Source organism: Streptomyces sp. NPDC028314, assembly GCF_055565795.1.
In genome coordinates this window covers 343,004-446,208 of the sequence record NZ_JBVHTP010000005.1, presented here as the reverse complement: position 1 = coordinate 446,208, position 103,205 = coordinate 343,004, and the positions used below count along the sequence as shown (strand labels likewise).

Here is a 103,205-nt window from a genome sequence, read left to right as displayed (position 1 = left end):
GCCCCGGACGACACCCCACCCCGGACCCGGCACCGACCCACCACCCCAGCCCCGCCGGCGCTTGAGGCGACACGCAGCAGCCGAGCTGCAAACCGGCCCGGCAGGGGGCAGCCCAAGCCCCGACCAACGCCCGGCCAGGGCAACGGCCGAGCTGCAAACCAACCCGGCCCGGCAGGGGGCACCCCGAACCCGTCAAACGCCCGGCCAGGGCTAAGGGTGTAGGAGGCGGGCCTTGGCCGCCGTGAACTCCTCCGGGGTCAGTGCGCCCTCGCGGGCCAGGGTGGCCAGTTGGGTCAGCTCCGACGCGAGGCCGCCCGCCGCCGGCTCTGCCGTGGGGGCCGGTTCCGTCGGCTCGGCCTCCGGCGGCGGCGCGAACTTCAGGGGGCCCGGCGCCGGCTCCGACGGCTCCGGCCCGGCCTCGGGCTCCCCCGACTCCCATTCCCGCTCCGGCCCCGCCGCCACCGGCTCCGCCCCCACCGCCCGCGAGAGCAACCCCCGCAGGAGCGGCCGTCCCGCCGGCCGGTTCGCCCGGGCCACCGTCGTACCCACCGGTCTGATGAACATCAGAGCGCCCCCACCCGCTCCGCCGGGATCCGGACCGAGCCCACGATCCGCCCGCCCGCGGCCCGTACGGCGATCGCCGCGTCCTCGGCCCACACGTGCTCGACCACCAGCAGCAGCGCGCAGCTCCCGCGGTCCAGGAGTTCCGTCGCCTCGCGGACGTCCTCCGGCCCGATCAGCCGGGCCGCCTCCCGGTGCGCCAGCAGGCCCTGGAGCTCCACGAACTCGTCGAACTCGGCCGCCATGACCTCCCCGGACGCCGTCCGCGTCGTCACGAGGCCGTCGATCAGCCGTACCACCCCCGACTTCCGCAGTCCCATCACGGCCTCGACCGCCGGGACGCGCAGTTGTTCCTCCGGGAAGGCCAGGACGATGAACTCCACAGGTCCCATGGGGCGAGACTCCTGATTCCGATGGATCTGACCGTTTATGACGACTCTTCGGCACTCTATGACATAAGCGGACATACAGCCCGCCCCCTTGCTACGTTTCCCCGTATGACCGCTCTGACGGCGAGGGTGGCGGAGCCCGCCCCGCCCCCACCCCCCGACGCGCGCGCCGCAAAGCGCCGCGGCGTCGAGCTCACGCTGCTCGCCGGCGCGGTCCTGGTCTCCGTACTCGGGCACCTCTACGTCGGCCTCGCGACCACCGGCCGCCTCCCCGGCGGCACCGGCCGCTACGCCGCCGGACTCTGCGGAGCCGCCCTGTTCGCGCATCTGGCGGTCCGGCTCCGGGCCCCGTACGCCGACCCGCTCGTGCTGCCGATCGCGTTCCTGCTCAACGGCCTCGGGCTGGTGCTGATCAGGCGGCTCGACCTGACCACCCCCGGCCATCTGACCGCGGGCGAGCAGCTGCGCTGGTCGGCCCTGGGCGTGGTGCTGTTCGTACTCGCCGTCGTGCTGCTGCGCGACCACCGGGCGCTCCAGCGCTACGCGTACCTGTCCGTCGCCGCGGCCCTCGTGCTGATGCTGGTGCCCGTCTTCTTCCCGGCCGTCAACGGGGCCCACATCTGGATCCGGTTCGCCGGACTCTCCTTCCAGCCGGGGGAGTTCGCCAAGATCCTGCTCGCCGTCTTCTTCGCCTCCTACCTCGCCGCGAACCGCACCGCCCTCGCCCTGGGCGGCCGCCGGCTGTTCTGGAAGCTCAAGCTCCTGCCCGGCCGGGTCCTCGGCCCGATCCTCACGATCTGGCTGCTCAGCGTCGGGGTGCTGGTGCTGGAACGGGACCTGGGGACCTCGCTGCTCTTCTTCGGCCTCTTCGTGATCATGCTGTTCACGGCCACCGGCCGGATGGGCTGGATCGCGATCGGGCTGCTGCTGGCCGCCGTCGGCGCGTACGCGGTCGGGACGTTCGAGCCGCACGTGAACAGCCGCGTGGACGACTGGCTGAATCCTTTCGCCTCCATCGACCGGGGCGAGGGCCCCGGCCAGCTCGCCCAGTCCCTCTTCGCCTTCGGCGCCGGCGGCCTCCTCGGCGCGGGCCTCGGCCACGGCCAGTCCTTCCTCATCGGCTTCGCCGCCAAGTCGGACTTCATCCTCGCCACCGCCGGCGAGGAGCTCGGGCTGGTCGGCCTCACCGCGATCCTGCTGCTCTACGGGCTCCTCGTGGACCGCGGCTTCCGCGCCGGGCTCGCCCTGCGCGACCCCTTCGGCCGGCTGCTCGCCACCGGACTCGCCTCGATCCTCGCGCTCCAGGTGTTCGTCATCGCGGGCGGAGTCACCGGGCTGATCCCGCTCACCGGCATGGCCATGCCCTTCCTGGCGCAGGGCGGCTCCTCCGTCGTCACCAACTGGATCATCGTCGCCCTGCTGATCCGGCTCAGCGACAGCGCCCGCAGACCCCGCCCGGCCGAAGGGGACGCGCCGTGATCCGCTACATCCGCTGGTGCGCGTACTTCTGTGCGGCCCTGCTCGTCGCCCTGCTGCTGAACGTGGCCCGGGTGCAGGTCTGGGAAGCCGCGGCCTACGGGGCGAACCCCGCCAACAAGCGCCCCGCCATCGAGCGCTACGCCGAACCGCGCGGGGACATCCTCGTCGACGGCCGGCCCGTCACCGGCTCCCGCGACAGCGGTCAGCTGCTGCGCTACGAGCGGACGTACCGCAACGGCCCGCTCTACGCGCCGGTCACCGGTTTCTCCTCCCAGACGTACGGGACCAGCTTCGTGGAGCGGGCCGAGGACGCCGTCCTCGCGGGCACCGACCCGGGGCTCTCGGCCTTCCCGCTCTGGTACGACCTGGCCCGCGGCCGCCCCGGCGGCGGGAACGCCGAGACCACCATCCGGGCCGCCCTCCAGACGGCCGCGTACACCGGGCTGGCCGGCAAGCGCGGCGCGGTCGCCGCCGTGGAGCCGGCCACCGGCAAGATCCTCGCCCTGGTCAGCAGCCCCTCCTACGACCCGGCGGTGCTCTCCGGCACCGGCGCGCGGGTCAAGGAGGCCTGGGCGCGCCTGAACGCGGACCCCGCCAAGCCGATGCTCAACCGGGCGCTGCGCGAGACGTACCCGCCCGGCTCCACCTTCAAGATCGTGACGGCGGCGGCCGCCCTCGAAGCCGGAGTGGTCACCGATGTGGACGCGCCCACGGAGACCCCCGACCCGTACCCGCTGCCGGGGACGAGCACCCTGCTGCCGAACGCGGGCACCGGCTGCGCCGACGCCTCGATGGCGGAGGCCGTCCAGTGGTCGTGCAACACGGTGATGGCGAAGATCGGCGTACAGGTCGGGCTGCAGGCGATGGTGCGCACGGCCCAGCGCTTCGGCTTCAACGACGACGCGCTGCGGGTGCCGTCCTGGGTCTCGCGCTCGGACTTCGACACCGACATGAGCCCGGACCAGCTGGCCCTGTCCTCGATCGGGCAGTTCAACACCAAGGCGACCCCGCTCCAGATGGCGATGGTGGCGGCGGCGGTCGCCAACGGCGGGGAGCTCAAGTCCCCGTACCTGGTGGACCGTACGACCCAGGACGACGGGGACCTGGTCCGGCGCGGCGAGCAGCACACCCTGGGAAGGGCGATGAGCCCGGCCACGGCGCTGCGGATGCAGGAGCTGATGGTCAAGGTGGTGGAGAACGGCACGGGCCGCAACGCGGCGATCCCGGGCGCGACGGTCGGCGGCAAGACGGGCACCGCACAGCACGGCGTGGGCAACGCGGGAACCCCGTACGCCTGGTTCATCTCCTGGGCCAGGGCCGAGGACGCTCCGTTGCCGGCGGTGGCGGTCGCGGTGGTGGTCGAGGACGCGGCGGCGCGCCGCGGGGACATCAGCGGCAACAGCGCGGCGGCCCCGATCGCGCGGGCGGTGATGCGGGCGGCGCTCGACGGCGGGAAGTAGCCGGCCGGGTACCCGCGGGTGAGCGCCCCAAGGTGGCCGAAGCCGAGGAGCGCTTGCCTCACCTGCGTGGGTGGCGGACCGAGCGGACCGCCCGGCCCGGCCCTAGACGCCGGCCAGTACGCTGCGGCCCGTCTCGTGCGCGTACAGGGTCGTGCGGTCGCGCAGGGACGCGCCCACCGCCATCCGGGCGTCGCGCCGCCGCTGGGCCGGTCCGTCGGGCAGGTGCAGGAAGTCCGCGTTGCCGCGCGAGGCCCGCTGGATCTCGGCGGTACGCGGGATGCGCAGGGCCTCGTACCGGGCCAGCCGCTCGGCGACCGTGGCGTGCGACTCCTGCGTCAGGCAGGCCGCGAGGTCCATCGCGTCCTCGATCGCCTGGTTCGCGCCCTGGGCCATGAACGGCAGCATCGGGTGCGCCGCGTCCCCCAGCAGGGTGATGTGGGAGGTCGACCACTGGCGCAGCGGACCCCGGTCGTGCAGGGCCCACTGGTGGAGCTCCTCCACGTTGCGGGCGATGTCCGAGACCAGCCCGGTCCAGCCGCCGAAGGCCCGTACGAGATCGGCCGGATCGGCCGGGGCCGACCAGGACTCGTGCGGGGCGTCCGGCATCGGGACGGTCGCGGCGAAGCTGATCTGCCGGCCGCCGTCGACGGGATAGCAGACGAAGTGCCCGCCCGGGCCGAGCCACAGCCGCACCAGGGCATCACGGGCCTCCGACGGCAGCTTCTCCACCGGTACGAGACCCCGGTAGATGCCCAGACCGGAGAAGACCGGGTCGTCCTTGCGCAGTACCTCCCGCACCGTCGAGTGGATCCCGTCCGCGCCCACCAGTACGCCCGCGGTGCGGACCGTACCGTCGGCGAAGGACAGCCGGGCACCGTCCCGGGTCTGCTCCACCGAGTCCAGCCGGGACCTCAGCCGGACCCGGTCCCGGTCGCCCAGCGAGAGCAGCGCCTCGTGCAGGTGCGCCCGGTGGATGGTCCGGTACGGGGCCCCGAAGAGCCGCTCGCACTCCTCGCCCAGCGGCGTCCGGGCGATCGGGCGCCCGGTCCAGCCGCGCACCTCCATCGCCTCGATCCGCACGCCCCACTCGCTCAGCGCGGGCCCCAGACCCAGCCGGGCCAGCGGCCGCAAGGCGTTGGGGGAGAGCTGTACTCCCGCACCCACCTCGGCGAACCGGTCGGCCTGCTCGTAGACCGTGTACGGCGTGCCGGTCGCGGCCAGTGCGCCCGCGAGCGCCAGACCACCGATCCCGGCACCCACCACGGTGATCTGCTGCCGTTCCTCTTCGGCGTCCTCGCCGACCTCCATGAACCGCACGTCTCCGACCGCCCTTCCTCTGCCACGATCTGCCGGCCTGTTCCGGGTTCGAGCTTGGGTGTCCCCCACCCCGGCTGCAATGTCAGGTCACCCGTCACCTGACAACTGTCGTGACTTCCGTGACCTCCGTCATCCGGGCGGCCTGCGGAGCCGGTCGTACCGCTTGTCCGCCCCTAACGTCGGTGGAGCGCCCGGGAGTTCGGTTCTGCGGGCGGTCCAACGACCCGGGAGGATCACAGTGAGGCAACCGGAGGAGCCGCGATGACCGCGGTGGCCGTAGAGGGCCTGCGCAAGAAATACGGTGACCACGAAGCCGTCCGCGGCGTGGACTTCACCGTGCAGGAGGGCGAGATCTTCGCCCTGCTCGGCCCGAACGGGGCGGGCAAGACCACCACGCTGGAGATCCTGGAAGGCTTCCGGCAGCGTGACGAGGGCCGGGTCGAGGTGCTCGGCCGCGACCCCGGCACCAAGGACGGCGGCCGCTACCTGCGCGGCCAGATCGGCCTGGTGCTGCAGGACATCGCCGTCGAGCCGTACCTGTCGGTGCGCGAGACGGTCGCCCGCAACGCCGGCTACTACCCGGCCCCGCGCGACGTCGACGAGGTCCTCGACCTCGTCGGCCTCGACGAGAAGCGCGGCGCCAAGGTCAAGGACCTGTCCGGCGGCCAGAAGCGCCGCCTCGACCTGGCACTCGGCGTCATCGGCAACCCGCAGCTGCTGTTCCTGGACGAGCCGACCACCGGCTTCGACCCGAACGCCCGCCGCGGCGCCTGGGACGTCGTGCGCAACCTGCGCGACGCCGGCACCACCATCGTGCTGACCACGCACTACATGGACGAGGCCCAGGCGCTCGCCGACTCGGTCGTCGTCGTCGCGGCCGGCCAGGTCGTGGCCTCGGGCACCCCCGAGACCCTCGGCGGACGCGACAGCGCCCTCGCCCGGATCCGCTTCGCGCTGCCGCGCGGCGCCGTCGTCTCCGACGTGCCCGTACCGGTGACCGACGCGGGCGAGGGCCTGGTCACGGCGGAGGTCGAAGAGCCCACCGCCGCCCTGTACAAGCTCACCGACTGGGCCCTGCGGCGCGGCACTCCCCTGGAGCGGCTGACCGTCGACCAGCCCACCCTGGAGGACGTCTACCTGGGCCTGACCCGTGAGTACGCGTCCACGGAAGCCTCCTCGCCGTCCTCCGCCCGGACACGGCGCCGGCCGAATCGGAGCCGATCATGACCACCCTGACCCCGACCACGACATCCCGTACCGGGGGCCGCCCGGCCGCGGCGGGCGGAGAGCGGGGCACCCTCGCCCTGCTCTGGCACCAGATCCGCTTCGAGCAGCTGTCCTTCTGGCGCAACCCGCAGTCGATGGTGTTCACCTTCGTCCTGCCCATCGTCATCATCGGCATCTTCGGCGCGGTCTTCAGCGGCGGCGAGGGCGAGACCTTCTTCTTCGGCCTGTCGGGCATGCAGTACTACACCCCGACCATCGCCGCGGTCTCGGTACTGGGCGCCTGCTACGGCCAGCTCGCGATCGTGCTGGCCATGCGCCGCCAGACCGGCATCCTCAAGCGGCTGCACGCCACACCGCTGCCGGCCTGGGTGTACTTCGCCGGACTCCTCGTGCACTGCGTCGTCGTCTCCGTGATCGACGTGGCGCTGGTCATCGGCATCGGCTCGCTGTACGGCGTGACGCTGCCGACGGCCTGGGCGGTCGTCATCCTCACCCTGGTGCTGGGCGCGGCGAGCTTCTGCGCGCTGGGCGTGGGCGTCGCCTCGCTCATCAAGAACTCCGAAGCCGCCCCGGCGGTGGTGCAGTTCATCCAGTTCCCGCTCGTCTTCATCTCGGGCAGCTACTTCCCGATCCACTCCGAGGTGCTGAACAAGATCGCGGGCCTGCTGCCCGTCAAGCCGTTCAACGACGCCATGCTCGCGCCGTTCACCGGTGACGGCAGCTTCCACTGGAAGGAACTGGCCGTCCTGGCGGCCTGGGGCGTCATCGGCGCCCTGATCGCGGTCCGCAGCTTCCGCTGGGACCCCCGCCCGGAGTAGCGCCGGCCGGGCACCGGACCGTACGGCGTGCACGTCCTCGGGGGGCCTCGACGATGAGGCCCCCTCGACGTGCCGCGACCCCGTGAGACCTCTCCCGGAAGGAACCCCTCATGTCCTCCTCCCTCTCCTCGTCCCCCGTCACCGCCCCACCGTCCCCGGGCGAACTGGCCGGCCTCTGGGACATCGACACCGAAGCCAGCACCGTCGAGTTCCGCGCCCGGCACTTCTTCCTGCTGCCGGTCTCCGGCCGGATCCCGGTCAGCGCCGGCGCCGTACAGCTCGACGAGAGCGGCACGCTGCGGGGCCTCGACATCTCCCTGGCCGCCGCCGACTTCAACACCGGCAACCCCGGCCGGGACCGCCAGGTCACCGGCGCCGGCTTCCTCGACGCCGAGCGCCACCCCGTGCTCCGGTTCACCGGCGACCGCCTGAACGGCGGCGGCACGGCGGGCTGGACCGTGGAGGGCCGGCTCACCGTCAAGGGCAGCAGCGTTCCGCTGACCCTGGACGTGGACCCCGCGGGCATCGAGCCCAAGGCCGGCGGGGCGCGGGTCGTCGTACGCGCCACCGCGGAGGTCGACCGGCACGCGCTCGGCGTGAGCGCGATGCGCGGCATGGTCGGACCCCGACTGCGCGTGCGCGTCACCGCCGTCTTCGTCCGCGGCCTCTAGAGCCCGCAATCCCGCCGCCGCCGCACCGCCGGTACACCGAAGGCGCCGCTCCACCGCCGGTACACCGAAGGCCCGGCCGGAGAGTCTCCGGCCGGGCCTCGGCGTTGCCCCCACCCGTGCGCGCGGTGGTCTCAGCCCGCGGGCGCCGACTGCGCGACCGTACCCGCCGGGGCGGGGAAGGCGTGCGCGAGCCAGGCGTACGTACGCAGCTCCTCCAGCATGCTCAGCCCCAGCCGGTTGTGCAGCATGTGCGTGTGCGAGGACAGGATCACCCCCGGCGGCACCGGAGAGGCCGCCCGGACCGCGTCCACCAGCACCCCGGCCGCCTCGTGCCAGCCCTCGAACGGGCCGTGCGCCAGCGGGTCCACGGAGCCACCGCCCCCGGCGATCGTGGTGACCGAGTCCAGCAGCCGGTCCGCGTACCCGGCCTGCGCCGCCCAGCCCCGCCAGGCCGCCAGGCCGTGCGCGTAGTACGACGCCCGCTCGGCGGGGCCGCCGAGCGCGGCGGCCGCCGCCATCGTGCCCCGCAGCGCCAGCTGTGCGCGGTGCGCCTCACCGCGCACCCGGGGCACCAGGGCCAGCACGAGCCGGCTCGACGCGTGGAACAGCCGCTCGTTCGCGGGCATCAGCGCGGGACCCCCGTACCGGTCGTACTCGGGCTCGTACCAGGCGGGGTGAACGCCCGGTGCCAGCAGCGCCTGGAGGGAGCGGTTCTCCCCGCTCTCCCCGGCCGTCAGCACACCCGCGCCCGCCCGGAACGCCTCGGCGTCCAGCGGCTCCTCGTCCGGGAACAGCCGGCCCGCCTCGGCGAGCCGCGTGCTCAGCGCCTCCTCGAACTCCGGGAGCTCGTCCGGGGCCAGATCGCCCACCCGCAGCCGCAGGTGCGGGCCGCGCTGCCAGTAGCGGATGAAGAACCAGGGCCGGCCGCCCAGTTCCGCGACCGCCGGTCCCACCGCCTCGGCCAGCACCCGGTCGTGGGCCGACCGGGCGGTGGTGCCCAGGTGCAGGTGCCAGGCCGTCCAGGCCGTGGGCCGCTGCCCGCTCCCGTCCGCCTCCCGGGCCGCCCGCTCCCGGGCCCCGCGCCCGTCGGCCTGCCCGTCGGTCTGCCTGTCGCTCTGCCTGTCGGTCCGTCCGTCGGTCCGTCCGTCGGTCTGGCTGTCGGTCCGCCTGTCCGTCATGTGTCCGGTTCCCTTCACCGTCGCAGGTCGAGCAGCGCGCCACCGGTCTCCTGCGGGACCCCCACGACCGCGGACAGGACGATCGTCTCGTCCTCCTCCAGGCCGAGGACACGCTGCGTGGGTATCTCCTTGAAAGCCCGCACCGGGCGGGCGAACAGCCCCGAGGCCGCCGCCGACAGGCACAGCCCGTGCACCGCCCAGCCGGCCGCGTGCTGCGCCGCGCCCCAGCCCGCAGGACCGAGCCGCGCGAACAGCTCCCGGGGCCGCACCGACAGGAACACCGACATCGGGGCGTTGCGGATGCCGCAGCCGTTGACCGGCGAGACCCCGTAGCCGTACTGCTCCTCCAGCCGCTCGGCGGCCGAGGCGTCCTCCCGTACCGGCCGGGCCACCCCGCCGTCGGCCCGGTGCACCCCGTCGGCCGTGCCCGTGACGCCGTGCGTCACCACCGTGACCCGGACCGACTCGAAGGCCGCGGCGAGATCCGGGCCGGGCGGCGGTACGGAGAGCCAGCGCAGCGCGCTCTCCAGCGCCTCGGCCGGCACCCGCCCGCGCCGCCCCGTCATCCCGTGCAGGGCGCGCGGCATCCGGCCCGAGTGGCGCCGCCAGAGCAGCTCCGCCCAGTCGGGCACCACGGCCGAGCGGGGGAGTCCCGCCGGGATCGCGGAGGTCAGGGGGTGCGGCCGGCCGTCGTACATCTGGCCGCGGTTGACCCATACGAGGTCCTCCAGCGCGGGATCGCTCGCGGCGAGCGCGGCCGGCACCGGGACGGCGTCCGCACACCCGCCCGGGGCCGGCGCCGTGGCGCCCAGCTCCACGGTGAGCGGCAGCGACCACTCCCAGGGCCGCTCGAAGCCGAGTCCGGCCAGCAGCCGGTGCGCGTCCGGGCCGGGCAGCCGCAGCCGGGCCGGCAGCCCGAAGAGCTCCAGGCCGATGCCGAGCGCGCGCAGCACCATGCCGAGCTCGATGGCGACGAGCGAGCTGCGGAACCACTTGTAGGCGGCCGGGATCGCCGTGTAGCGGCCGGTGAGCGCGATCCGCCGGCCCGGACCGGGGGCGGCCGCGCCGGTGAGCGCGTGCAGGTCCGGCTGGAGCAGCCGCCAGGGGCGCGGGCCGCCGCCGTCCACGAAGGCGTGGACGGGGAACAGGCAGCGCGCCGAGGCGTACGGGCGGTGGTCGTTGTACGGGTTCTCCGGCTCGCGGCGCTGCGGCCCGAAGGCCGTCGTCAGCGCGTGCGCCAGCCGCTCGGAGTCCACCACGCCCGCACCCGCCCCGGCCGGCACCTGCGGGTAGGGGAGGGCGGAGAGCAGCCCGGTGGTGCCCAGCGGCAGGACCGTGCGCACCCCGGCCCCGGTCGGCGGCGCGGGCGCCACGTGGGTGTCCGGCGGGTCCTCCGGGGTCCAGGTCCAGCGCGGTGGTTCGGGCCGGTCGGCGCCGGCCCCGTACGCGTACCAGAGCGGCTCGCGCGCGATGGAGTTGTCCCCCTCGGGGCCCGGCAGGTCGACCGGGCAGGGCCGCCGGGTGCGGAGCGGAGTCGTGGGCGTCATCTGCGGGCCTCCAAGAGAACGGGGCCGGGGCCCGGGGGGATCGGGCCCCGGCCCGGCCAGGGGTGGACACGGGATCCGGGCCATCGCAGGACGGCCCGGACCCCGGGGACTCTCGCCGGCCGGCGCGGGCCGGCCGAGGCGGTTACGGGAAGGGGTGCGGGTCGTACGGGACCGGGCGGTCCTCCTGGCCCGTGCCGTGCAGCGCCGCCGTCAGCCGGGGCAGCCCCGTCAGCCGCTGCTGCGCGTGCCCGAAGCACATCGGGAGGATGCCGGGCACCACCGAACGCGCCACGTGGATGCCCGCGTCCGCGTGCTCCCGGCTCGTCTGGTCGACCAGCACGATCTGCTCCAGCCCGGCCCGCGCGAACAGACCCCGGACGAAGTCCAGCGCCCCGCGCACGTCGCCGCCCGACTCCACGGCCAGCTTCTCCGGCCAGCCCGGGAACGCCTCCTCCAGGCTCACCCGGGGTCCGCCGAGCCCGGCGGTCGCCCGCTCCCGCATCTGCGGCAGCGAGTAGAGGCGCACGTGGTCCTCCAGCTCCTGGACCTGCCACGGGTCGTCGATCATCGGCTCGACCTGCTCGCGGGTCCAGTCGACCGGGTTGGTCACCAGCTGCGCGACCTCGCGCAGCGCGCCGCGGATCGCCGACTGCGGATCGGCGCCCGAACCCGCCGACGAGAAGGTCGCCGGGAAGGGGTTCAGCCGGTTGACCGCCAGCACCCACACCACCGGCAGCTCGATGTCCTGGGTGACGACCAGCAGGTGGACGTCGAACCCGCGCGCCTGGATCAGCTCGATCATGGCGCGGCTGGTCGGGTCGGTGATCGAGGACTCCGGGATGTACGGCAGCGGGGCCGCCCGGTACCACGACAGCAGGAACGCGTCCCGCTCCGCGAGCTCGAACAGCGAGTGCAGGGCGGCCTCTTCGAGGTTCGCGCCGACCGCGCAGCCGCTGGAGGACTCGTAGAAGTAGTGCTCGCGCTCGTGCGGACCGACCGCGCGCGCCGCCCGCCGGTCCCGCCGGAACGCGTACTCGTACTGGTAGAAGGCGTGGTCGGCCGGCACCAGCAGGGGCCGCCCGTCCGACAGGTCGTGGCCCCACACCCAGTCCATCGGGGTGTCCTCGGTGAACGGCGTCACCCGCGAGGTGGGGTGGGCCAGCTGCTCCGCCGTGTAGCGGCCCAGCCCGCCCGGGTCCACGGCCCGCTCGCCCAGCTCCCGGAACGAGCGCCCCGTCAGGACCGGGATGTCGTACGGGAACCCGCCGAGCCGCTCGTACGCCTCCAGCACCGCGACCGGCTCGGTCTCGGCGAAGGTCTGCGCCCGGCCGTGCCCCATCGCGGGGGCGTCCGGTACCACGGCCATGCTCATCGCGAACGGCGCGTGGGACTCCCGCAGGATCGCCCGCACCGGCCCGAAGCGGTCGTCGACCAGCCGCTCGCGCAGCACCCCGCGCTCGACCAGCCGGCTCCGCGCCGACCGGGTCGGGTCACCCGCCGAGGCCGGGCGGGAGCGCAGCGCCAGCGGCAGCGGCTGCGCCGCGCCGTCGAGCCCGGCCGCGGTCGGACCGCACACGGGGCAGTGGAAGCTGCGGGAGATCCTCCGGCGCCGGTTGCCCGCCGCCGATACGACGTACAGCTCGCCGGGGGCGAGCGGCCGCTCTGCCAGGTGCTCCAGGGTCGCCCGGAGCAGTTCGGGCAGCAGCGGCGCGGCGGCGCGGGGGGCCTCGGTCGCCCGGCCGAGGTCGCCGACCAGCGGATGGTCCACGACCGTGCGGTCCCGGACCTCGGCGCAGGCCGCGCAGCCGCCGCCCTGGTCCCCGGGCCGCCACAGCGGCCCGACGAGGACCTCGTCGGCGAGGACCCGGACCGACAGCAGGTCCGTGCCGCGCCCGGCGGCGTCCGCCACGCGGTCGCGTTCCCAGGCGAGGTCCCAGCCGCGGTTGACGGCCACCGAGGCGCCGGTGACCCCGGCCAGATTCGCCACCACCGTGCGCCAGTCCCCGTCCGGGGCGTCGTACGCCGAGTCCGTGCCCGGCCCGAAGGCCGTACGCGTCTGCGGGGTGAGGTCAGCCGGCATCACGGGCCTCCTGCGGGGGTGCGGCGGTCACGGCCTCGACCGCGCCGTGCCAGAGGGGGAGCGGGCCGAGCACCGGGTCGGTGCGTTCGGCCAGGCCGCGGTAGCCGGTGCCGGCCCGCGCGGCGCGGGCGCTGAGCTGCTCGCGCAGCCGCCCGGTGACGGCGGCGTCCGCGAACAGCAGGGCGTCGGTGGAGAGTTCGGCGACCGTGCCGCAGCCGCCCGCCTGGACCCGGGCGAGCGCCGTGCACAGGGCCGTGCGGACGGCCTCCTCGGCGGTGGCGCCCCAGCCCCGGCCCAGCGGCACACCGCCCAGGGTCACCCGGGCGAGCCGCCAGTCCAGCTCCGGCAGCCGCAGTACCGCAACCTCCGGATCGCGCCCGGCGGCCCGCAGACCCGCCAGGATCCGCGCGCCCTCCGGGTCGAGGGGCGCCTCGGGCTCCTGCTCCAGCGCCGGATCGCCGGCGAGGATGCGCAGGGCCCCGTCGAGCAGCCAGTGCTCCTCGGTCAGACCGGCCGCGGGAGTCCCGGGCCGGGCCGCCCGGGCCCGCAGGGCCGCCAGCGCCGCGGCCACGGTCGCGGTCTCCTGGTGCGCGGCCCAGCCCACCACCGCGCCGCGGTGCCCGGCCCGGTGCTCCGCCGCCCGCAGCGCGAGCGGCATCTGCGGCAGGTCCTCGCCGGCCGCAGAGGCGAACAGCCCGGTCCAGCGGCGCGCGACGGCCCCGGCGGCCTCCAGGGCCTCCTCGGCGTCGGGCGCGGGCTCGGCGGGGACGTCGTCGAGGGTGCTCGGCCGGCCGGTCGCGGCCGCCAGGTGAAGAGCCCCGTCGACGGCCACCGGGTCGGTGGCCAGATCGGCGCCGTGCACGACGTGGCCCGTACCGGGCTCCGCCGTGCCGGTCAGGGAGTCGAACAGCAACTGCCCCGCCAGCGCCCCCGCGAGGGCGTCCGCCACCGGCCGCGGGGCCGGGTCGGTGGCCTCCGCCTCGGCCCAGGCCAGCGCCCGGTCCCGGAAGGCGGCCCAGGCGCGGTGCCGGCCGGGGCCGGTCAGCACCGGCCCCACCAGGGCGACCCGGCCGCCCAGCAGCACCGTGAGGAGGGGGACGCCGTCCGGCACCGCTGCCGGGTGCTGCGTCACCCCCGTGGTCATCTCCACGACCGCGTCGAGGCCTTCGTACGCTCCCGCGTGCGCGGCCTCGTACGCCGCCAGGGACTCGGCCTCGGTCACCTCGCCCGCCCCGGCCCGGCGCAGCCCGCGGGCCGCCGGGCCGGTGGCCCCGGCCGGACCCGCCAGCAGCACCCGGGCGGCCCGCAGCCGGGCGAACGCCGCGTACGGGTCGTCCAGCGCCGACTCCAGCCGGGCCAGGGCCTCGGGGAACCGCGCCCGTACCCCCGGTGCGGGAGCCGCGACGGTGAAGGAGGCGGGGTCGAGCAGCATGCCGCCTTCCCGCATCTTCCCGATCAGGTGCCGTACGGCGGGACGGGACTTCTCGGTGCCGATCGCGGCGACGAGCTCGTCCTCGCTCGTACCGGACTCCAGCAGCGGCATGCAGCCCTCGGCCACCGCGTGCAGCAGCTCCGAACCGCTCAGGACGAACTGCCCGCGCGGGCCGCTGACGTACACCCCGTTCGGGACGGGCGCGAAGTGCAGGTCGGGCCGGGCGACGAGTGCGGTCACGGGTGTCATCACTGCTCCCCTTCAGGGCCCTGGTAGGTGAACCGGCCGCCGGGCTCGCGGCCGACCTCGACCACCCACTCGGTGGCGTGGGTGCCGTCCTGCACCCCGGGCAGCGCCTCTTCGAGGTAGCAGCCGTCCGCACCGCGCCGCTCCAGCATCCGCGGCAGCACCCGGGTGCCGAGCGCGCTCGCGAGGTCGACGTACTGAGGCTTCTGCTGGAGCCGCTTGGACTGCACGTCGGGGGCGCCCACCGACAGCGGGCCCTCGTCTTCCGGCGCGTTCTTGATGACGACCTCCTCCGGTACTCCGTACCGGGCCCGCCACGCGGTGAGGGCCAGCAGCCGCTCGTGCTCGTCGGGACCGGCCGCGACCGCGGCCTCCAGCTCCTCGCCGCCGTACCAGCGGCGGCGGCCGATCAGTACGTCGCCCACCGCCATCCGGGGCGCGACGCGGGTCGCGGACCGGTCCCAGGGGGTGGCCGCGTGCCAGCTGTTGGGCAGCGAGTTGAACAGCCGGCCGCTGATGACCAGCCCGGACGCCACCGACAGCGGCGGCGGGAACAGACCCGGGTGGCCGGTGCCGAGCGGCAGGACGCGCGTCGGGCGGCCCTCGGGGTCCTCCACGCGCAGGGTGTCGGTGTCCGCGTCGTGGACCAGCCGCAGCGAGAACCAGTCCTCGGGGTGCAGCCCGCCCGGCAGGATCGGCGCGTGCGCGTTGACGTTGAGCCGGTGCAGGCCCAGGTCCTCGGTGACCCGGGCGCCGTCGGCGCCGTACGTCCGCCGCAGCCGGTCGGCGAGCAGCGGCAGGGCCCGGCCGCCGAGGCGGCGGTCCGCGTCGAGGAAGCGGGCGTACAGCATGCCGTGGCCAGGCAGGCCGTCGTTGAGGATCAGGTGTCCGTCGGCCTGCTGGAGCAGCACCCCGTACACGAGCCGGTCCTGGCGGAACCGCTCGGGCAGGGCCGCGGTCAGCTCGCGCACCTCGGCGGGGGAGAAGGCCAGGGTGTCCGCGCCCTCGTCCACCGTCTTCGACAGCCGGGCGTGCACCGCCTCGGTGAGCTCCCGGCGCAGCAGGTACATCCGCTCCAGGGAGCCGTCGGCGGGGCCGATGCCCTTGAGGCCGGACGGGTCGCCCGTGCCGTGCGGCCCGTACACCGCGTCCATCGCGGCGGCCCGGCGGGAGACCTCGCCGACCACGAAGGCGGCGTTCGCGGCGAGCGGCACATCGGCACCGGCCCCGAACCGCTCGACGAAGGCGGCGGTCATCAGGACGCGGACGTCGTGCAGCCAGTCGAAGACGGTGAGCAGCTCCACGGCCGGCCCGAGGTCCGCCAGCGGTTCGTGCCAGCGCTGCGTCGCCACCTTCAGCGGCGGCATGACGAAGTCCTCCTCGACGGTGATCTGCGAGGGCCGGCCGGCGAGGTGGCTGAGCCGGGCCAGCGAGCCGCGCAACTCGCCGAGGACGGCGCCGCGCTGCTCCGCGGGGGCGGCCGCCAGCTTCGGCAGGCCCGCGCGCACCTCGGCGGCGGTCTCGGCCGCCCGCGGGTCGGCGGGGGTGAGCAGCTGCTCGTAGTCCCCGTTGCCGTCCTCGGCCTCGTTGAAGGTGCACAGCAGGCCCTGGCCCACGGCCTGCCGGACCCGGCCTTCGGCCTCGGCCGCCGGCCAGCCGGAGCGTTCGGCGACGTGGGCGACGACCGAGGGGAAGAGCCGCGGGCCCATCGACACCGCGTCCAGGAGGTGCCCGGCGGGTCCGTCCAGCGGGACGGCCATGCGCCGCATGCCCTCGTCGGTCAGCTTGAGGAAGAACAGCTTGCCGGTCTCCGGGTCGGGCGCCGAAGTGGGCGGCAGCCCGATCCACTTGTCGTCCAGGTCGGCCAGTTCGGCCTGCGGGAGGCCGCCGAGCACGTAGCCGAGCATGACGCGGTCCAGGCCCGGGAAGGCCACCGCGCCGGTGAACGGCACGTCGTCCGGCGCGACACCGGCCGGGTCGGGCTCCGCGATGCCCACCGCGGTGAAGCGGGAGAGCGGGCTGGTGCGGACCATCGCCCGCGTCACGTACTGGATGAGACCGCGTTCCGACTTGCGGGTCTTGGAGGTGACCGGCCCGGGAGCAGCCACCGCCGTGCGGTAGCGCTCCGCCTCCTGGTGCACCTCGGGCGCCACCAGCGCCAGCGAGCGCAGCAGGTCGGGGTCGGCGAGCAGCCCGGCGAGACCGGCCCGTTCGCGCTCGGCGGCCTCGGGGTAGCCGGCCACGAGCTCGGCGCGCAGCCGCTCGTGCCGCTCCCGGGCGGCCAGCCAGCGCGTCATGGCGGGGGTCGGGGCGGGCGCGGCCTTGGGGGCGCGTCCGGCCAGGACCGTACGGCGCAGGGAGACCAGTTCGCGCCGCTCGGGGCCCTCCACGGCGCCGATGCGCTCGTACAGCTCGTCGGAGCAGGCGGTGGTCGCGGCGGCCAGTTCGGTGTGCGCCGCCGCGTACTCGGCGAGCAGGGCGCGCTGGGCCGGGTCGCCGATGCGGGCGCGGCGCAGGGGGTTGACGCGGAGGAACCAGAGCGGCTCCTTCAGGGGCTCGGTCATCTGGAGGCTCCGGTTTCCGTGAGGGCGCTGTCGCCGCGGCCGCTGCGGTCCTGCCGCTCCCGGAGCCGCTCCTGCCAGGAGACGCCGAGGACCGCGTCCACGGTCTCGGCGATGGCGAAGCACATGTAGTAGCGCTGCATGGGGGAGACGGTCAGCAGCGGCAGCTGCTCGTAGAAGAGGTTGGTCAGCAGGCGGAAGGCGGCGAACCACTTCGACGGGTCGGCCACCACCCCCGACTCGCCGACGGCCCGGTGGAAGTCGCTGTCGGGCTGCGCGCCCTGCGGGACGGTGGTGACGGCTCCGGGCGGGCCCATCTCGCTCTTGTCCACGCCCGCGGTGACGGAGTCGAGCAGGTCGAGCGTCAGGGTGCCGGCCGCGACCGCGTTCTCCAGCGCGCCCGCGCAGTAGGCGAAGGCCGTGCGCCACTCGGCGGCGGCGGGCGAGACCTCGCCCGACACCCGCTGCTCCACGACGGTGCGCAGCCGCTGCTCCTCCCGCGCGTAGCGCTCCTGGAACACGGGGCGTACGTCCTTGGTGGGAGCGGCCCAGGCCAGGAAGGCCTCGACGTGCGAGCGCGGGGAGAAGACCCCGTACGCGAGGCCGAGGGCATGGGTGTCGGCGAGGGCGGCGAAGGCCTCCGCGAGGCGCACGGTGGCGCTGCGCGGGTCGGCGGCGATGGCCTCGACCATGCTCATCAGGGGTTTGGCGAGGGCGCCGGCGACGACGGTGCGGAAGGGGTCCAGACGCGGCTCGGCCGAGCTCCGGGCGGTGCGCTCGACGCGTTCGACGGCGCCGTGCTCGCGCAGCGGGAGGTACGGCGGAGGGACTGCTTCCAGACGGCCGAATTCACGTGCCTGGACGAGGTACTGCTCCTCGGTCAGCGCCCGCGGCGGGTCCAGCGGCCCCGCGTCGAGCCGCGCAGCGACCTCCGCCCAGTCGGGTCCGGGCACGCCCGGCACCGAGAGCGCGAGGATGTCGACGTACGGCCCGTGCAGCCAGCCGCGCCGCAGCTGAACGGCGGGAGCGCCCTGTGCGACCAGCGCACGGGCGACGGGAACGACGTGGCGGGCCAGCCAGGCCGGCGACACGGGCATCCGGGTATGGAGCCGCACCCCCGTCAGGCCGGTGGAATCCGGCGCCACGGCCGTGCGCTCCGGAGCATCAACCCCCATGGTTTTTCGCACCTTTCGAGTGATCGAAATCGAACGCGAGGCGTGGCTGAAAGAAGCCATAAGGCAGACAAGCCGGTTGTACTCTCGCGCAATGACTTTGGACGCCGTGGACACGGCCGAGTGCGAGGCGCTCACCCAGAACCTGCGCCGCCGCGGGGCGATCGTGCTCGCCTTCTTCGCCCTGGTGTGGGCCTTCGCGGCCGGCTCGGGGATAGCGGCCATGCCCGTGTCCGTGGCGGTCGGGGTGGTGGCGGCCGTACTGACCGCCGTGGCCGTGGTGCTGGCCTTCCGGGGCGCCGCCGGCCCCGCAGTGCGTCAGGTGCGGCTCCCGGAGAAGTGGAACCGCGGTGTCGGACTGGTCAACCTCGCCGAGGTGGTGGCGATCTTCGCCGTCGTCGCCGCGTCGAACGCGGCCGGCCGTCCCGAGCTGATCCCGCCGGGCATCTGCCTGGTGGTCGGCCTGCACTTCTTCCCGCTGGCCCGGCTGTTCGACCAGTGGCAGTACAAGTGGACCGCCTCGCTGCTGACCGCGGTCTCGGTGGCCGGCTTCGCCGTCGCCGCGGCCGGGACCTCGGGGGAGACGGTGCGGATCGTGGTGGGTCTGGGGGCCGCGGTGGTGCTGCTGGGCTCCTCGCTACACGTCGCCGTGCGCGGTTGAGCCCCATCGGCAGCACCGCCTGAGCGGCCTCTGCGACGGGCCCCGTCGGCCCGTCGGGTGTTCCGACCTGTCGAACAAGGATGTACCCATCCGGCCCGTTGGCCGGATGGGCGCGTCCTTTGTTGCTCTCAACCGGTCAGCGGGGACCGGTCAGCAGGCGGAGCAGGTCGAGCTCGAGGACGACGAGGTGCCGATCGAGCCGCTGGATGCGCCCAGTTCCGGGAGGGCCACGCCGTCGGCGACCTCGAGGGTCTCGAGCTGGTCCACGTCGAAGGCGTCGAACGCCGCGTCGTCACCGTTGATGTCGTTGATGCTCATGATGGTGTTCCTTTCGGTCCGGAGAGTGCTTGCGTCAGCAGGCGGAGCAGGTGGAGGACGAGGAGGACGAGGTGCCGATCGAACCGCTGGAGGCACCCAGCTCCGGGAGGGCCACGCCGTCGGCGACCTCAAGGGTCTCCAGCTGGTCCACGTCGAAGCCCTCGAAGGTCTTGTCGGCGTTGTCCGCGTTCTTGATGTCGTCGATGCTCATTTGAATTCCTTTCCGAATTCTCTGAGAACGGGATGCGTTTTGTTTCCCGCTTTTCGCTTTTCTTTGTGCACCCTCTCGGCTGCACAACTAGAGAATGCCCGCCGAATCGGCCGCCGCCAAGGGTTTTCGGCCGTCGCCTGACAGTTGTCACGCCGGCCGTAATCGGCGTCATGGCGCCGCCCCGGCAAGCGGAATGCGAAAGCGCCGCTTTCCCCGCCAGGAGCGGGGGAAAAGCGGCGCTTTCGGGCGGCGCGGGCGCGCGGAAGCCGGCTCAGCGGTCGCCGGCCACGGTCCAGTCGGGGCTGTTGAGCATCTGCCAGCCCTCCCCGGGCTCGCCGGCCACGGAGTCGTCCGGGGCGCGGCTGCCCAGCAGGAAGTCCCCGACGGAGGACTCCCGCAGGTAGTCCAGGCCCAGCACGCGCGCGGACATGTCCGCGTCCCCGTTGCCCAGCCCGCAGGGCGCCAGCCCCATGGCCGTCGCGACCAGGTACATCGTCTGGTAGAGCACGCCCGTGTGCCGCAGGGTCGTGGCGTAGGCGATGCCCCGGTACTTCCACGACATGCGCTGGAAGCGCGCCGTCACCGTGATCAGCACATCCGGCCTGGCCTCCATCCCGGTGGCCCGCGAGGCCACCAGGAACAGCGATTCCCGGTCCGCCTCGGCCGAGTTGACCAGGACCAGCGTGTGCGCCACCGGGTCGTAGTAGTAGCTGCCGGGCGCCAGCCCCGCGCAGCGCCGCACGGTGACGTACAGCTCCAGCTCGTAGCCCTGGCCGCCGCTGGGGTAGGGGCGGGAGATCACCTCGTCGCGCTCGCTCCCCGGCTCGGGGGTGTAGTGGGCGCGCACCCGCTGGACCCGGTACAGGAACTCGCCGAGCTGCTCGGCCGTCATCTCGGCGGCCCCGTACCCGCGGATGGAGCGGCGGGTCTCGACGGCCTCCGTCAGCGAGGGGTCCCGCCGGGCGATCTCCGCCCGGTCCGGCCGGTGCAGGGCCGTCACGGGCCCCTGCGGGACGGGCTTGACGGCCGGCTGGGGGTCGATCTCCCCGCGGTAGGGGTAGACCGCGCCGAAGATGTCGTCGTAGCGCCCCGAGCGGACGCGGGAGTGGAAGAGCAGGTCGTGGAAGTCCCACTGGCGCAGGGTGGGATCGGTGTCCGAGGGGAAGGCGCCCGAGGCGTCCGCGGCCTCCGTCAGGCCCGCCCCCGCCAGGTGCGCGAGCAGGTCGTCGACCTCCTGCGGAGCCAGCGCCGAGCCGTGCCGCAGCGCCTCGGCCGAGCCGGGTGAGCCCAGCGCGGCCACCAGCTCCCGCGCCCCGGGGTCCGTCAGCACCGCCCGGAACTTCACCAGCGGCGACTCCAGTACGAGGACCCCCTCGCGGCTCCGGCAGAAGGCGAAGCGGGACAGCCGCAGCACCGCCCCCGGCGCGGGCGCGGCCGGCTCCAGGCGCGCGTCGCGGGCCACCGGCTCCAGCCGGAGCAGCTCGCGGCGCCCGGCGGCGGGCCCGCGGGTCAGGACGCTGTGCAGCAGGAGGTGGCGCGTACGCCCCAGGAGCTGGTGCACGCCCGCCTGTTCGGCCGGCCCCAGGCCCGCCAGCAGCTCGTCGAGCGGTTCGGGGCCGGCGGCCAGGCGGCTGAGCGCGGTCCGCACGGCTCCGCGTACCGGCCGCAGGACGAGCGTGGTGGCCGGGCCGGTCAGGGTGGCCGTCTCGCCCTCGAAGGCGAGCCGGACGTCCTCGCGGAGCACCGGGGCGGTGCGGGGCGGCGACGGTGTGTCGGTCTGCATTACGGGGTCTCCCGTCGGGGCGGTCCATCGGTGAAATTCGGACACACCACTGTGAAGGCCGCGCGCATATCCCGGCGGGGGCGCCGGAAAACCGGTGACATTCCCCGGCTCATTCGATGACCGAGGTCATGGACTGCCGTGACAGATGCCAGGTGCACCGGTCAAACGCTAGGTGCTCCGAAGGGGGGCACGCATGCTCGGAAGACGAAAACACCCTTCACTCACTTCATGCGCAGGACGTAAGGAAGTTCCCGTGCTCACTCGTCGTCATGCAATCAGTCTCGGCCTCACCGTGGGCGGCCTCGGCGCGGTCGGCGCCGCGGGCGGGCTCTTCCAGACGCTCGTCGCCAGCGGTACGGCCCAGGCCGCCCAGAGCGGCGCCAAGGCGGCCGCGCCGCTCACGCCGTTCACCGTGCCCTTCGTGACACCACCGGTGCTCAGACCCACGCTGAGCACCAGGGGCATCGACTACTACAACGTCCGGATGGCCCGTACCAGCCACGAGATCCTCCCGGGCACCCGCACCGACCTGATGACCTACAACGGGTCCTTCCCGGGCCCCACGATCCGGACCCGCCGCGGGCGCACCGCCGTGGTCCGCCAGTTCAACGCGCTCGACATGCCCACCTCCGTGCACCTGCACGGCGGCAACAACCCCGTCTCGATGGACGGCGGGATGATGGACACCATCGCCCCGGGCCGCAGCAGGACGTACGTGTACGCCAACGACCAGCCGGCGGCGACGCTGTGGACGCACGACCACGCGCACCACATGGAGTCCGAGCACGTCTACCGGGGCCTGTCGGCCGCCTACCTGCTCGCCGACGACACCGAGGACGCCCTCGGGCTGCCCTCCGGGAAGTACGACGTGCCGGTGGTGATCCGCGACGGCCACTTCGACGCGAACGCCGCCCTGCTCTACACGATGGACGACGCCTTCAACCGGACCACGATCCTGGTCAACGGCAAGCCGTGGCCCGTGATGAAGGTGGAGGGCCGCAAGTACCGGTTCCGCCTGATCAACTCCTGCAACCTGCGGATCTTCGTACTGCGCCTGAGCGACGCGAGCCTCATGACGCACGTCGGCGGCGACGGCGGCCTGCTGCCCGCCCCGGCGAAGATGCCCGTCGCCGTCCTGTCCCCGGGCGAACGCGCCGACATCGTCCTGGACTTCTCCCAGTACGCGCCCGGCACCCAGCTCGTCCTGGAGAACCTGGTGGGCCCCGGCCCGGCCGAGCTCGTCGGCAAGGTCATGCGCTTCGACGTCGGCGAGAAGACGCCCGACGACAGCCGGGTGCCGGACGTGCTGCTCCCGCAGGCGCCGCTGCCCAAGCCGACCGTGGAGCGCTCCTTCACGCTGAAGATGGACCCCGACGCCGCGACCGGCGCCGGCGCGCTCATCAACGGCAAGCTCTTCGACCCGGCCCGGATAGACACCGAGATCGCCTGGGGCTCGACCGAGGTCTGGACGGTCAGCAACATCAGCACCGAGGTCCCGCACAACTTCCACGTGCACCTCGCGCCGTTCCGCATCCTCGAACGCGACGGCCAGCCGGTCGCCCCGACCGAGGGCGGCCTCAAGGACACGGTCATGCTCTGGCCCGGCCAGAGCGCGAAGCTCCAGCTCACCTTCAACTCGCACCGCGGGGTCTACCCGTACCACTGCCACATGATCGACCACTCCGCCATGGGAATGATGGCGCAGATGAAGATCACCTGACGATCCGTCACCCATCCCGAAATCCCGAGCCTTCCGGAAAGGAGGGAACACATGGCCACCCCAAGCAGCCCGTACGTACGGCGCATCCTCGACGTGCTGGAGCAGGACCGGGCCCGCACCGTCCTGCACCGACGCGAGGCCGGCCGGGACACCAGCGTCGCGGCGGGTGAACTGGCCGACTCCGTCCTCGGTACCACCGCCCTGCTGCACGCCCACGGCATCGGCCACTCCGACACCGTGGGCGTCCTGACCGGCCCCAACCACCCCCTGATGCTCAGCGCGCGCTACGGGATCCACCTCCTGGGGGCCACGTCCGTCTACGTACGCTCGATGAACCCCCGCACCGACACCGAGACCTTCTCGCTCGCCACGCAGACCGAGCTGCTGCGCGACACCGGGGCCCTGCTGCTCCTGGTGGACGAGGAGAGCGCCGAACGCGGGCGCTGGCTCGCGCACCGGATGCCGGAACTCACCGTCCTGCCCATCCCCTGGGAGCGGCCGCCCGAGGCCGCACTGCCCCTGCGCTTCCCGCCCGTGCGGGCCGACGACCTCTGCGTCGTCGACTTCACCAGCGGCAGCACCGGCCGGCCCAGGATGGTGGCGCAGCGCTACGGCACCCGCGAGGAGCTGGTGGAGCGGCTCGCACACGGCCTCGATCCCCGGGGACCCGCGACCCTGCTCTCCGTCACCCCCATCAGCCACACGACGGCGCCGATGGCCGACGCCGTGCTCTCCACGGGCGGGGTCGTCGTCATGCACGAGGGCTTCGAGGCCGGGGAGGTGCTGCGGGCGTTCGAGGAACGCCGGGTCACCGACGTGTACCTCGCCGTGCCCCACCTCTACCGGCTGCTCGACCACCCGGACGCCGCCGCCACCGACCTGAGCTCGCTGCGCCGCATCACCTACAGCGGCACCCCCGCGGCCCCCGCCCGGGTGGCCCGGGCCGTCGAGCTCTTCGGGGACGTGCTCATCCAGGTGTACGGCACCACGGAGGCGGGCGGCATCAGCAGCCTCAACCCGCTCGACCACCGGGAACCGGAACTGCTCGGCTCGGTGGGCCGGCCGTTCCCCTGGGTCTGCGTGGACATCCGGGCCCCCGGCTCGGACACCGCGGCCGAACGCGGCCAGAGCGGCGAGATCTGGGTGAACTCGCCCACCATCACGGCCGGCTACCTCGACGACGAGGAGCTGACCGGGACGGTGCTGCGCGACGGCTGGCTGCGCACCGGGGACCTCGGGCACTGGGACGCGTACGGCTACCTGCGGCTCGACGGGCGGATCGGGCAGGTCATCAAGCACGGCGGCCTCAAGCTCGACCCGGCCGACATCGAGGCGGCGCTGCTGCGCCATCCACAGGTGAGCCAGGCGGTCGTCTACGGAGTCTGCGACCGCGACCTGGTCGAACAGGTGCACGCGGCGGTCGAGCTCACCGGCGGGGCCACCCAGACCTCCTGCGACCTGAAGGGGTTCGTCTCGGCCGTGCTCACCCCCGAGCACGTCCCGGCCTGCATCTCGTTCTGGCCGCAGATCCCGCTCACCGCCTCGGGGAAACCGGACCGCACCTACCTGCGGGCCGTGACCGCCCCGACCGAAGACTCCCCGGGCAGCCTTGCCCGCCCGGGGCCCCGTCACGCCGTCGCGTGACGGCCCCTGCGCACCCCGGCCAGCCAGGGCGCGCAACGAGAAAGGGCACTCCATGACAAATTACGGGCATTTTGCCCGGTCACTCAGGCTCAGGCGGCTCTACCGCCACAGCACCGCAGGGTTGATGATCACCCCACTCGACCACTCGATCCACGACGGTCCGCTGGTGCCCAAGGGCACCACGCTCGACCACCTGGCGGGCCAGATCGCGGCCGGCGGATCGGACGCCGTCGTCCTGCACAAGGGCAGCGTCCGGCACATCAGCCCGGAGCGGTTCGCCGCGATGTCGCTGATCATCCACCTCAACGCGAGCACCAGCCAGGCACTCGACCCGAACGCCAAGTACGTCGTCACCGACGTCGAGGAGGCCCTGCGCCTCGGGGCCGACGCGGTCAGCGTGCACGTCAACCTCGGCTCCGACGACGAACGCCAGCAGATCGGGGACCTCGGGCGCATCGCGGACGCGTGCGACCGCTGGAACCTGCCTCTGCTCGCCATGGTGTACCCGCGCGGGCCTCGGATCCACGACCCCCGCGACCCGGAGGTCGTGGCACACGCGGTGACCATCGCCGCCGACCTCGGCGCCGACCTGGTCAAGACCGTCTTCCTCGGCTCCACCGCCGAAATGCTCGACCTGACGGCCGCCTGCCCCGTGCCGGTGCTCGTCGCGGGCGGACCGGCGCTGGACGCGGAGGAGGACGTCCTGGACTACGTGCGCGCCGCGATCGCCGGCGGCGCGGGCGGCGTGGCCATGGGACGCAACATCTTCCAGGCCGCGGACCCCAGGGGGCTCGCCTTCAAGGTGGCCCGCATCGTGCACCACTTCCCGGAACAGCACTTCGCGCCGGGCACCTTCACCCCCGGCGCACCCGCCGATCCCGGCATCACCGGTGCCCACCGGTTCGTCGACGAACGGCTCACCCCCGCCCATCTCGAAGACTCTCTTTCGACCATCTGACAGGAGGTCCGCATCATGTCGGACGCCAAACTCTGCTGGCTTGACATCCGGGACGCCGGTCCCGCCACCGCCGCCGTACTGGAGGAGGCGCTGCACCAGAAGATCGACGGCGTGGTCGCCGCCGACCCGGCCGTCTTCGACGGTCTGCCCCCGACCGTCAAGAAGGTCCTGCTCTTCGAGGACGGCCAGGTCCCGGCCGGCCTCGGCACCGCCGACCTGGTGGTCGTCCCCGGCGGCAAGGAGGCCCGTGCCGAACTCGCCCTGGCCCACCCCGACGTGGAGTTCGGCCGGTACGTCGAGATCACCGACGCGGACTCGCTGGAGGACGCCTGCCTCTCGGCCCGCCTGGAGGCCTGGAGCGTGCTGCGCTTCCGCGACCCCACGAAGATCCCGCTGGAGATCGTCATCGCCGCCGCGGCCGGCGCCCCCGGCTCGATCATCACCACCGCCGCCGACCAGGAGGAGGCCGAGATCGTCTACGGCGTCCTCGAACTCGGCTCCGACGGCGTCCTCATGGCGGGCTCGCGGGTCGGCGACGCCACCGCGCTCCGTACGGCGGCCACCTCCCGCAGCGGTGAGATCTCGCTGGTGGAGCTGACCGTCACGGCCGCCACCCACATCGGCATGGGAGACCGCGCCTGCGTCGACACCACGACCCACTTCCGCAAGGACGAGGGCATCCTGGTCGGCTCGCACTCCAAGGGCATGGTGCTCTGCGTCAGCGAGACCCACCCGCTGCCGTACATGCCGACGCGCCCCTTCCGGGTCAACGCCGGCGCGCTGCACTCGTACACCGTCTCGCAGGGCGGCCGGACGAACTACCTCAGCGAGCTGCACGCGGGCAGCACCGTCCTGGCCGTCGACGTGGCCGGGCGCACCCGTCCCGTCAGCGTCGGCCGCGTCAAGATCGAGACCCGGCCGCTCATCTCCATCGACGCGGTGGCGCCGAACGGGCAGTCGGTCAACCTGATCCTCCAGGACGACTGGCACGTCCGGGTCCTCGGCCCCGGCGCGTCCGTCCTCAACAGCACGGAGCTGAAGCCGGGCGACACGATCCTCGGGCACCTGCCGACGGCGGACCGCCACGTCGGCTACCCGATCAACGAGTTCTGCCTGGAGAAGTAGTACCCGCGCGATCGGCGCGCGCGGCATCCCGTCTAGCCCCGGCACGCTCCGTGCCGGGGCCGGCGTGCGTGCGGGCCGGGCCGGCCCGCCGGGTCTCACAGCCACCCGTGCTCCCCGGCGATGCGCGCCGCGTCGAAGCGGTTGCGGCCGCCGAGCTTCTTCATCGCCGCCGAGGTCACGTTGCGTACGGTGCCCGTGGCCAGGTAGAGCTCTCCCGCGATCTCCCGCACGGTGGCGCCGCCCGCCGTCAGCCGCAGTACGTCCATCTCCCGCACGCTCAGCGCGGTGTCCGTGTCGGCCGGCGGTCTCATCAGCGCCGGGTCCACGGTGAGACAGCCGCCCGCGACCCCCATCAGCGTGGTGATCAGCTGCGGGATCCGCGCGTTCTTCGGTACGAGCCCCAGCGCGCCCGCCGCCACGGCCCGTTCGACCACCGCGGGCGTGGCCGCGCCCACCATGATCGCCACCCCGCACCACTGGTGCAGCGAGCGGACCTCGGTGGCCACTTTCAGGGCCTTGCCGCCCATGGTGCTCTCGCTCAGCAGCAGCACCGTCGGACGGTGCCGCTCGACGGCGGGCAGCACCGCCTCCGGCGCCGTGGCGAGCCCCACGACGTCCAGACCGTCCGCCCGGTTGAGCGTTTCGGCGAACGCCTCCAGGACCAGCTGGTGATCGCCGGCGACGACGACTCGTACGGACATGACACGACCCCCGGACTCGGATGCAGAAGGTACGGACCGGCCGTGAGGGCCGGGCGGTGGCTGGGACGGTGGACGGTTGCGGGTCCGGCCGGCGCTCGTCGGCTCCCACGGGTTGCTACGGGTCTTCGCGGATTCAGTGCGCGCCGGCGACCAGCAGCTGCGAGACCACGGACTCGGCGAGCTCCTCGTGGCTCACCTCCTCGGACAGCGTGACCTCGATGTGTCGCGCCCCCGGCGGCAGCACCCCCGACAGCAGCCCCGACGCGCCCCGGAACAGCTCGACCAGCGTGCGGCCGGCCGAGGCCGGGGCCAGCACCACGACGGCTGCGGTGACGGGCCCCATGTCCGCCGCGATCTGCGCCGGCAGCTCCCGTACCGCCTCCGGCCGGTCCACGTCCGCCCGGTACGGCAGCGCCACCAGACCCAGCGCGGCGAGCTCCTTGCACAGGAAGGCGGCGTTGGCCGCCGCGTCGTCCGCGCGCTCCCGGTGACCCGCCCCCACCACGGCGACGGAGGCGCCGGCCAGGCACAGCCGACGGGTGAGCACCCGGCCGATTCCGATGGTTGCGTCGACCACCAGAACGGTGCTGCGGGCCAGCGGCAAATCTGCCGAGGGCGCTGAGTAGGACACGAGAAACCCCCTAGGGATGGGCTGTTGCCCGCGGCGAGGTTGGCCTGGAGTCGCATCCACCTGTCGAGGAGAACGAACAACGGGTACCGTGCGGGATGCCGTTCAGGCGTGGTTCGAATACGGGGAGAACGCCACGTGGACGAGGTTTTGGAACTTGATCAGCAAACGCTGGGCGTGTACCGGGCAATCCTTTTCCACCGGGAGCACGACCCCGACAAACTGGCCGAACTGCTCGACAGCACGGCCGAAGACGTACAACGGGCCCTCGACAAGCTGGCCCAGCTCTCCCTGCTCGCCTCCTCGCGGGAGGCGCCCGGACGACTGCGCCCGGTCAACCCCTCGCTCGGCCTGAAAGTGCTGCTCCAGCGGGAGCAGCGCGAACTGGCCTCGCGGCAGCAGCGGATCGAGCAGAGCCGCGCCGCGCTGGCCGCCCTCGCGGCGGAGTACACGGCTTCGAGCTGGTCGGGCACGCTCGACGGGACGGAGCACCTGGACACCGTCGACGAGATCCGCATCCGCCTCGAATCGCTCTCGGAATCCTGCATGCGGGAGGCGCTCGCCTTCCACCCGGTCAACACCGTCACCCAGGAGTCCATCGAGGCGGGCCGGCCGCTCAACGAGCGCGCGATGGCGCGCGGTGTGCGGTTCCGGACCATCTACCTGGACAGCGTGGCCAACGACCGCGTGACCAAGAGCCATGCCCAGTGGATGGCCGAGCGCAACTGCGAGGTGCGGACTTCCCCCACCCTGCCGATGCGCCTGCTCATCGTCGACACCACGGCCGCGATCGTCGCGGGCCTGCCCGGCCAGGCCCAGCCGTCCGCCCTGCTGTTCAGCAGCGAGCCGGTCGTCCTGGCGATGCGGGCGCTCTTCGAGGCGTACTGGGAGCATTCGAGCTCCTTCGACGGTCCCGGGGAGGCCACCACCGTCGGGCTGACGCCGCAGGAGCGGAAGCTGCTGCGGCTGCTCGCCACGGGCCTCACCGACGAGGCCGTGGCGCGCGCCCTGGGTATCGGCGTACGCACCGAACGGCGCATCGTCGCCGACCTGATGGACCGTCTCGGAGCGTCGAGCCGCTTCGAAGCCGGGGTGCTGGCGGCCCGCCGCGAGTGGATCTGACGCGGCGGCGGCCCACGTCACCCGCGCGGCCGGGGCGGTGCTCACGGCTTCTTCGGGGCGCCCCAGACGAAGTCGTCCGGGTTGTCGGTGAGGCACTGCGGGATGTTCAGGTCGGCGCAGGGGAGTTCGGGGATGAAGTGCATCGGCGGGACCCAGACGAAGTCGTCGGTGCCGGTGACGACGGGGGCGGTCGAGGGTCCGGCAGCCTCGGCCGGGGCTGCCCAGAGCAGGGCGCTCAGCGCGGTCGCGGCGACGGTGGTGGCAACAGCGGTACAGCGAGCGATGGAAATCATGGTGTTTGTCCCCCAATAGACAAGACTGGTGCAGTGCGGCTGTTCCTGCTCGGTGCGGGAGGTGCTGCGTTGCGGGGCGCCTGAGGTGCCTTTGGCGCCCGTGCTGTCGGCGGGTTCCTGAGGCCCTCGACTGCATGACCAAAGGAAATCACCACCGGGGCCATCGGACCCTGGTTTGGCGGGGCCAGGAAGCTGCCTGGCAGGAGGCTGCCCGCCCGTGACCCGGTGTTCTCCGGTCGCCGCTACGAAAACCGCAGGTGGGGGCAGGTGCGGCAGCTTGTGGCCCGGAACTGCCGGGGGACTGCCGGGGCGCTGCCGCTGGACTGCCGCTGGGGGACGGGTGGGGCGGGGGAGGAATTCCGGTGCGGTGACGCCGGAATTCCGCTCGGCCCGCGGTCGAACGGCCCTGGGGCTACGCCGGATCGCCGGTGGCCTGGTCCGCGATCCCGGCGCCCTCCGCGATGGCTGCGCCCTCCGCGATGGCTGCGCCGACCTCCGCCACCCGGTCGCGCTCCTCGGTCTCGAACCGCTCGCGGTCCAGGGCCTCGGCGATCTCCTCGTCCTGGCTCATCAGCAGGTCCAGGTTGGAGTTGCCCATCTCGAAGACCCCCATGTCGAGGTACGCCTTCTGGAGCCGCTCGCCCCACAGCCCGATGTCCTTGACGCACGGCACGATCCGGCTGAAGAGCAGCTTGCGGAACAGGTGCAGGAACTCCGACTGCTCGCTGAACTCCTCCGCCTCCTTGCGCGGGACGCCGAAGTTCTCCAGCACCTCCACCCCGCGCAGCCGGTCCCGCATCAGGTGGCAGCCCTCGATCACGAACTCCTCGCGCTCGCGCAGCTCGGCTTCCGTCAGCTGCTTGTAGTAGTCCCGCAGCGCCATCCGCCCGAAAGCCACGTGGCGGGCCTCGTCCTGCATCACGTACGCGAGGATCTGCTTCGGCAGCGGCTTGTCGGTCGTGTCGCGGATCATCCCGAACGCCGCGAGCGCCAGCCCCTCGATGAGCACCTGCATGCCCAGGTACGGCATGTCCCAGCGGGAGTCGCGCAGGGTGTCGCCCAGCAGTCCCTGGAGGCTGTCGTTGATCGGGTAGAGCATCCCGACCTTCTCGTGCAGGAAACGGCCGAAGATCTCCGCGTGCCGGGCCTCGTCCATGGTCTGGGTGGCGGAGTAGAACTTCGCGTCGAGGTCCGGTACGGACTCCACGATGCGCGCAGCGCAGACCATCGCGCCCTGCTCGCCGTGCAGGAACTGGCTGAAGTTCCAGGCGGTGTAGTGCCGGCGCAGTTCGCCCTTGTCCTTCTCGGTGAGCTTGGCCCAGTGCCGGGTGCCGTAGAGCGTCAGCACCTGGTCCGGGGTGCCGAGCGGATCGTACGGGTCCACCTCCAGGTCCCAGGCGATGCGCTTGGCGCCGTCCCACTGCTTGTCCTTGCCCTTCTGGTACAGGGCGAGCAGCCGTTCCCGGCCGCCGTCGTACTCCCAGCTGAAGCGGGCCGCGCCGGAGGCCGGAACCTGCCAGACGCCCTCGCCCGGGTCCTTGGTGTAGAGCTCGTGCGTCGACATTGACGCCCCTTCGTCTCACGTACTTCCGTACAGGACTGGACAGTTGGCAGCGTCACACGTTGGTAGACACGGGGTCAACAAGTCGTGCGCGGGGGATTGACGACCTTGCTGACAAGCAGTCTCATAAGCAGTGACCGCTGGTAACCCCCGGCGGCGACCCCATACGACGGGCGAGGTGCCCCCGCGATGACGACCACGACCGACCGCACGGATCGCCGGGTCCTGCAGGACGCGCTCGGCCTCCTCAAGGACCGCGAACAGATCGCCGAACGACTGCTCGAATCCTCGGCCAAGCACTCCTTCGACCCCGACAAGGAACTCGACTGGGACGCCCCGCCGGTCGACGGCAAGTACTACTGGCCCCCCGAGCTGCTCTCCCTCTACGACACCCCGCTGTGGAAGAAGATGGGGGAGGAGCAGCGCATCGACCTCTCCCGCCACGAGGCGGCGGCGCTGGGCTCGCTCGGCATCTGGTTCGAGATCATCCTGATGCAACTGCTGGTCCGGCACATCTACGACAAATCCCTGACCAGCAATCACGTCCGCTACGCACTCACCGAGATAGCCGACGAGTGCCGCCACTCCATGATGTTCGCCCGCATGATCCAGAAGGGCGGCGCCCCCGAGTACCCGGTCTCCCGGACCAACCACAACCTCGCGCGCATCCTCAAGACCGTCTCCACCACCCCCGGCTCCTTCGCCTGCACCCTGCTCGGCGAGGAGATCCTGGACTGGATGCAGCGCCTGACCTTCCCCGACGAGCGCATCCAGCCGCTCGTCCGCGGCGTGACCCGCATCCACGTCATCGAAGAGGCCCGGCACGTCCGCTACGCCCGCGAGGAGCTGCGCCGCCAGATGCTGACGGCCCCGCGCTGGGAGCAGGAACTCACCCGGATCAGCTGCGGCGAGGCCGCCCGCGTCTTCTCGCTGGCCTTCGTCAACCCCCAGGTCTACGAGAACATCGGCCTCGACCGCCGCGAAGCCGTCGCCCAGGTCAAGGCGAGCGGCCACCGGCGCGAGGTCATGCAGACCGGCGCCAAGCGGCTCACCGACTTCCTCGACGACATCGGCGTCCTGCGCGGGGTCGGCCGCCGGCTCTGGCAGAGCTCCGGACTCCTGGCCTGAGCCGGCACCCGTGGGGTTACCCTGCGGACATGACCGTACCCGCGTACCGCAGGCTGAGCGTCGAGGAGCGACGGGCACAGCTCCTCGACGCCGCCCTCACGCTGTTCGCGCACCGGGCGCCGGAGGAGGTCTCGCTGGACGACGTGGCCGAGGCCGCCGGGGTCTCGCGCCCGCTCGTCTACCGCTACTTCCCGGGCGGCAAGCAGCAGCTCTACGAAGCCGCCCTGCGCTCGGCGGCGGAACTCCTGGAGCAGTGCTTCGCCGAACCCCAGGCCGGCCCCCTCACCCAGCGGCTGTCCCGCGCCCTGGACCGCTACCTGGCCTTCGTCGACGAACACGACGCCGGCTTCTCTGCCCTCCTCCAGGGCGGCAGCGTGGTCGAAACCTCCCGCACCACCGCCACGGTGGACGGCATCCGGCGGGCCGCCGCGCAGCAGATCCTCCTCCACCTCGGCGTACCGGCCCCGGGCCCGCGGCTGCGCATGATGGTCCGCACCTGGATCACCGCCGTGGAGGCCGCCTCGCTGATCTGGATCGACGAGGGCAAGCAGCCCGACGTCGGCTCGCTCCGCGACTGGCTGCTGGACCAGTTCGTCGCCCTCCTCACCGCCACCGCCGCCACCGACCCCGAGACGGCCGCCGCCGCGCGGGCCGCCCTCGCCCTGGAATCGGCGGACGGCCCGGTCGGGGTACTGGCCCGGCGCGTGATCCCCGTGGTCTCCGAGGCGGCCCACCTGCTGTGACACTGGAGCGGTGAGAAGCCAACCCACCCCGTTCGAGGGCGGCCCGATGGACGGCCGGACCCTCCCGATCCTCCTCGGCCCGACCGGCCACCCCCCGAAGTGGTACGAGATCCCGGTCCCGGCCCCGGACGGCGGCGCCCCGACGGTCCTGCTGTACGAACGCGTCCCGGCGGGCTACTCGAAGCGGCTGGGCCTCCAGAAGGGCTGGAAGTACACCTTCGTCGAGTCCGGCACCAAGCCGAAACTCCGCTGGCCCTGGACCAAACCCCAACCCCCGACGCCCTGAAGTGGTCCCGCGGGACCGGGTTCATCCGGGTCCATCCGGCGTCAGACGACGAACGACCGGGCCACCGCCCCAGCCCCGCCGGCGCTTGAGGCCGGAAGCGACGGCGCCGCAGAGGGCCACCCCACCCCAGCGGCCAGCGCACCGGCGCCGCAGCCGAATCGGCACGCCGCCGCGCGGCAAACGAACCCGGCCCGGCGGGGCAAGGCCGAACCCGTCAGACGCCCGGCCAGGGCAGTGTCACGACCGCCTCCGCCCCGCCCCCCACCCCCCGCCGGAACTCCAGCCGCCCCCCGAGCACCTCGGCCTGCCCGGCCGCGATGGTCAGCCCCAGCCCGTGCCCCTTCCCCGGCCCGACCGCCCCGCTGCGGAACCGCTGCGGCCCGTGCGCCACCAGGTAGTCCGGGTAGCCGTCCCCGTGGTCCCGCACCGTCAGCACCGGCCCGTCCACCGTCAGGACCACCGGCGCCCGCCCGTGCTGGTGGGCGTTCGCCACCAGGTTCCCCAGCACCCGCTCCAGCCGCCGCCGGTCCGTCTCCACGTGCGCGTCCCGGACGACGACCACCTCGGTGTTCGTCCCCGACGCCCGCACCACCCTGCGCGCCAGCCCGGCCAGCTGGTGCAGGTCGGTCTCCACCACCTCGCTGCCCGAGTCCAGCCGCGAGATCTCCAGCAGGTCCTCCGTCAGCTGCCGCATCGTCCGTACCCGCTCCCGTACCAGCTCCGTGGCCCGCCCCTCCGGCAGTAGCTCCGACGCCGCCTGCAACCCGGTCAGCGGTGTCCGCAGCTCGTGCGCCACGTCCGCCGTGAACCGCTGCTCGCTCATCAGCTTCCCCTGCAGGCTGCCCGCCATCGTGTCCAGCGCACCCGCCACCGTCGCCACCTCGTCCTGGTGCCGCGAGGGGTCCTTCGTACGGGGGTCGCCCACCCGCGCGTCCAGGTCCCCCTGGCTGATCCGCCGCGCCACCGTCGCCGTCTGGTGCAGCCGCCGCGTCACCCGCGTCACGGCGAAGGCCCCCACCAGCAGCGTTCCGCCGAGGGCCAGCAGGGAGGAGCCGATGATCGCGTTGTCCAGGCCCCGGATGGTCCGCGCGCTCTGGCCGTAGTCGACGACGGTGGCCAGCGCCCGCCCGTCCGCCGGGGCGGCCGCCCACATCGCGGTCCGGCCCCCGTAATCGGCCACCGCCGTCCCCCGCTGCCCGCTCACCGCCAGCTCGCGCAGCGACGCCGGCAGTCCCGCCGGATCCAGCCCCGAACCGGGCGGCAGCGCCTCACCCGCCTCGTACGCCCGCGCGGCGTCGTGCAGTTTGCCCAGGGCCTTGTCCCGCGCCGTCGCCACCGTCTGACGGGTCACCTCCACGTGCACCAGCACGCCCAGCACCGCCGCCAGCGAGCAGCACATGAGCACGATGAAGCACGCCGACTTCCAGGTCAGCGTCGCGGTCCACCCGGGCAGCCGGAACCTCACGGCGAAGCCGTGCCCGCGCTCGGGTCCGCGCCCGCCGGTGCCGGTGCCGGCACCGACGCCGATGCGCGTGCAGGGGCCGGCACCCGTACGATCTGCTCCCGCGTCGGCAGCATGCTGCGCTGCTTCGCGTCCCAGGACCAGGCGGTGATCAGCTCGTAGCCGTGGTTGCCGCTCGGCACCCGCAGGATCACGTCCCGGCCGGCCAGCTCCACGCCGATCACCGTGTCGGTGGTCGCCATGATCCGGTTGAGCCGCCCGTCGGGGTCCGCCGTGTAGGCCCGTACGGAGAGCACCTTGTCGGGCAGTTCGATCCCGACGACGAGCTCGTCCTTCCCGTTCCCCGTCAGGTCCCGGTAGTAGGGGGCCAGCACCGGGCACTTCGCCTGCCCGGCCGCCCCCTCTCCGCACGCCCTGATCGCGGCGGCGGTTTCCCGGGGCATCCCGTCCGGCCCGACGTCGGCGTCCGGGCGTGCCCGCAGCTCCGCCTGGACCAGGGCCACCGGGTCCACGCCGCGCACGTTCTGGTCCTTGACCCGCGGCAGGCCCTGTACGTACTCGGGCGGCGCGCCCGCCGGATCCGCGGGCGGTACGACGGCCCCAGGGCGTTCGGGCCACAGGTGTACGGGTCCGCTCGCCGTCGGGGTCGGCCCGGCGGCGGCCAGGTCACCGGTGTCGCCGCAGCCGGCCAGCAGCGGCAGCAGGGCGGGCAACAGGGCGGCCAGGACGGCGCCCGTCCGGACGGGGAGCGTTCTCACGGCGGGCGGGTCATCCTCTCCGCGGCGGGCCGGGGGCGGTCGGTCTCCCGTCAACCTTATGCAGAGGTACACCCTTTTTGCCCGCCTGTCCGGCGGGCGGACACCGGGGCCGGACACGCGCCCGGATTCCCGCCGGACCGGCCGACCGGGGCTCTCCCGGGCCGCCACCCGCCAGCCGTTACCCGTCCGAGCGCCCGCGCCGCAGCATCGCGAAGCCCAGCCCGGCGGCGCCGACGGCCGCGATCCCGCCGCCCGCCGCGATCAGCAGGACGCCGTCGCCCGGCCCGTCGGCCAGCGTGTTCAGGCGCAGCGTCCCGGCCGCCCCGGTCCGGGTCCCGCTGCCGGTCCCCGCCCCGGCCGGACCGGAGGCCGGCGCCGACGCGGGCCCCTCCGCCGAGGCGGGCACGGCGCGGGTCCCGGTCTTGTGGCCCTCGCCGTCGACGGCGTGCGTCGCCCCGCCGTCCGGGCGGGTGTCGCCCACCCAGGAGGAGAGCCGGCCGTCGGCCTGGAGCGCGACGTGCAGCCCGCCGGTACCGCCGACCCCGGGGGCGCCGTCGCGGCTGGCCAGTGTGGCGACGCGGGAGCCGCCGCGCAGGATCTCCGCCTCGTACGCGTCCTTGGCGACCCGGTAGACCCGCGCCGTGGACGCGCCGTCCGCCAGGGACAGGCTCTTGACCAGCGTCCGCTGCCCGGCCGAGGCGGCCGGCACCCCGTCCGCGAGCGCGGCGGCCGTGGGCGCCGCCAGCAGGCTGCCGGCGCATGCGGTCACGGCGGCTGCGCGAACGAGGGTGCGACGGCTGACGGTGTTCACGGGAAGTCCTTCGGTGCTGGTCAGGGCCTGGCGTGTCCAGGTGGCATAAACGTAGGCGCCCGTCGTTGCAGTACAGCGGTGCTTTTGTAACAGCGAGCCAGCGAGGACCCGTCGGAGTCGTTACACAGCCCGTTACACGCCTCGATGACCGGCTGGAGAACGTCGACGCCGCGGTCGCGCGGGGAACGACTCGGCGTCCACCACCGCGAGCCGGAGGATCTCCGCGAGCCGGTGAGCTTCCTGTTCGACGGCCGGTGACCGCCACCCCTCCGCCTCGGCCGCACCATCGAACGAGACGACCCCGAGGAAACGAGCGCGGGAGGTGCCCGGCAGCGCCCCGCGCCGGCGGCGGACGCTCCCCGCGGCCCGCCGATTCGAACTGCTCGACTCCACCGGGGGATTGCCCGGCGGCGCCCCGCCTGCTCCCATGGACGGCGGGGGTGAGGACGATGTCCGGACTCAAGGTGCTGCCCAGCGGCCGGCCCGGCCGCGGCCGGCTGTACGTGAACCTGCCCGACGGCCGGGCGGTGGCCTGGTACGACCGGCGGACCAACCGCGTCAGCCTGCTCTCGGACAGCGACCGGGACGAGGTGCTGGCCGCCCTGCGCCCCTACCTGTCCGGTGAATACACGGTCGGCCCGCCCCCGGTCCCCACGGCTGCGGACCGGCTGCGCCTGGCCCTGCCCCCCGACGCGGACCTGGCCCCGAACCGCCCGGGGGAGCCCCTCCTGGGCGAGCTGGCGTACGGCTCCCCGGGTACCAGAGCCCGGCACCGGATCCGCCAGGAGCTCCAGGCCCTCCAGCTGATGGGCGCCGAGCTCGACGCCCTGGAGGCGGTGGGCTGCCGGGTGCTCCACGCCGTCCCGCTGCCCGGTGGCGGCCTGATCGACCACCTGCTCATCGGCCCGCCCGGCGTCTTCTGCGTCCGCACCGTCCCCGGCCGCCGCCAGCGCGCCCGGATCGGGGACCTGCTGCTCACCGTGGGCCGCGCCGAACCCCGCCCGGACCCCCGCCTCGCCCGCGCCGCGGCCGCGTACGCCGGGCGCGCCCTGGAGGCGCCGGTGACCCCGGCCCTGGCCCTGGTCGAGGCCTCCCGCGTCGAGGCGGCCCCCACCCTCCGCGACGTCCGGATCCTCCAACCCGGCACAGCCGTCGCCGACTTCGCCTCCGCCGCCGCCACCCTCAAGCCCCCGGACGTCGAAGCCCTCTTCGCCCTCGCCCGCGACACCCGCACCTGGCTGCGGCCCGCCCCGCGGGGCCGCCGGCCCCGGCGGCGGGCTCCGGCGGCCGACTGAGGGGCCGCCCCGGCGTCGAGTGTCGCGCTCCCCCTCCTCGGCTTAGCCTGAGGTTCTCCCAGGGAAGGAGCGCGGTATGAGAGCGACCTGGAAGGGGGCCATTTCGTTCGGGCTGGTCACGATCCCGGTGCAGCTCTTCACGGCCACGGAGGAGCACGACATCCCGCTCCGCCAGGTGCACGAGAAGGACGCCTCCCGGGTCCGCCTGCGGCGCGTGTGCGAGGCCGAGGACGTGGAGATCCCGTACCAGGAGATCGCCAAGGGGTACGAGGCCCCGGACGGCAGCATGATCATGCTGACCGACGAGGACCTCGCCGACCTCCCCCTTCCCAGCAAGAAGCTCATCGACGTGCTGGCCTTCGTCGACGCCGGGACCATCGACCCGCTGATGTTCTCGAAGGCCTACTACGTCGGTACCTCCGACCGTGCCGCGGCCAAGCCGTACGCCCTGCTCCGGGAGGCCCTGACCGAGTCCGGGCAGATCGCCGTCACGAAGATCGCCATCCGTTCCAGGGAGTCGCTCGCGGTGCTGCGCGTACACGAGGACACCCTGGTGCTCCAGACCTGCCTCTGGCCCGACGAGGTCCGTCCCGCGGCCGGCATCACGCCGGAGGGGGACGTGACGATCCGCCCCCAGGAGCTCCAGATGGCCAGGTCGCTCATGGACATGCTCTCCCAGGACTTCGACCTGTCCGCGATGCACGACGAGTACCAGGACGCCCTCCAGCAGGTCATCGAGGCCCGGCTGCAGGGCATCGAACCGCCGCACGGCGAGGAGGAGGCCGCCCCGGCGAGCGGCAAGGTCATCGACCTCATGGCCGCACTGGAGAACAGCGTCCGCGCGGCCCGGGAATCGCGCGGCGAGCGGCCCGCCGCCGAGGGGGAGACGGAGGCCGAGGTCCGGACGCTGCCCGTGCGCGGGACCGCGAAGAAGGCCACGGGCGCGAGGACGGCCCCGGCCAGGAAGGCCACCGGCTCCGCGGCGAAGAAGTCCGCCGCCTCGCCCAAGGACACCGGCGGGAAGAAGACCACCGCCGCCGCGAAGAAGACCGCCACCGGAACGCGGTCCACGGCGAAGACGGCCACGAAGAAGACCGCGACGAAGAGCACCGCCAAGTCCACGGCGAAGACCGCCACGGCGAAGAAGACCACGAAGCGCGCGGCCTCCGCCTGACCCGTCCGCCTGACCCGTCCGCCGGGCCCGGACCGCCCCCACCCGCTGATCCCGTTCGGCCGCCCGGGCGGAGCCGCGTCGCCGCCCGAGGAGCCGCCGCGCCACCCGGGGGAGCCGCCCCGCCACCCGGGGGAGCCGCCCCGCCCCGCCACCCGCCCGGCCCCGCGCCGCCCGGCCCGACAGCCCGTTTCCTCCCGATCCGTGGGAGTCTGCTCGTATGGCGCCGATCACGATGGTGGAGGGGCGTCGCATCTCGCTCAGCAACCTGGACAAGGTCATCTACCCGGAGACCGGATTCACCAAGGGCGAGGTGCTGCACTACTACGCCACCGTCGCGGGTTCGCTGCTGGCCCACATCCACGACCGGCCGGTGTCGTTCCTGCGGTATCCCGACGGCCCGGACGGCCAGCTCTTCTTCACCAAGAACCCGCCGCCCGGCACCCCCGCCTGGGTCAAGGCCACCCCCGTGCCCCGCTCCGAGGACCTCACGGCCGAGCAGGTGGTCGTCGCCGACCTGCCCACCCTCATGTGGGCGGCCAACCTCGTCGTCGAGTTCCACACCCACCAGTGGCCGGCGGACGCCCCCGGCATCGCCGACCGGATGGTCCTCGACCTGGACCCCGGCCCGCCCGCCACCGTCGTCGAGTGCTGCGCCGCCGCCCTCTGGCTGCGCGAGCGGCTCGCCGCCGACGGCCTGCTCGCCTGCGTGAAGACCTCCGGCTCCAAGGGACTCCACATGGCCGTGCCCCTGGAGCCGACCCCGTCCGAGCGCGTGTCCGCGTACGCCAAGACCCTCGCCCAGGAGGCCGAGCGCGAGCTGCCCGAGCTCGTGGTGCACCGGATGGCCAAGGCGCTGCGCCCCGGCAAGGTCTTCGTCGACCACAGCCAGAACGCCGCGGCCAAGACCACCGCCGCCCCGTACACGCTGCGCGCACGGCCCCGCCCCACCGTCTCCGCACCCGTCTCCTGGGCCGAGGTCGAGGCCTGCCGGGACCCCGCCGCCCTGGTCTTCCTCGCCGACGACATCGCGCCCCGGCTGGCCCGCGACGGCGATCTCTTCGGCCCGCTGACCGACCCGGACCGGGCCGGAAGGCTGCCGTGACCACGGTCCGCGTCGCGCTCGCCGCCGCCGTGCGCAGCCTTCCGCGCGCGCCCGGCCTGGCGTACGAGCCGAAGTTCGACGGTCACCGGCTCGTCATCCTGCGCACGGCCGACGACGTGGTGCTCCAGGCCCGGTCCGGGCGGATCGTCACGGGTGCCTTCCCCGATCTGGCGGCGGCGGCCCGCCTGTTGCCCGCCGGGACCGTCCTCGACGGTGAGGTGGTCGTCTGGCACGCGGGCCGGACCGACTTCGCGCTGGTCCAGCGGCGGGCGGCCGCCACACCGGCCCGGGCCGCCGTGCTCGCGCAGAGCCTGCCGGCCTCGTACGCGGCGTTCGACGTGCTGGAACTGGCCGGGCTGGACGTGCGCGCCCGCCCGTACGAACGGCGCCGCGCGCTCCTGGTCGACCTGCTGCTCCCGCTCGGCCCGCCGCTCCAGCCCGTACCGATGACCACCGACCCGGAGCTGGCCGCGACCTGGTACGAGACCCTGCCCTCCAGCGGTATCGAGGGCCTGGTCGTCAAACGCCTGGACCAGGCCTACCCGGCCGGCCGGCGCGGCTGGCAGAAACTGCGCCACACCGAGGTCCGGGACGCGGCTGCGGTCGGCTACACCGGCACCCCGCGCCGCCCGCTCGCCCTGGTGCTGGTGCTCCCGGGCGAGGACGAGGAGCCGCTGGTGTCGAGCCCGCTGTCCCCGGGGCTGCGCACCGAGCTGGCGGCGGCCGTGGCCGCCCGCGCGCAGACGGCCCCCTCGGGGGCGACCGTCACCGCCATCGGGCTCGGCGAGGTGCCGTTCCGGCCGCTCGATCCGCCGCTGGCGGCGGAGGTGCGCCACACCTCGCTACGGCATCCGCCGCCGGAGGTGCTCAGGCTGCGGACAGACCCCTGACCGCTGGGGTCAGAGGCCTGTCCGCAGGTACGGGTGCGGGGGGCGGGGTGCGGGCCGGCCGGGTCAGGCGGGCTTGACGCCGCCCAGTGGCGGTACGGTCGGGGGCTGCTCCGTCGGCGGCCGTGGATTGGGGTGCTCGTACCCGGACTCCCGCTCGGTCCGGGCGTCCTCCTGGTGGCTGTGGGTCCTGGAGCCGAAGTTGCCGTAGCCCTGCATCTCGTGCGGGCGCAGGCCCGCTTCGGGGAACTCCACGGCTTCCCGCTCCTCCGAGACCTCGTGCACCGCACCGCCGTCCGGCAGGTGGGGCTGGCTCTCGGGGCTGGGTGGTGCGGGCTCGTGCTCGCGGACCCGCTTGCCCAGGATGAAGCCGCCGAGCAGGAAGCCGACCACGAGCAGTCCTACGACCAGGAACCACGCGATGTTGGTCAGGGTCCTGTCCAACGCGATGTACGTCAGGGTCGTGTCCATATGTCATAGTTTCCCGCATTGTCGGCTGATTCACACGGGCAGCCGAAGAAAGCCCCGGGAACGGCCGGGAACTCCGGGCCCCCGGGGCACAGCCCCGCAGCCCTGCGGCCTGCCGACTCCCGGACCCTCAGCCCTGCGGCCTGCCCGCTCCGGGGCTCCCGGTCCACCGGACCCCCAGCCTCCCGGCTCCCGCCTCCCGGACCCTCAGCCCGGTTAACCTCCCGGCTCCCGGACCCGCAGCCGCGCGGCCTCCAGGGCCCGCAGCCCGGTAACCTCCCGGCCTCCCGGCCTCCCGGGCCCCCGGCCCCGCAGCCCTCCCCGGCCGCTCGCTCCCTCAGCCCCTCAGCCCCGCAGCGGCCCGTCGGAGTCCCGGAGCCCCCCGGCGTCCCTGCCGCCGAGCACCCCGAGGATCTCGGCGCAGATGGCCATCGCCGTCTCCGCAGGGGTCTTGGCCCCGAGGTCCAGGCCGATCGGCCCGTGCACCCGCGCCAGTTCCGCCTCGCTCACCCCGGCCGCGACCAGCCCCTCGCGGCGCCGGGCGGTGGTCCGGCGGGAGCCCAGCGCACCGACGTACGGGATGCCGAGCGCGAGCGCGGTCCGCAGCGTCGGCACGTCGAAGTCCGGCTCGTGGCTCAGCAGCACCAGGCAGGCGGCGTCCCGGTGCGCGGTCAGCACCTTCTCGGCCTCGGCCGCCGAGTCCACGGCCACCGCGCCCCACTCCAGCAGCGCGGCCTGCCTGGCGATGATCTCGCTCAGCTCACCCGCGCCCCCGATCACCACCTGCGGCGCCGACGGGTACGCCTCCACGAGCACCAGCCCGGAACCCCCGTACAGCGCGTCCCGCCCGGGCCGCCGGGTGGCCAGCAGCTCCCCGGCCCGCCGCGCGGCGTCGTCGGCGGGAGCGTCGACGGCCCGCACCACCTCGCTCACCGCCCGGTCCGCGGCGTCGCTCAGCCGGGTCACCAGCGCCACCCCGGCCCCCTGACCCAGCAACTCCCACCACTCGCCCGGGATCGAAGCCAGCGGCTGCAGCAGCACCTCCGCCTGCCCGCCACAGGTCAGCCTTGCCTCGACCGCCTCCCCGGCCCCGACCGACAGGTCGCACACCCGCGCGGTGTCCCCGCCCCCCAGGGACTCCGCCTCGGCAACGAGCTCGGCGTCGAAGACCCCCCGGTACAGGGCCCCGGCACACTCCCCGCGCGCGTCCACCAGCACCGCCCCGGCCGGATCCCGCGGCCCGAACCCCTGCTCGGTCACGGGACGCGCCAGATACCTGCCGCCCCTCGGCCACCCACTGCCGCGCCGTCTCCACCAGCTCACGCATCGCGTCCGCCCCATCTCATCGTCAGAGCCCGCCACACAGCACCTGGCCAGCGGCGCAAGGTGGCCTCGAAACCAACCTACGCATCCTCCCCGCCCCTCCCCACCCCCCGAAACCCACAGACCCGGCCCCACTCCCCTCGTACAGACCACCGGACCGACCACCGGACCGACTTGCGCGAAGGCGGCCCGGGAGGTTGGTTCGAAGTACGCGAAACCGAACGCGCGAACCGAGCACGCTGGGGTGACCCGCACATGCTGTTCACCGACCGCGAGGACGCGGGACGAAGACTGGGCGAGCTCCTGCTGGAGTACGCGGCTTCCGGCCCGGTGGTCCTGGGCCTGCCCCGGGGCGGAGTACCGGTGGCCTTCCAGGTGGCCCGGGCCCTGGGCGCCCCCCTCGACGTGATCGTCGTCCGCAAGCTCGGGGTCCCGTTCCAGCCCGAGCTGGCGTTCGGCGCCATCGGCGAGGGCGGCGTACGGGTGATCAGCGACGACATCGTCCGCCGCGGCCGGCTCACCCCGCAGGACATCGCGGCCGTGGAGGAGGCCGAACAGCGCGAGCTCGCCCGCCGCGCCGAGCGCTACCGCGTCGGGCGCCCGAAGCTGGACCTCGCCGCCCGGACGGTGATCGTGGTCGACGACGGCATCGCGACCGGCGCCACCGCCACCGCCGCCTGCCAGGTCGTACGGGCCCAGCACGCGGCCCGCGTGGTGATGGCGGCTCCGGTGGCCGCCCCGGACGCACTCGCCCGCCTGCGCACCGTGGCCGACGAGGTGGTCTGCCCCTCGGCCCCGCCCGCCTTCTCCTCCGTGGGCCAGTGGTACCGCAACTTCACCCAGACCCCGGACGACGAGGTCATCACCCTCCTCTCCGCAGCCGCGCACCCGCCCCCCGAAGCCTGAGCGACGCGAGCGCCGCCGACACTGGGTCCGCCAAGTACCGTGCCGGGCCGAGCGCATGAAACCGTGGCCCGCTGTTTCCGCGACAGCGACGACTGCAGGCGGCCCCAGTTCGACGGCCGGCGCAACGGCGTGAGCATGACAGAGCTCGATCGAGCCTCGCCCACCCAACGGGAGCCATGCTCGGACGAGTTGCCGGAAGGACAGCCCCCGGTACGAGGGGGCCACGTGGAGTCTCAGCCGCGCGTCGTCGGGCCCCAGTTGCCGGTCGCACCTGCCGGGGCGTGCCTCGTTTCACCGAAGGCCGACTGCACCACCCGTCCCGTCCGATTCGCGCTCTTCGCACCGGCCGCCGGGATGCCGATCCTCACGGTATGGGGGCTTTCGAAGAGCGGGCGCGCCGGCTGTCGGGCGGGCAGTCGCGCTGCCCGCACTGCGGCCTGTTCGCGGATCGCGTGGCAACGCTGGAGCATGACTGGGTGATGCTGGAGCCGGACATGCGGCCGTTGGCCCACACGGTTCCGGCGGAGCACCGGTGGATAGAGGTGTCCGACGGGCGGGTAACCGTCTACGGCGCGTGCCCGCCGGATCCCTTCCAGCGGTGCCGCATCGAGCACCGCCTCACCTGCCCGGCACAACCGCTGCCGGACCTATGGCCGTGGCTGACGGCGCTCCGCGCCGAGAACGGACGACGGGCGCACCGCCAAACAAACCCGAACCCCCCACACCCCACGGAGGATTGGCCGAACGCCGGCTGACCCTGGGCTGGCGGGTGCTTCACGGCATCGAGAAGGGGAACGGCGGCGACATCGACCACCTGCTGATCGGCCCTGGCGGCGTGTTCAGCATCAACACCAAGAACCACCGGGGTGCCTCGGTCTGGGTCGGCGACTCGATGGCCAAAATCAACGGCGGGAAGCCGCGGCCGTACGCTGCGGCAAGCCAGGCTGAGGCGGACTTCGTACGGGGCGTGCTGGGGAGGTACTGCGCCTTCAAGGTGCCTGTCGAACCCGTCCTGGTCTTCGTCGGCATCACGTCCCTGGATCGGGCGGCGACGCAGTACACCGTTCGCATCTACCAAGAGCGTGAGGTGGCGTCCCTGGGTCCGCTCACAGGCAAGCTCACCCCGGCGCAGGTGGAGCAGGTGTACACCGTCGCTCGTCACCGGCGCGTCTGGCTCCGGGCCTGACCCGGCGCATCCCGCAAGAGCCGACTCGTGAAGCCTTGCCGGCGACGTACTCGTCCAGCGTCATCGGGCTGGAAGCACTGACGATCTCGACCCCGGGCCGCAGCTTCGCGCTGTGGCGTACGCGCGTCGCTCCTCGTACGGCTTGGTGATCAGCAGCACGAAGGAGACGTCGACACCCGCCTCTTCGAGTGGTTCTCGGCTCAAGTGGATGTTCTCACCCGTGTTCCGAGCGCGCGGCTCCACGAGCACGGCCGAGCTGGGCACCGCGAGCTCCAACGCCCGCTCGCGGTAATGGACGGCCTCTGCGCGGGGCATTTCGGCTCCGGGTGGGGCACGGCTCTGTTTCATCGGACCCGGCCGAGCGTGGGTGAGCAGTGCTCACGACGACCGACGGAAGGCTGTTCTCAGCGAGGCCGGGGGAGCGGTGCACTCGGTGCTGTCCACGTGGCTCAGTGCCGGGGTCGACCCCACCGAGGTTGCCGAGCAGGCAGGAGGTGTTGCCTCAGTCGGTACGCGAAGTGCCTCGACGGGCGGCCACGAGGTGGCCAACCGTCGGATCGAAGATCTGCTGCGCGAGTACGAGTGATCGTGAGGGAGTGGAGATATGCCGCGAGGCTTTGGAGCTGTCCGGGGGCCTTCGGCGTTCCCGGGGCTGATCTGGGCCGATGGGCCAAGATCCTGTCCGCGAATAGGCCGCAGGGGCTGTCATACGGCTGCGTGCGGCGGCAGTTGGCTGCGCATACGCGAAGACCCCGTCTCAGCGTTGCCGCTGATGGCGGGGTCTTTGGGCACTTCCTGCGAAGTGCCCCCGGCAGGATTCGAACCTGCGCACACGGCTCCGGAGGCCGTTGCTCTATCCCCTGAGCTACGGGGGCGTGTCGTCCGCGCTGCGGCGACGGGTTGAACACTACCAGCTTCCGTGGGGTGATCAGGAACTCGTTTACCGGGGAGGGGGGAGTGGGTCGCCCGGACGGGGTGGAAGTGGCAAAAACCCGGACGCGGGGGCTTAGGGCGACCTACTCTCGAGTTGTGTCAGGCGCCTCGGGCCGGGTGCTTGTTGTCGACGACAACAAGGTCATCCGGCAGCTGATCAAGGTCAATCTCGAGCTGGAGGGCTTCGAGGTAGTGACCGCGAACGATGGTGCCGAGTGCCTGGACGTCGTGCACCACGTGTGTCCCGATGTGATCACCCTCGATGTGGTGATGCCCCGGCTGGACGGGTTCGGGGCGGCCGCGCAGTTGCGGGCCGATCCGCGGACGCGGCATCTGCCCGTCGCCATCGTCAGCGCCTGCACCCAGCACGAGGTCGAAGCCGGGATCGCCGCCGGGGTGGACGCCTTCCTCGCCAAGCCCTTCGAGCCCGCCGAGCTGGTGCGCGTCGTGCGCCGGCTGGCCGAGCGCAGGGACCGGCGGGAGAGGAAAGGAGCCCCCGCCGGCCGAGGACGCGGATAGGCAGGGGTAGGGAGGAGTAGGGAGGAGTAGGGAGGAGTAGGGAGGGGTCCCCAAGGCCCCCCGACCAGCGCCGCACGCCTCGCCCCCGGCCAGCGCCCCACGCCCCGTCCCGCGGACAGCGCCCCACACCCCGCCCCACGCCCCGGCTGTTCACATGGCGAAACCCTCCGCGTGACCCGAGGCCCTCTCCCCTAGGCTGGGTCCCGTGACCCCCGCCGACCTCTCTCGTACCGTCGCGCACGCCGTGCGCTGCGCCGTCGAGGACGGGGAGCTGCCCGCAGAGGTGGCCGTCCCCGAGCGGGTCGTCGTGGAGCGGACCCGTCCCGGAGGGGTCGGGGAGTACGCCAGCCCCGTCGTCTTCCCGCTCGCCAAGGCGGCCGGACGGGCCCCCGCCGAGGTCGCGCGGGTACTGGCCCGCCGGATCGAGCGGGTGCCCGGGATCCGTCAGGTGGCGATCACCGGGCCGGGGTTCTTGAACTTCGTGCTGGACGACCGCCCCGTCGCCGACCTCGTACGCGAGGTCCGCACCCGGGGCCCGCGCTACGGCCACGCCCCCGACGGCGAGCTGCGCGCCCGGACCGTCGGGGACGCCGTCCGGCGGATCCGGCACAGCCAGGGGCTGAGCGGTCCGGACGGGCTCGCCGTCGCCCCCGTACCCAAGCGCGACAGCGACGTCCTCGCCGTCGCCCCCGTACCCAAGCGCGACGGCGACGTCCTCGCCCGCTTCGGCGCCGACGCCGCCGCCTGGGCCATGCTCTGCGTTCCGGCGCACGAGAGCCCGGTGTTCCCGGCGCGGCTGCTCGTCCAGGACGAGTCCAGCGAGTTCTTCCGCGTCCGGTACGCCCACGCCCGCGCCCGGGCGCTGACCGCCAACGCCGCCGGCCTCGGGTTCGCGAGCGAGCCGGGGCAGGACGGCGACGGCCCCCTCCGGCGCGCCCTCGCCGACTACCCCCTCGCCCTCGAAGCCGCCGCGCACCACAGCGCGCCCGAGCGGCTCGTGCGGCATCTCGTCGAGCTGGCCGACGCCCTGCTCGACTTCCAGTACCGGGTACTGCCCAAGGGGGACGAGAAACCCTCGGCCGCCCACCGCTCCCGCCTGGCTCTTGCCGAAGCCGGCGGGACGGTGCTGGCCGGCGGCCTGTCCCTGCTCGGCATAGACGCCCCTGAACGCCTGTGACCCGCAAAGAGAGATTCCGATGAGCCGTTCCGCGCACCCCGCCGGCCCCCGCCACGCCGACGTCCTGCCCGAGGGCCACTACGCCCCGCCGCCCGCCGACCTGAACGCGCTCGACGAGAAGGTCTGGTCGCGGACCGTCACGCGTACGGACGACGGTGTGGTCAGCGTCGGCGGGATCGAAGTCACCAAGCTCGCCGAGGAGTTCGGCACCCCCGCCTTCTTCCTCGACGAAGAGGACTTCCGGGCGCGCTGCCGCGCCTGGGCGCACGCCTTCGGACCCGACGCCGACGTGTTCTACGCGGGCAAGGCCTTCCTCTCCAAGGCCGTCGTGAAGTGGCTCAAGGAGGAAGGGCTCAACCTCGACGTGTGCTCCGGCGGGGAGCTCGCCACCGCCCTCGCCGCCGACATGCCCGCCGCGCGCATCGCCTTCCACGGCAACAACAAGTCCGTCGCCGAGATCACCCGGGCCATAGAGGCCGGCGTCGGCCGGATCGTCCTCGACTCGTACCAGGAGATCGCCCGCGTCGCGCACATCGCCCGCGAGCTGGGCGTACGGCAGCCCGTGCAGATCCGGGTCACCGTCGGCGTCGAGGCCCACACCCACGAGTTCATCGCCACCGCCCACGAGGACCAGAAGTTCGGCATCGCCGTCGCCGACGGCTCCGCGGCCGAGGCCGTACGGCGCGCCCTGGGGCACGACAGCCTGGAGCTGCTCGGCGTCCACTCCCACATCGGCTCGCAGATCTTCGACATGGCCGGCTTCGAGGTGTCCGCCAAGCGGGTCGTGCAGCTGCTCGCGGCCGTCCGCGACGAGCACGGCGTCGAACTCCCCGAGATCGACCTCGGCGGCGGCCTCGGCATCGCCTACACCTCGGCCGACGACCCGCGCGAGCCCCACGAGATCGCCAAGGCCCTGCACGAGATCGTCGCTCGCGAGTGCGAGTCCGCCGGCCTGCGCGCCCCGCGGATCTCCGTCGAGCCCGGCCGGGCCATCGTCGGCCCCACCGCCTTCACCCTCTACGAGGTCGGCACGATCAAGCCGCTGGAGGGACTCCGTACGTACGTCAGCGTCGACGGCGGCATGTCGGACAACATCCGCACCGCCCTCTACGACGCCGAGTACGCCGTCAACCTGGTCTCCCGCGTCTCCGACGCCGAACCGATGCTCGTCCGCGTCGTCGGCAAGCACTGCGAGAGCGGCGACATCGTGGTCAAGGACGCCTTCCTGCCCGCCGACCTGGCCCCGGGCGACCTGCTCGCCGTCCCGGCCACCGGCGCGTACTGCCGCTCCATGGCCAGCAACTACAACCACTCGCTCCGCCCGCCCGTCGTCGCGGTGCGCGACGGACAGGCGCGAGTGATCGTCCGGCGCGAGACGGAGGAAGATCTTTTGAGTCTCGACCTCGGATGATGAAATAGATGTCTCACTCAATGGACCGAGGATGGAAACTGCTGTCCATTGAGTGAGACTGGTTCACACCTGGTGTGCAAACCGCGCACCGGGTAGCGATGGAAGATCGAAAGGCGTAGGTCGAATGATGCGTACGCGTCCGCTGAAGGTGGCGCTGCTGGGCTGTGGAGTGGTCGGCTCAGAGGTGGCGCGCATCATGACGACGCACGCCGACGACCTCACGGCCAGGATCGGCGCGCCCGTCGAGCTCGCCGGCGTGGCCGTACGCCGCCCCTCCAAGGTGCGCGAGGGCATCGACCCGGCGCTCGTCACCACCGATGCGACCGCCCTCCTCAAACGCGGGGACATCGACGTCGCCATCGAGGTCATCGGCGGCATCGAGCCGGCCCGGGCCCTGATCCACACCGCCTTCGACCACGGGATCTCCGTGGTCTCGGCGAACAAGGCGCTGCTCGCCCAGGACGGCGCCGCGCTGCACGCCGCCGCCGAAACGGCCGGGCTGGACCTCTACTACGAGGCCGCCGTCGCCGGCGCGATCCCGCTGGTCCGCCCGATGCGCGAGTCGCTCGCCGGGGACAAGATCAACCGGGTCATGGGGATCGTCAACGGCACGACGAACTTCATCCTGGACAAGATGGACTCGACCGGCGCCGGCTACCAGGAGGCCCTGGACGAGGCCACCGCCCTCGGGTACGCCGAGGCCGACCCCACCGCCGACGTCGAGGGCTACGACGCCGCCGCCAAGGCCGCGATCCTCGCCGGCATCGCCTTCCACACCCGGGTCCGCCTCGACGACGTCTACCGCGAGGGCATGACCGAGGTCAGCTCCGCCGACTTCGCGTCCGCCAAGCGGATGGGCTGCACCATCAAGCTCCTCGCGATCCTGGAGCGCGCCGCCGACGGCCAGTCCGTCACCGCCCGCGTCCACCCCGCGATGATCCCGCTCAGCCACCCGCTGGCGTCCGTCCGCGAGGCGTACAACGCCGTCTTCGTAGAGGCGGAGGCAGCCGGCCGGCTCATGTTCTACGGGCCCGGCGCGGGCGGTGCCCCCACCGCGTCCGCGGTCCTCGGCGACCTCGTCGCCGTCTGCCGCAACAAGCTCGCCGAGGCAACGGGGCCCGGCGAGTCGGCGTACACCCAGCTGCCGGTCAGCACCATGGGCGACGTCGTCACCCGGTACCACATCAGCCTCGATGTGGCCGACAAGCCGGGCGTCCTCGCCCAGGTGGCGACGACGTTCGCGGAGCACGGTGTCTCCATCGACACCGTGCGGCAGCAGGGCAAGGACGGCGAGGCCTCCCTCGTCGTCGTCACTCACCGCGCGCCCGACGCCGCCCTCTCCGGGACCGTCGAGGCACTGCGGAAGCTGGACACCGTCCGCGGCGTCGCCAGCATCATGCGTGTTGAAGGGGAGTAAGGACCCATGAGCAGCAATCGCACCCACCAGTGGCGCGGCATCATCGAGGAGTACCGGGACCGCCTGCCGGTGACGGACACCACCCCGGTGGTCACGCTTCGTGAGGGCGGTACTCCCCTCGTCCCGGCCCAGGTGCTCTCCGAGCGCACGGGCTGCGAGGTCCACCTGAAGGTCGAGGGCGCCAATCCCACCGGGTCCTTCAAGGACCGCGGCATGACGATGGCGATCACCAAGGCCAAGGAGGAGGGCGCCAAGGCCGTCATCTGCGCCTCCACGGGCAACACCTCGGCCTCCGCCGCCGCCTACGCGGTGCGCGCCGGAATGGTCTGCGCCGTCCTCGTGCCCCGCGGCAAGATCGCGCTCGGCAAGATGGGCCAGGCCCTGGTGCACGGCGCCAAGATCCTGCAGGTTGACGGCAACTTCGACGACTGCCTGGACCTGGCCCGCGCCCTGTCCGACAACTACCCGGTCGCGCTGGTCAATTCCGTCAACCCGGTCCGTATCGAGGGCCAGAAGACGGCCGCGTTCGAGATCGTCGACGCGCTCGGCGACGCCCCCGACATCCACGTGCTGCCCGTCGGCAACGCCGGCAACATCACCGCGTACTGGAAGGGCTTCAAGGAGTACAAGGCCGACGGCCTGGCCTCCCGTACGCCCCGCGTGTGGGGCTTCCAGGCCTCGGGTTCCGCGCCGATCGTGCGCGGCGAGGTCGTCAAGGAGCCGCACACCATCGCCACCGCGATCCGCATCGGCAACCCGGCCTCCTGGGACTACGCCCTGCAGGCCCGCGACGAGTCGGGCGGCTTCATCGACGAGGTGACGGACCGCCAGATCCTGGCCGCCTACCGCCTGTTGGCCGCCCAGGAGGGCGTCTTCGTCGAGCCCGCCTCGGCCGCCTCCGTGGCCGGCCTGCTGAAGGCCGCCGAGCTGGGCCTGGTCGACCCCGGCCAGAAGATCGTGTGCACCGTCACCGGCAACGGCCTGAAGGACCCCGACTGGGCGGTCGCCGGCGCCCCGCAGCCGGTCACCATTCCGGTGGACGCCGAGGCCGCCGCCGCCCGGCTCGGCCTGATCTGACCCGGAGGTCCGATTCGGTCGGACCCCACGCCTGGTTGCCGGATTCCGGAAGTCACCGGAATCCGGCAACTCGGCCCGTACGGCATCAAAGGTCAACGGAAATCCAGCGGGATCCACCGGAAGACACCGACACGCATCGTGCGCCTCCTGTGCGCCCTATGTCGCGAGAGAACCTTCCTTCGATACGCTGTACTTACATCCGCCACCGCGCATATGACCGCGGTGCTGCCCCAAGGGCCTTCGGGTGTCGTACGTTCTCCAGTACATTCGCAGCGAAGATCCCGCACAGCACCAGATCTCGCACAGTCACAAGGAGTGTCATCGACCGATGGCAGGTCCAGCGTTCCGCGCCGCCGCCGTACGAGTGCGCGTCCCCGCCAGCAGTGCCAACCTCGGCCCGGGCTTCGACGCCCTCGGCCTGGCCCTGGGGCTCTACGACGACGTGGTCGTCCGCGTAGCCGATTCCGGCCTGAACATCGACATCGCCGGTGAGGGCGCCGACACCCTCCCGCGCGACGAGAGCCACCTTCTCGTACGGTCGATGCGCACCGCCTTCGACCTGCTGGGCGGGCAGCCGCGCGGCCTGGAGGTCGTCTGTGCCAACCGGATCCCGCACGGCCGGGGCCTCGGCTCCTCCTCCGCCGCGATCTGCGCGGGCATCGTGGCCGCCCGCGCCGTGACCATAGGCGGGGAAGCCAAGCTCGACGACGCCGCGCTGCTGGAACTGGCCACCGAGATCGAGGGACACCCCGACAACGTCGCCGCCTGTCTCCTCGGCGGCTTCACGCTGGCCTGGATGGACGGCGGCAGCGCCAAGGCGATCCGGATGGACCCCGCCGATTCCATCGTTCCGGTGGTCTTCGTGCCGTCCAAGCCGGTCCTGACCGAGACCGCCCGCGGCCTGCTGCCGCGCACCGTCCCGCACGTGGACGCGGCCGTCAACGCGGGTCGCGCGGGCCTGCTCGTGGAAGCCCTGACCAGGCGTCCCGAGCTGCTGCTGCCCGCCACCGAGGACCGGCTGCACCAGGAGTACCGGTCCCCGGCGATGCCCGAGAGCGTGGCACTCGTCAACCGACTGCGGGCGGACGGCATCCCCGCGGTCATCTCCGGCGCGGGCCCCACGGTCCTCGCGCTGGTCGACAACGGTGCGGCCGACAAGGTCGCGCAGCTCGCCGGCGAGGGGTGGGCGGCCAACCGCCTCGCCCTCGACGCTGCGGGCGCGAGCGTACTTCCGCTGGGCACGCAGGGCAGCTGAGCCCTTTCGTGAAAGGCACGGCTGAACGGGCTCAGCCGGCCAGTGGCCAGAGCGGGCGGCTGGGCAGGCCGCCCGCGCGGAAGGGCGCGATTGCCGGTGATTGAGAGGGGGAATGTCTGTTGGATCCGGTAGTGTTAATCTCAAGTGCGCATCCGAAGCCGCCATGGCTCGGTGCTCAGTGTCCCCATTCGGGACCACCTTTCTTCCGGGAGCCTCCCCGACTGCTTTGATCGCTTCCAGCAGTTTCGAGCACGCTCCGGAATCGGCGTGACATTCCCACGCTTCCAGCTCGGGGGCTTCTCGCCGGAACCACCCATGCACGTTTCTCTCCGCCGTATCTCTATCGGCGGACCACCGCCCCGGCACAGTCCACACACCTAGGACTGCTGTCGGACAGCACAACCGGTCGCCGAGCCAGACAGGCCGACGTCCGCTCCAGGGAAGGACCCTTCGTGAGCGACACCACCGATCTGATGGGCGCTGCCGACACCAACGTCGACACCAGTGCCCCCGCCGCGGGCGCCGCACCCAAGCGTCGCCGCTCCGGCACCGGCCTCGAGGGCATGGTCCTGGCCGAGCTGCAGCAGGTCGCGTCGGGCCTCGGTATCAGGGGCACCGCGCGGATGCGCAAGAGCCAGCTGATCGAGGTCATCAAGGAGGCGCAGGCCGGCGGCGGAAGTGCCTCCAAGGCCGCGGCCTCCGCCGCGGACACCGCCGAGGCCAAGCCGAAGCGCCGCGCCACCAGCAAGGCCCGTACGGGTGAGGCCGCCGCCGAGGCGCCCGCCGAGAAGCCGGCCACGCAGGCCCAGATCGACATCCCGGGCCAGCCGGCCAGCGACGACGCCCCGGTCGGCGAACGCCGCCGCCGTCGCGCCACCGCCCCCTCCGGAAGCCCGGAGTCCGCGGCGCCCGTCGCCGTGCAGGTCGAGCAGAAGACCGAGACCGTCCCCGCCGCGCAGACCGAGGTCAAGGCCGAGGCCGCGACCGCCGTCTCCGCGGGACAGGCCCAGGAGGCCGGTGAGGGCCGCGGCCGTCGCGACCGCCGTGACCGCGGTGACCGTGCCGAGCGCGGCGACCGCCAGCGCGACCGCCGTGACCGCGGCGCCAAGGCCGACGACCAGGGCCAGGGCGGCCAGGGTCAGGCCGGCCAGGGTCAGGGTCAGGGTCAGGGCGGCCAGGGCCAGGGTGGCGGCCGGCCGGACCGCGGCGACCGCCAGCAGCAGGGCGGCCGCGGCCAGGGCCAGGGTCAGCAGGGTCGTCAGGACCGTCAGGACAACGGCCCCCAGGACGACTTCGACGGTGAGGACGGCCGTCGCGGCCGTCGCGGCCGCTACCGCGACCGCCGTGGCCGTCGCGGCCGCGACGAGTTCGCGCCGAGCGAGCCGCAGGTCGCCGACGACGACGTCCTGATCCCCGTCGCGGGCATCCTCGACATCCTCGACAACTACGCGTTCATCCGCACCTCGGGCTACCTGCCCGGCCCGAACGACGTGTACGTCTCCCTCGCCCAGGTCCGCAAGGCCGGGCTGCGCAAGGGTGACCACACCACCGGTGCCGTGCGCCAGCCCAAGGACGGCGAGCGCCGCGAGAAGTTCAACGCCCTGGTGCGTCTGGACTCGGTCAACGGCATGGCGCCCGAATCCGGCCGCGGCCGCCCGGAGTTCCAGAAGCTGACGCCCCTGTACCCGCAGGACCGGCTCCGTCTGGAGACCGACCCGGGCGTGCTGACCACCCGCATCATCGACCTCGTGTCGCCGATCGGAAAGGGCCAGCGAGGCCTGATCGTGGCCCCGCCGAAGACCGGCAAGACCATGATCATGCAGGCGATCGCCAACGCGATCACCACCAACAACCCCGAGTGCCACCTGATGGTCGTCCTGGTCGACGAGCGTCCGGAAGAGGTCACCGACATGCAGCGGTCGGTCAAGGGCGAGGTCATCTCCTCGACCTTCGACCGCCCGGCCGAGGACCACACCACGGTCGCCGAGCTGGCCATCGAGCGCGCCAAGCGTCTCGTCGAGCTGGGTCACGACGTGGTCGTCCTGCTGGACTCCATCACCCGTCTGGGCCGCGCGTACAACCTCGCCGCCCCCGCCTCCGGCCGCATCCTGTCCGGTGGTGTGGACTCGACCGCGCTGTACCCGCCGAAGCGCTTCTTCGGTGCCGCGCGCAACATCGAGGACGGCGGCTCGCTGACCATCCTGGCCACCGCGCTGGTCGACACCGGCTCGCGCATGGACGAGGTGATCTTCGAGGAGTTCAAGGGCACCGGCAACATGGAGCTCAAGCTCGACCGCAAGCTCGCCGACAAGCGCATCTTCCCGGCCGTCGACGTCGACCCGTCGGGCACCCGCAAGGAGGAGATCCTCCTCAACGCGGAGGAGCTCGCCATCGTCTGGAAGCTGCGCCGGGTGCTGCACGCGCTCGACTCGCAGCAGGCGATCGAGCTGCTGCTCGACAAGATGAAGCAGACGAAGTCGAACGCCGAGTTCCTGATGCAGATCGCCAAGACGACCCCGGCGGGCAAGAACGACGACTGACCGTCGCCGTAGCCGCATCGTCGAACGAGACCGCCCCCGCCGCATCCCGCGACGGGGGCGGTCCCGTTGTGCGTACGCCAGGTCCTGCACGCCAGGTCGTGTACGAGCCGTACGCGCCACCGTGGCCCGTGTGCGACCTTTGCCACACTCGGGCCGCTCCCGACCCGCCCGGCGCCGCTGTGCGTCCGCCGGGGAAACCGCAGGCGGGCCCGGTATTACGCGGTGCTTATGCCCCGGCAGGCAGCCTGCGACGGACTTCCGGAGGCCGTGCGGGCCGTGGAACCCTGGAGTAGGTTCCTCCGTCTGAGTCAGAGGACAACGGGGAAAGCGAGCCGTACGCCAGGGGACCGCACCCAGGACTGAGGAGAGCATGAGCCAGGACAGCAGGGGCCGCGGCCGCCGCGCCGCAGGCGGCAGGCGCCGACGCAAGCCGACGCAGCGCCGCAAGGGCCTCACCGTCGCCGCGTGGACCGCCGCCGGCGTGGTCCTGCTGGGCGGCGCGGGCCTGGGCTACTTCTACGTCAAGTTCAACGGCAACCTGAAGACCGTGGACATCGACCAGGCCCTCGGCACCGACCGCCCGCAGAACGTGGACAACGGCTCGATGGACATCCTCGTCCTCGGGTCCGACTCCCGCGGCGGGGCCAACGGCGAGTACGGCCGGGACGACGGCGGCTCGGCCCGCTCCGACACCGCGATGATCATCCACCTGTACGAGGGCCACCAGAAGGCCAGCGTCGTGTCGATACCGCGCGACACCATGGTCAACCGGCCCTCCTGCGCGACGGCGAACGGCAAGACGGACAAGGGGAGCACCCGCTCCCAGTTCAACGAGTCCTTCACCATCGGCGGCGCCGCCTGCGCGGTGAAGACCGTCGAGAAGATGTCGGGGATCCGCATGGACCACTACATCGAGGTCGACTTCACGGGCTTCAAGAAGATCATCGACAATCTCGGCGGGGTCGAGGTCACCACCAACAAGCCGATCAAGGACGGCGCCAGCCACCTGGACCTCCCGGCCGGCACCAACAAGCTGAACGGCGAGCAGGCGCTGGGCCTCGTCCGCACCCGCAAGAGCGTCGGCGACGGCAGCGACCTGGGCCGAATACAGCTCCAGCAGGCCTTCATCAAGGCCCTGATCAAGCAGGTCAAGGGCATCGGGGTGTTCGACAACCCCAAGCGGCTGCTCGACCTCGCGGACTCCGCCACCAAGGCGATCACCACCGACAAGGCCCTCGGTGACGTGAAGTCCCTCATGGGCTTCGCCCAGGGCCTGCAGGGCATCGACGCCGCGGACATGCAGATGATCACCCTCCCGGTCACCACGGACCCGCGCGACGCCGACCGCGTCGCCCCGCTCGCCAAGGAGTCCAAGATGGTCTGGGACGCCCTGCTGGCCGACCAGCCGGTCCCCGCGGAGGCCACCGCGAACTCCATGGGCGACAAGGGCTCGGCGGGATCCGTCGTCCAGCAGCCCTGAACCGGATCACCGCGGCTCAAAGGGGTTCTCCGGGACCCCGGAATAGATGCCCGCACGTCCCTGTTGACGATGGCGTCCTCAGAATTTTGACAGGCGGCCCGGTCCTGGCAGACTGGTCTGTCGGCCCCGGTTCACGCAGCGCGCAATTCGGCTCCTGCGACCCGGCGCCCTCCCGAATCTAGGAGACACCTTGAAGCGCGATGTTCACCCCGAGTACGTCGAGACCCAGGTCAGCTGCACCTGTGGCGCGTCGTTCACCACCCGTAGCACCCTGACCGAAGGCACCATCCGTGCCGAGGTCTGCTCCGAGTGCCACCCGTTCTACACGGGCAAGCAGAAGATCCTCGACACCGGTGGCCGTGTGGCCCGCTTCGAGGCCCGCTTCGGCAAGGCTGCCGGCTCGAAGTAGCGAGCCTCCGGCGCCGGCTCCCGGCTGCACCGTGTCCACACGGGGTAGCCGGGCCGGCGCCTTTCTCGTCCCGCAGCCCTTTCTTACTTATCTCCCAGGAGCCCCCGATGTTCGAGGCGGTCGAGGAACTGATCGGCGAGCACGCCGATCTTGAAAAGAAGCTCGCCGACCCTTCGGTCCACTCCGATCAGGCCAACGCGCGCAAGCTGAACAAGCGCTACGCGGAGCTGACCCCGATCGTCGCGACCTTCCGTGCCTGGAAGCAGTCGGCCGAGGACATCGAGACGGCCAAGGAGCTCGCGGCCGAAGACCCCGACTTCGCCGCCGAGGTCAAGGAACTGAGCGCCCAGCGCGAAGAGCTCACCGAGAAGCTCCGCCTGCTGCTCGTTCCGCGCGACCCCAGCGACGACAAGGACGTGCTCCTGGAGGTCAAGGCCGGAGCGGGCGGCGACGAGTCCGCCCTGTTCGCCGGCGACCTGCTGCGCATGTACCTGCGCTACGCCGAGCGCGTGGGCTGGAAGACCGAGATCATCGACGCCACCGAGTCCGAGCTCGGCGGCTACAAGGACGTCCAGGTCTCCGTCCGCACCAAGGGCGGCAACGGCGCGACCGAGCCCGGCCAGGGCGTCTGGGCCCGCCTGAAGTACGAGGGCGGCGTCCACCGCGTCCAGCGCGTTCCGGCCACCGAGTCCCAGGGCCGCATCCACACCTCCGCCGCCGGCGTGCTCGTCACCCCGGAGGCCGAGGAGGTCGAGGTCGAGATCAACATGAACGACCTCCGCATCGACGTGTACCGCTCCTCCGGCCCGGGCGGCCAGTCCGTCAACACCACCGACTCGGCCGTGCGCATCACGCACATCCCGACCGGTGTGGTCGCCTCCTGCCAGAACGAGAAGAGCCAGCTCCAGAACAAGGAGCAGGCGATGCGCATCCTGCGCTCGCGCCTGCTGGCCGCTGCCCAGGAAGCCGCCGAGCAGGAGGCCTCCGACGTGCGCCGCAGCCAGGTGCGCAGCGTGGACCGGTCCGAGAAGATCCGTACGTACAACTACCCGGAAAACCGGATCTCGGACCACCGGACCGGCTTCAAGGCGTACAACTTGGACCAGGTGCTCGACGGCGACCTCGACCCGATGATCCAGGCCTGCGTCGACGCGGACTCGGCCGCCAAGCTCGCGGCCGCGCACTGATCACTGCCTGACCCCCCGCATCACCCCGTACGACAGCAGCCCGGAGGACCAGCGTGAACTTGCTGCTTGCCGAGGTGGCCCAGGCCACCCAGCGGCTGGCCGCCGCCGGCGTGCCCTCACCGCGCTTCGACGCGGAGGAGCTCGCGGCCTTCGTGCACGGCGTCAAGCGGGGGGAACTGCACCACGTCAAGGACGCGGACTTCGACGCCCGCTACTGGGAGGCCGTCGCCCGCCGCGAGGCGCGCGAGCCGCTCCAGCACATCACCGGCCGCGCCTTCTTCCGCTACCTGGAGCTCCAGGTCGGGCCCGGGGTCTTCGTGCCCCGGCCCGAGACCGAGTCGGTCGTGGACTGGGCCATACAGGCCGTCCGGGCCATGGACGTGGTCGAGCCGCTCATCGTGGACCTGTGCACCGGGTCCGGTGCCATCGCGCTGGCCATGGCGCAGGAGGTGCCGCGCTCGCGCGTGCACGCGGTCGAGCTGTCCGAGGAAGCCCTGCGGTGGACCCGCAAGAACGCCGAGGGCTCCCGGGTCACCGTCCACCAGGGCGACGCGCTCAGCGCGCTGCCCGAGCTGGACGGCCAGGTCGACCTGGTGATCTCCAACCCGCCCTACATTCCGCTCACCGAGTGGGAGTACGTCGCCCCCGAGGCCCGCGACCACGACCCCGAGATGGCGCTGTTCTCCGGCGAGGACGGCCTGGACACCATCCGCGGCATCGAGCGCACCGCCCACCGGCTGCTGCGGCCCGGCGGCATCGTCGTCATCGAGCACGCCGACACCCAGGGCGGCCAGGTCCCGTGGATCTTCGCCGAGGAGCGGGGCTGGGCCGACGCGGCCGACCACCCCGACCTCAACAACCGCCCGCGCTTCGCGACCGCCCGCAAGGCCCTGCCGTGAGCGGGCCCCATTCCGTCCACCCCCTGCTGCTTGAGGAGGCCCGCTGATGGCCCGGCGATACGACTGCAACGACGCGACGGACCGCAAGACGGGCCTGCGCGAAGCCGCATCCGCCGTGCGCCGCGGCGAGCTCGTCGTGCTGCCCACCGACACCCTGTACGGGATCGGTGCGGACGCCTTCAGCGCGGAGGCCGTCGGCGACCTGCTCGCCGCCAAGGGCCGGGGCCGCAACATGCCCACCCCCGTCCTCATCGGCTCCCCGAACACCCTGCACGGCCTGGTCACGGACTTCTCCGAGCAGGCGTGGGAGCTCGTCGACGCCTTCTGGCCGGGCGCCCTGACCCTGGTCGCCAAGCACCAGCCGTCGCTGGCGTGGGACCTGGGGGAGACCCGCGGGACCGTGGCCGTACGGATGCCCCTGCACCCCGTCGCGATCGAGCTGCTGACCGAGGTCGGTCCGATGGCCGTGTCCTCGGCGAACCTGACGGGACACCCGGCTCCGGAGGACTGCGACGCCGCCCGCGAGATGCTCGGCGACTCCGTGTCCGTGTACCTGGACGGCGGGCCGACCCCCGGGATCCAGCCGTCGTCGATCGTCGATGTCACCGGGAAGGTTCCCGTCCTGCTGCGCGAGGGGGCGCTGACCGCGGAGCAGCTGCGGGAGGTCGTACCCGACCTCGAGGTGGCCCCGTGAGCCCTGAGGGCCGTGGCATAGCGAGGGGGCACCTCCCCGCGGTGGGCGCAGGAGGCTCCTTCCGCATACTCCACGTCAGCACCGGCAACGTCTGCCGCTCGCCCATCACCGAGCGGCTGACCCGGCACGCGCTGTCGGACCGGCTGGGGGGCCCGGTGACCGGGGACCTCATCGTGGAGAGCGCCGGCACGTGGGGACACGAGGGCGCGCCCATGGAGGCGAACGCCGCCGCCGTCCTCGCGGACTTCGGCGCCGACGCGTCCGGGTTCACCGGGCGCGAGCTGCTGGACGAGCACGTCATACGCGCTGACCTGGTGCTGACCGCCACGCGGGACCACCGGGCACAGGTCATCTCCATGGGCCACTCGGCCGGACTGCGGACCTTCACCCTGAAGGAGTTCACGCGGCTGGTGCGGGCGATAGATCCGGCCACCCTGCCGCCGCTCGACGACGGCATGGCGGAGCGCGCCCGCGCCCTGGTGCGGGCCGCGGCCGCGCTGCGCGGCTGGCTGCTGGCCCCCTCGCCGGACGCGGACGAGGTGTACGACCCGTACGGGGCGCCGATCACCTTCTTCCGCTCGATCGGCGACGAGATCAACCAGGCGCTGGACCCCGTGGTCACGGCCCTGACGGGCGTCACCGCCCCGCACTGACCCCGGCCCGCGCCGAGGGGCGCGAGGGGCGCGTGGGGAATATGGTGGCGATATCCGGGACAGTCCACTGGAGTCGTGCCATGAGCGTCATCACCCCGCCCACGGACCTGCTGCGGCAGCAGGATCCGCAGATGGCCGACGTGCTCGCCGGAGAGGCGCAGCGGCAGGCCGGCACGCTGCAGCTGATCGCCGCCGAGAACTTCACCTCGCCCGCGGTGCTCGCCGCGCTCGGCTCCGCGCTCGCCAACAAGTACGCCGAGGGGTATCCGGGCGCCCGCCACCACGGCGGCTGCGAGTACGCCGACCTGGCCGAACGGACCGCCGTGGAGCGGGCCATGGCGCTGTTCGGGGTCGAGCACGCCAATGTGCAGCCGCACTCCGGATCCTCCGCCGTACTGGCCGCATACGCGGCGCTGCTGCGGCCCGGGGACACGGTGCTGGCGATGGGGCTCCCGTACGGCGGTCACCTGACGCACGGCTCGCCCGCGAACTTCTCCGGCCGGTGGTTCGAATTCGTCGGGTACGGGGTCGACGCGGAGACGGGCCTCATCGACTACCAGCAGGTGCAGGACCTCGCCCGCGCCCACCGGCCCAAGGCCATCGTCTGCGGCTCGATCTGCTACCCCCGCCACCCCGAGTACTCCGTCTTCCGGGAGATCGCGGACGAGGTCGGGGCCTACCTGATCGCGGACGCCGCCCATCCGATCGGCCTGGTCGCCGGGGGAGCGGCGCCCAGCCCCGTCCCGTACGCGGACGTCGTCTGCGCGACCACCCACAAGGTGCTGCGCGGCCCGCGCGGCGGGATGATCCTGTGCGGCGCCGAGTTCGCGGAGCGGGTGGACCGGGCGGTGTTCCCCTTCACCCAGGGCGGCGCCCAGATGCACACCATCGCCGCCAAGGCGGTGGCCTTCGGGGAGGCCGCCGGTCCCGCGTTCACCACGTACGCCCATCGGGTGGTCGCCAATGCCAGGGTGCTGGCCGAGGCGCTGGAGGCCGGCGGGTTCGTCGTGACGACCGGCGGGACCGATACGCACCTGATCTCCGCCGACCCCGCACCGCTGGGCCTGGACGGTCCGGCCGCCCGGGGCGCGCTGGCCGCCGCCGGGATCGTGCTGGACACCTGCGCGCTCCCGTACGGGGACCAGCGCGGGATCCGCCTCGGCACCGCGGCCGTGACCACCCAGGGCATGGGCGAGGCGGAGATGGGCCGGATCGCCGGGCTGTTTGCGGCCGCGCTGCGCGGGGAAGCCGCGAAAACCCGTACAGAAGTCGGTGAGCTGGCCCACGAATTTCCACCGTATGGGTACTGACAAGGGCATTTCGGGCTTACCGCAACCGCGATGGCCTGCCCGCGCGTCCTCGACCCGGGGTACATCGCAGCTAATGTGTGGGGCTGAGATGGCCGGCGATACATCTGGGGCAGCCCGTGCGTGAATATCTGCTGACGCTTTGCGTCACGGTCGCGGTGACCTACCTGCTGACCGGGCCCGTGCGGAAGTTCGCGATCGCGGCCGGGGCCATGCCGGAGATCCGTGCCCGCGACGTGCACCGGGAACCGACACCACGGCTCGGCGGCATCGCGATGTTCGGCGGTATGTGCGCGGGCCTGCTGGTCGCCGACCACCTGCAGAACCTCAACGGGGTGTTCACGGCCTCGAACGAGCCACGGGCACTGCTCTCCGGAGCCGCGCTGATCTGGCTGGTCGGCGTCCTCGACGACAAGTTCGAGATCGACGCCCTGATCAAGCTCGGCGCGCAGATGATCGCCGCCGGCGTGATGGTCATCCAGGGTCTGACGATCCTGTGGATCCCCGTCCCCTTCATCGGCACGGTCGCGCTCACCCAGTGGCAGGGCAACCTGCTCACCGTGGCCCTCGTCGTGATCACCATCAACGCCGTGAACTTCGTCGACGGCCTCGACGGCCTGGCGGCCGGCATGGTCTGCATCACCACCTGCGCCTTCTTCCTCTACGCGTACCGGATCTGGTTCGGCTACGGCATCGAGGCGGCGGCGCCCGCGACCCTCTTCGCCGCGATCCTGATGGGCATGTGCCTGGGCTTCCTGCCGCACAACATGCACCCGGCCCGGATCTTCATGGGCGACTCCGGCTCGATGCTGATCGGCCTGGTGCTGGCCGCCTCCGCGATCTCGATCACGGGGCAGGTGGACCCGGACGCGATGGCCCTGTTCGCGGGCGGTGAGCGCAATGCCACGCACGCGATGCTGCCGGTGTTCATCCCGCTGGTGCTGCCGCTGACGATCATCGCGATCCCGATGGCGGACCTGGTGATGGCCGTGGTCCGGCGCACCTGGAAGGGCCAGTCGCCGTTCGCCGCCGACCGCGGCCACCTGCACCACCGGCTCCTGGAGCTCGGGCATTCGCACAGCCGGGCGGTGCTGATCATGTACTTCTGGTCGGGGCTGATCGCCTTCGGCACGGTGGCCTATTCGGTGCACTCCACCTCGATGTGGATCGTGCTCGCGATCGCGGCCCTGAGCGCGCTGGGCCTCGTACTCCTCCTGCTGCCGCGGTTCACCCCGCGCGCCCCGCGCTGGGCGGAGGGCCTCGTCCCGCCGCGCTACCGGCACGCGGAACGGGCCGCGGAGGCCGCCGCCGAGGCGGCCGCGCAGGAGGCGACGGGCACCGAGCCGGAACCGGCGCGGCCGGTCGCGGCCGGGGTGGCGGGCGTCAACGGGGCGACCGCCATTGGCCCCCGTTCGCGCCTCCCCGACCGGCGTAAGGCCGGATCGGCTCGCTGACGGGCAGGGCGCATGTCCGACATGAACGCCCTTTACCAGACAAGACGCTTGCTTGCCCTGCACAGACGCGCGGGTTAACTCTCATGTGTGACAGTCAGCACACCCAGCGGGTAAAGCTCTCATCAAATACTTTGTGATACCGTTCACTAAACCCGGCGACAGAGCCGAAGGACCGTAGTGCGACGGTCCATTGGCCCGAGGTGCTTCCTCGGACCGGGCTTACGCTCGTCCCGTACGAGTCCCGTGCCCCCACCACCACGCGGAGCAAACCGCCATGCGGTCAAACGACGTCCGATCCCTCCTGCAAGCCGCTGTACCCACGGCTGTCGCCGGCGCTGTCGCCGCAGTGATCAGCTGGTTCGTGGTCGGTGGCAAGGGGGCGGTCGGAGCCGCTGTGGCGACCGTGGTCGTGATTCTCTTCATGGGCATCGGATTCGTGGTTCTGCAGCGCACGGCGAAATCCTTGCCGCACCTGTTCCAGGCCATGGGCCTCATGCTTTATGCGGCCCAGATCCTGCTGCTCTTCGTCTTTCTCGCCGTGTTCAAGAACACGACACTGTTCCACCCCCGGGCCTTCGCGATCACGCTTGTTGCCACCACCCTGGTGTGGATCGGCGCACAGACGCGTGCTCATATGAAGGCCAAGATTCTTTACGTCGAACCCGACTCGACAAAGGGTGACAAGCCCGAGAATCCGGGGTCGAAGCCGTGAGGGGTAGGGCCGGGATAAGCGCGCGTTCGAGATGCTGCTATCGTCCGGTTCAAACTGCGGCACTGCGGGCGCGGGCATCTGAGCTGACGCCTGTTCCATCGCGAGGCTCGATGCCTGGCCGCCGCCCCCAAACCCGTAACACCAGTCCAGTGCCGAACAGCGGCTGTGCGCCGCGCCGACACAACGAGGTTGCCGTACCTATGCGCCACGCTGAAGGAGCCCGCGGTGAGTGCTGACCTGACGCAGGTGCTCGCTTTCGAGACCGACTGTCACATCTTCGACGGATGTGGCTTCCCCGGCCCGGGCCTGCACTCGTTCCTCTTCGAGCCGCTGTGGGGCGAACCCGGCCTGACCAGTGTGTACTTCAACAAGCCGATGCTGCTGGCCCTGCTGGGCTCGCTGATCATCGTCGCGTTCTTCTGGGCCGCGTTCCGCAAGCCGAAGGTCGTACCGGGCAAGCTCCAGATGGTCGCCGAGGCCGGCTACGACTTCGTGCGCAACGGCATCGTCTACCAGACGCTGGGCAAGAAGGAGGGCGAGAAGTACGTCCCCCTGATGGTCTCGCTGTTCTTCTTCGTCTGGATCCTGAACGTCTGGTCGATCATCCCGGTGGCACAGTTCCCGGTGACCTCGATCATCGCGTACCCGGCGATCCTCGCGCTGGGGGTCTACATCCTCTGGATGTCGGTCACCTTCAAGCGCCACGGCTTCGTCGGCGGCCTGAAGAACCTGACGGGCTACGACAAGACCCTCGGCGGCGTGCTGCCGCTGATCATGGTCATCGAGTTCTTCTCGAACGTCCTGGTGCGCCCGTTCACCCACGCGGTCCGACTCTTCGCGAACATGTTCGCCGGTCACACCCTGCTGCTGCTCTTCACGATCGCCAGCTGGTACCTGCTGAACGGCATCGGCATCGCCTACGCCGGTGTGTCGTTCGTGATGGTCATCGTGATGACCGCCTTCGAGCTCTTCATCCAGGCCGTCCAGGCGTACGTCTTCGTCCTCCTGGCCTGCAGCTTCATCCAGGGCGCGGTCGCCGAGCACCACTGAGCCAGGCCCGCCCCGCTCAGCCCCCATTTCGTCCGGTGGCCAACCCCCACCGGTCCGTGAAAGAGAAGGAAGAACTGGCATGTCCCAGACCCTTGCCGCCGTCACCGGCTCCCTCAGCTCCGTTGGTTACGGTCTCGCGGCCATCGGCCCCGGCGTCGGCGTCGGCATCATCTTCGGTAACGGCACCCAGGCCCTCGCCCGCCAGCCCGAGGCTGCCGGCCTGATCCGCGCCAACCAGATCCTCGGCTTCGCCTTCTGTGAGGCGCTCGCCCTGATCGGTCTGGTCATGCCGTTCGTCTACCCGAGCTCCTGATCCTCGGTCTCGACGAACAGTCCATTAGACGAAAGGCACTGATGTGAACCTCCTGGTTCTGGCGGCTGAGACGGAAAATCCGCTCTTCCCGCCGATCCCCGAGCTCGTCATCGGTCTGATCGCCTTCGTCATCGTCTTCGGTTTCCTCGCGAAGAAGCTCCTCCCGAACATCAACAAGGTTCTGGACGAGCGCCACGCGGCGATCGAAGGCGGTATCGAGGCGGCGCAGGCCGCTCAGATCGAGGCCCAGAGCGTTCTTGAGCAGTACAAGGCTCAGCTCGCCGAGGCCCGGCACGAGGCCGCGCGCCTGCGCCAGGAAGCGCTGGAGCAGGGCACTGCGCTCAAGGAAGAACTGCGCGCAGAGGGCCAGCGGCAGCGTGAGGAGATCATCGCTGCCGGCCACGCCCAGATCGCGGCGGACCGCAAGGCCGCCTCTCAGGCGCTGCGTCAGGACGTGGGCAAGCTCGCCACCGACCTGGCCGGAAAGCTCGTCGGCGAGTCCCTCGAGGACTCCGCCCGGCAGAGCCGCACGATCGACCGTTTCCTCAGCGAGCTCGAGGAGAAGGCCGAGGCGGCCCGATGAACGGAGCGAGCCGCGAGGCACTGGCCTCCGCGCGTGAGCGTCTCGACGCGCTGACGGACAACACGTCCGTCGACGCGGCGAAGCTCGCCGGTGAGCTGGCTGCCGTCACCGCGCTGCTCGACCGTGAGGTCTCGCTGCGTCGGGTCATCACGGACCCGGCGCAGTCCGGCGAGGCCAAGGCCGAGCTGGTCGGACGACTGCTGTCGGGCCAGGTGGGCGGGGAGACCCTCGACCTGGTGTCCGGCATGGCGCGGTCCCGCTGGTCGCAGTCCCGCGACCTGGTGGACTCGCTGGAGGAGCTGGCGGCCACCGCCGACCTCACGGCGGCCCAGCAGGCCGGTGCGCTCGACGACGTCGAGGACGAGATCTTCCGCTTCGGCCGGATCGTCGCCTCGAACACCGAGCTGCGCGCCGCGCTGACCGACCGCGGTGCCACCGTCTCCGCCAAGAGCGAGCTGCTGCGCAGCCTGCTCGGCGGCAAGGCGAACGCCGTCACCGAGCGCCTGGTCATCCGTCTTGTCACGCACCCGCGTGGACGTAGCCTGGAAGCGGGACTCGAGTCCCTTTCCAAGCTCGCCGCCGAGCGCCGTGACCGCATGGTCGCCACCGTGACCAGCGCGGTTCCGCTCAGCGACGGGCAGAAGCAGCGTCTCGGCGCGGTGCTGGCCAAGCTGTACGGCCGCCAGATGCACCTGAACCTCGACGTGGACCCCGAGGTCCTCGGCGGGATCTCGGTGCGAGTCGGCGACGAGGTCATCGACGGCACCATCGCGGACCGCCTCGCAGAGGCGTCCCGCCGCATGGCCGGCTGACCAGCCACCAATAGAACAACGCATTCCTAGCGGCCCGGTTGGGCCGTGCAGAACTTGCAGAAGATTCCTGGGGGTCGCCCCCAGACCCCTAAGAAGCTTCAGGCCCAACAAGGAGAGCAGGGAACCCAGATGGCGGAGCTCACGATCCGGCCGGAGGAGATCCGGGACGCACTGGAGAACTTTGTCCAGTCGTACCAGCCGGACGCGGCCTCGCGCGAGGAGGTCGGAACGGTCAGCGTTGCCGGCGACGGCATCGCGAAGGTGGAGGGTCTGCCCTCCGCCATGGCGAACGAGCTGCTGAAGTTCGAGGACGGCACCCTCGGTCTCGCCCTCAACCTCGAGGAGCGCGAGATCGGTGCGGTCGTCCTCGGCGAGTTCAGCGGTATCGAGGAGGGCCAGCCGGTGCAGCGCACCGGTGAGGTGCTCTCCGTCGGCGTCGGCGAGGGCTACCTCGGCCGCGTCGTCGACCCGCTCGGCAACCCGATCGACGGTCTCGGCGAGATCGCGACCGAAGGCCGTCGCGCCCTCGAGCTGCAGGCCCCCGGCGTCATGGTCCGCAAGTCGGTCCACGAGCCCATGCAGACCGGCTACAAGGCCATCGACGCCATGGTGCCCGTCGGCCGTGGCCAGCGTCAGCTGATCATCGGTGACCGTCAGACCGGCAAGACCGCGCTGGCCGTCGACACGATCATCAACCAGCGCGACAACTGGCGCTCGGGCGACGTGAACAAGCAGGTCCGCTGCATCTACGTCGCCATCGGCCAGAAGGGCTCGACCATCGCGTCCGTTCGCGGCGCCCTGGAAGACGCCGGCGCGCTCGAGTACACGACGATCGTCGCCGCCCCGGCGTCCGACCCGGCCGGCTTCAAGTACCTGGCGCCGTACACCGGTTCCGCCATCGGCCAGCACTGGATGTACGCCGGCAAGCACGTCCTGATCATCTTCGACGACCTGTCGAAGCAGGCCGACGCCTACCGCGCCGTGTCGCTGCTGCTGCGCCGCCCGCCGGGCCGTGAGGCCTACCCGGGTGACGTCTTCTACCTGCACTCCCGTCTGCTGGAGCGCTGCGCGAAGCTCTCCGACGACATGGGTGCCGGTTCGATGACCGGTCTGCCGATCGTCGAGACCAAGGCGAACGACGTGTCGGCGTTCATCCCGACCAACGTCATCTCCATCACCGACGGCCAGTGCTTCCTGGAGTCCGACCTGTTCAACGCGGGCCAGCGCCCGGCGCTGAACGTCGGTATCTCGGTCTCCCGCGTCGGTGGCTCCGCCCAGCACAAGGCCATGAAGCAGGTTTCCGGCCGTCTGCGCCTGGACCTCGCCCAGTACCGCGAGCTGGAGGCGTTCGCCGCCTTCGGTTCCGACCTGGACGCCGCTTCGAAGGCTTCGCTGGAGCGCGGCAAGCGTCTGGTCGAGCTGCTCAAGCAGGGCCAGTACCAGCCGATGCCCGTCGAGGAGCAGGTCGTCTCCGTCTGGGCCGGCACCACCGGCAAGATGGACGACGTTCCGGTCAACGACATCCGTCGCTTCGAGTCGGAGCTGCTGGAGCACCTGCGCCGCGAGCGCAAGGACCTCCTCACCTCCATCGCCGACGGCGGCAAGATGTCGGACGACACCCTGACGTCGGTCGCGGACGCCATCACCGCCTTCAAGCGCCAGTTCGAGACCTCGGACGGCAAGCTCCTGGGCGAGGACGCACCGGCCGTCAACGTCTCCAAGTGACGACGGAAGGGACCTGACTCATGGGAGCGCAGCTCCGGGTCTACAAGCGTCGCATCCGTGCCATCACGGCGACCAAGAAGATCACCAAGGCGATGGAGATGATCGCCGCCTCGCGCATCGTCAAGGCGCAGCGCAAGGTGGCGGCATCGATGCCGTACGCGACCGAGCTCACCCGTGCGGTGACCGCGGTGGCGACCGGCTCGAACACCAAGCACGCCCTGACCACCGAGGTCGAGGCGCCGACCCGTGCCGCGGTTCTGCTCATCACGAGCGACCGCGGTCTGGCCGGCGGCTACTCCTCGAACGCCATCAAGCAGGCGGAGCGGCTCACCGAGCGGCTGCGCGCTGAGGGCAAGGACGTCGACACCTACATCGTCGGCCGCAAGGGTCTGGCCTACTACGGCTTCCGCGAGCGCAAGGTCGCGGATTCGTGGACCGGCTTCACCGACAGCCCGGCCTACGCCGACGCCAAGCGCGTCGCCGGGCCGCTGATCGAAGCCATCCAGACGGAAACGGCCGAGGGTGGCGTCGACGAGCTGCACATCGTCTACACGGAATTCGTGTCGATGATGACGCAGAACCCGGTCGACGGCCGGATGCTGCCGCTCAGCCTCGACCAGGCTGCGGAGGAGGACGGTGCGAAGGGCGAGATCCTTCCGCTGTTCGACTTCGAGCCGTCGGCGGAGGACGTCCTCGACGCCCTGCTGCCGCGCTACGTCGAGAGCCGCATCTACAACGCACTGCTGCAGTCGGCCGCTTCCGAGCACGCCGCCCGCCGCCGCGCGATGAAGTCGGCGACCGACAACGCCGGAGACCTCATCAAGAGCCTCTCCCGGCTTGCCAACGCGGCCCGCCAGGCCGAAATCACCCAGGAAATCAGCGAGATCGTCGGTGGCGCGAGCGCCATGGCTGACGCGACCGCGGGGAGTGACAAGTAATGACGACCACTGTTGAGACGGCCGCCGCCACGGGCCGCGTCGCCCGGGTCATCGGCCCGGTCGTCGACGTGGAGTTCCCCGTCGACGCCATGCCCGAGATCTACAACGCCCTCAAGGTCCAGGTCGCAGACCCGGCCGAGGACGGCAAGCTCAAGACCCTGACCCTCGAGGTCGCGCAGCACCTGGGTGACGGCATCGTCCGTACCATCTCGATGCAGCCGACCGACGGTCTGGTCCGCCAGGCCGCGGTGACCGACACGGGCGAGGGCATCACCGTCCCCGTCGGTGACTTCACCAAGGGCAAGGTGTTCAACACCCTCGGTGAGGTGCTGAACTACCCCGAGGCGAACGCCGAGGTCACCGAGCGCTGGCCGATCCACCGCAAGGCCCCTCGCTTCGACGAGCTCGAGTCGAAGACCGAGATGTTCGAGACCGGCGTCAAGGTCATCGACCTTCTCACCCCGTACGTCAAGGGTGGAAAGATCGGTCTGTTCGGTGGTGCCGGTGTCGGCAAGACCGTTCTGATCCAGGAAATGATCTACCGCGTCGCCAACAACCACGACGGTGTGTCGGTCTTCGCGGGCGTCGGTGAGCGTACCCGTGAGGGCAACGACCTCATCGAGGAAATGGCCGACTCGGGCGTCATCGACAAGACGGCGCTTGTCTTCGGCCAGATGGACGAGCCCCCGGGCACCCGTCTGCGCGTCGCGCTCGCCGGTCTGACCATGGCGGAGTACTTCCGCGATGTGCAGAAGCAGGACGTGCTGTTCTTCATCGACAACATCTTCCGGTACACCCAGGCGGGTTCCGAGGTGTCGACCCTGCTCGGCCGCATGCCCTCCGCGGTGGGTTACCAGCCGAACCTGGCCGACGAGATGGGTCTCCTCCAGGAGCGCATCACCTCGACCCGTGGTCACTCGATCACCTCGATGCAGGCGATCTACGTCCCCGCGGACGACCTGACCGACCCGGCGCCGGCGACCACCTTCGCCCACCTCGACGCGACGACGGTTCTTTCCCGTCCGATCTCCGAGAAGGGCATCTACCCGGCCGTGGACCCGCTGGACTCGACGTCCCGCATCCTCGACCCGCGGTACATCGCGGCGGACCACTACGCCACGGCGATGCGCGTCAAGGGGATCCTCCAGAAGTACAAGGACCTCCAGGACATCATCGCGATCCTCGGTATCGACGAGCTGGGCGAGGAGGACAAGCTCGTTGTCCACCGTGCCCGTCGCGTCGAGCGCTTCCTGTCGCAGAACACCCACGTGGCGAAGCAGTTCACCGGCGTGGACGGTTCGGACGTTCCGCTCGACGAGTCGATCACCGCGTTCAACGCGATCTGCGACGGTGACTACGACCACTTCCCCGAGCAGGCGTTCTTCCTGTGCGGTGGCATCGAGGACCTGAAGGCCAACGCCAAGGAGCTGGGCGTCTCCTGAAGCCCCGCTCCTCGTGAGCAGAGCTGATTGACGGAGAGGGACGGGGTGCGTCCCGTCCCTCTCCCCACGCCCATTAGAATTTGACCCAACACCCGGCTGACCCGCCGGGTGGTGACCCGAGGAGCCACCTTGGCTGCTGAGCTGCACGTCGAGCTGGTCGCGGCGGACCGCAATGTCTGGTCCGGCGAGGCCACCCTTGTTGTCGCCCGCACCACGTCCGGCGACATCGGCGTCATGCCCGGTCACCAGCCGCTTCTCGGTGTGCTGGAATCGGGCCCGGTGACCATCCGCACCAGCGGGGGCGACACTGTCGTCGCCGCGGTGCACGGCGGATTCATCTCGTTCGCGGACAACAAGCTGTCCCTGCTGGCCGAGATCGCCGAGCTCGCGGACGAGATCGACGTCCAGCGGGCGGAGCGGGCACTGGAGCGCGCGAAGTCGGAGGCCGATGCGGCCGCCGAGCGTCGCGCCGATGTCCGACTGCGCGCGGTGACGGGGCACTGAGCCCCCGTACCGAATAGTGTGCGACCTCAGCCGCGGTCCGTGCTGGAATTTTCCAGACCGGGTCGCGGCTGAGGCGATGCAGGTCCGTTTTTCGTGTGCGGTATTCGATGAGCGAGGAGGTCGGTGAAGATGCTCCTCGCTCTGCTTGTGAGCGGCCTGGTCGTAGCCCTGTTGGCGATCGGGCTCTTTGTCTTCGGGCTGCGCCGGAGACTGATCCAGCGGTCCGGCGGGACCTTCGACTGCAGCCTGCGCTGGGGTGTGGCCGAGGAGCCCGACATCTCCGGCAAGGGCTGGGTGTACGGGGTCGCCCGCTACAGCGGTGACCGCATCGAGTGGTTCAGGGTGTTCAGCTACTCTCCGCGACCGCGCCGGCTGCTGGAGCGCTCCTCCATCGAGGTGCTCGCCCGGCGGGCGCCGGAGGGCGAGGAGGAGCTGGCCCTGCTGTCCGACGCCGTCGTGCTCGGCTGTTCCCACCGCGGGACGCGCCTGGAGCTGGCGATGAGCGAGGACGCGCTGACCGGGTTCCTCGCCTGGCTGGAGGCGGCGCCGCCCGGCCAGAGGGTGAACGTCGCGTAGGGGCTTTCCGAGCACGAAGAAGCCGGGGAGAAGGGGGCGGACCCTTCTCCCCGGCTTCGCCGTGTCACCGGGTGCGGGGCGCGGGGGCTACTGCAGACCGGTGTGGATCGCGTTGGCGAGCTCACCGCCCGCGGTGTCGCCGCTGAATTCCCAGAAGAAGGCTCCCTTGAGGCCCTGCTGCTTGGCCCAGGTCATCTTCCCGGCGACGGTGGCGGGGGTGTCGTAGCTCCACCAGTTGCTGCCGCACTTGGCGTAGGCCGTACCGGCGACCGTGCCGGTGGCCGGGCAGCTCGCCTTGAGCACCTTGTAGTCCTCGATGCCCTGCTCGTACGTGCCCTGCGCCGGTCCGGTGGCGGTGCCGCCGGGGGCGTCCTGGGTGACGCCGGTCCAGCCGCGGCCGTAGAAGCCGATGCCGAGGTTGAGCTTGGCGCCGGCGATGCCCTTGCCCTTGAGCTTGGTGATCGCCGCCTCGGAGTTGAATCCGGCGATCGGGATGCCGTTGTACGAGGTCAGCGGGGAGTGCGGGGCGGTCGGGCCCTTGGCGTCCCACGCGCCGAAGAAGTCGTACGTCATGACGTTGTAGAAGTCGACGTACTGGGAGGCGCCCGCGTAGTCCGCGAGGTCGAGCTTGCCGCCGTTGGAGCCGTCGGCGGAGATCGCCGCGGTGACCAGGTTGCTGCCGCCGAACTTGGTGCGCAGGGCCGACAGGACGTTCTTCAGGGAGGCGGCGCCGCTGGTGTCGCACGACAGACCGCAGGCGTTCGGGTACTCCCAGTCGATGTCGATGCCGTCGAAGACGTCCGCCCAGCGCGGGTCCTCGACCAGGCTGTAGCAGGAGTCGGCGAACGCGGCGGGGTTCGCCGCGGCCTGGCCGAAGCCGCCGGACCAGGTCCAGCCGCCGAAGGACCAGAGGATCTTGATGTTCGGGTACTTCGCCTTGAGCTTGCGGAGCTGGTTGAAGTTGCCGCGCAGCGGCTGGTCCCAGTTGTCGGCCACGCCGTCGACGCTCTGGTCGGCGGTGTAGGCCTTGTCGTAGTCGGCGTAGGCGTCACCGATCGTGCACTTGCCGCCCTGGACGTTGCCGAAGGCGTAGTTGATGTGGGTGATCTTCGCGGCGGAGCCGGAGGTCACCAGGTTCTTCACGTGGTAGTTGCGGCCGTAGACGCCCCACTCGGTGAAGTAGCCGAGCTTGACCTTGGCGCCGGGGTCCGGGCCGGGCCCGGGGCCCGGGTCGCCGCCGGTGGTGGTGACCGAGAGGGGAGCCGAGGAGGGTCCGGTCTGGTCCGCGGTGTCGCGGGCGGTGACCGTGTAGCCGTAGGTCGTGCCCTTGGTCAGGCCGGAGTCGGCGTAGGTGGTGCCGGTGACCGTGGCGATCTTCGCGCCGCCGCGGTACACGTCGTAGTTCTTGACGCCCTTGTCGTCGGTGGCCGCGGTCCAGGACACGGTCAGGGCCGTGTCGGTGACTCCGGTCGCGGTGAGGGTGCCGGGGGCCGACGGCGGGTTGTCGGTGGGGGTCGTGCCGCCGTCGCAGGAGCCGCCGTTGATCTTGCAGCCGCCGGGGGCGCCCGGTCCGGAGCCGTTGAAGCCGAAGCTGACGCTCGCGCCCGGGGTGAGGGTGCCGTTCCAGCCGACGTTCTTGGCGGTCCAGTGGTTGCCCGAGCTGGTGACGGTGGCGTCCCAGGCGGAGGTGACCTTGGTGCCGGCCGGGTAGTCCCACTCCACGGTCCAGCTGCTGAGGGTGGTGGTGCCGGTGTTCTTCACCGTCCACTTGCCCTCGAAGCCGGAGCCCCAGTCGGAGACCTTGGTGTAGGTCGCGGTGGCGGAGGTGGCGGCCTGTGCGGCGCCGGCCAGGCCGACGAGGCCGGCGACGGGCAGGGCCAGGGCCACCGCGGTCGCGGCGAGCCTTCTGAGCAGTCGTACGCGTCGTGGGGGTGCTGTGCTCAAGGGTGCTCCTCCGTAGGTCCGTCGAAGCCGCGGGGCCGGCTTCGACATGGGGGTGGGACCTGCGCCGCCCGTGAGCACGCCTCGTCAAGATCCTTGTCATGGCACGCTCACCACAGTGTTGCGGTGAGATTAGAAAGGTCTGGACCAACCGTCAAGAGGTCCAGACCTCCCTTCCGGTACCGCTCTAGATCCCCAACTCCTGTGCCAGTACCGCCGCTTGAACGCGACTGCGCAGCCCGAGCTTCCCCAGCAGCCTGCTGACGTGCGTCTTCACCGTCGCCTCCGCCATCGCCAGCCGGCCGGCGATCTCCGCGTTCGACAGCCCCTCGCCCAGACAGCCCAGCACCTCCCGCTCCCGCCGGGTCAGCGAAGCCACCGCCGCTTCGGTCTCCGGCGCCACGGGGGCCCGTACCGCCCGGGGAGCCGCGAACTCGGCGATCAGCCGGCGGGTCACCGCCGGGGCGATCAGGCCCGCACCGCGCGCCACCGTGCGCACCGCCTCGATCAGCTCCGCCGCCTCCGCGTCCTTCAGCAGGAAGCCCGAGGCGCCGGCGCGCAGCGCCCCGAAGACGTACTCGTCCAGATCGAAGGTGGTGAGCACCAGTACGTCGGCCAGCCCCTCCGCGACCACCTGGCGGGTGGCCGAAACCCCGTCGAGCCGCGGCATCTGCACGTCCATCAGGACCAGATCCGGCCGAAGCTCGCGGGCGAGGCGCACCGCCTCCTCCCCGTCGGCCGCCTCACCCACCACCTCGATGTCGCCCGCACTGCGCAGGATCATCACCAGACCCGCGCGCACCGCGCTCTGGTCCTCCGCCACCACGACCCGGAAGGTCACCCGGTCACCGCCTTCTCCTCGGCGGGCAGGGCTGCCCGCACCTGCCAAACCGGGCCGGCCCGGCCCGCCGTGAAATCGCCGCCGAGCAGCTCCGTACGCTCGCGCATGCCGATCAGCCCCGCCCCGGAGCCGGGGGCGCGCGGCCCCGGCCGGTCCCCGTACGGAGAGTCCACCCGTACGGTCAGCAGCCCGTCGGCGCGCGTCACGCGGACCCGGACCGTGCCCGCGACGGCGTGCTTGAGGGCGTTGGTCAGCGACTCCTGGACGATCCGGTACGCCGCCAGCTCCACCGGCGCCGGCAGCGGTTCCCCGGGCGACGGCCGGGCGTCCTCCAGTTCGAAGTCCAGCCCGCTCGCGGCCCCGTTCACCCGGGCCTGGCCGATCAGCACGTCCAGCCCGTCCAGGGAGGGCACCGCCACCGGCTCCTGCTCCGCGCCCGCGTCCCGCAGCAGTCCGATCAGCCGGCGCATTTCGGCCAGCCCCTGCACGCTGTTCTCCCGGATCACCCCGAGCGCCTCGCGGCTGGTGGCGGGGGAGTCGATGGACAGCGCGGCGGTGGAGTGGATGGCGATCGCCGACAGGTGGTTGGCCACCATGTCGTGCAGCTCCCGGGCCATCCGGGCCCGCTCGGCGACCACGGCCTGCGCCCGGTCCATCTCGGCCAGCAGCGCCGTCTGCTCGGCGCGCAGCCGGGCGGCCACCGCCGCCTCGCGGTGGTTGCGCAGGGTGGCGCCGGTCAGGGCCGGGCCGAAGCTGACGATGCCGGTGATCACGCCGATCATCAGGGCCTGGGGGGTGCGCAGCCAGGCCACCGAGGCGATGGTGACGGTGACCGTGATCAGGCCGGTGGTCACCGGGAGCCGCCGCGCCATGGAGGGCTTCCCGTAGACGACGGCGGCGTACATCAGGTCGGTGAAGATCAGGACGGTGCCCAGGTTTCCGACGGTGAACTGGTCCGCGACCACCCCGAGGGTGCCGACGACCAGCGTCACGTTCGGCGCGGTACGGCGCAGCAGCTCCATCGAGCCGAGGACCAGCAGCGGGACCAGGGCCGCCCAGGCGGGGAAGGAATCGCGGTCCGGGGAACTGTGGACCCCCAGGGACCACAGCAGCAGGCCCACGAGCACGCTGATGACAGCGAGCAGGACATCGTCGCGATGGGGGCGGAAGACGGTCTTCAAGGGCACGGTCCCATCCAACACGGTGTGGCGGGCCCGGGGCCTCGCCGCCGGGTCGGAGGTCGGGCTACATCGAAGGATGCAGTCGCCTTTCGTCAGAGCAGACGACGAACCGGGCCGCGGCGGACGGGAACCTGGAAAGGACCGGAGACGGTCGGACCGACCCGGACGGAATGAGGAGAGTGAGGACCGTGCTCGTCTCGCTGATCATCGCCTGCGAGATCGCCTTCTGGGTACTGCTGGCCGGCGGGCTGGCCCTGCGCTACCTCGCGCGGATGCCGAGGCTCGGCGCGGCGGTACTGCTGTGCGAGCCGCTGCTGGAGCTGGCCCTGCTGGTGTTCACCACCCTGGACCTGAAGAACGGCGGCGAGCCGGGCTGGACGCACGGCATGGCCGCCCTCTACATCGGCTACACCGTCGGCTACGGGCACTACACCGTGAAGTGGCTCGACCGGCACGCCGCGTACCGCTGGGGCGGCGGCCCGAAGCCGCCCGGCGCCACCTACGGCAGGGCCCGGGCCGTCCACGAGTGGAAGCTGTGGGCCCGGACCCTGGCCGGCGCGGCCGTCGCGCTCGGGCTGCTCCAGGGCGCGATCCTGTACGTGGGCGACGCGGCCGACACCGGGGCGCTCCAGCAGTGGCAGTTCGCCGCCCTGCGGGTGCTCGGCATCCATGCCGTGATCGCGGCGACCTACTCGATCTGGCCGCGGAAGGAACCGGCCGGAGCCGCAACCGCCGAGCGCTAGCGCTCGCCGCCCGGCACCCACAGCACGTCCCCGACCTCCTTGTTGGCCGTACGGGCCAGGATGAACAGGAGGTCGGAGAGCCGGTTCAGGTAGGTCGCCGTCAGCGGGTTCATCACCTCGCCGTGCACCTCCAGCGCCGCCCACGTGGAGCGTTCGGCGCGCCGGACCACCGTGCAGGCCTGGTGCAGCAGGGCCGCGCCGGGGGTGCCGCCGGGCAGGATGAAGCTGCGCAGCTTCTCCAGCTCCTCGTTGAAGGTGTCGCAGTCCGCCTCCAGCTTGTCCACGTAGAACTGCTCGACGCGCAGCGGCGGGTACTCCGGGTTCTCGACGACCGGGGTGCACAGGTCCGCCCCGACGTCGAACATGTCGTTCTGCACCCGGACCAGGACCTTCACCAGTTCCTCGGACAGGTTCCCGAGGGCGATCGCCGTGCCGATGGCCGCGTTGGCCTCGTTGACGTCGGCGTAGGCGGAGATCCGCAGGTCGGTCTTGCGCGTGCGGCTCATGTCGCCCAGGGCGGTCGTGCCCTGGTCGCCGGTGCGGGTGTAGATGCGCGTGAGGTTCACCATGACCCCACCCTAGTGAGAGGCCCCTTGGTGGCGCATGCGGTGGCCTGCGCGAGCGACGCGGAGGCCCGTCGGAGCGGACGACTCCTGGGGATCGAGGAGCGGTTGAGGAGGGCGGACGGGGAGTGAGCCGTATCAGTGTGATGTCCGTCATCTGAGACGTGACGCGTGTTACTTCACGGTCACACGACCCCTCACGGACGCTAGTCTCCGCCGGAGAGCCTACGAGACTGGGCCGTATTCAAGAACGAGGGGTGTGCAGTGGCTGGGAAGCTCGCCGTCATCGGTGCCGGACTCATGGGTTCCGGTATCGCTCAGGTTTCCGCTCAGGCGGGCTGGGACGTCGTACTGCGTGATGTCACCGACGCCGCGCTGACCCGCGGTACAGACGGGATCAAGGCCTCGTACGACAGGTTCGTCTCCAAGGGCAAGCTGACGGCCGAGGACGCCGAGGCGGCGCTGGCCCGGATCACCACGAGCACCGACCTCGACGCGGTCGCCGACGCCGACATCGTCGTCGAGGCCGTCTTCGAGAAGCTCGAGGTCAAGCACGAGATCTTCCGGGCCCTCGACAAGCTCGTACGGGACGACGCGATCCTCGCCTCCAACACCTCCGCCATCCCGATCACCAAGATCGCGGCCGTGACGGAGCGTCCGGAGCGGGTCGTCGGCGCGCACTTCTTCTCGCCCGTCCCGATGATGCAGCTCTGCGAGCTCGTACGCGGATACAAGACGAGCGACGAAACCCTGGCCACCACCCGCGCGTTCGCCGAGTCCGTGGGCAAGACCTGCATCGTCGTCAACCGCGACGTCGCCGGCTTCGTGACGACCCGTCTGATCTCGGCGCTCGTCGTCGAGGCGGCCAAACTGTACGAATCGGGCGTCGCCTCCGCCGAGGACATCGACATCGCCTGCAAGCTGGGCTTCGGGCACGCCATGGGCCCGCTGGCCACCGCCGACCTCACCGGCGTCGACATCCTGCTGCACGCCACCAGCAACATCTACACCGAGTCGCAGGACGAGAAGTTCGCGCCGCCGGAGCTGATGCGCCGCATGGTGGACGCGGGCGACTTCGGCCGCAAGAGCGGCCAGGGCTTCTACAAGCACTGAGCACCAATGTTCGAATGCCCTCACCCGACAGGGTGAATTAGGTATCGGTTCGCTCACGGTCGGCAACTTCCCTGCCCCTGAGGCAGTCAGTTGCAGTGAGAGTTGCCGACCACGGACCAGTCGGAACAGACGAACGCAAGGACTGCCGGGAGCGCATATGCACATCAGGGGCGACCACGCCGAACTCGCTGTCGGGGGCCGCCTCGACGTGCGCAGCGCGGCGGACGCCCGTACGGCCCTCCACTCCGCCCTCGACGACGGCCACGGCGACCTCGTCCTCGACCTCACCGGGCTCGACTCGTGGGATGCGACCGGCCTCGGCGTGATCATGGGCGCCCACCGGCGGGCCGGCCGGACCGGGCGGCGCCTGGTCCTGCGCGGGGTGCCGGCTCAGATGCAGCGACTGCTCGTGGCGACCAGGCTCCACCGGATCCTCGCCATCGAGGGCGGACTGGAAGCGGAATCCCTTCCGCGGGTGTGACACCCGGGTGTGCTGATTCCTGCGGAAACGTAACGGTCCGGTGGTGAAGGCCCCCCGGCGGTTCCGGCGGGACCGGCCACGGTCTAGGGTTCGGGCGGAAACCGGACCAGAAGCGACTGCGGTGTGTGCGAGCGAAGGCCGGGCGGTACGACGGCGGCAGCGGCGGTGCGCGCGACGCGATCGGGGGACTTGGTCATGGACCGTACTCAGGGGCAGCCCGGTCCGGGGGAGCGGGCTGCGCTCCCGCCGCTCCCTCCCGTGGCGCGGGTCGTCACGCTCACCGCCGGGGACTTCACCCTCAACGTGAACCCCGTCGACGGCAGCGAGATAGAACCCCTGCGGCCCGGCACCGACACGGCTGCCCCCGCCAAGCGCGGCGCGGCCGACCGCGCCGAGCGGGACGCCGCCGCACGGCCGCCCGTACTCCCGGGCCCCGTACCCGCCCAGCCGGTGCTGGAGCGCGAGGAGGAGCGGGAGCGGCTGGTACGGCTGCTGGGGCGCGGACGCTCCGTACGGCTGACCGGGCCCGCCGGATCAGGCCGTTCCGTACTGCTCGACTCGGTCGCCGCCGCCTGCGAGGGCCTCGCGCCCGACGGGGTCGTACGGCTGTCCGGACACGGCCAGCAGCAGCCCGCCGAACTGCTGCACGCGCTGTACGCCGCCGTGTACGAGGCCCCGGCCCGGCGGCCCGACCGGACGGAACTCCTCCAGCGGGTCCGGGAGATAGGCGCCGTCGTCCTCCTCGACGACCTGGAGCTGGGCGGCAGCGCGCTCGACGAACTCCTGCGGGCCACCCCCGAATGCGCCTACCTGCTGTCCGCCACCCCCGACACCAAGGCCCCCTCCGACGACTCGCACCTGGAGGAGGTCTTCCTCGGCGGCCTCGGCCGGGCCGACTGCGTACTGCTCCTGGAGGCCCTCACCGGCCGGGCCCTCACCGAGGACGAGACGGCCTGGGCGGGCGACCTGTGGTTCGCCGCCGAGGGGCTGCCCCTGCGCTTCGTCCAGGCCGCCGGGCTGCTGCGGCAGCGGGACGAGCTCAACGGGACCGGCCCGGACGACGAAGAGGAGGAGCCCGGCGTCTTCGAGGAGCGGCCCCGCGAGCCCGCCGAGGTGGCACTGCCCACGCTGGCCGAGGGCGCGGCCCCCGCGGAGCTGCTGGCCTCCCGCGTCAGCGAATCGGCGCGGGCCGCGCTGCGGATCGCCTGCGCGCTGGGCGGGGAGATGCCGCACCACGCGCACCTGCCGGCGCTGGTCGGGGACACCCATGCCGACGCGGCCGTATCCGAACTGCTGGCCTGCGGGCTGCTCACGCCGGTCGGTCCGCGCTACCGGCTGGCCGCCGGCGTCGCACGGCAGCTGGAGGAGGCCGGATACGGGGAGACCGCCGCGGAGGAGGCCCGTACGGCCGCCCGGCACTACGCCTGGTGGACCGGGCACGCCTCGGTCACCCCCGAGCGCGTCGCGGCCGAGGCGGACGCGGTACTGGCGGCGCTGGCCGGGGCCGATGTGGTGGCCGCCGTCCTGCTGGCACGCACGGCGGCGCCCTCCTTCGCGGCCTCGCTGCACTGGGAGGCCTGGGAGCGGGTGCTGCGCTCGGGCGCGGAGGCCGCGCGGAAGGCGGGGGAGGTCGCGGAACAGGCGTACTTCCACCACGAGCTCGGCGTGCTCGCACTGTGCGAGGGGCGCCTGGAGCGGGCCAGGGCGGAGCTGGAGGCCTCGATCGGGCTGCGCGGCGCGCTCGCGGACAAACGGGGGACCGTCGCCGGACGCCGGGCACTGGCCCTGGTCACCGACCGGGAGTCGGCCGGGGCGCCGGCCCCGGTGTCGCCGCCGCTGCGCCTGGAGGCGCCGGCCGCTCCGGCGGCCGAGGCCGTGACGCAGGTGGTTCCGGTCGTCCGGCGGGTGACCACCGATGCGCCGACGACGCTGTCGGAGGTGTTCGAGGACGCGTTCCCGCCGGTGGCACCGAAGCCGGCCGCCGTGCCGGTCGCGCCCGCGCTCGCGTCGGGGCCCGCCACGGCGGCGCTGCCCGGGCCCGGGACGCCGGCTCCGGGCGGGGCGGCGGCGCGGCGCAGGACGGCCCTGCTGGCCGCGGCCGGGGCGGTGACGGTGGCGGTGCTCGGCACGGTCGTGGCGCTGGCGGTCGCCCCGTCGGACACCGGGGCGCCGAAGGGGCCGGCGGTGTCCTCGACCCCGACGCAGGGCTCGGACGGCGGGACCGCGAGCGAGACGGGGGCCGGGACGGAGACGAGCGGGAACGTTCCTGCGCCGGATCCGGGGACCTCCGGTGCCACGCCCCCGGAGGAGGACACGGACCCGGGGACCGGTCCAACGGCGCAGCCGGGGACGAGTCCCGCTCCGGGGACGACGCGGGTCCCGACCCGCAAGCCGTCCTCGTCGAAGCCGGGCACGCCGGTGCAGTCCTCCACCCCGCCGGCCACCACGAGCGCGGACCCGGACCCGACGCCTTCGCAGTCGCCGGTGGAGACCCCGGTGTCCCCGCCGGCCCCGACGCAACCCGCCACCGCGACGGCCCCGTCGGCCGGGTCGTAGCGCGGCAGGAGCGGGGCCCGGGCGCCGCCCGGGGCCCGCGGGCTCCAGCCCCCGGGCCGGCGCGGCCCCGGCCAGCCCCCGGGCCGGAGCGCCCCAGGGCTAGAACAGGCGGAGCTTGTCGTCCTCGATGCCGCGCATGGCGTTGTAGTCCAGCACCACGCAGCTCATACCGCGGTCCGTCGCCAGGACGCGGGCCTGCGGCTTGATCTCCTGGGCGGCGAACACCCCCCGGACCGGGGCCAGGTGCGGGTCCCGGTTCAGGAGTTCCAGGTAGCGGGTCAGCTGCTCGACGCCGTCGATCTCACCGCGCCGCTTGATCTCGACCGCCACCGTCGTGCCGTCGGCGTCCCGGCACAGGATGTCCACCGGACCGATCGCCGTCATGTACTCGCGGCGGATCAGCGTGTAGCCCTCGCCCAGGGTGTCGATGCGGTCGGCCAGCAGCTCCTGGAGGTGCGCCTCCACGCCGTCCTTGATCAGGCCCGGGTCGATGCCCAGCTCGTGGGAGGAGTCGTGCAGGACTTCTTCCATCGTGATGATGAGCTTCTCGCCCGCCTTGTTGACGACGGTCCAGACGCCGGCCTCGTCCCCGGTCCCCTCCTTGAGGGTGCACGGAGGCGACATCCAGTTGAGCGGTTTGTACGCCCGGTCGTCCGCGTGGATCGAGACACTGCCGTCAGCCTTCACGAGGATCAGACGGGGTGCCGAGGGCAGATGGGCGGTGAGCCGGCCCGCGTAGTCGACGGAGCAGCGGGCAATGACGAGACGCATGGTCGGCAACGCTACTCGACGGATGCGCCTCCACGCGATTCGCCCCTGAAAGCCCCGTTCGCCGATGGCGCGTTGTATGCGCATTCTCCTGGTGCGGTACCCGGTGGGCGCCTACCGTGGATAGCGGGAGGTTGTCGAGCGTGCACACTGCGTCGCGGCCCTCCTTCCCTGCCCGTAAGACTTCGGCAACCCAAACGCCGGGGTCACGAGAGGAGAACCCATGTCGCTCGACGTCTCACCGGCCCTACTCGAACAGGCCGAGCGAGGCGAGGTCGACGAAGCCGCTTTCGTCGACTGCGTCCGGACCTCCCTGCCCTACGCATGGGAGATGATCAGCTCGCTGGTGGCTCAGCTGGAGGTTGAGGGCGGAGAGTTCGCCGACAACCAGACGCCGCCGCCGGACGAGCAGGCGCGCGGGCAGCTGCTGCGCGCTCTTGCGAGTGACGCGATACGCGGTGCGCTGCAGCGGCACTTCGGGGTGCGTCTCGCCTTCCAGAACTGCCACCGCATCGCCGTGTTCCCGCAGGATTCCTCGTCGGATGAGAGGCATGCCCGGTTCACCTCGATCCGCGGCCAGCTGCTCAACCAGTCGCCGGAACTGCGGGACTGCTAGCACCACCGGTACTTCGCTGCCGCTCCGTATCGCGGGAGGTGCCACTGATACCGGAGCGGCAGCCCCAGCACCGGCCCGAGCACTCAGCCGAGGCGGGGCAGGACCTCGGCGCCGAGGCGCCGTACGTTCTCCTCCGTCGCGGCGAGGTCCCCGGAGCCTTCCGTGAGGAGGGCGAAGCGGGTGATGCCCGTACGCTCCGAGGTGGCCGCCAGCCGGTCCGCCGCCAGCTCCGGGGTGCCGACCGGGTGCAGCTCGCACAGCAGTTCCGTGTACGCGACGGGATCCCGCATCGCGCGCTGCCGGCCGTCCACCGTCACGTGCGCGTCCAGGCCCTGCCGGAACCAGCCCGGCATCGCCTTCACCAGGGTCTCGCGGGCGTCCGCGGTCCGGTCCGCCAGCTGGCAGACCCCCGCCGAGACGTGCCCCGCCTCCGGCGAGCGGCCCGCCGCCCGGGCCGTCCGCCGCCACAGCGCGACCATCTCCGCCTTCTCCTCGTCCCCGCAGTGCATGCCCAGCAGCATCGGCAGACCCCGCTCCGCGGCGAGCCGTACCGATGCGGGAGAGGTGCACGCGACGATCACTTCCGGCCCCATCCCGTCACCGTCCAGCGCCTCCGACGGACGCGGTACGACGGCCACCTCGCGGAACCCGAACCGCTCGCCGGCCGCGCCCACGCGGGGCTCGGTGAGCCAGCGGCGCAGCAGGTCCAGCGCCTCGGGAAAGCCGTGCTCGTACGCGTCCAGGCCGCCCCCGAACACCTCCAGGTCCACCCACGGCCCGCCCCGGCCCACCCCGAGGGTGAACCTGCCCCCCGAGGTGACGTGCAGCAGCGCCGCCTGCTCCCCGAGGGCCACCGGATGCGTGCTCGGCAGCACGCTCACCGCCGTGCCCACGCGCAGCCGCCGGGTCCTCCCCAGCAGCAGGGCCGCCAGGGTCACCGCCGAGGGGCAGACCCCGTACGGCACGAAGTGGTGTTCGGCCAGCCACACCGAGTCCAGCCCGGCCTCCTCGGCCACCTCCGCGGTCCGCACCGCCCGGTGCAGCGCCTCCCCGGGACCCTGGCCCGGGAACTGGGCCGCCAGTACAAAAGCTCCTACACGCATCGCCCTTAGCCTCCTCGCGGCTGACGCGGCCTCCCCCAGGTGGACCGGCTCCGTGACGTTCATGGCATCAACGTCTGATGGCAACAACGTCTGACACGTGCCAAAGGCACGGTCCGGCAGGAAAGTTATTGGGATTGTCAGGCCAGTCCGTGTCCCGCGGGTCTCCGCGGCCATCCGTTCCGTAGACACCCTGCGGGTACCCGGGCTCGCTGCGCGTAGTCTGGGAGAAAGTCACTGCCGTCCGCCCATCCGTGAGGTATACGTGTCACCGCGCCACAACCGCCCCAGGGGCGGCGGGAATCCCTCCGATCGTTCGGACCCGGGCTCCGGTTCGGGCTCGGGGGGACTGGACCGGTTCGGGCTGGAGCAGACCGAGGAATACCTGGGCGAGGAGTGGAAGGTCCGGCACGTCGCGGGCGCGAGCGCGGCGGGCAAGCGCTACCGCTGCCCCGGCTGCGACCAGGAGATCCCCTCCGGCACCCCGCACCTGGTGGCCTGGCCCGAGTACGGCGGCGTGGACGACCGGCGCCACTGGCACAAGGCCTGCTGGAACGCGAAGGACCGCCGCACCTCACGGGTGCAGCGGTCCAGGAACGCGCCCAAGTACTAGCGCGCGGGACGGATCGCGGGACGGCCCTCAGACGTCCCGGCGGCCGACCACCACGTACGAGGCGGCCACCGCCGCCGAGGTCACCAGCACGATCAGCGCCATCTGGGACAGATCGCTGGGCACCACGCTCCCCCCGGGCAGGGTCGGGTCGCCGCTGCCGGCGTTCGGCAGGCCGAGGAGCTGCATCAGCGCGACCGGGGCGTTGTGCTGGAGCACCGCCTGCCCGAGCGGGGCGGCGGCCTCCCACATGGTGAGCATCGCCCCCACCACCGGCGGCAGCGTGACGACGCCGATCATCAGGGCGATCGCCCCGGCCGAGTGCCGTACCAGCGCCCCGACGGCCAGCGCGAGCACCCCGAGCAGGGTGACGTAGAAGGAGCCGATCACGGCGGAGGCCCACTCGCCGGCGGGGTGCGGCCCGGCGGCGGAGCCGCTGTGCACGATCGAGGCGGCGACGCCGACCAGGAAGACCGACCCGAGGGTGACGACGAAGGCCGCGGCGCCGAAGACGAGGTACTTCGCCGTGAGCACCCGGTGCCGGTCGGGGGCGGCGGTGAAGGTGGTGCGGACCAGGCCGGTGCCGTGCTCGGAGGTGATCGTCAGGACGCCGAGCACCATCACCGCGAGCTGCCCGACCAGCAGGCCGAAGAGCGCCGGAGTGGTGAAGGGCATGCTGACGTAGTCGGAGTCATCGGTCTGCGTGACGAAGAGCAGCCCGATGCCGAGGACGGTCGCCACGAGCGAGCCGAGCGTCCACACCGTGGAGCGCACCGAGGTCAGCTTGGTCCACTCCGAGGCCAGCGCGTGCCCGAGGTGCGGCCGGGTGTCGGCCGACGGCGATCGGGGGGCCGCGGGGGAGTCCGTCGCGGGGGGAGTCGTCGCCGGGCCGGTCATCGGGCGTCCTCGGGGTTGCTCTGGGCGGTGCCGGCGAGCTCGCCGGGCTTGCTGGGCATCAGGAAGGGCCGCCCGCCCGCACCGGGCGGCGGGGGCGCGTAGAACGCCTCCCGGGGGACCTCGGGGGCCGCCGGGGCGTCCTCCCACTCCGGCACGCTCAGCGGCTCCGGCTCCCACAGCTCGGCCCGGGGGTCCTCGGTGGAGGTGTACTCGACGGAGCTCTGGGTCATCCGCATGTACGCCTCCTCCAGCGAGGCCCGGTGCGGGGACAGCTCCCACAGCCGCACGCCCGCCTCGTGGGCGAGGTCGCTGATGCGCGGGAGCTCCAGCCCGGTCACGCGCAGGGCGCCGTCCGGCTCCTGGAGGACCCGGGCGCCGTCCTTGCGGAGGATCTCCCCGAGCGCGTCCCGGCCCTCGGCGCCGGTGCCGGCGGCCCGTACCCGAGCGAATCCGGCCGAGTTGTGCGTGATGAACTCCTGGGTACCCATATCGGCCAGCAGCCGGCCCCGGCCGATCACGATGAGGTGGTCGGCGGTCAGCGCCATCTCGCTCATCAGGTGGGAGGAGACGAAGACGGTGCGGCCCTCGGCGGCGAGCCGGCGCATGAGGTTGCGGACCCAGAGGATGCCCTCCGGGTCGAGGCCGTTCACGGGCTCGTCGAAGAGCAGCACCTGCGGGTCGCCGAGCAGGGCGGTGGCGATGCCGAGCCGCTGGCCCATGCCGAGCGAGAAGCCCTTCGTACGCTGCCGGGCGGCGTCCTGGAGGCCGACCACGGCCAGCACCTCGTCCACCCGCTTCTCCGGGATGCCGGAGAGCTGGGCCACGGACAGGAGGTGGGTGCGGGCCCGGCGGCCGCCGTGCACGGCCTTCGCGTCGAGCAGGGCCCCGACGTGACGCTGGGCGTTCGGCAGCTCACGGAAGGGCAGGCCGTTGATCGTGACGCGGCCGGACGTGGGCCGGTCCAGCCCGAGGACCATGCGCATGGTGGTGGACTTCCCGGAGCCGTTGGGCCCCAGGAATCCGGTGACGTGACCTGGCCTGACCTGGAAGGACAGCTGGTCGACGGCGGTCTTCGCGCCGAAGCGCTTGGTAAGGCCGACTGCCTCGATCATCGTTCTGCCCCTTAGCAGGCTGCTATGACTTTCGCCCGTGTAAGGGTTAAGAGGATATCGAGTCTCCTACGGTTCCGTCTCGCCCCGATCCCTGAGCCACCCCTGATGCCGACCCGGGGATTCCCCGTAGTACGGCAGGAGGGCGCGCGGCCTCAGGCGTCCCTCTTCCTGAGGACGAGGTAGCCCCCGAGTACGGCGGCCAGCGTCCACAGGGCCATGATCCCGAGGCCGCCCCAGGGGCCGTAGGGGGTGTCCGGGGAGTTCATGGCGTTGGGCACGGTCTGCATGATCTTGGAGCCGGCCTGGTTGGGCAGGTACTGGCCCACCTTCCGGGTCGTTTCCGCGATGCTCAGGATGGGCGGGAGGACCAGGATGAACGGGATCAGCAGACAGATGGACAGGACCGAGCTGCGCAGCAGCGCGGCCACGCCCATCGAGAACAGCGCGAGGAGGGCCATGTAGAGGCCGGCGCCGACCACCGCGCGCAGGACGTTCTCCCCGCCGATCCCGATGCCGCGTTCGCCGAGGATCGCCTGGCCGAGGAAGAAGGACAGGAAGCTGGTGAGGAGGCCGGCCACCAGGGCCAGTGCCGTCGCCACGACGAGCTTGCCGGCGAGGAAGCTCCCCCGGCGGGGCACCGCGGCCAGCGAGGTGCGGATCATGCCCGAGCTGTACTCGGTACCGACCACCAGCGCCCCGAAGACGATCATCGCCAGCTGGCCGAGGGGCATCCCGGCGAAGCTCGCCTGGGTGGGGTCGAACGTGGCCTGCTCGGCCGGGGGCATGTTCTGGAACCTCGCGGTGACGAAGGCGCAGATCGCGGCGCTGACGCCGACGGTGACCACCAGCGAGGTGACCAGGGTCCAGCTCGTGGAGGCGACCGTACGGATCTTCGTCCACTCCGACCGGAGGACGGCGGAGAAGGCCATGCTCACTCACCCCCCTTGCGCGTCGCCTCGAACCCCGCGCCCCAGGCGGGGGCGTCGGCCGGCCGGCCGGGGGGCGTGCCGGGCGCCCCGGGGGCGTGGGCGTGGTACTCGACGGAGTTCGCCGTCATGCGCATGAACGCCTCTTCCAGTGAGGCCCGCTGCGGGCTGAGTTCGTGCAGCACGAGCTGGTGCCGGGCGGCCAGTTCGCCGAGCCGCTCCGGTCCCACGCCGTCGATCTCCAGCGTGCCGGTGGCCGGAACGCTGACGGCGTCGATCCCGGCCTCGTGCAGGACGTCCTTGAGGCGTTCCTGCTGGGGCGAGCGCATCCGGACGTAACTGCGCGAGTTCTGCTGGATGAAATCGGCCATCGACAAGTCGGCGAGCAGCTTTCCCTGCCCGATGACCACCAAATGGTCTGCGGTCAGCGCCATTTCGCTCATCAAGTGCGAGGAAACGAAGATCGTTCTCCCCTCCGCGGCCAGCCTCTTCATTAGATTTCGGATCCAGAGAATTCCCTCCGGGTCCAGACCATTGACGGGTTCGTCGAACATCAAGATCTGCGGATCTCCCAGCAGTGCGGCGGCGATTCCCAGCCGCTGCCCCATGCCGAGCGAAAATCCTTTCGACTTCTTTCCGGCCACGGCCCTCAGGCCGACCTCGTCCAGCACCTCGGACACCCGGCGCTTCGGGATCCGGTTCGACTGGGCCAGACAGAGAAGGTTGTTGTACGCGCTGCGGCCGCCGTGCATGGACTTCGCGTCCAGCAGCGCCCCGATGTACTTCAAGGGTTCGGGCAGGTCCCGGTAGTGCTTCCCGTCGATGCGGACCGTTCCGCGGGTCGGGTTGTCGAGGTCGAGCATCATGCGCATGGTCGTGGACTTGCCGGCCCCGTTGGGGCCGAGGAAGCCGGTCACCACCCCCGGTCTGACCTGGAAGCTGAGGTCGTCCACGGCGGTCTTCGCGCCGAATCGCTTGGTGAGGCCCTCAAGCTCGATCATGCGGCCACGCTAGAACGCCGGAGGGCCCTACGCCACCTCAGACAGGTGACGCAAGGCCCTCGCTACGCACGTCCGGCGTCGCGGCGCGACCGGAACGGCGCCGCCGTGCCGTACTAGCGGCTCTGCTGCGCCGGAACGCCGCGCGTGACCGGCTCGTCGTCGATCGGGGAGCCGGCCGCGGCCACGGCCGCACCCGTCAGCGTCGCCAGCATCTCGCGGACGTTGGTCAGCTGCGCGTTGATGGAGTCGCGGCGGTTGGTGAGCGCCGCCAGCTCGCGCTCGGACTCGCTGCGGATCCGGTCGGCCTTGGCGTTGGCGTCGGCCACGATGTCCTCGGCCTGGCGCTGCGCGGTCTCCACGGTCTGGCGGGCGCGGCGCTCGGCGTCCGTACGGAGCTTCTCGGCCTCCAGGCGCAGCTGCTCCGCGCGGTGCTCGATCTCCGCCAGGCGCTTCTCCGCCTTGGCCTGACGCGAAGCCAGGTCGCGCTCGGACTGCTCGCGGCGCTTGGCCAGGTTGGTCTCGAAGTCCGCGGCGGCCTGGGCGGCCTTGGCGCGGGTCTCCTCGAAGAGCGCGTCGGCCTCCTCGCGCTTGGAGGCCGCGTCCTTCTGGGCCTCGGCGCGCAGGGTGGAGGCGTCGCCCTTGGCCTTCTCGACGATGCGGACGCCCTCGTCCTCCGCCTTCGACTTGCGGTCGGCGGCGAACGACTCGGCGTCGTTGCGCACCTGCTGGGCGGCCGACTCGGCGAGCTCACGGTGCTGCTCGGCCGCGCGACGGGCCTCCTCGCGCAGGTCCTTCGCCTCCTCCTCGGCCAGCCGCAGGATCTTCTCGACCCGGGCGCCGAGGCCGGCGTACGACGGCTCGGCGTCGCTCACCTGGGCCTGGGCGTTCTGCGTTTCGAGGTGCAGCTCCTCGATCCGCTTTTCCAGAGAGTTGATACGTCCAAGTGCGCTGTCGCGGTCGGAGACCAGCTTGGTAATGCGGTCGTCCACCTGACCGCGGTCGTAACCACGCCGCACGAGCTCGAAGCCGAAGGGGGAGGAAGTGTCGCTCATGGGGTTCCTGTCGAATGAGACCGATGAGGTGCTACGTGAGGTGTTAGGGGAATCCTAGGCGCCCGGACGGCGTGTCATCGAGTCAATCCACGTTTGATCTGGACAATGACACCCCTTTTGAGTGGCAAGGCGACAGAATGCTTGTCACTCGTTCGCCTGAACCTCCATCAGGAGCACACATCCCGCACACCGGCTAGCCCTCTGATGCCTTACCACCCGAACGAGTAGAACCCGCCGTCGCTCCGGCCTTCACGCCCCCCGCGCCCTGACCGCCGACCGTCGGCTTTCCGCCGCCCGAAGGCGCCTCGAATGATTCCAACGCCTCAAGAACGTCCTGGACACGGGAGATCTCCGCCTGAATGTCCTCGCGCCTGCGCACCAGGACCTCCAGCTCACGACGGCCCTCCTCGACCAGTCGCTCCGCCTCCGCCTTCGCCTGCGCCAGCGCGCTCTCGGCCTCGCGGGCCAGCTCGGCCTTCTTCTGTTCGGCCTCCTTGAGCAGCGCCTCGGCCTTGCGCACGGCGGCGATGCGGACCTTGCTCGCCTCGCTGCTCGCCTCCGACACCAGCTCCTTGGCCTTCTTGTCGGCCTCGACGCTCTGCTCGGTCGCCGCCCGCACCAGCTTGTCCACGCGCTCGCCCGCGGACTTCATCTGCTCCGCCGACTCGCGGCGGGCCCGCTCGTGCAGCTCCTCGACCTCGGACTCGACCCGGGTGCGCAGCTCTTCGGCCCGCTCCCTTATGGCAGCCGAATCCGTGCGCGCCCCGACCAGCAGCTCGTTGGCGTCCGTACGGGCCTTCTCCACGGTGGAGTTGCCCTCGACGGTCGCCTCCGAGGTGATCCGCGCGGCCTCCTTGCGGGCCGCGTCGACCATCGCGTCGGCCTGCTCCTCGGCGGCCGTGGTGGCGGCCAGCGCCTGCTGGCGGGCGTCCGCGGTGAGCTTGTCGGCTTCCGCCGAGGCCTCCGTGATGAGCCGGTCCACCTGCTCCGCGGCCTCGCTGCGGCGCTTGTTGGCCTCCTCGCGGGCCTCGTCCAGCTGCCGCTCCGACTCCGTACGGGCCTGCGCAAGAGTGCGCTCCGCCTCGTTCGCCGCCTCCGCCTTGACCCGCTCGGCCTCCGACCGGGTCCGGGTCGCGTGCTCCTGCGCCGAGGACAGCGCCTCGCTCGCCTCCGCGCGCAGCCGCTCGGCCTCGGTCGCGGCCTCGCCGACGGTCCGCTCGTTGTCCTTGCGGGTCTGCTCGGTGAGCTTCTCCGCCTCCGCCCGGGCCTCGGTGATGAGCCGGTCGGCCTGCTCCGCGGCCTCGCTGCGGCGCTTGTTGGCCTCCTCGCGCGCCTCGTCCAGGGTCCGCTCGGACTCCCGCTCGGCGCTCGCCAGCGTCTCGTTCGCCGCCGTCGTGACCCGCTCGGCCTCCGCGGTGGCCTCGCCGATGATCCGGCCGCCCTCCGCGCGGGCCTCGTCCAGCGTCTGCGCCGCCTCGGCACGCAGCCGCTGCGCCTCCTCGGCGGCCTCCCCGACCGTCCGGTCGTTGGCGGCCCGGGTCTCGACCGTCATCCGCTCGGTCTCGGCCGTGGCCTCCCCGACCAGACGGGCGCCCTCGGCACGCGCCTCGTCCAGGGTCTGCGCCGCCTCGGCACGCAGCCGCTCGGCCTCCGCCGCGGCCTCGCCGACCGTGGCCGCGTTCGCCGCGAGGGTCTCCTCGGTGAGCTTCTCCGCCTCCGACACGGCCTCGGTGATGAGCCGGTCGGCCTGCTCGGCCGCCTCGCTGCGCAGCCGGCCCGCCTCGGCACGGGCCTCGTCCAGGGTGCCCGCCGCCTCGGCGCGGGTCGCGTCCGCCGCGGCCTCGGCCTCGGCCGTGAGCCGGGCCGCCTCCGCGGCGGCCTCTTCGACCGTGGCCGCGTTCGCCGCCAGGGTCTCCGCGGTGTGCAGCTCGGCGCGCTCCGTCGCCTCGGCCACGATCCGGGCGCCCTCGGCGCGGGACGCCTCCAGCGACTCCGCGGCCTCGCCGCGGATCCGGTTCGCGTCGTCCCGGGCGTCGGCCCGGGTACGCGCCGCGTCCCGCTCGGCAGCGGCCAGCGCGTCGGTCGCCTCGGTACGCACCCGCTGCGCGTACTCGGCGGTGTCGGCGCGCACCTGCTCGGCCTCGGCGATGGCGTCGCCGACCGTGCGCTCCGCGAGGGCCTTCGCCGCGTCCGTCTCGACCCGCGCCTCGGCGCGGATCCGGGTCGCGTCCTCGGAGGCCCGTTCCCGCTCCGCGTACGCGTCGGCGCGGACCCGCTCGGCCTCTTCCTCGGCCTCGGTCCTCGTCCGCTCGGCGGAGTGCTCCGCCGCGCTGCGCAGCCCGGCGACCTCCTCCTCGGCCTGCTCGTGCAGCCCGGCCACGGAGTCCCGTACCTGCTGTGCGGTGGCTTCGGCGGCCGAGACCACCTCCGACGCGCGCCGCTCGGCCTCCTCGGTGAGCCAGACCGCCTCGGCCTGGGCCTCCTCGGAGCGCTTGCGGGCCTGCGCCAGCAGTTCCTCGCTCTGCTCGCGGGCCTGGGCCCGCTCGTTGCCGGCGTCCGTACGCGCCGCGGCCAGGGTCTCCTCGGCCTCGCGGCGACGCCGGGCGGCCTCCTCCTGGGCGGCGCTCAGCGCTTCCGCGGCCTCCGCCCCGACCCGCTCGGCGGCGGCCTTGGCCTCCGCGCGCAGCCGGTCGGCGGTCTCCTGGGCCTCCGAACGCAGCCGCTCGGCCTCGGCGTCCGCCTCACCGCGCAGCCGCACCGCGACCTGCTCGGCCTCCGCGCGCACCCGGCCGGCGTCGTCCGCGGCGTCCGTGCGCAGCTGGTCGGCCTCGGCCTCGGACTGCGTCTGGAGGGTACGGATCCGCTCCGCCGACTCGGCGCGCAGCCGGTCGGTCTCCTCGGTGGTCTCCCGGCGGATGCCCTCCGCCGCGGTACGGGCGTCGCGCAGCGTCTGCTCGGCCGTGGCCAGCCGGCCCTCGGCCTCCGCGTGCAGCCGTACGAGCTCCTCGTCGGCCTCCGCCCGCTTGGCGGCCAGGGCCTGCTCGGTCTCCTCGCGCCGGGCGCGCGCGGCCGCGTCCGCCTCGGCGCGTACGGCCTCGGCCTCCTCCTCGGCCTCGGCGCGCAGCCGCTCGGCCTCGGCGCGGGTCCGCTCCAGGGTCTCCTCGGCCTGCTTGCGCAGGGTGGTGGCCCGCTCCACGGCCTCGCCGCGGACCCGCTCGCTCTCGGCGGTGGCGCTGCCGCGCACCTCGTCCGCGTCGGACCTGGCCTTGCCGAGCAGCTCCTCGGCGGTCCGGGCCGCCTCCTCGATCTGCTGGACCGCCTCGCGGCGGGCCTCGCCGCGGATCCGCTCGCCCTCGGCGACGGCCTCCGCGCGCAGCTGCTCGGCCTCACCGCGCAGCCTGCGGGCCTCCTCCTGGAGTTCGACCGTACGGGCCCGGTACTCCTCGGTGTCGTCCTTCGCGGCGCCCTTGAGCTCGTCGGCGGTGGCCGCCGCCTGGGCGCGCAGCCGTTCGGCCTCGGACTCCGCCTCGCGGCGGATCCGCTCGGCCTCCTCGGAGGCGGCGCGGGTGGTGGCCCGGGCGTCCTCCGAGGCCTTGTTCAGGACGTCCTCGGCGGTCCGGGCGGCCTTCGCCAGCTGCGCCGCGGTGTCCTCGGCGGCCGCGGTACGGGCCTGCTCGGCGGCCTCGGCGCGCAGCCGCTCCATGTCGGCGCGGGCGTCGGCCAGGGTCTGCTCGGCCTCCGCCTTGAGGACCTCGGCCTCCTTGGTGGCCTCGCCGACCAGCCGGGCGACCTGCTCCTTGGCGGTGCGGGTGCGCTGCTCGTTGACGGACTCCGCCGAGGCGAGCTGCCGGGCGGCGCTCTCCTTGGCCTCCGCCAGGACCTTCTCGGCCTCGGCGCGGGCGCCGCGCAGCGCGCTGTCGGCCTCCTGGATGCGGGATTCGGCGACGCGGCCGAGGTCCAGGGTCTGCTGCCGGGTCTGCTCGGCCTCCGCGGAGCTGGTCGTACGCAGCCGCTCGGCGTGCTCGCTGGCCTCCTGGGCCTGCGCGGAGGCGGCGGTCAGCAGCCGCTCCGCCTCCTTGCGGGCGCGCAGCAGGGTGGACTCGGCCTCGGTACGGGAGGCCTCCGCGTCGGCGGCGAGCCGGCGGCGGGCCTCCTCCGCGAGCCGGGCGGCCTCGGAACGCGCGGCGTGCAGCGCCTGTTCGGCCTCGGCGCGGGACTCGTCCATGAGCCGGCGGGCCTGGGACTCCGTACGGGCGCGCAGCTGCTCGGCCCAGGCGACGTTCTCGTTGACGTGCGCCTCGACGGTCTGGCGGCGCTCGTTGAGCTCCTGGTCCAGCCGCTGGCGGCGGTTGACCGCCTCGGCGTGCAGCTCGGCCTGGAGGCGCGCCTGGTGCTCGGCGTGCTCCTGGAGGATGCGCTGGGTCTGGGCCCGGGCGTCGCGCAGTTCGCGCTCGGCGTCGGAGCGCATCTGGTCGGCCTGGATCTGGGCATTGCGAAGCAGCTGCTCCGCCTGGTAGCCCATGTCCGCGCCGTCGTAGGCGGGGCGGGACGCGAGATTGCGGCGTACCTCATGGAGCTTGGCGCGCAGCACCTCGACCTGGTACCCCAGGTCCTCGGCGTGCTGGACGGCCTTCCCGCGCTCCTTCTTGAGCCGCTCCATCTCGGCCTCGAAGCGCGAGAGATGGTCGGCCTCGCCCTGTTGGCTCTCCTGGCTTTCGTAGCCCCGCACAGCGCGGTCCCATCCGTCCCCTGGTCGCAAGCTCACTCCCAATTGAGCATCGCTCGCCCGCTGAACGACGCCCCCGGGGAATGGTGTCAGATACCGGGGCAGGGGTCACAGGCCCCGACCCCGTCTCCGCACCGAACCCCGGCCGAGCCATGGCCACTCTACCGGCCGGGGAATCGGGGCATCAGTGCGCTGGGTCGGCGGTGACCAGTTCGGTGAGGACTCCGTGGCAGTCCTTGGGGTGCAGGAAGGTGATCCGGGACCCCATGGAGCCGATGCGGGGCTGGTCGTAGAGGACGCGGACACCCTTGCCGCGGATGGCCTCGGAGTCCGCGTCGACGTCCTCGGTGCCGAAGGCGATGTGATGGACGCCCTCGCCGTTCTTGGCCAGCCATTTGCCGACCGCGGAGTCCTCCCGGGTGGGCTCCAGAAGCTGGATGTACGAGGCTCCGCCGTCGGAGGTCTCGTTGATCTTGAGCATGGCCTCGCGGACGCCCTGCTCCTCGTTGACCTCGGAGTGGAACACCTCGAATCCGTACGTGGCACGGTAGAACTCGACAGTCTTGTCGAGGTCGAAGCAGGCGATCCCGATGTGGTCGATTCTTGTCAGCATGGGACCAGTGCACAGCCGAGGAGGGGCCTCACGCAACGTGCCAGCGATCACACCGACAGGCCGGTGACTGCGCGGGTACTGCTCAGTACATTCAGGTAAACCCTCGTTCACTCCTCAGCTTCCCCGCTGAAAGGGGATCCGCCATCATGTCCGGAACGAACAACACCACTTCGGTGATCGTCGCAGGGGCCCGCACGCCCATGGGGCGTCTGCTGGGCTCGCTGAAGTCCTTCTCGGGTGCCGACCTCGGCGGTTTCGCCATCCAGTCCGCGCTGGAGCGGGCCGGGATCTCCGGCGACCAGGTCCAGTACGTGATCATGGGCCAGGTGCTCCAGGCAGGCGCGGGCCAGATTCCCGCCCGCCAGGCCGCCGTCAAGGGCGGAATCCCCATGAACGTCCCCGCGCTCACCATCAACAAGGTGTGCCTCTCGGGCCTCGACGCCATCGCGCTGGCCGACCAGCTCATCCGCGCCGGCGAGTTCGACATCGTGGTCGCGGGCGGCCAGGAGTCGATGACCAACGCCCCGCACCTGCTGCCGAAGTCCCGCGAGGGCTTCAAGTACGGCGCCATCGAGATGCTCGACGCGATGGCCTACGACGGCCTCACCGACGCCTTCGAGAACATCGCGATGGGCGAGTCCACCGAGAAGCACAACACCCGCCTGGGCATCGAGCGCGCCCCGCAGGACGAGTTCGCGGCCGCCTCGCACCAGCGGGCCGCCGCCGCGCAGAAGAACGGCGTCTTCGAGGCCGAGATCACCCCGGTCGAGATCCCGCAGCGCAAGGGCGACCCGGTGATCTTCTCCCAGGACGAGGGCATCCGCCCGGAGACCACGGTCGAGTCCCTCGGCAAGCTGCGCCCGGCCTTCGCCAAGGACGGCACCATCACCGCCGGCACCTCCTCGCAGATCAGCGACGGCGCCGCCGCCGTCGTCGTGATGAGCAAGGCCAAGGCCGAGGAGCTGGGCCTCGACTGGATCGCCGAGATCGGCGCCCACGGCAACGTGGCCGGTCCCGACAACTCGCTGCAGTCGCAGCCGTCGAACGCCATCCTGCACGCCCTGAAGAAGGAGGGCCTGGAGGTCGCCGACCTGGACCTCATCGAGATCAACGAGGCCTTCGCGGCGGTCGCCGTCCAGTCAATGAAGGACCTCGGCGTGACCCCGGAAAAGGTGAACGTCAACGGCGGCGCCATTGCCCTGGGGCACCCGATCGGCATGTCCGGCGCCCGCGTGGTGCTGCACCTGGCCCTGGAGCTGGCGCGGCGCGGCGGCGGGATCGGCGCGGCCGCCCTGTGCGGCGGCGGCGGCCAGGGCGACGCCCTGATCGTCCGCGTGCCCGGCGCGAAGGCGTAGGTGCTGCGCGGATGACGACGGTGGACGTCCCCACGCTGGTGGCCCAGGCCCGCGAGGGCCGGCCCCGGGCGGTGGCCCGGCTGATCTCACTGGTCGAGGGGGCGTCCCCGCAACTGCGCGAGGTGATGGCCGCCCTGGCCCCGCTGACCGGCGGGGCGTACGTGGTGGGCCTCACGGGCTCCCCGGGCGTGGGCAAGTCCACGTCCACCTCGGCGCTCGTGTCGGCCTACCGCAAGGCCGGCAAGCGGGTCGGCGTGCTCGCCGTGGACCCGTCCTCGCCCTTCAGCGGGGGCGCGCTGCTCGGCGACCGGGTCCGCATGTCGGACCACGCCTCCGACCCGGGGGTCTACATCCGCTCCATGGCCACCCGCGGCCACCTGGGCGGTCTCGCCTGGGCCGCGCCGCAGGCGATCCGGGTGCTGGACGCGGCCGGGTGCGAGGTGATCCTGGTCGAGACGGTCGGAGTCGGGCAGTCGGAGGTGGAGATCGCCTCCCAGGCCGACACCTCGGTGGTCCTGCTGGCCCCCGGGATGGGCGACGGGATCCAGGCCGCGAAGGCGGGCATCCTGGAGATCGGCGACGTGTACGTGGTCAACAAGGCGGACCGGGACGGCGCGGACGCGACGGCCCGGGAGCTGAACCACATGCTGGGCCTGGGGGAGTCCCGGGGCGCCGGCGACTGGCGGCCGCCGATCGTCAAGACGGTCGCCGCGCGGGGCCAGGGCATCGACGAGCTGGTCGAGGCGCTGGAGAAGCACCGGGCCTGGATGGACGAGCGGGGGGTGCTGGCCGAGCGCCGTACGGCCCGGGCCGCCCGCGAGGTGGAAACCATCGCCGTGACGGCCCTGCGGGCCCGGATGGCGGATCTGCGCGGCGACGCGCACCTCGACGCCCTGGCGGCCCGGGTGGCCGCGGGAGAGCTGGACCCGTACGCCGCTTCGGACGCCCTGCTGGCGACGCTGACCGATGCGGACTCCCCGGGCCGCCCATAAACTGGCAGCGCCCGGAATGGCCCGATAGATCCCCTGTAAGGGAGTGGTGTCATGGCGAAGCGCGGCAACAAGAGGCGAGCCCGCAAGAAGAAGAAGGCGAACCACGGCAAGCGTCCCAACGCCTGACCGAACGAGGAAGCCGCGCCCCCGGGAAGGGGGCGCGGCTTCCTCACGTGAGGGGGTGCGAGCGCGAGCGGCTAGTTGCCGTCGTCATCGTCGTTGTCGTCGCCCGAGTCCGAGGACGACGCGGTGACCTTGCCCGACGTGGGGTCGACGTGCACGTTCTTGGTCTTGCCGTCGCTTCCCTTGATCTCCACGTGCCAGTACCGGGTGCTGCCGTTGTCGTCGTCGTCATCCCAGTCGACCGACGTGACCCGGCCCGGATGGCCGGCGAGGGCCGCCTTCATCGCCTGCTTGGCGTTGACCTTGGCGGCGATCAGCGGCGCGTACTCGCGACCACGCGCGACTCCGACGACGACGGTAACGAGTACCTTGTCGTTGCCGGTGACGTCGATCTCGGCCTGCTTGCCGTTCTTGGAGACCACGTTGACGTGCCAGACGGAACCGTCCTGGTCGAGGGACTCGACGACACCGGGGTAGTGCTCCAGGGCTGCGTCGACCGCGCTGTCGGCGTTCACGTCGGCGCGGGCGGCGGTGACCGTGGTCACGGCTCGGGCCGCGTCGCCCGTGGCCGCTGCCGCCGCGGCCACCGGGCCGCCGGCGAGCAGGGCGACGGCCGCGGCCGTGGAGATGATCACGTTGCGCTTCATGGGCGGAACCTCCTCGGGCCGGCCGAGGCGCCTACGGTTGCTCGGCGGACGGCCGGCGGGCGTTACCGCCCATTGTCCGGCCGCCCGTCCGATCCGGCACGGGGAGGGCCTCAGCCCTTGCCGCGGTTGTCCCGCAGGTGCTCCGCGACGGGGCGCAGGGACTCGCGCAGCGCCGCCAGGGCCTCCGGGGGCAGCAGGTCGATGAAGTGCTGCCGTACGGACGCCACGTGGTGCGGGGCGACCTTCCGCATGGTCTCCATGCCCTCGTCCGTCAGTACCGCGTACAGGCCGCGGCGGTCGGACTCGCAGTTCATCCGGCGGACCAGGCCGGCCGTTTCCATCCGCGTGATCTGGTGGGACAGCCGGCTCTTGGACTGCAGGGTCGCGGTGGCGAGGTCGCTCATCCGCATTCGGTGGCCCTCCGACTCCGAGAGGTTCACGAGGATCTCGTAGTCGTTGTTGGTCAGTCCGAAGGGCTGGAGATCCTTTTCCAGCTGGTGCATCAGCAGCCGGCTGACGTCCAGGTGGGTGCGCCAGGCGCACTGCTCGGCGTCGGTCAGCCAGGGGGTCCCCCCGGACGGAGTCTGGGGGAGGGTGGCCGTGTCGGTCTCCATGGTCTCCATGACTGAACTCTACCTAAGAAGTTGAATTACGTACAAAAATAGGACGATCGCGGTGGTGGATCACAGTCCGAAGCGCCGCTGCAGATCACCCAGCTGTCCCGGCATCCGCGGTACGCCGAGCTGGCCGAGCGGCCCCTGGCCCGCCCCGGGAACGCCCTGGGCGTTGCCCGTGGCCGCGCCGGCGCCCACCGCGCCGACCGCCTGCTCCGCCATCAGCATCTCGGAGGACTGGAGCAGTACCGTCCCGGCCCCGACGAACTCGAACTGGTGCTCCTCGCCCGAGGAGCCCCCGATGCCGGTCAGCGAGCGCAGGCCGCCGATCACGCCCGACATGTAGCCGTGGTCGTAGTGGTGGCACGGGGAGGGGCAGTCCGCCCAGCCCACCAGCGCCTGCGGATCCACCCGCAGCGGCGGCTCCATGAACACCACCGGTCCGTTGGACGCCGCCACGAACTTCCCGGTTCCGATCAGCGTCAGGAAACCGGGCACGATCGACTGCTTCAGCGCGAGCGTGGGCTGGTAGGCGAGCAGGTTGCCCGACCGGATCGTCAGGTTGCCCTCGTCCAGGTCGTACGAGTTCACGTCGAAGGCCCGGTCGGCCAGCAGCATCTTGCCCTGGCCCTCGGCCACCACCCAGTCCGCGGCGTGCAGCGGCGAGTGGAAGCTGGTGCGCAGCAGCCGGTCGAAGCGGCCGTTGCCGATGCCGTTGAACTCGATGCTCCCGTAGTACGAGATCATCTTGCCCTTCTGCAGGAACCACTGGCTCCCCTTGAGCTCCACGCAGAAGGTGTACGCGTTCACGTTGTCGTCGGAGGGCAGGGTGTACGGGTCGAAGACCGTCGGACCGCCCGGGCCGCCGGGCCCGCCCGTCACGGGACCAAAGTTCACAGCTTCTCCTCCGACGCCTGTACGTACACCGCGCCCTGGCCCGACAGCTCCAGCTGGAACGCCTCGCCCGAGCCGCGCCCCACCATGTCGCGCCAGCCCAGCGCCGTGGAGAGCTTGTTCCTGACGTCCCCGTGGTGGGCCACGTACGCCTGCGGGTCGACGTGGACCGGCCGGTTCGGGGTGATGGGCAGCTCGATGACTCCGCCGTGGGCCATCACGGCGACCGCGCCGTGGCCCTTGAGGGTGGTGGTGAACAGGCCCTGGCCGGTCACCTGGCCGCGCACCATGCCCATGACGCCGCCCTGCGAGCCCATGAACATCGTGCCCTGCTGGAGGGTGCCGTCGAAGGCCAGCAGCCGGTCGGCCTCCACGTACAGGGTCTCGCCCGAGAGGTTGATCACCTGGATGTGGTGGCCGCCGTGGCCGAACATCACCGTGCCGCTGCCCTCGACCGACATCAGCGGGGTCTGCTCGTTCGCCACCCGGCGCCCGATCATCCCCATCACGCCGCCCTGGCCGCCGGTGATGCTCGGGGTGAAGGAGACCTCGCCGCGGTAGGCGAGCATCGCCCCGCGCTGGCTGTACATCTTCTGCCCGGGCACCACCTGGGCCTCGACCATCTTCGAGTTGATCTCGCGGAACGGCATCAGATGTCGCCCCCGATGGTGTTGCGCTCGCTGGGCTGCACGTAGACCAGGCCCTCGCCCTCGAAGCGGATCTGGAAGGACTCGCCCGAGCCCTCGCCGATCAGCGTGCGGAAGTTCACGCCGGACTGGAAGGACTGCTGGAGGTTCCCGGTGTGCGCGACGTACGCCCCCGGGTCGACCGAGAGCGGGTACTGGGCGCTGACGCGCAGCACCACCGCCGGGCCGTCGGACATGATCGCCGCCTGCCCGGAGCCCTCGACGGTCGTGGTGAACAGGCCGTTGCCCGTCGAGGCGCCGCGCAGACCGGTGAAGGTGGTGCCGGTGCGCAGGCCGGCGTCGGTGCACAGCAGGTTGCTGGACTCGACGTAGAGCTTCTCGCCGCGCAGATCGACCAGATTGATCTCACTTGCGCGGTCGGCGAAGAAGCAGGTGCCGTGTCCCTGTACCTCCATCACGGTCATCTGCTCGCCGGTCAGCCGGCGGGTCACCATCCCGCGGAGGCCTTCGCCACCGCCGGTCATCTTCTTGAAGGCCATCTGGCCGTCGTACGCGACCATGGAGCCGTTTTTCGCTTTCACGGCGTCCCCGGTCAGGTCGACGGCGAGCACCTTGCTGCCTTGGAGTCGGAACTGAGCCACGAGGAGACGTTAGCCGCAGTGGGCGGGCCCGAACAGGGCTCCATGGCCGATATGCGCCACACTCGGCCGCCCGCGGGTACCCCGGTCAAGATCCCGTGGGGCGGCTGAGACACTGGAACGGCCCCCCGGCCTCCTCCCGCGAAGGTTCCACGTGGACATCAAGACCGCTTCCGCCCTGCACCGGCTGCGCCTCATCTCCGTCCCGGAGGCGCTGTCGTTCCCGGCCCTGCTGATCTTCGGCTCGCTGCTGAGCCGGATCTCGGACGTCGACTACCTGATGATGCCGCTGGGGATCCTGCACGGGATCCTCTTCGTCATCTACGCGGTCTTCCTGCTCGACGTCTGGGTCAAGGCGAAGTGGCCGCTCAAGAAGGTGGCCCTGTTCTTCCTGCTGGCGCTGCTGCCGTTCGGCGGGCTGTACGGCGACAAGGTGCTCAAGCGCGACGAGGCCGACAGCGTCATCGCGGCCCGCGCGCGCGAGGCGGCCGAGGCATGATCATCGCGTTCTCCGTGACCCCGCTGGGGGTGGGCGAGGAGGTCGGCGCGTACGTGGCCGACGCCGTCCGCGTCGTACGGGAGTCCGGGCTGCCGAACCGCACCGATGCCATGTTCACCACGGTCGAGGGCGAGTGGGACGAGGTGATGGACGTGGTGAAGCGCGCCGTCGCCGCCGTGGAGGCGCGGGCGCCGCGGGTCTCCTTCATCCTCAAGGCCGACATCCGCCCCGGCGTCACCGACGGGATGACGTCCAAGGTGGAGACCGTCGAACGGCACCTCACCGACGGCGCCGCGGGCGCCGCGGGCTGAGTCGGTTCCTTCGCATCGGAAAGCGCCCCCGGCCGGACAGGCCGGGGGCGCTTTTTCGTGTGCCGGTGTTGAGTGAGCGCTCAAATCGATGCCCGGAAGATATTGAGCGCTCGCTCAAACTCGGTTAACTTGCGGTTTGAGCGAACGCTCAAACAACGAGGGGGCGGCATGGGGCTGTACGTCGAGACGGTCATCCGGACGGACATGGCCGAGCTCTGGGCGCGCAGCCAGGAGCCGGACCAGCACCAGCGGTGGGACCTGAGGTTCACCTCGATCACCTACCTGCCGCGCGCCGAGGGCGGCCCCCAGCACTTCCGGTACGCGACCCGGGTGCTCCCCTTCCTCTCCGTCCACGGCACCGGGATCTCCGCCGGGGAGCGGCAGCGGCCCGACGGGACCCGCGTCTCGGCGCTGCGCTTCGCCTCCGGCCACCCCCTGTCGCTGCTCGCGGAGGGCAGCGGGTACTGGCGATACGTCCCGGGCCCCGACGGCATCCGCTTCCTGACCGGCTACGACTACCGCCCGCGCTGGGGCCGCTTCGGCGCGCTCGCCGACCGGCTGGTCTTCCGGCCGCTCATGGGCTGGGCCACCGCCTGGTCCTTCGACCGGCTCCGCCTCTGGTGCGAACGCGGCACCACCCCGGGCCGCTCGCTGGCCCGGGCCGCCGGCGAGAGCGCCCTGCGGCTCCTCGCGGCCCTGGCCGCCCTGGTGTACGCGCCCCTGGCGGCCGGCCTGGCCGTCGCCGCCCTCGCCCTGCTGCTGCCGCCCCTGCCGGGCACCCCCGCCGCCCGCCGCTGCCTGCGCACCCCGCCCGGCCGCACCCCCGCCACCGCACCGCGCCTGCTCAGCACCCTGGAGCCGTCATGACGTCCATCTTCCGGGCCCACATGGGCGCCGACTTCGACCGGCTGCACCCGCAGATCCAGCGCCGCTTCTCCGTCGGCCTGGCGAGCGGGGAGGCCTGCGTCGGCCGCGGGACCATGGACCGGATCTGGCACGGCGGCGCCTTCGTCAAGCCCTTCCTCCGGCTCGGCGGGCTGCGCAACATCCTGGTCCCGAAGGAGGGCGTGCGGGTGCCCTTCGTCATAGAGAACTTCCCCTACCTCGACTCCTTCGGGCGCGAGACCGTCACCTTCGTACGGACCTTCCAGCTGCCCGGCGGACCCCACCGGTTCGACGCCACGATGGTGCACAGCCCCGAACGCGGCAGCATCCTCGACTACCTGGGCACGCATCAGCACCTCGCCAGCGACCTCCACCTGAGCGCCGAGCCCGACGGCTCCCTGCTCATCCGCTCCGGCGAGCACCGCTTCCGCGAGGGCCCCGTCGACGTCCGGGTCCCCGCCATCCTCGGCGCCGACGCCGAGGTCCGCGAATCCTTCGACGAGGCCACCGGCCGCTTCCGGATCCGGGTGCGGGTCGTCAACCGCCGCTTCGGGCCGCTCTTCGGGTACGAGGGCTCCTTCACGACCGAGTACGTCGACGCCCGCGCGCACGGGGTCCGCGCAGGACTGCGGCCCGTCCGGGAGGAGGCCCGGGCATGAACGCCGCCAGCGACGCCACCAAGCGCAAGCTCCTCGAAGGAGCCCTGCGCACCCTGGTCGAACAGGGCATCGGCAAGACCTCGGCCCGCAGCATCGCCGCCACCGCGGGGGTCAACCAGGGCCTGATCTTCTATCACTTCGGCTCCGTCGACGAGCTCCTCGGCGCCACCTGCATCTTCGGTGCCGAACAGCGCGTGGCGCTCTACCGGGACCGGCTGGCCGCCCTCGGATCGCTCGCCGAGCTCCTGGAGTTCGCCCGGGAGATGCACGCCGAGGAGCGGGCGGCGGGCCATGTGGCCATGCTCGGGCAGCTGCTGGCCGCCGGACAGTCCCAGCCCGCCCTCGCCGCCGCCACGGCGGCCGGGCTCGGGCTGTGGGTCGCGGAACTGGAGTCGGTGCTCACCCGGCTGCTGGCGGCCACCCCGCTCGCCGGGTTCGCGGACCCCGCCGGACTGGCCCGGGCCGCGGCCGCCTCCTTCGTCGGCATCGAGCTCTACGAGGGCGTGGACGCGGAAGGGGCCGGCCGCGCCCTCGACGCGCTGGAGCAGCTCGCCGGGCTGGCCCAGGCGCTGGAGGGGCTCGGGCCGCTGCGGCAGCGGGCCGTACGGCACGGGCTGCGCAGGGGCACCCGGCGCTGAGTCC

General features: G+C 72.2%; 98 protein-coding genes, 1 tRNA gene and 3 pseudogenes. 61 read left to right on the top strand and 41 right to left on the bottom strand.

Translation table 11 applies throughout. The features are described from left to right. Window positions 1-210: 210 nt before the first annotated feature. Window positions 211-564: a hypothetical protein gene (locus ACZ4TG_RS15475; RefSeq protein WP_468162688.1), complete on the bottom strand. Its 354-nt coding sequence runs from the start codon at window positions 562-564 to the stop codon at window positions 211-213. Then, window positions 564-953 carry a DUF6325 family protein gene (locus tag ACZ4TG_RS15470; protein ID WP_468162687.1) on the bottom strand — a complete coding sequence of 130 codons (390 nt, stop codon included), beginning with the start codon at window positions 951-953 and terminating at the stop codon, window positions 564-566. Before ACZ4TG_RS15470 ends, ACZ4TG_RS15475 begins: the two co-directional genes overlap by 1 nt. Before the next feature lie 105 nt (window positions 954-1,058). Between ACZ4TG_RS15470 and ACZ4TG_RS15465 the strand changes: the two genes are divergently transcribed. Both ACZ4TG_RS15465 and ACZ4TG_RS15460 read left to right on the top strand, forming a co-directional pair. Further along, window positions 1,059-2,429 carry an FtsW/RodA/SpoVE family cell cycle protein gene (locus tag ACZ4TG_RS15465; protein WP_468162685.1) on the top strand — a complete coding sequence of 457 codons (1,371 nt, stop codon included), beginning with the start codon at window positions 1,059-1,061 and terminating at the stop codon, window positions 2,427-2,429. After that, complete coding sequence (locus tag ACZ4TG_RS15460; RefSeq protein WP_468162683.1) at window positions 2,426-3,889, top strand: penicillin-binding transpeptidase domain-containing protein; 1,464 nt, start codon at window positions 2,426-2,428, stop codon at window positions 3,887-3,889. The genes ACZ4TG_RS15465 and ACZ4TG_RS15460 overlap by 4 nt, the downstream gene beginning before the upstream one ends. A 102-nt stretch (window positions 3,890-3,991) precedes the next feature. On the opposite strand, the gene ACZ4TG_RS15455 is transcribed toward ACZ4TG_RS15460, so the two are convergent. After that, a complete protein-coding gene (locus ACZ4TG_RS15455) occupies window positions 3,992-5,197 on the bottom strand; it encodes an FAD-dependent monooxygenase (RefSeq protein WP_468162736.1) in 1,206 nt (401 codons plus the stop codon). Between the two features lie 270 nt (window positions 5,198-5,467). Here ACZ4TG_RS15455 and ACZ4TG_RS15450 point away from each other — a divergent pair, with 270 nt between their 5' ends. The 3 genes from ACZ4TG_RS15450 (at window position 5,468) to ACZ4TG_RS15440 (ending at window position 7,922) form a co-directional block, all read left to right on the top strand. Then, window positions 5,468-6,433: an ABC transporter ATP-binding protein gene (locus ACZ4TG_RS15450; RefSeq protein WP_468162681.1), complete on the top strand. Its 966-nt coding sequence runs from the start codon at window positions 5,468-5,470 to the stop codon at window positions 6,431-6,433. Then, a complete protein-coding gene (locus ACZ4TG_RS15445) occupies window positions 6,430-7,251 on the top strand; it encodes an ABC transporter permease (RefSeq protein ID WP_468162679.1) in 822 nt (273 codons plus the stop codon). Before ACZ4TG_RS15450 ends, ACZ4TG_RS15445 begins: the two co-directional genes overlap by 4 nt. A 110-nt stretch (window positions 7,252-7,361) precedes the next feature. Next, on the top strand, window positions 7,362-7,922 hold the full coding sequence (locus ACZ4TG_RS15440) for a YceI family protein (RefSeq protein ID WP_468162677.1): 561 nt from the start codon (window positions 7,362-7,364) through the stop codon (window positions 7,920-7,922). Between the two features lie 131 nt (window positions 7,923-8,053). Here ACZ4TG_RS15440 and ACZ4TG_RS15435 read toward each other — a convergent pair whose 3' ends face one another. The 6 genes from ACZ4TG_RS15435 to ACZ4TG_RS15410 all read right to left on the bottom strand — a co-directional run bounded on the left by ACZ4TG_RS15435 (window position 8,054) and on the right by ACZ4TG_RS15410 (window position 18,141). Next, complete coding sequence (locus tag ACZ4TG_RS15435) at window positions 8,054-9,100, bottom strand: thiopeptide-type bacteriocin biosynthesis protein (protein ID WP_468162675.1); 1,047 nt, start codon at window positions 9,098-9,100, stop codon at window positions 8,054-8,056. A 14-nt stretch (window positions 9,101-9,114) separates the two neighbouring features. Continuing rightward, complete coding sequence (locus tag ACZ4TG_RS15430) at window positions 9,115-10,647, bottom strand: nitroreductase family protein (protein ID WP_468162673.1); 1,533 nt, start codon at window positions 10,645-10,647, stop codon at window positions 9,115-9,117. Between the two features lie 142 nt (window positions 10,648-10,789). After that, entirely contained in the window at window positions 10,790-12,727 is a 1,938-nt protein-coding gene (locus tag ACZ4TG_RS15425; protein WP_468162671.1) for a TOMM precursor leader peptide-binding protein, read from the bottom strand. Further along, on the bottom strand, window positions 12,717-14,408 hold the full coding sequence (locus tag ACZ4TG_RS15420; RefSeq protein ID WP_468162669.1) for a hypothetical protein: 1,692 nt from the start codon (window positions 14,406-14,408) through the stop codon (window positions 12,717-12,719). Before ACZ4TG_RS15420 ends, ACZ4TG_RS15425 begins: the two co-directional genes overlap by 11 nt. After that, window positions 14,408-16,969, bottom strand: a complete 2,562-nt coding sequence (locus ACZ4TG_RS15415) for a lantibiotic dehydratase (RefSeq protein ID WP_468162667.1) — start codon at window positions 16,967-16,969, stop codon at window positions 14,408-14,410. The genes ACZ4TG_RS15420 and ACZ4TG_RS15415 overlap by 1 nt, the downstream gene beginning before the upstream one ends. Further along, window positions 16,966-18,141, bottom strand: coding sequence for a hypothetical protein (locus ACZ4TG_RS15410; RefSeq protein ID WP_468162665.1), 1,176 nt, complete (start codon window positions 18,139-18,141; stop codon window positions 16,966-16,968). The genes ACZ4TG_RS15415 and ACZ4TG_RS15410 overlap by 4 nt, the downstream gene beginning before the upstream one ends. Window positions 18,142-18,232: 91 nt before the next feature. On the opposite strand from ACZ4TG_RS15410, the gene ACZ4TG_RS15405 reads away from it, so the two are divergent. After that, a complete protein-coding gene (locus ACZ4TG_RS15405) occupies window positions 18,233-18,799 on the top strand; it encodes a hypothetical protein (RefSeq protein ID WP_468162663.1) in 567 nt (188 codons plus the stop codon). A gap of 150 nt (window positions 18,800-18,949) precedes the next feature. Here the strand turns inward: ACZ4TG_RS15405 and ACZ4TG_RS15400 are convergent, their stop codons facing one another. From ACZ4TG_RS15400 to ACZ4TG_RS15390, 3 genes are all read right to left on the bottom strand, one after another. After that, window positions 18,950-19,117, bottom strand: coding sequence for a thiazolylpeptide-type bacteriocin (locus ACZ4TG_RS15400; protein ID WP_334594558.1), 168 nt, complete (start codon window positions 19,115-19,117; stop codon window positions 18,950-18,952). A gap of 34 nt (window positions 19,118-19,151) precedes the next feature. Continuing rightward, complete coding sequence (locus tag ACZ4TG_RS15395) at window positions 19,152-19,328, bottom strand: thiazolylpeptide-type bacteriocin (RefSeq protein WP_468162661.1); 177 nt, start codon at window positions 19,326-19,328, stop codon at window positions 19,152-19,154. 271 nt (window positions 19,329-19,599) lie between these two features. Next, complete coding sequence (locus ACZ4TG_RS15390) at window positions 19,600-21,111, bottom strand: SagB/ThcOx family dehydrogenase (protein ID WP_468162659.1); 1,512 nt, start codon at window positions 21,109-21,111, stop codon at window positions 19,600-19,602. Between the two features lie 253 nt (window positions 21,112-21,364). On the opposite strand from ACZ4TG_RS15390, the gene ACZ4TG_RS15385 reads away from it, so the two are divergent. From ACZ4TG_RS15385 to ACZ4TG_RS15370, 4 genes are read left to right on the top strand one after another with little or no spacing between them, the layout of a single operon-like run. Then, window positions 21,365-22,831, top strand: a complete 1,467-nt coding sequence (locus ACZ4TG_RS15385) for a multicopper oxidase family protein (protein ID WP_468162656.1) — start codon at window positions 21,365-21,367, stop codon at window positions 22,829-22,831. 51 nt (window positions 22,832-22,882) lie between these two features. Beyond that, the gene (locus ACZ4TG_RS15380; protein WP_468162654.1) at window positions 22,883-24,475 is read left to right on the top strand and encodes a class I adenylate-forming enzyme family protein; all 1,593 of its coding nucleotides are present in this window, start codon (window positions 22,883-22,885) and stop codon (window positions 24,473-24,475) included. A gap of 52 nt (window positions 24,476-24,527) precedes the next feature. Next, window positions 24,528-25,433 carry a 2-amino-3,7-dideoxy-D-threo-hept-6-ulosonate synthase gene (locus tag ACZ4TG_RS15375; RefSeq protein ID WP_468162652.1) on the top strand — a complete coding sequence of 302 codons (906 nt, stop codon included), beginning with the start codon at window positions 24,528-24,530 and terminating at the stop codon, window positions 25,431-25,433. Window positions 25,434-25,448: 15 nt separating this feature from the next. After that, complete coding sequence (locus tag ACZ4TG_RS15370) at window positions 25,449-26,558, top strand: 3-dehydroquinate synthase II family protein (protein ID WP_468162650.1); 1,110 nt, start codon at window positions 25,449-25,451, stop codon at window positions 26,556-26,558. A 95-nt stretch (window positions 26,559-26,653) separates the two neighbouring features. Here ACZ4TG_RS15370 and ACZ4TG_RS15365 read toward each other — a convergent pair whose 3' ends face one another. Both ACZ4TG_RS15365 and ACZ4TG_RS15360 read right to left on the bottom strand, forming a co-directional pair. Then, window positions 26,654-27,259, bottom strand: a complete 606-nt coding sequence (locus tag ACZ4TG_RS15365; protein ID WP_468162648.1) for a LuxR C-terminal-related transcriptional regulator — start codon at window positions 27,257-27,259, stop codon at window positions 26,654-26,656. Between the two features lie 133 nt (window positions 27,260-27,392). Then, the gene (locus ACZ4TG_RS15360) at window positions 27,393-27,890 is read right to left on the bottom strand and encodes a KR domain-containing protein (RefSeq protein ID WP_468162646.1); all 498 of its coding nucleotides are present in this window, start codon (window positions 27,888-27,890) and stop codon (window positions 27,393-27,395) included. A 174-nt stretch (window positions 27,891-28,064) separates the two neighbouring features. Between ACZ4TG_RS15360 and ACZ4TG_RS15355 the strand changes: the two genes are divergently transcribed. Beyond that, window positions 28,065-29,009, top strand: a complete 945-nt coding sequence (locus ACZ4TG_RS15355; protein WP_468162644.1) for a helix-turn-helix transcriptional regulator — start codon at window positions 28,065-28,067, stop codon at window positions 29,007-29,009. Between the two features lie 41 nt (window positions 29,010-29,050). On the opposite strand, the gene ACZ4TG_RS15350 is transcribed toward ACZ4TG_RS15355, so the two are convergent. Continuing rightward, entirely contained in the window at window positions 29,051-29,302 is a 252-nt protein-coding gene (locus ACZ4TG_RS15350; RefSeq protein WP_468162642.1) for a hypothetical protein, read from the bottom strand. Between the two features lie 412 nt (window positions 29,303-29,714). Then, window positions 29,715-30,866 carry a ferritin-like domain-containing protein gene (locus ACZ4TG_RS15345; protein ID WP_468162640.1) on the bottom strand — a complete coding sequence of 384 codons (1,152 nt, stop codon included), beginning with the start codon at window positions 30,864-30,866 and terminating at the stop codon, window positions 29,715-29,717. A gap of 186 nt (window positions 30,867-31,052) precedes the next feature. Between ACZ4TG_RS15345 and ACZ4TG_RS15340 the strand changes: the two genes are divergently transcribed. The 3 genes from ACZ4TG_RS15340 to ACZ4TG_RS15330 are packed head-to-tail and all read left to right on the top strand — an operon-like array spanning window position 31,053 to window position 33,020. Then, complete coding sequence (locus ACZ4TG_RS15340; protein ID WP_468162638.1) at window positions 31,053-31,991, top strand: AurF N-oxygenase family protein; 939 nt, start codon at window positions 31,053-31,055, stop codon at window positions 31,989-31,991. A gap of 29 nt (window positions 31,992-32,020) precedes the next feature. Beyond that, window positions 32,021-32,734: a TetR/AcrR family transcriptional regulator gene (locus tag ACZ4TG_RS15335; RefSeq protein ID WP_468162636.1), complete on the top strand. Its 714-nt coding sequence runs from the start codon at window positions 32,021-32,023 to the stop codon at window positions 32,732-32,734. Window positions 32,735-32,744: 10 nt separating this feature from the next. Further along, a complete protein-coding gene (locus ACZ4TG_RS15330) occupies window positions 32,745-33,020 on the top strand; it encodes a hypothetical protein (RefSeq protein WP_468162634.1) in 276 nt (91 codons plus the stop codon). A gap of 214 nt (window positions 33,021-33,234) precedes the next feature. Here the strand turns inward: ACZ4TG_RS15330 and ACZ4TG_RS15325 are convergent, their stop codons facing one another. From ACZ4TG_RS15325 to ACZ4TG_RS15315, 3 genes are all read right to left on the bottom strand, one after another. Further along, complete coding sequence (locus tag ACZ4TG_RS15325; protein ID WP_468162632.1) at window positions 33,235-34,485, bottom strand: histidine kinase dimerization/phospho-acceptor domain-containing protein; 1,251 nt, start codon at window positions 34,483-34,485, stop codon at window positions 33,235-33,237. Continuing rightward, window positions 34,482-35,240 (bottom strand): hypothetical protein, encoded by a 759-nt coding sequence (locus ACZ4TG_RS15320; RefSeq protein WP_468162630.1) that lies wholly within the window; start codon window positions 35,238-35,240, stop codon window positions 34,482-34,484. The genes ACZ4TG_RS15325 and ACZ4TG_RS15320 overlap by 4 nt, the downstream gene beginning before the upstream one ends. A 178-nt stretch (window positions 35,241-35,418) precedes the next feature. After that, window positions 35,419-36,051, bottom strand: a complete 633-nt coding sequence (locus tag ACZ4TG_RS15315; RefSeq protein WP_468162628.1) for a hypothetical protein — start codon at window positions 36,049-36,051, stop codon at window positions 35,419-35,421. Window positions 36,052-36,500: 449 nt separating this feature from the next. Between ACZ4TG_RS15315 and ACZ4TG_RS15310 the strand changes: the two genes are divergently transcribed. The 4 genes from ACZ4TG_RS15310 to ACZ4TG_RS15295 all read left to right on the top strand — a co-directional run bounded on the left by ACZ4TG_RS15310 (window position 36,501) and on the right by ACZ4TG_RS15295 (window position 40,512). Then, window positions 36,501-37,346 carry a nuclease-related domain-containing protein gene (locus tag ACZ4TG_RS15310; protein ID WP_468162626.1) on the top strand — a complete coding sequence of 282 codons (846 nt, stop codon included), beginning with the start codon at window positions 36,501-36,503 and terminating at the stop codon, window positions 37,344-37,346. Between the two features lie 76 nt (window positions 37,347-37,422). Continuing rightward, entirely contained in the window at window positions 37,423-38,520 is a 1,098-nt protein-coding gene (ku, locus tag ACZ4TG_RS15305) for a non-homologous end joining protein Ku (protein WP_468162624.1), read from the top strand. Window positions 38,521-38,737: 217 nt separating this feature from the next. Further along, window positions 38,738-39,622 (top strand): non-homologous end-joining DNA ligase, encoded by an 885-nt coding sequence (ligD, locus tag ACZ4TG_RS15300; RefSeq protein ID WP_468162622.1) that lies wholly within the window; start codon window positions 38,738-38,740, stop codon window positions 39,620-39,622. Continuing rightward, window positions 39,619-40,512 carry an ATP-dependent DNA ligase gene (locus ACZ4TG_RS15295; protein WP_468162620.1) on the top strand — a complete coding sequence of 298 codons (894 nt, stop codon included), beginning with the start codon at window positions 39,619-39,621 and terminating at the stop codon, window positions 40,510-40,512. Before ligD ends, ACZ4TG_RS15295 begins: the two co-directional genes overlap by 4 nt. A 63-nt stretch (window positions 40,513-40,575) precedes the next feature. Here the strand turns inward: ACZ4TG_RS15295 and ACZ4TG_RS15290 are convergent, their stop codons facing one another. Further along, window positions 40,576-40,980, bottom strand: coding sequence for a DUF6479 family protein (locus ACZ4TG_RS15290; protein ID WP_468162618.1), 405 nt, complete (start codon window positions 40,978-40,980; stop codon window positions 40,576-40,578). A gap of 342 nt (window positions 40,981-41,322) precedes the next feature. After that, on the bottom strand, window positions 41,323-42,237 hold the full coding sequence (locus tag ACZ4TG_RS15285) for an XdhC family protein (protein ID WP_468162616.1): 915 nt from the start codon (window positions 42,235-42,237) through the stop codon (window positions 41,323-41,325). 318 nt (window positions 42,238-42,555) lie between these two features. On the opposite strand from ACZ4TG_RS15285, the pseudogene ACZ4TG_RS15280 reads away from it, so the two are divergent. From ACZ4TG_RS15280 to ACZ4TG_RS15270, 3 genes and pseudogenes are all read left to right on the top strand, one after another. Continuing rightward, window positions 42,556-43,194 (top strand): annotated as a pseudogene (locus tag ACZ4TG_RS15280) (phosphoribosyltransferase); the annotation flags it as partial. 383 nt (window positions 43,195-43,577) lie between these two features. Further along, window positions 43,578-43,961, top strand: coding sequence for a DUF6083 domain-containing protein (locus ACZ4TG_RS15275; RefSeq protein WP_468162614.1), 384 nt, complete (start codon window positions 43,578-43,580; stop codon window positions 43,959-43,961). Continuing rightward, the gene (locus ACZ4TG_RS15270; RefSeq protein ID WP_468162612.1) at window positions 43,943-44,392 is read left to right on the top strand and encodes a nuclease-related domain-containing protein; all 450 of its coding nucleotides are present in this window, start codon (window positions 43,943-43,945) and stop codon (window positions 44,390-44,392) included. Before ACZ4TG_RS15275 ends, ACZ4TG_RS15270 begins: the two co-directional genes overlap by 19 nt. A gap of 43 nt (window positions 44,393-44,435) precedes the next feature. Here the strand turns inward: ACZ4TG_RS15270 and ACZ4TG_RS15265 are convergent. Beyond that, window positions 44,436-44,707 (bottom strand): annotated as a pseudogene (locus ACZ4TG_RS15265) (YdcF family protein); the annotation flags it as partial. A gap of 112 nt (window positions 44,708-44,819) precedes the next feature. Between ACZ4TG_RS15265 and ACZ4TG_RS15260 the strand changes: the two are divergent. Beyond that, a pseudogene (locus ACZ4TG_RS15260) lies at window positions 44,820-44,978 on the top strand (tyrosine-type recombinase/integrase); the annotation flags it as partial. Between the two features lie 217 nt (window positions 44,979-45,195). Here ACZ4TG_RS15260 and ACZ4TG_RS15255 read toward each other — a convergent pair. Further along, window positions 45,196-45,267, bottom strand: a tRNA-Arg gene (locus ACZ4TG_RS15255). A gap of 100 nt (window positions 45,268-45,367) precedes the next feature. Between ACZ4TG_RS15255 and ACZ4TG_RS15250 the strand changes: the two genes are divergently transcribed. From ACZ4TG_RS15250 to ACZ4TG_RS15130, 25 genes are all read left to right on the top strand, one after another. Continuing rightward, the gene (locus ACZ4TG_RS15250; protein WP_468162734.1) at window positions 45,368-45,844 is read left to right on the top strand and encodes a response regulator; all 477 of its coding nucleotides are present in this window, start codon (window positions 45,368-45,370) and stop codon (window positions 45,842-45,844) included. Window positions 45,845-46,049: 205 nt separating this feature from the next. Next, complete coding sequence (gene nrtL / locus ACZ4TG_RS15245) at window positions 46,050-47,021, top strand: ArgS-related anticodon-binding protein NrtL (RefSeq protein ID WP_468162610.1); 972 nt, start codon at window positions 46,050-46,052, stop codon at window positions 47,019-47,021. Between the two features lie 19 nt (window positions 47,022-47,040). Next, a complete protein-coding gene (gene lysA, locus ACZ4TG_RS15240; RefSeq protein WP_468162608.1) occupies window positions 47,041-48,432 on the top strand; it encodes a diaminopimelate decarboxylase in 1,392 nt (463 codons plus the stop codon). A gap of 124 nt (window positions 48,433-48,556) precedes the next feature. Then, on the top strand, window positions 48,557-49,849 hold the full coding sequence (locus tag ACZ4TG_RS15235) for a homoserine dehydrogenase (protein ID WP_468162606.1): 1,293 nt from the start codon (window positions 48,557-48,559) through the stop codon (window positions 49,847-49,849). 6 nt (window positions 49,850-49,855) lie between these two features. After that, window positions 49,856-50,926: a threonine synthase gene (thrC, locus tag ACZ4TG_RS15230; protein ID WP_468162604.1), complete on the top strand. Its 1,071-nt coding sequence runs from the start codon at window positions 49,856-49,858 to the stop codon at window positions 50,924-50,926. Window positions 50,927-51,254: 328 nt separating this feature from the next. Next, window positions 51,255-52,181 (top strand): homoserine kinase, encoded by a 927-nt coding sequence (thrB, locus tag ACZ4TG_RS15225; RefSeq protein ID WP_468162602.1) that lies wholly within the window; start codon window positions 51,255-51,257, stop codon window positions 52,179-52,181. Window positions 52,182-52,633: 452 nt separating this feature from the next. Next, window positions 52,634-54,721, top strand: coding sequence for a transcription termination factor Rho (rho, locus tag ACZ4TG_RS15220; protein WP_468162600.1), 2,088 nt, complete (start codon window positions 52,634-52,636; stop codon window positions 54,719-54,721). A 370-nt stretch (window positions 54,722-55,091) separates the two neighbouring features. Continuing rightward, on the top strand, window positions 55,092-56,201 hold the full coding sequence (locus ACZ4TG_RS15215) for an LCP family protein (protein ID WP_468162598.1): 1,110 nt from the start codon (window positions 55,092-55,094) through the stop codon (window positions 56,199-56,201). Between the two features lie 190 nt (window positions 56,202-56,391). Beyond that, on the top strand, window positions 56,392-56,610 hold the full coding sequence (gene rpmE / locus ACZ4TG_RS15210) for a 50S ribosomal protein L31 (protein ID WP_030153765.1): 219 nt from the start codon (window positions 56,392-56,394) through the stop codon (window positions 56,608-56,610). Window positions 56,611-56,717: 107 nt separating this feature from the next. Then, window positions 56,718-57,797: a peptide chain release factor 1 gene (gene prfA, locus ACZ4TG_RS15205; protein ID WP_468162596.1), complete on the top strand. Its 1,080-nt coding sequence runs from the start codon at window positions 56,718-56,720 to the stop codon at window positions 57,795-57,797. Window positions 57,798-57,850: 53 nt separating this feature from the next. Next, window positions 57,851-58,696, top strand: a complete 846-nt coding sequence (gene prmC / locus ACZ4TG_RS15200; protein WP_468162594.1) for a peptide chain release factor N(5)-glutamine methyltransferase — start codon at window positions 57,851-57,853, stop codon at window positions 58,694-58,696. A gap of 46 nt (window positions 58,697-58,742) precedes the next feature. Then, the gene (locus ACZ4TG_RS15195; protein WP_030153769.1) at window positions 58,743-59,390 is read left to right on the top strand and encodes an L-threonylcarbamoyladenylate synthase; all 648 of its coding nucleotides are present in this window, start codon (window positions 58,743-58,745) and stop codon (window positions 59,388-59,390) included. After that, window positions 59,387-60,043: an arsenate reductase/protein-tyrosine-phosphatase family protein gene (locus tag ACZ4TG_RS15190; protein ID WP_468162592.1), complete on the top strand. Its 657-nt coding sequence runs from the start codon at window positions 59,387-59,389 to the stop codon at window positions 60,041-60,043. Before ACZ4TG_RS15195 ends, ACZ4TG_RS15190 begins: the two co-directional genes overlap by 4 nt. Window positions 60,044-60,123: 80 nt before the next feature. After that, window positions 60,124-61,353 carry a serine hydroxymethyltransferase gene (locus tag ACZ4TG_RS15185; RefSeq protein WP_468162590.1) on the top strand — a complete coding sequence of 410 codons (1,230 nt, stop codon included), beginning with the start codon at window positions 60,124-60,126 and terminating at the stop codon, window positions 61,351-61,353. A gap of 104 nt (window positions 61,354-61,457) precedes the next feature. After that, entirely contained in the window at window positions 61,458-62,804 is a 1,347-nt protein-coding gene (locus ACZ4TG_RS15180) for an MraY family glycosyltransferase (RefSeq protein ID WP_468162732.1), read from the top strand. Window positions 62,805-63,078: 274 nt separating this feature from the next. After that, a complete protein-coding gene (locus ACZ4TG_RS15175; RefSeq protein WP_468162588.1) occupies window positions 63,079-63,516 on the top strand; it encodes a hypothetical protein in 438 nt (145 codons plus the stop codon). A gap of 210 nt (window positions 63,517-63,726) precedes the next feature. Then, window positions 63,727-64,566 (top strand): F0F1 ATP synthase subunit A, encoded by an 840-nt coding sequence (gene atpB, locus ACZ4TG_RS15170; protein WP_468162730.1) that lies wholly within the window; start codon window positions 63,727-63,729, stop codon window positions 64,564-64,566. Between the two features lie 79 nt (window positions 64,567-64,645). Further along, window positions 64,646-64,879: an ATP synthase F0 subunit C gene (gene atpE / locus ACZ4TG_RS15165; protein WP_007266589.1), complete on the top strand. Its 234-nt coding sequence runs from the start codon at window positions 64,646-64,648 to the stop codon at window positions 64,877-64,879. Between the two features lie 43 nt (window positions 64,880-64,922). Further along, complete coding sequence (locus ACZ4TG_RS15160; protein ID WP_468162586.1) at window positions 64,923-65,462, top strand: F0F1 ATP synthase subunit B; 540 nt, start codon at window positions 64,923-64,925, stop codon at window positions 65,460-65,462. After that, window positions 65,459-66,274: a F0F1 ATP synthase subunit delta gene (locus ACZ4TG_RS15155; RefSeq protein WP_468162584.1), complete on the top strand. Its 816-nt coding sequence runs from the start codon at window positions 65,459-65,461 to the stop codon at window positions 66,272-66,274. Before ACZ4TG_RS15160 ends, ACZ4TG_RS15155 begins: the two co-directional genes overlap by 4 nt. Window positions 66,275-66,403: 129 nt before the next feature. Further along, the gene (gene atpA, locus ACZ4TG_RS15150) at window positions 66,404-67,999 is read left to right on the top strand and encodes a F0F1 ATP synthase subunit alpha (RefSeq protein ID WP_468162582.1); all 1,596 of its coding nucleotides are present in this window, start codon (window positions 66,404-66,406) and stop codon (window positions 67,997-67,999) included. A 20-nt stretch (window positions 68,000-68,019) separates the two neighbouring features. Beyond that, on the top strand, window positions 68,020-68,937 hold the full coding sequence (locus tag ACZ4TG_RS15145) for a F0F1 ATP synthase subunit gamma (RefSeq protein WP_468162580.1): 918 nt from the start codon (window positions 68,020-68,022) through the stop codon (window positions 68,935-68,937). Continuing rightward, entirely contained in the window at window positions 68,937-70,379 is a 1,443-nt protein-coding gene (atpD, locus tag ACZ4TG_RS15140; RefSeq protein ID WP_468162578.1) for a F0F1 ATP synthase subunit beta, read from the top strand. The genes ACZ4TG_RS15145 and atpD overlap by 1 nt, the downstream gene beginning before the upstream one ends. Before the next feature lie 129 nt (window positions 70,380-70,508). Then, window positions 70,509-70,883: a F0F1 ATP synthase subunit epsilon gene (locus tag ACZ4TG_RS15135; RefSeq protein ID WP_468162576.1), complete on the top strand. Its 375-nt coding sequence runs from the start codon at window positions 70,509-70,511 to the stop codon at window positions 70,881-70,883. 129 nt (window positions 70,884-71,012) lie between these two features. Beyond that, window positions 71,013-71,459 (top strand): DUF2550 domain-containing protein, encoded by a 447-nt coding sequence (locus ACZ4TG_RS15130; protein WP_468162574.1) that lies wholly within the window; start codon window positions 71,013-71,015, stop codon window positions 71,457-71,459. Window positions 71,460-71,546: 87 nt separating this feature from the next. On the opposite strand, the gene ACZ4TG_RS15125 is transcribed toward ACZ4TG_RS15130, so the two are convergent. From ACZ4TG_RS15125 to ACZ4TG_RS15115, 3 genes are all read right to left on the bottom strand, one after another. Continuing rightward, window positions 71,547-73,403, bottom strand: a complete 1,857-nt coding sequence (locus ACZ4TG_RS15125) for a glycosyl hydrolase family 18 protein (RefSeq protein ID WP_468162572.1) — start codon at window positions 73,401-73,403, stop codon at window positions 71,547-71,549. Window positions 73,404-73,587: 184 nt separating this feature from the next. Next, window positions 73,588-74,241 carry a response regulator gene (locus ACZ4TG_RS15120; RefSeq protein ID WP_468162570.1) on the bottom strand — a complete coding sequence of 218 codons (654 nt, stop codon included), beginning with the start codon at window positions 74,239-74,241 and terminating at the stop codon, window positions 73,588-73,590. Then, the gene (locus ACZ4TG_RS15115) at window positions 74,238-75,422 is read right to left on the bottom strand and encodes a sensor histidine kinase (RefSeq protein ID WP_468162728.1); all 1,185 of its coding nucleotides are present in this window, start codon (window positions 75,420-75,422) and stop codon (window positions 74,238-74,240) included. The genes ACZ4TG_RS15120 and ACZ4TG_RS15115 overlap by 4 nt, the downstream gene beginning before the upstream one ends. Before the next feature lie 188 nt (window positions 75,423-75,610). Between ACZ4TG_RS15115 and ACZ4TG_RS15110 the strand changes: the two genes are divergently transcribed. Then, window positions 75,611-76,165 (top strand): hypothetical protein, encoded by a 555-nt coding sequence (locus tag ACZ4TG_RS15110; RefSeq protein ID WP_468162726.1) that lies wholly within the window; start codon window positions 75,611-75,613, stop codon window positions 76,163-76,165. On the opposite strand, the gene ACZ4TG_RS15105 is transcribed toward ACZ4TG_RS15110, so the two are convergent. Beyond that, window positions 76,162-76,734, bottom strand: coding sequence for a cob(I)yrinic acid a,c-diamide adenosyltransferase (locus tag ACZ4TG_RS15105; protein ID WP_468162568.1), 573 nt, complete (start codon window positions 76,732-76,734; stop codon window positions 76,162-76,164). The two genes, ACZ4TG_RS15110 and ACZ4TG_RS15105, sit on opposite strands and share 4 nt — an antisense overlap. Before the next feature lie 258 nt (window positions 76,735-76,992). Here ACZ4TG_RS15105 and ACZ4TG_RS15100 point away from each other — a divergent pair, with 258 nt between their 5' ends. From ACZ4TG_RS15100 to ACZ4TG_RS15090, 3 genes are all read left to right on the top strand, one after another. Then, window positions 76,993-77,841 carry a 3-hydroxyacyl-CoA dehydrogenase family protein gene (locus ACZ4TG_RS15100; protein WP_468162566.1) on the top strand — a complete coding sequence of 283 codons (849 nt, stop codon included), beginning with the start codon at window positions 76,993-76,995 and terminating at the stop codon, window positions 77,839-77,841. Window positions 77,842-77,998: 157 nt separating this feature from the next. Then, entirely contained in the window at window positions 77,999-78,322 is a 324-nt protein-coding gene (locus ACZ4TG_RS15095) for an STAS domain-containing protein (protein WP_281209083.1), read from the top strand. Window positions 78,323-78,517: 195 nt separating this feature from the next. After that, on the top strand, window positions 78,518-80,878 hold the full coding sequence (locus ACZ4TG_RS15090) for an ATP-binding protein (RefSeq protein ID WP_468162564.1): 2,361 nt from the start codon (window positions 78,518-78,520) through the stop codon (window positions 80,876-80,878). A 99-nt stretch (window positions 80,879-80,977) separates the two neighbouring features. Here ACZ4TG_RS15090 and nucS read toward each other — a convergent pair whose 3' ends face one another. Beyond that, the gene (gene nucS / locus ACZ4TG_RS15085) at window positions 80,978-81,649 is read right to left on the bottom strand and encodes an endonuclease NucS (RefSeq protein WP_468162562.1); all 672 of its coding nucleotides are present in this window, start codon (window positions 81,647-81,649) and stop codon (window positions 80,978-80,980) included. A gap of 220 nt (window positions 81,650-81,869) precedes the next feature. Between nucS and ACZ4TG_RS15080 the strand changes: the two genes are divergently transcribed. Beyond that, window positions 81,870-82,262, top strand: coding sequence for an SCO5389 family protein (locus ACZ4TG_RS15080; RefSeq protein ID WP_468162560.1), 393 nt, complete (start codon window positions 81,870-81,872; stop codon window positions 82,260-82,262). An 83-nt stretch (window positions 82,263-82,345) separates the two neighbouring features. Here the strand turns inward: ACZ4TG_RS15080 and ACZ4TG_RS15075 are convergent, their stop codons facing one another. Next, window positions 82,346-83,365, bottom strand: a complete 1,020-nt coding sequence (locus ACZ4TG_RS15075) for an LLM class flavin-dependent oxidoreductase (RefSeq protein WP_468162558.1) — start codon at window positions 83,363-83,365, stop codon at window positions 82,346-82,348. Window positions 83,366-83,627: 262 nt separating this feature from the next. Here ACZ4TG_RS15075 and ACZ4TG_RS15070 point away from each other — a divergent pair, with 262 nt between their 5' ends. After that, a complete protein-coding gene (locus ACZ4TG_RS15070; RefSeq protein WP_468162555.1) occupies window positions 83,628-83,975 on the top strand; it encodes an ATP/GTP-binding protein in 348 nt (115 codons plus the stop codon). 27 nt (window positions 83,976-84,002) lie between these two features. Here the strand turns inward: ACZ4TG_RS15070 and ACZ4TG_RS15065 are convergent, their stop codons facing one another. The 7 genes from ACZ4TG_RS15065 to mce all read right to left on the bottom strand — a co-directional run bounded on the left by ACZ4TG_RS15065 (window position 84,003) and on the right by mce (window position 94,299). Then, on the bottom strand, window positions 84,003-84,869 hold the full coding sequence (locus ACZ4TG_RS15065) for an ABC transporter permease (protein ID WP_468162553.1): 867 nt from the start codon (window positions 84,867-84,869) through the stop codon (window positions 84,003-84,005). Continuing rightward, on the bottom strand, window positions 84,866-85,981 hold the full coding sequence (locus ACZ4TG_RS15060) for an ABC transporter ATP-binding protein (RefSeq protein ID WP_468162551.1): 1,116 nt from the start codon (window positions 85,979-85,981) through the stop codon (window positions 84,866-84,868). The genes ACZ4TG_RS15065 and ACZ4TG_RS15060 overlap by 4 nt, the downstream gene beginning before the upstream one ends. A 152-nt stretch (window positions 85,982-86,133) precedes the next feature. Next, window positions 86,134-86,910, bottom strand: coding sequence for an ABC transporter permease (locus ACZ4TG_RS15055; protein ID WP_468162724.1), 777 nt, complete (start codon window positions 86,908-86,910; stop codon window positions 86,134-86,136). Window positions 86,911-86,912: 2 nt separating this feature from the next. Then, the gene (locus tag ACZ4TG_RS15050) at window positions 86,913-87,908 is read right to left on the bottom strand and encodes an ABC transporter ATP-binding protein (protein WP_468162549.1); all 996 of its coding nucleotides are present in this window, start codon (window positions 87,906-87,908) and stop codon (window positions 86,913-86,915) included. A gap of 113 nt (window positions 87,909-88,021) precedes the next feature. After that, window positions 88,022-88,960: a coiled-coil domain-containing protein gene (locus ACZ4TG_RS15045; RefSeq protein ID WP_352214401.1), complete on the bottom strand. Its 939-nt coding sequence runs from the start codon at window positions 88,958-88,960 to the stop codon at window positions 88,022-88,024. Window positions 88,961-89,153: 193 nt separating this feature from the next. Continuing rightward, the gene (gene scy / locus ACZ4TG_RS15040) at window positions 89,154-93,689 is read right to left on the bottom strand and encodes a polarized growth protein Scy (RefSeq protein WP_468162547.1); all 4,536 of its coding nucleotides are present in this window, start codon (window positions 93,687-93,689) and stop codon (window positions 89,154-89,156) included. A gap of 181 nt (window positions 93,690-93,870) precedes the next feature. Beyond that, window positions 93,871-94,299, bottom strand: a complete 429-nt coding sequence (gene mce / locus ACZ4TG_RS15035) for a methylmalonyl-CoA epimerase (RefSeq protein WP_468162545.1) — start codon at window positions 94,297-94,299, stop codon at window positions 93,871-93,873. 146 nt (window positions 94,300-94,445) lie between these two features. Here mce and ACZ4TG_RS15030 point away from each other — a divergent pair, with 146 nt between their 5' ends. Genes ACZ4TG_RS15030 through ACZ4TG_RS15020 form a run of 3 tightly spaced genes read left to right on the top strand, consistent with a single transcriptional unit; the run spans window position 94,446 to window position 96,772 of the window. Further along, window positions 94,446-95,654 carry an acetyl-CoA C-acetyltransferase gene (locus tag ACZ4TG_RS15030; RefSeq protein ID WP_468162543.1) on the top strand — a complete coding sequence of 403 codons (1,209 nt, stop codon included), beginning with the start codon at window positions 94,446-94,448 and terminating at the stop codon, window positions 95,652-95,654. 11 nt (window positions 95,655-95,665) lie between these two features. Next, a complete protein-coding gene (meaB, locus tag ACZ4TG_RS15025; protein ID WP_468162541.1) occupies window positions 95,666-96,646 on the top strand; it encodes a methylmalonyl Co-A mutase-associated GTPase MeaB in 981 nt (326 codons plus the stop codon). A 51-nt stretch (window positions 96,647-96,697) separates the two neighbouring features. After that, the gene (locus ACZ4TG_RS15020; RefSeq protein WP_100661309.1) at window positions 96,698-96,772 is read left to right on the top strand and encodes a 50S ribosomal protein bL37; all 75 of its coding nucleotides are present in this window, start codon (window positions 96,698-96,700) and stop codon (window positions 96,770-96,772) included. 71 nt (window positions 96,773-96,843) lie between these two features. Here ACZ4TG_RS15020 and ACZ4TG_RS15015 read toward each other — a convergent pair whose 3' ends face one another. The 5 genes from ACZ4TG_RS15015 to ACZ4TG_RS14995 all read right to left on the bottom strand — a co-directional run bounded on the left by ACZ4TG_RS15015 (window position 96,844) and on the right by ACZ4TG_RS14995 (window position 100,212). After that, window positions 96,844-97,416 (bottom strand): PepSY domain-containing protein, encoded by a 573-nt coding sequence (locus ACZ4TG_RS15015; RefSeq protein WP_468162539.1) that lies wholly within the window; start codon window positions 97,414-97,416, stop codon window positions 96,844-96,846. Window positions 97,417-97,526: 110 nt separating this feature from the next. Then, complete coding sequence (locus ACZ4TG_RS15010; protein WP_468162722.1) at window positions 97,527-98,030, bottom strand: MarR family winged helix-turn-helix transcriptional regulator; 504 nt, start codon at window positions 98,028-98,030, stop codon at window positions 97,527-97,529. Between the two features lie 69 nt (window positions 98,031-98,099). After that, window positions 98,100-98,927: an AIM24 family protein gene (locus ACZ4TG_RS15005; protein ID WP_468162537.1), complete on the bottom strand. Its 828-nt coding sequence runs from the start codon at window positions 98,925-98,927 to the stop codon at window positions 98,100-98,102. After that, a complete protein-coding gene (locus tag ACZ4TG_RS15000; protein WP_468162535.1) occupies window positions 98,924-99,574 on the bottom strand; it encodes an AIM24 family protein in 651 nt (216 codons plus the stop codon). The genes ACZ4TG_RS15005 and ACZ4TG_RS15000 overlap by 4 nt, the downstream gene beginning before the upstream one ends. Next, window positions 99,574-100,212, bottom strand: coding sequence for an AIM24 family protein (locus ACZ4TG_RS14995; RefSeq protein WP_468162533.1), 639 nt, complete (start codon window positions 100,210-100,212; stop codon window positions 99,574-99,576). The genes ACZ4TG_RS15000 and ACZ4TG_RS14995 overlap by 1 nt, the downstream gene beginning before the upstream one ends. Window positions 100,213-100,363: 151 nt before the next feature. Here ACZ4TG_RS14995 and ACZ4TG_RS14990 point away from each other — a divergent pair, with 151 nt between their 5' ends. From ACZ4TG_RS14990 to ACZ4TG_RS14970, 5 genes are all read left to right on the top strand, one after another. After that, a complete protein-coding gene (locus ACZ4TG_RS14990) occupies window positions 100,364-100,708 on the top strand; it encodes a DUF3817 domain-containing protein (RefSeq protein WP_468162531.1) in 345 nt (114 codons plus the stop codon). Then, window positions 100,705-101,019: an MTH1187 family thiamine-binding protein gene (locus tag ACZ4TG_RS14985; protein WP_468162529.1), complete on the top strand. Its 315-nt coding sequence runs from the start codon at window positions 100,705-100,707 to the stop codon at window positions 101,017-101,019. Before ACZ4TG_RS14990 ends, ACZ4TG_RS14985 begins: the two co-directional genes overlap by 4 nt. A gap of 168 nt (window positions 101,020-101,187) precedes the next feature. Beyond that, window positions 101,188-101,886 carry a hypothetical protein gene (locus ACZ4TG_RS14980; RefSeq protein WP_468162527.1) on the top strand — a complete coding sequence of 233 codons (699 nt, stop codon included), beginning with the start codon at window positions 101,188-101,190 and terminating at the stop codon, window positions 101,884-101,886. Then, window positions 101,883-102,563, top strand: a complete 681-nt coding sequence (locus ACZ4TG_RS14975; protein ID WP_468162524.1) for a DUF4166 domain-containing protein — start codon at window positions 101,883-101,885, stop codon at window positions 102,561-102,563. The genes ACZ4TG_RS14980 and ACZ4TG_RS14975 overlap by 4 nt, the downstream gene beginning before the upstream one ends. Next, window positions 102,560-103,201, top strand: coding sequence for a TetR/AcrR family transcriptional regulator (locus ACZ4TG_RS14970; RefSeq protein WP_468162522.1), 642 nt, complete (start codon window positions 102,560-102,562; stop codon window positions 103,199-103,201). The genes ACZ4TG_RS14975 and ACZ4TG_RS14970 overlap by 4 nt, the downstream gene beginning before the upstream one ends. Window positions 103,202-103,205 lie beyond the last annotated feature (4 nt).

Bases quoted from the DNA above. Each gene is read 5' to 3' on its own strand.
- ACZ4TG_RS15475 (WP_468162688.1), bottom strand. From the start codon at position 564: ATGTTCATCAGACCGGTGGGTACGACGGTGGCCCGGGCGAACCGGCCG.
- ACZ4TG_RS15470 (WP_468162687.1), bottom strand. From the start codon at position 953: ATGGGACCTGTGGAGTTCATCGTCCTGGCCTTCCCGGAGGAACAACTG.
- ACZ4TG_RS15465 (WP_468162685.1), top strand. From the start codon at position 1,059: ATGACCGCTCTGACGGCGAGGGTGGCGGAGCCCGCCCCGCCCCCACCC.
- ACZ4TG_RS15455 (WP_468162736.1), bottom strand. From the start codon at position 5,197: ATGGAGGTCGGCGAGGACGCCGAAGAGGAACGGCAGCAGATCACCGTG.
- ACZ4TG_RS15450 (WP_468162681.1), top strand. From the start codon at position 5,468: ATGACCGCGGTGGCCGTAGAGGGCCTGCGCAAGAAATACGGTGACCAC.
- ACZ4TG_RS15445 (WP_468162679.1), top strand. From the start codon at position 6,430: ATGACCACCCTGACCCCGACCACGACATCCCGTACCGGGGGCCGCCCG.
- ACZ4TG_RS15440 (WP_468162677.1), top strand. From the start codon at position 7,362: ATGTCCTCCTCCCTCTCCTCGTCCCCCGTCACCGCCCCACCGTCCCCG.
- ACZ4TG_RS15435 (WP_468162675.1), bottom strand. From the start codon at position 9,100: ATGACGGACAGGCGGACCGACAGCCAGACCGACGGACGGACCGACGGA.
- ACZ4TG_RS15430 (WP_468162673.1), bottom strand. From the start codon at position 10,647: ATGACGCCCACGACTCCGCTCCGCACCCGGCGGCCCTGCCCGGTCGAC.
- ACZ4TG_RS15425 (WP_468162671.1), bottom strand. From the start codon at position 12,727: ATGCCGGCTGACCTCACCCCGCAGACGCGTACGGCCTTCGGGCCGGGC.
- ACZ4TG_RS15420 (WP_468162669.1), bottom strand. From the start codon at position 14,408: ATGACACCCGTGACCGCACTCGTCGCCCGGCCCGACCTGCACTTCGCG.
- ACZ4TG_RS15415 (WP_468162667.1), bottom strand. From the start codon at position 16,969: ATGACCGAGCCCCTGAAGGAGCCGCTCTGGTTCCTCCGCGTCAACCCC.
- ACZ4TG_RS15410 (WP_468162665.1), bottom strand. From the start codon at position 18,141: ATGGGGGTTGATGCTCCGGAGCGCACGGCCGTGGCGCCGGATTCCACC.
- ACZ4TG_RS15405 (WP_468162663.1), top strand. From the start codon at position 18,233: ATGACTTTGGACGCCGTGGACACGGCCGAGTGCGAGGCGCTCACCCAG.
- ACZ4TG_RS15400 (WP_334594558.1), bottom strand. From the start codon at position 19,117: ATGAGCATCAACGACATCAACGGTGACGACGCGGCGTTCGACGCCTTC.
- ACZ4TG_RS15395 (WP_468162661.1), bottom strand. From the start codon at position 19,328: ATGAGCATCGACGACATCAAGAACGCGGACAACGCCGACAAGACCTTC.
- ACZ4TG_RS15390 (WP_468162659.1), bottom strand. From the start codon at position 21,111: ATGCAGACCGACACACCGTCGCCGCCCCGCACCGCCCCGGTGCTCCGC.
- ACZ4TG_RS15380 (WP_468162654.1), top strand. From the start codon at position 22,883: ATGGCCACCCCAAGCAGCCCGTACGTACGGCGCATCCTCGACGTGCTG.
- ACZ4TG_RS15375 (WP_468162652.1), top strand. From the start codon at position 24,528: ATGACAAATTACGGGCATTTTGCCCGGTCACTCAGGCTCAGGCGGCTC.
- ACZ4TG_RS15370 (WP_468162650.1), top strand. From the start codon at position 25,449: ATGTCGGACGCCAAACTCTGCTGGCTTGACATCCGGGACGCCGGTCCC.
- ACZ4TG_RS15365 (WP_468162648.1), bottom strand. From the start codon at position 27,259: ATGTCCGTACGAGTCGTCGTCGCCGGCGATCACCAGCTGGTCCTGGAG.
- ACZ4TG_RS15350 (WP_468162642.1), bottom strand. From the start codon at position 29,302: ATGATTTCCATCGCTCGCTGTACCGCTGTTGCCACCACCGTCGCCGCG.
- ACZ4TG_RS15345 (WP_468162640.1), bottom strand. From the start codon at position 30,866: ATGTCGACGCACGAGCTCTACACCAAGGACCCGGGCGAGGGCGTCTGG.
- ACZ4TG_RS15340 (WP_468162638.1), top strand. From the start codon at position 31,053: ATGACGACCACGACCGACCGCACGGATCGCCGGGTCCTGCAGGACGCG.
- ACZ4TG_RS15335 (WP_468162636.1), top strand. From the start codon at position 32,021: ATGACCGTACCCGCGTACCGCAGGCTGAGCGTCGAGGAGCGACGGGCA.
- ACZ4TG_RS15310 (WP_468162626.1), top strand. From the start codon at position 36,501: ATGTCCGGACTCAAGGTGCTGCCCAGCGGCCGGCCCGGCCGCGGCCGG.
- ku (WP_468162624.1), top strand. From the start codon at position 37,423: ATGAGAGCGACCTGGAAGGGGGCCATTTCGTTCGGGCTGGTCACGATC.
- ligD (WP_468162622.1), top strand. From the start codon at position 38,738: ATGGCGCCGATCACGATGGTGGAGGGGCGTCGCATCTCGCTCAGCAAC.
- ACZ4TG_RS15290 (WP_468162618.1), bottom strand. From the start codon at position 40,980: ATGGACACGACCCTGACGTACATCGCGTTGGACAGGACCCTGACCAAC.
- ACZ4TG_RS15275 (WP_468162614.1), top strand. From the start codon at position 43,578: ATGGGGGCTTTCGAAGAGCGGGCGCGCCGGCTGTCGGGCGGGCAGTCG.
- lysA (WP_468162608.1), top strand. From the start codon at position 47,041: ATGAGCCGTTCCGCGCACCCCGCCGGCCCCCGCCACGCCGACGTCCTG.
- ACZ4TG_RS15235 (WP_468162606.1), top strand. From the start codon at position 48,557: ATGATGCGTACGCGTCCGCTGAAGGTGGCGCTGCTGGGCTGTGGAGTG.
- thrC (WP_468162604.1), top strand. From the start codon at position 49,856: ATGAGCAGCAATCGCACCCACCAGTGGCGCGGCATCATCGAGGAGTAC.
- thrB (WP_468162602.1), top strand. From the start codon at position 51,255: ATGGCAGGTCCAGCGTTCCGCGCCGCCGCCGTACGAGTGCGCGTCCCC.
- ACZ4TG_RS15215 (WP_468162598.1), top strand. From the start codon at position 55,092: ATGAGCCAGGACAGCAGGGGCCGCGGCCGCCGCGCCGCAGGCGGCAGG.
- prfA (WP_468162596.1), top strand. From the start codon at position 56,718: ATGTTCGAGGCGGTCGAGGAACTGATCGGCGAGCACGCCGATCTTGAA.
- ACZ4TG_RS15195 (WP_030153769.1), top strand. From the start codon at position 58,743: ATGGCCCGGCGATACGACTGCAACGACGCGACGGACCGCAAGACGGGC.
- ACZ4TG_RS15185 (WP_468162590.1), top strand. From the start codon at position 60,124: ATGAGCGTCATCACCCCGCCCACGGACCTGCTGCGGCAGCAGGATCCG.
- ACZ4TG_RS15175 (WP_468162588.1), top strand. From the start codon at position 63,079: ATGCGGTCAAACGACGTCCGATCCCTCCTGCAAGCCGCTGTACCCACG.
- atpE (WP_007266589.1), top strand. From the start codon at position 64,646: ATGTCCCAGACCCTTGCCGCCGTCACCGGCTCCCTCAGCTCCGTTGGT.
- ACZ4TG_RS15155 (WP_468162584.1), top strand. From the start codon at position 65,459: ATGAACGGAGCGAGCCGCGAGGCACTGGCCTCCGCGCGTGAGCGTCTC.
- atpA (WP_468162582.1), top strand. From the start codon at position 66,404: ATGGCGGAGCTCACGATCCGGCCGGAGGAGATCCGGGACGCACTGGAG.
- ACZ4TG_RS15145 (WP_468162580.1), top strand. From the start codon at position 68,020: ATGGGAGCGCAGCTCCGGGTCTACAAGCGTCGCATCCGTGCCATCACG.
- atpD (WP_468162578.1), top strand. From the start codon at position 68,937: ATGACGACCACTGTTGAGACGGCCGCCGCCACGGGCCGCGTCGCCCGG.
- ACZ4TG_RS15130 (WP_468162574.1), top strand. From the start codon at position 71,013: ATGCTCCTCGCTCTGCTTGTGAGCGGCCTGGTCGTAGCCCTGTTGGCG.
- ACZ4TG_RS15105 (WP_468162568.1), bottom strand. From the start codon at position 76,734: ATGGTGAACCTCACGCGCATCTACACCCGCACCGGCGACCAGGGCACG.
- ACZ4TG_RS15095 (WP_281209083.1), top strand. From the start codon at position 77,999: ATGCACATCAGGGGCGACCACGCCGAACTCGCTGTCGGGGGCCGCCTC.
- ACZ4TG_RS15090 (WP_468162564.1), top strand. From the start codon at position 78,518: ATGGACCGTACTCAGGGGCAGCCCGGTCCGGGGGAGCGGGCTGCGCTC.
- nucS (WP_468162562.1), bottom strand. From the start codon at position 81,649: ATGCGTCTCGTCATTGCCCGCTGCTCCGTCGACTACGCGGGCCGGCTC.
- ACZ4TG_RS15080 (WP_468162560.1), top strand. From the start codon at position 81,870: ATGTCGCTCGACGTCTCACCGGCCCTACTCGAACAGGCCGAGCGAGGC.
- ACZ4TG_RS15075 (WP_468162558.1), bottom strand. From the start codon at position 83,365: ATGCGTGTAGGAGCTTTTGTACTGGCGGCCCAGTTCCCGGGCCAGGGT.
- ACZ4TG_RS15065 (WP_468162553.1), bottom strand. From the start codon at position 84,869: ATGACCGGCCCGGCGACGACTCCCCCCGCGACGGACTCCCCCGCGGCC.
- ACZ4TG_RS15060 (WP_468162551.1), bottom strand. From the start codon at position 85,981: ATGATCGAGGCAGTCGGCCTTACCAAGCGCTTCGGCGCGAAGACCGCC.
- ACZ4TG_RS15055 (WP_468162724.1), bottom strand. From the start codon at position 86,910: ATGGCCTTCTCCGCCGTCCTCCGGTCGGAGTGGACGAAGATCCGTACG.
- ACZ4TG_RS15050 (WP_468162549.1), bottom strand. From the start codon at position 87,908: ATGATCGAGCTTGAGGGCCTCACCAAGCGATTCGGCGCGAAGACCGCC.
- ACZ4TG_RS15045 (WP_352214401.1), bottom strand. From the start codon at position 88,960: ATGAGCGACACTTCCTCCCCCTTCGGCTTCGAGCTCGTGCGGCGTGGT.
- mce (WP_468162545.1), bottom strand. From the start codon at position 94,299: ATGCTGACAAGAATCGACCACATCGGGATCGCCTGCTTCGACCTCGAC.
- ACZ4TG_RS15030 (WP_468162543.1), top strand. From the start codon at position 94,446: ATGTCCGGAACGAACAACACCACTTCGGTGATCGTCGCAGGGGCCCGC.
- meaB (WP_468162541.1), top strand. From the start codon at position 95,666: ATGACGACGGTGGACGTCCCCACGCTGGTGGCCCAGGCCCGCGAGGGC.
- ACZ4TG_RS15015 (WP_468162539.1), bottom strand. From the start codon at position 97,416: ATGAAGCGCAACGTGATCATCTCCACGGCCGCGGCCGTCGCCCTGCTC.
- ACZ4TG_RS15010 (WP_468162722.1), bottom strand. From the start codon at position 98,030: ATGGAGACCGACACGGCCACCCTCCCCCAGACTCCGTCCGGGGGGACC.
- ACZ4TG_RS15000 (WP_468162535.1), bottom strand. From the start codon at position 99,574: ATGCCGTTCCGCGAGATCAACTCGAAGATGGTCGAGGCCCAGGTGGTG.
- ACZ4TG_RS14985 (WP_468162529.1), top strand. From the start codon at position 100,705: ATGATCATCGCGTTCTCCGTGACCCCGCTGGGGGTGGGCGAGGAGGTC.
- ACZ4TG_RS14980 (WP_468162527.1), top strand. From the start codon at position 101,188: ATGGGGCTGTACGTCGAGACGGTCATCCGGACGGACATGGCCGAGCTC.
- ACZ4TG_RS14975 (WP_468162524.1), top strand. From the start codon at position 101,883: ATGACGTCCATCTTCCGGGCCCACATGGGCGCCGACTTCGACCGGCTG.
- ACZ4TG_RS14970 (WP_468162522.1), top strand. From the start codon at position 102,560: ATGAACGCCGCCAGCGACGCCACCAAGCGCAAGCTCCTCGAAGGAGCC.